The organism is Streptomyces sp. NPDC002817 (assembly GCF_053592055.1).
This window is the reverse complement of the sequence record NZ_JBSFUY010000005.1, coordinates 1-111699: the sequence shown is the minus strand read 5'-3', so window position 1 is coordinate 111699 and position 111699 is coordinate 1. Positions and strand designations below refer to the sequence as shown.

The window sequence follows — 111699 nt, the reverse complement described above, 5'->3', positions numbered from 1 at the left end:
GGGGTCGGGCCGGCGGTCCGGCCCTCCAGCGGGAAGCGGTAGACCGTGGACTCCCGGGCCCGGAAGCCGAGTCGTTCGTAGAGGCGGTTCGCCGGGCCGCGGTCCGGGCGGGAGGTCAGGTCGACCGTGCGGGCTCCGGCCTCGTGGGCGATGCGGAGGGCCTCCTCGATGAGCAGGCCGGCGACTCCCTGGCCGCGGGCGGCGGTGTCCACGACGACGTCCTCGACGCGGGCCCGCAGACCGGACGGCAGGGGGAGCATCACGAGGGTCAGGGTGCCGACGATCCCGGCCTGGGTGCGGGCGAGGAGGACGGTGTTCGCGTCGTGCGTCAGCATGCCGTCGACGGCCTCATGGCCGAGGGGCTTCGCTGTCGACGACAGTTGGGGAAGCAGGCGGGCGAAAGCGTCGACGAATTCCTGGCTCGCCTCGCGGGCGATCTCCACACGGACGTTCATGCCGGGAGCTTCGGTCATGGGCTGACGGCTCCGCAACTTCGACGACGGTCCGCGAGGCCGACTGCGCGGTCACGGATCTTGGTTCGGGCCCTCGGGGACGGGACTGGCGTTCTACGCTGCTGATCGATGCTCCAATGGGGAGCGGGCGCGGAACGGGTGGGGACGGCGATGGTTCGGCAGTCAAGGATGGGCGTTTCTCTGGCGGTGCTCACGTTGTGTGCGACGCTCGCCGGATGCGGTTCCGATGCGGACGCCTCGGCGGACGTGGCCGTCGTGGAGGCGGAGCCGTTGAGCGCGGCGGAGCTCGAACAGGCGGTGCTCACGCAGGCGGACCTCGGCGGTTACGACATCGAGAAGACGGTGACCGACACGTCCGCGTCGCGGCGTACGGCCGATCCCGACGAATGCGCCCCCGTCGCCCGGGCGTTGGGGGGAAGCAGCGGCTTCGGCGCCGTCGCGCGCGTCGGCCGGATGATCTTCTCGAAGAAGGACAGCGCAACCGGGGCGACCATGATCCTTTCGTCGCACAGCGGTCAGGACGCCGCACGGGTGATCGCCGAACTCCGCACCGCCGCCGAGGAGTGCGAGACCTTCGAGGACGTCACGGCGGACTTCCCCTACGAGGACACCGAACTGCGGCCCGACCCCGGGTACGGCGACGAGTCCGTGTCCCTGCGGCTCACTCAGGTCGTGGCCGGCGCCGGGGGCGAGGAGCCTGTCCGGGTGCCCTTCGCGGTGGTGGCCGTCCGGCAAGGAGCCACCGTCGCCATGTTCTACGAGTCCGATCGCCCCCGTGCGTCGGGAGATTCGGGCCCGGCCGTCGTACCGGAAGCGATCGTCGAGGCGCAGCTGAAGAAGCTGCCGGCTTCCCGGTGAGCGTGGCCCCGGCACGGCGTCAGGGCACGGCCGGTCCGGTGATGAGCCGTCCCTGGACGTCGTAGGGCCAGACATTGGGGACACAGCCCTTCAGGCCCTTGATCTGCTGCATCATCGCCGGGGCGGGTTTGCCGGGGCCGGGGCAGGTGACGTGGCCGTGGCGGAGGAAGTGGCCGACCTCGTGGTTGATGATCAGGGCCCGGTAGGACCGTACGTCGTCGGCGTAGTACTGGGTGGCCAGCTCCCAGCGCCTGAGGTTGACCATGACGTTGTCGTTCACGCTGCAGTTGTACTCACCCCCGGTGTCCAGGCCCTGCGTCGCGCAGATCGTGTCGACGGTGCCCGGGGTCGCGACCTTGACGACGAAGTCGGCGGTTCCCGACGAGATCCGCTGGAACGCGGAGGTGCCGTCCGCCGTCCAGCCCCGGGGGTCGGCCAGGACACGGTCCACCTGCTCGGCCACGTCCGCGGCGGACAGATCGAGCCCCGTCTCGACCTCGACGCGGTAGCGCAGGGCCCTTCCGTTGCCGACCTTGGGGCTTCCGCCGGATGCGGTGACGAAGGTGCCGGGGCCGGTCACGGGGATGGTCGGGGTGGTGGTGCGGGACGGGGCGGGGGCGGGTTTGGCCCGCTCGGTGGAGCGCGCATCGGTCGTCGGGGTCGGTGTCGGTGTCGGTGTCGGTGTCGCTCTACGGTCGGGGGCCGTCTTCCGTCCGGTGTCCGTCCTGGCCTCCCCGTCTCCGGGCGGCGCCCACTGGGCGGCCGCGAACCCGGCGGCACCGAGGACGGTCAGGGCTACCAGACCCGCCCACACGCGTCCCGTTCCGCGCCGCCGTCCGGAGGAGGCGTGCGCGGCGCCGCGCCGGCGGCGTCGGGAACGGGAGGGTGCGGTGGTGTGGGCGGTCATGGTTGGCCAGATTGTGGCCGCCATGTGATCGGATCTGGCCCGAATGATAACGAAACGATAACGAACGATCCGTTGCGGGCTGTGTGATCATCCGGTAACAGAGTCCGGGCGCGCGCCCGACGGTCCCGATACTGAGCCCATGCCACGAGTTCTGCTGATCGAAGACGACCGCGCCGTCCGCGAAGGGGTCGCCCTGGCACTGCGCCGCCAGGGACACGACGTCGCCGCCGCCGCGACCGGCGAGGACGGGATGGCGCACCTCACGTCCTTCCGCCCCGACGTCGTGGTCCTCGACCTGATGCTGCCCGGCATGACCGGCCTGGACGTGTGCCGGGGCATCCGCTCCGTCGACCAGACCCTGCCGATCGTCATGGCGACCGCGCGGGGCGACGACGTGGACATCGTCGTCGGCCTGGAGGCGGGCGCCGACGACTACGTCGTCAAGCCGGTGCAGGCCGGTGTGCTGAACGCCCGTATCCGCGCGGTACTTCGCCGAGCGGGCGGCACCGCGACCGACGGCGGCGGCCTGCCGAGGATCGACACCCACGGCGACCTGGCCATCGACAGGGCCGGACTCACCGTCACCGTCGCGGGCACCCCGGTCGCCCTCGCCCCCTCCGAACTCCGCCTCCTCCTGACCCTCTCCGCCTCGCCCGGACAGGTCTTCAGCAGACAGCAGTTGCTGGAGGCGGTCTGGGAGCACAGCTACCACGGCGACGCCCGCCTGGTGGACGCCTGCGTGAAACGGCTGCGCGCCAAGATGGGCGATCCGCCGCGGGATCCGCGCTACATACAGACGGTGCGTGGCTTCGGGTATCGGTTCGCGGCCAAGTGAGACGTCGTACAGGAGTGCGTGGGCGTACGGGGGCGAGTGGGCGTACGAGGGTGGGGTTCCCGGCGTGGATCGCGCGCGGCGGTCTGCGGATGCGGCTGGTCGTGGCGTTCGGGCTCGTCGCCGCCCTGGCCACCATGACGACCGGCGCTCTGGCCTTCCGGGAGGCCCGCAACGGGGTCCTCAAGCAGAGCCAGGACACGGTGATCGCACAACTGCGCGCCCAAGTAGGCCGCCTGGCGCCGGACTTGACGTATCCCCCTTCCCGGCAGTCACTGCGGCAGTTCGCCGTGGACGTGGCCCGCGCCGAACCGGCGGCCACATGGCGGGTGTTGGTCCGATACGAGGGGATCTCCGAGACCTCGGTCCCGGACGACCCCTTCGGCGCGCTGACGCCGGCCGTGCGCGAGGCCGTCGACTCGAGGCAGGCCACGGTGTTCCAGCGGGTGCGCGACGATGGACGTACCTCGCTGCTCGTCGGCATGTCGGTCCTCTTCGCCGGTCCGACCGGAGGCATTCCGGTGCTGTCCGGCGTCCAGGTCTTCCTCACCGTGCCGCAGACCGGCGAACAGGCGTCCGTCGACGCCCTGGTCACCGCCGTGGAGCGGGCGATGGTTCCGGCCCTCGGGGCCGCCGTACTCCTCGCCCTGTTCGCCGCACGCGGCGTACTGCGTCCGGTCCGTGCCCTCCGCCGCGCCACCCGCAGCATCGCCGAGGGCCACCTCGACACCCGCCTCGACGTCAACGGCACCGACGAACTCGCCGACCTGTCCCACACGTTCAACGAGACCGCGGCGGCCCTGGAGCAGTCCGTCGCCGAACTGCGCGCCATGGAGGCGCGGGCCCGCCGTTTCGTGGCGGACGTCTCCCACGAACTGCGCACCCCGCTGGCCGCGATGTCGGCGGTCACCGACGTCCTCGACGAGGAGGCCGGCCACCTCGATCCCGACACGGCCACCGCGGTACGGCTGATCAGCGAGGAGACGGTCAAACTCGCCCGTCTGGTCGAGGACCTGATGGAGGTCTCCCGCTTCGACGCGGGCGCGGCGGTCCTTCACCTGGACGAGATCGACCTCGCCGAGTCGATCCGCCGCACCCTCGCCTCACGCGGCTGGTCGGACGAGGTGGAGACGGCGCTGCCGGGCCCCGACGAACTGCGCGGAAGGGTCGACCCGCGGCGGCTGGACGTGGTCGTGGCCAACCTGGTCGGGAACGCGCTGCGGCACGGTGCGCGTCCGGTGCGCATCGGATTGTCGGCGAGTGCAAGGGCTGCCGAACCGGCGGTCATCTCGGTGATCGTCGAGGTGACGGACAGCGGCCCCGGCATCCCGGCCGACGTACTGCCGTACGTCTTCGAGCGCTTCTACAAGTCGGACACCGCGCGCACCCGTACGGAGGGCAGCGGGCTGGGCCTCTCGATCACGGAGGAGAACGTACGGATGCACGGCGGGACGATCCGCGCGGCGAACCGTCCCGAGGGCGGCGCGGTCTTCACCGTAGAACTCCCGCTACGGCGGGACGAGTCGGAGGGGGGAGGTTCCTCATGAAGCCGGGGTTCCTCATGAAGCGGGCCCACGCCACCGCGCTGCTCGTCGCGGCGTCGGCCCTTCTGCTCTCCGCCTGCGACATCCCCGCGACCGGCGTGGTGGAGGCGGGCGGACCCGCGAGCGGAATCCCCCCGACCGTGCCGATCTACCTGATCCGGGACGGTGCCCTGGTCGCGGTCCCCCGCACGATCTCCTACGCCGGCGAACCCGTGGCGGCCGTCGAGTCACTCCTCAAGGGCCCGACCCCCCAGGAACGACGCAAACGCCTGACCACCGACCTGGCCCTCCAGCTCTCCGCCACCCGCCCGACCCCCTCACCCACCGAGCTGCTCCCCGAGGAGACGGTACGGCTGATGACGGAGACCGACAGGGTCTACCTCGAACTTCCGCGCTACGCAGGCAAGATGACCTCCCTCGCGGCGAACCAGGTCATCTGCACCGCCGCCCGCGCGTATCTGCTCACCCGCCCGGATCTGGACTCGACGACGGTCACGGTGACGGATGCGGCGGGCGGGACATTCGAGGGGGACGTGGAGCGCTGCCCCGAGCTGTAGCGCGGGGGCGTCCTGGCTTCATCCCCGCAGGTGGGCGAGGAGTCCGTCTCCCTCGGGAAAGGGGAGTTCCTCGGGTAGCAGCCGGGCGGCGGAGTCCAGACCGCCGCTGCGGACTCGTGCGTGTATCGCGCGGGCGAGCGGGGTGCACGTCACGGATGCCGACCGTCCACTCATCGGCGTACCGCCGAACCGCCTCACCGGAGAGGCCGAGTTGCGGGGCGCGGTGGGGCAGGGGCTGGAGACGCAGGTCCCGTTCGGGATCCCACTGCGAGTACGGTCTCCTGCCCTTCCTTGGTGGCCCGGCCGCAGCGGTACACCATCCAGAGAAGGCCGGGCTTGATCCACGTCAAGCCGCGTTCACAGACCTTTTGTTGGTGGAGCTACTGATTCCGGCAATGGCGACCAAAAGGTTGGCTGCGGCCGATGGTTGATCTCAGTGGCCGATGGAACGGAGCATTTCCTGCCTTCTGCTGCGCATCACGTTTCGGCCACACCATTATGAGGAACCATGAGTCGCTCGTGGCCTCAGAAATGGAGGCTCGTCGTGAGTAAGAGACCAAATAGGATCACTGTCCTGTCGTGCGGCACCCTGCTCGCAGCGCTCCTTCTGCCTGCGGTGTTGCTGCGCGGCCAACTCCTAGGCGCGGGTGATTCGGCGCGGCTCGCAGCCGTCCTCACGTACATCGGAGTACTGGTCACTGCATCAGTGGCGCTGATCGGGTACGGAATCAGCCTCCAGACGGAACGGCGACTGGGGAACGAACAAGATGAGCAGCAACGGCAGTTACGGCTCGACGCAGCGATGCGTGCCGGGCAGCTCGTCTCCCCACGTGATTCTGGGCCCGCGCACCCAGCAGCACTGGCCTCGGGGCTCTTGGCTCTCACAAGGCTTGATGAGTCGGAACTCGCGGTGGTTCTCCTTGTCGATCTGTGGTCCTGCGACCCGAATGGGAGCCAACCTGAGCCTCCGAGTGGAGACGAAAGGTTGCCCAGGGTCTCGCACGAAACAGCCATCCTTGTGATCGACGCGGCTCTCAGATCCGCCTCCCCCAGCGCACGACTTGTCGCCGCAGAACTGCTTTGCCGAAATGCGACCAGACTCGATACCTCCCACTCCCTGCACTGGCCCCGTGTGGTGGACGGCTACTGGGATCCAACGTTCAGCCCGAAAACGAAACTACTGATCGTCGAAGCCTTGGTGAGAATGACCATGTCAGGTCCAGCCGAGGAAGGAGCTCTGCGGTCGGTGGCAGTGCGCCTCTACGCGATCTGGGACGGGGATCCCAGCCCAGAGGTCAAAGGGTGCATCGGCAAGTTCATAGGAAAGATCATCGGGCGGTTGGACGACTTCGGAGTCAAGCAATTCGTGCACGGTCCGAAGATGGAGATGGTGACCATCGAGAACCTGCGAGCAGCTGCGAGAACCGCAGCCGACAATCCAGACGATTACCTGGCTAAGCTCTCGAACGAGCTGGGGAACGCTCTGGGTGAGTGGGCAGCCTCGTGCCAGGCGCAGATGGCCAGACCTGGAGCGCTGGCCACAGCCGCGGTCTTGACTGGGTAATGCGCAAGTGACGCGAAACCTGCACAATGCGGGCTCGGTTGGTCGGGCCGAGCGGCTTGGACCTCGAGGGCCGCGCGGAGTGGACCACTGACGAAATGATGTGCACGTACGAACCGCTGACCGTTGGCGCGGTGCTGGGCCCCGAAACGCACGGGCCGCATGTCTTCGCCGTGGTGAAGGCTCTGGCAGGCCGGTTCGGTGACGACGGCGTTCGCTTGGTCGTGGCGTTTGACTGAGCCGCCCCCTGACGGGTTCCTGTGAGCATGGATGGGGTCTATGAACGTGCCTGATGACCCACGTCCTCCGATCGCGCTTCCACGCCGCCGGGAAGCGGCCCGCGCGGGCGGCCGGCAGGCCGGGGTCAGGGGAGTACGCCTGGTAGACGGTGATCGTGGATGCCGTGTGGGTCGCGCGGATCTGGTGTCGGGGCTGTTCCGTGGCGTACGGCGTGGGGTCGGTCCGGGGGGCGGGACCAGTGGTTTTCGACCGGTCCGGACTTGTCCTGGTGAGCCATGCCGGTTCCCCGACGGGGCGCTGCGGACCGCAGGCCGATGATCACGGCTACCGGTCCGGATGCCGTTCGCCGGGTGTGGAATCGCCGGAAGCCCTCGTGCGTTGAGGTGGGTGGGTCCGGGATGCCGACGTCGTGCGAGCCGAGCAGCCCGAGTGACCGAGATGGCAGATATGGGAGGAGCGGGAATGGCTGCGCAGACGCAGAGGGCCGTGCTGGCGGGCGGATGCTTCTGGGGGATGGAGGAGCTGATCCGCCGACTTCCGGGCGTGACGGCGACCCGGGTGGGATACACCGGGGGTGACGTGCCGAACGCGACGTACCGTAACCACGGCACGCACGCGGAGGCCATCGAGATCGCCTTCGACCCCGCGAACACCGACTTCCGCGCGATCCTGGAGTTCTTCTTCCAGATCCACGACCCGAGCACCAAGAACCGGCAGGGCAACGACATCGGTCTGAGCTACCGCTCGGCGATCTACTACGTGGACGACGAGCAGAAGCGGATCGCCGAGGACACGATCGCCGACGTGGACGCCTCTGGCCTGTGGCCGGGCAAGGTCGTCACCGAGGTGGAGCCGGTGGGCCCCTTCTGGGAGGCCGAGCCCGAGCATCAGGACTACCTGCAGCGTTACCCGGACGGATACACCTGCCACTTCCCGCGCCCGGGATGGCGGCTGCCCACCCGCGCCGAGGGCTGACCGAGGGGCGGCCCGGCGGAGGCTCCACGGCCGGGCCGCGCAACGCGGTACCCCAGAGAAGAACCGTCACTCCAGAAGAAGAGTCACCTCGCGTCGCGCAGCCGCAGAAGGTACGCGGCGGTCAGCGCGACGGCACGGTCCCCGTCACCGGACAGTTCCACGAGCGCGCCCGAAGCCGTGCGCCCCGGGATGTCCGCCAGCGCCTGCGTCAGCCGGACACGTGCGGGCGCCCCGGTGGTGTCGTGGGTGAGGCGGTCGACGAGCCCGGTGGCGATCCGGTCCGCCGTCGCGGTGTCGCCCGCCAGCATGCTCAGCGCGTCCGCCGCCTCGCTGTCGTTCCGGCCCTCCACGATCAGGTCGACGAGCGCCGGGACCGCGTCGGCCGCTCCCCGCGTCCCGAGCGCCAGAGCCGCATGGCCGCGGACCACGGCATCGGGGTCCGTGAGGGCGTCCCGCAGCCGGGCGGTGGCCTCGTCGCCGGGCAGCTCGGCGAGGGACCGAACGGCACGTTCCCGCACGGCGGCCACCGGTGAGCCGAGGCCCTGAGCCAGCAGTGCCGTGCCGCCGTCGCCCGATCGCGCCAGCGCCCAGCGCAGGGCTCCGGCGACGTTCGGCTCGGTCTCCCTGAGCACCGCCTCGACCAGGGCCTCCACCGGGATCTCGTCGGCTGAGGAGAGGGCCGCGCGCTGGCGGGCGGCAGCGCTCTTCGACCCCAGCGCCTGGAGGGACACGACGATCTGGAGGACGTCCTCCCAGGCGGCGGGCTCGGCGGCGTCGATCCGGCGGAGCCGCGTCAGCAGCTCGGTCTCGGCCGCTATGCGTTCGCGCGTCTGACGGATCAGGTCGTCGACGAGCGCCGAGGGCGTGGAACCGGGATCGTCCAACGCCCGCCCGATCTCCCGCAGCGACAGCCCCAGCGACCGCAGGCTCTCGATGTGGAAGATCCGCCGGACGTCGTCGCCGGAGTACTCCCGGTAGCCGGAGCCCGTACGACCCGAGGGCCGCAGCAGTCCGAGCGACTCGTAATGCCTGAGCATGCGGGCACTGACCCCGGACCGTCGCGCCACCTCACCGATCAACACGCCCTATTGTCCCGCCCGGCCCGACCCGCCGAGGGCCACCACGCGCTTCGCCTCCTCGATCGCGAACTCGAAACCGGCGTCCGGGTCGCGCAGCAGCCGTTCCGTGGCCAGCGCGTGCGTGCGCACACCCCGGTCAGCGGCCGTCGCCGCGGCACGCAGAGCCGGCAGCACGCCCTCACCCAGCCCGACCAGCGCCCGGCTGAGACTCAGCTGCGTCTCGCGCTCCCCGCGCCCGAGCTGCGTCGCCAGTACCGCGGCCAACCCTGACTCCTCGCCTTCCGGCACGAGCACGACCGCGGCCCGCCAGGCGCTCCGTGCCACCTCGTCGTCGGCGTCGCACAGCAGCTCCCGCGTGATCGCCGGCCACGCCTGCCGGTCCCCGATCTTGGACAGCGTGTGCAACGCCTGGCTCCGTGCCTGCGCCCGCTCCGAACGGACCTCGTGGAGCAGCCCGGGGAGCGTCACGGACACCGGGTGGCGGGCGAGCGCCCACGTCAGCATGTCGCGGACGAAGAACTCGGGCTCGATCGCGCACCGCTCGATGAGCTTGCCGACGAAGCGCGGCTCGGGCGTCGCGCCGACCGCCATGGCCGCCCGCAGTCGCACGGACGAACGGTCGTCCTCCAGGCCCTGGAGAGCCCGCATCCCATCCGTGTCCTGTTCCGTCTTGGTCACCGCGACCACCTCCTCGGCAGCAGTGAAGGCCTTGTCACCGTGTCAAGGTCAAACGCTCACCGGGGGACTCCACGGCGGTGCCGTCGGCCTCACCAGCCGGCGGAGAAGGCGAGGGGCCGCACCCACCCGCGCATCCCTAGGACGGGACAGGGGCGTCGGTGTCCAACCCGTCGGTCCCCGGCCCCTCGGACGGTTCGCGGAGCTGCTCACGCACATAGTCCCAGCACACCGCGATCAGCGCGGCGACCGGCACCGCGAGCAGACTTCCCACGATGCCGGCCAGACTGCCGCCCAACGTCACCGCCAGCAGGATCACGGCCGCGTGGAGGCCGAGCCCACGACTCTGGATCATGGGCTGGAGCACGTTGCCCTCGAGCTGCTGCACCGCCACGATGATCGCCAGCACGATCAGCGCGTCCGTCAGGCCGTTGGAGACCAGCGCGATGAGAACCGCGACGAAACCGGCGAACAGGGCACCGATGATCGGCACGAACGCGGAGACGAACGTCAGCACCGCCAGGGGAAGCACGAGGGGTACGTCCAGGATCCACAACCCCAGCCCGATCAGGACGGCGTCGATCAGGCCGACGGCCGCCTGCGAACGCACGAACGAGCCCAGGGTGTTCCAGCCGCGCGCGGCCACGGTCGGGATGTCGGTGGCGAGTCGACCGGGCAGCTGCCGGGCGAGCCACGGCAGGAACCGTGGGCCGTCCTTGAGGAAGAAGAACATCAGGAAGAGGGCCAGGACGGCGGTGACCAGACCGCTCAGTACGGTGCTCACTCCCGTCACGACAGCGCCCGCCACGTTGCCCAGACTGTCCTGTGCACGGGAGACCGCGGTGTCGAAGGCCTTGTTGATCTGTGCGTCATCGATGTTCAACGGGGGCCCGGCGGCCCACTCGCGCAACTCCTGAATGCCCTTGAACACCCCGTCGCTCAGTTCCCCGGACTGCGATGCCACCGGGACCGCGATCAGCGCCACGACACCCATGGCGACCAGGAGGAACACCACCGTCACGACCGACGCGGCGAGCGCGGGCTTCCACCCGCGACGCCGCAGGAAACGAGTCGGCGGCCAGGTCAGCGTGGTCAGCAGCAGGCCGATCATGAGCGGCCAGACGACCGACCACATCCGCCCCAGAATCCACAGAGCCACGGTGAGCATCAGGAATGTGAGCAGCAACTCCCCGGAGACCCGCGCGGATGTGCGCAGCGCGGACCGGACTCGCGTGGAACTCAACGTGGCAGTCACGGAGGCACCCTATGGGGACTCAACGCCCATGGGTATCACTGCTGTCGGCTTGTATGCCTGGTTGCGCGAGGAGCGCCGGGCTGAAGCAGGAGCCCCCTGCCGGTGCGGGCGCTCAGTCGCTCATCGCTCGATGAAGCGGGGGTCCGGCCACGTCGAGATCGGCTCTTCGGAGGCCGAGTAGATCTCCAGGAGCGACAGGTAACCGTCCTTGGCGAAGACCATGACACCGGCCGAGCGCGGGTCGGTGTACCCGGCGTCCGCAGCTGGATTGTCGTGCGGCGGCGCAGGAGCCACCGCCGTACGGTCCACCTCCAGATCGACCGTCGCACAGCCGCAGCGGCACCTGCCCACCACCCGCGTATGGGGAACCTGGGCCAGCAGGGCGCCGCTCACCGGATCCGAACCGGCCAGCAGCGCCCGGAGAGTCGCCGCGACCTCCGGCGACAGCGGCTCAGCCATCTGCCCGGGCCACACCGATCGGGCACGACACCCCGGTGCCGCCGATCCCGCAGTAGCCGGCCGGGTTCTTGTCCAGGTACTGCTGGTGGTACCCCTCGGCCGCGTAGAACGTGCGCCCTGCCGCCGGCAGGATCTCCGTGGTGATCGTGCCGTGGCCCGCGCCGGTGAGGAGCTTCTGGTAGGCCTCGCGGGAGGCTTCGGCGGTGGTGGCCTGGGCGGGGGTGTGGGTGTGGATCGCGGAGCGGTACTGGGTGCCGACGTCGTTGCCCTGGCGGAAGCCCTGGGTGGGGTCGTGGGACTCCCAGAAGGTCTTCAGGAGGCGCTCGTAGGAGATGAGCGAGGGGTCGTACGCGATGCGGACGACCTCGGTGTGGCCGGTCAGGCCGGAACAGACCTCTTCGTAGGTGGGGTTCTCGGTGTGGCCGCCCTGGTAGCCGACCAGGGTGGTCCAGACACCGGCCGGGAGCTGCCAGAACTTGCGTTCGGCACCCCAGAAGCAGCCCAGAGCGAAGTCGGCGATCTCGTGGCCCTCGGGGTAGGGGCCGAGCAGCGGGGTGTCGAGGACGGTGTGGCGGTCGGGGACCGTGAACACCGGGGCGGGGCGGCCCTTCAGCGCCTGCTCGGGGGTGGGCAGGACGGGCGTACGGCCGAACAGCATGGGCGCGGGCTCCTTCTCGTCTCCTCGCCGGACCGTCCGGTGGTGGCCGGAAGCGGCATCACCCACAACGGCCCGGCGCCGCCCCGCATTCCGTCCGGGCAGGGCGACGCCGGGCCACGTGCTCCTCAGTGCGGCAGCGTCGCCGGGCTGCCGCCGTTCGCCTCGTAGCCCGCCACCGCCAGCGCCCGGTAGACCGCGAACTCGGCCGCCGGATCGGGGGACAGGGTCCACGGCAGGGCACCCACGTGGCCGTCGATGTGTATGAGCTGGTTCATGGCCTCCTGCCAGCGCTCGCCGCGGACCAGGAAGAAGACCAGCATGTGCCGCACATGCGCGAGCATCGGGTCGTCCGCGCGGGCCGAGTGCACGGCGTGCAGCGCCCCGTGCATCGCCTTGGTGACGGTCTCGCTCTGGTAGAAGCCGCTGACCAGGTTCACCTCGGGCAGGTGCTCGAAGACCGCGAACAGGGGCATGGCGGCGAGGAGGGAGCCCTGCGGGGCGCGGGCCGCGGCCGCCTCCGCGAAGGACATCGCCAGCTCACGCGAGCCGTGCCACTTCTCGCACCAGTAGTGGAGCGCCGCCAGATGCGCGCCCATGTGCGACGGGGCGCGGTCCAGGATCTTCAGCCACAGCTGCTCGAACTCCGCCCGCGGATAGGCGAGGCCACGGGCCACCGACAGCTCGACGATGTACGGGATCGGGTCACCCGGCGCCAGCAGTGCCGCCTCGCCGCACGCCGCCCTCGCCTCCTCCATGATGATCCGGAACGAGTCCGTGCCGGGCGTCGCGGTCCGCCACGCCTGCTGCACCAGGAACTCCGCGTGGATGGCCGCACCGCCCGCGTCCTTGGGCTGCTCGGCCCGCCACACCCGCAGCCACTGGCCGCCCGGCGACTCGCCCACCCCGCCCGGCCGCTGAGCCAGCTCCAGGGAGGCCGCACCCGCGAAGGCCTGCACACGCTGCCAGCGCAGCTCGCCCGCCGCCTCGGTGCCCGCCAGCAGCTGGGAGGCCGCCCGGTAGTCCTGGGTGCGCTGCACCAGGTCCAGGACGTCCAGCAGGTCCTGGTCGGGGCCGGGCATGCGGACGTCCAGCTCCTCCTGCCGTACGAAGCCGTAGTCCGCGGGGTCCGCGGCGTCCGGGTGGCCCGGCGGGACCTGCTCGATCATGCCCCGGCGGCGCCGCAGGACCGGCAGCAGCACGAAGCCGAACATGACCACCGCCATCAGGACCCAGAGAATTTCCATGCCTCAAGCGTTCCAGACACCGCCGACAATTGGCCAACCCGGTCCCCGGCCTGTGGAAAACCTCGTGTCCCGGCTCCGGGTACCTGGGGAAAACCGCCCGTCCAGGCTCCGCGGCCTGGGGAAAACCCTTCTCCAGCCTTGCTGTGCGACGCCTGCCCCGCGAGCGGACTACGCTCGGTGCCCATGAGCGACAGGCACATCAGTCAGCACTTCGAGACGCTCGCCATCCACGCGGGCAACACGGCGGACCCCCTCACCGGTGCGGTCGTCCCGCCGATCTACCAGGTCTCGACCTACAAGCAGGACGGCGTCGGCGGCCTGCGCGGCGGCTACGAGTACAGCCGCAGCGCCAACCCGACACGTACCGCCCTGGAGGAGAACCTCGCCGCCCTCGAGGGCGGCCGACGGGGCCTCGCGTTCGCGTCCGGACTGGCGGCCGAGGACTGCCTGTTGCGTACGCTGCTCAGCCCCGGGGACCACGTGGTCATCCCCAACGACGCGTACGGCGGCACGTTCCGGCTCTTCGCGAAGGTCGTCGCCCGCTGGGGCGTCGAGTGGTCGGTCGCCGACACCAGCGACCCGGCCGCCGTCCGGGCCGCCATCACCCCGAAGACCAAGGCCGTGTGGGTGGAGACCCCCTCCAACCCGCTGCTCGGCATCACCGACATCGCCGCCGTCGCGCAGCTCGCCCGGGACGCCGGCGCGAAGCTCGTCGTCGACAACACCTTCGCCACGCCGTATCTGCAGCAGCCGCTGTCGCTCGGCGCCGACGTCGTCGTGCACTCCCTGACCAAGTACATGGGCGGCCACTCGGACGTCGTCGGCGGCGCGCTGGTCACCGCCGACGAGGCGCTCGGTGAGGAACTGGCGTACCACCAGAACGCGATGGGCGCGGTCGCCGGGCCCTTCGACTCCTGGCTGGTGCTGCGCGGAGCCAAGACGCTGTCGGTGCGGATGGACCGGCACAGCGAGAACGCGACCAAGGTCGCCGACATGCTGACCCGGCACGCGCGCGTGACGAAGGTGCTCTACCCGGGTCTGGAGGACCACCCCGGTCACGAGGTCGCCGCCAAGCAGATGCGGTCCTTCGGCGGCATGGTCTCCTTCCAGGTCACGGGCGGCGAGGAGGCGGCCGTCGAGGTCTGCAACCGCGCCAAGGTGTTCACGCTGGGCGAGTCCCTGGGCGGCGTGGAGTCCCTGATCGAGCACCCCGGCCGGATGACGCACGCGTCGGTCGCCGGCTCGGCCCTCGAGGTCCCCGCCGACCTCGTACGCCTCTCGGTGGGCATCGAGAACGTCGACGACCTGCTGGAAGACCTTCAGCAGGCCCTGGGCTAGCCCCTTCGGCGGTTCACGAGCGGGCCGGTCCGTCCGGTCACCAGCCGGTCAGCGGTGGAGTCGTCTCCGACGGCGGCTCCACCCAAGGCCGGGCCGTCACCGCCCACACCACGAACGCGACGCTCGCCGCGAACATCAGGAACCACATCAGCCGCAGGGCCGCCCGTCTGCGCCGCAGCATGCGGCCGCCCCGGCGCACCACCTCGGCGTGAAGTTCCGGCGGCACGGGCGGATGCGCCTGCTCCATGATGCGGCGTACGGCGGCTTCGCGTTCGGGCCGGTTCACGGCCGCTCCCTTCCCGGGTGGCCCCTCGTCCTCATGACGCCGCCACCTTCGCGCCTCCCACCGCCGGAGCGGGCCCGCGCGGGGGATGCAGCAGCGTCGCCGTGGCCCGGTCGCAGATCGTGCGGACGCGTTCCGTGGCGAGTCCGAGCAGGGCGGCCGTCTGTTCCTCGGCGACGCCCTCGTAGAGCCGCAGGACGAGGACGAGGCGTTCCTGCGGGGCCAGGGCGGCCAACGGGTTCGCGGGGTGCGGTCGGTGGCCGCCCAGGCCGCCGTACTGGTGCCAGGCGCCGTGGGCGAAGCGGGTGGCCAGGTACTGGCGGGTGCGGTCGTAGGGGTCCTCGCCGCGCAGTCCGTCCCAGCACGCGTACGTGTGGGCGAGCGCCAGCGTCAGCAGGCGCCGCGCGCGCGGGTTGTCGTCCGGCGCCTCCGCCGTCAGAAGCGTCGCGGCATGCAGCAGCCGCCCGGCGGCGCCCGCGACGAACGCCTTGAACTCCCGGGTCCGGCGGGCGTCCTGGGACGCATGCCGTTGTCGCACCGCGCCTCCCGCCTGAGGGCGACCTGTGAGGGAACGGGACCCGCGCCACGTACCGGATACGGAACCGCGTGCGAGTCAAGGACCCGGTCTCATATGAGGCCAGGGGTGGCCTTTCGGTCAAGAGCCGCGCACCCCTCGAGAGCCGCGCACCCGGAGAACGGGTGCGCCACGCGCGCGTGAAGGACGCTCAGGACGCCGACGGTCCGTCCGCGCCCGGCAGTCCCTGGGCCGCCATCCGGGAGGAGAGCGCGGTGTTGAAGCGCGTGAGGAGCGTGCAGAACGCCTCGCGCTCCTCCGGTGCCCAGTCGTGTGTCAGCTCGGCCATCAACTGACGCCGGGAGGAGCGCACTTCCTCCAGCCGCGACAGCCCGCGCGGGGACAGCTGGAGCACCACCGCCCGGCCGTCCTCCGGGTGGGAGGTGCGCTTGACGAGCCCGGTGTCCACGAGCGGAGCCACCTGCCGGGTGACCGTCGACGAGTCGATGCCCATGCTCGCGGCGAGCGCCTTGACGCCCATCGGGCCTTCCTTGTCGAGGCGGTTGAGCAGCAGATATGCGGCGCGGTCCATGGAGTTGCGCACCTGCCCGACCCCGCCGAGCCGGGTCTGTTCGGCACGACGGGCAAAAACCGCCACCTCGTGCTGCAGCGTGTCGAGGAGACCGGTGTCACCGACGGTCGTCATGTCCATCGACATTTCAGGTGTTGTGGGCATGGCCGGGGGCTCACTTCAGATAAGGGGTGCTGGGTTGGGGGACAGGGTACGCGGCCGGAAGGCGGGCCGTACCGGCGCTGCGGAAACCGGTCTCGGAGGTTGGTCACAGCGGCCGCTTGCGCCTGTGAACTGCGATGCTTGTGTCATGAGCTACGGCACGGCTGACTCCTTGCACTCCCTGCGGCCCGTCACCCTGGACGATGTGCGCGGCGCCCAGAAGATGCTCATGGGTGTGGCGCGGGTGACCGCGATGGAGGGCAGCCGGCACCTGTCCCAGCTGGTGGGCTCGCCGGTGCACTTCAAGTGCGAGAACCTCCAGCGAACGGGCTCGTTCAAGCTGCGCGGCGCATACGTCCGGATCGCCGGGCTGCTGCCCGAGGAGCGGGCCGCCGGGGTCGTCGCCGCGAGCGCCGGCAACCACGCGCAGGGCGTCGCGCTGGCGTCGTCCCTGCTCGGCGTGCGTTCCACGGTGTTCATGCCGAAGGGCGCCCCGCTGCCGAAGATCAGCGCGACCCGGGAGTACGGCGCCGAGGTCCGGCTGCACGGGCAGGTGGTCGACGAGACACTGGCTGCCGCGCAGGAGTACGCGGAGCGGACCGGGGCGGTGTTCATCCACCCCTTCGACCATCCCGACATCATCGCCGGTCAGGGCACGGTCGGTCTGGAGATCCTGGAGCAGTGCCCGGAGGTGCGCACGATCGTCCTCGGCATCGGCGGCGGGGGTCTCGCGGCCGGTGTCGCGATCGCGGTGAAGTCGGTCAGGCCCGATGTGCGGATCGTCGGCGTCCAGGCCGCGGGCGCGGCCGCGTACCCGCCCTCGTTGGCGGCCGGGCATCCGGTGTCGATCGAGAACCCGGCGACGATGGCCGACGGCATGAAGGTCGGCCGGCCCGGCGATGTGCCGTTCGAAATCATCGGCGAGCTGGTCGACGAAGTGCGTACGGTGTCGGAGGACGAGCTGTCCGCCGCGCTGCTGCTGAGTCTGGAGCGGGCCAAGCTGGTCGTCGAGCCCGCCGGGGCGAGCCCGGTCGCGGCACTGCTGAGTGACCCGGGTGCTTTCGAGGGGCCGGTCGTGGCGGTGCTGTCCGGCGGCAACGTCGACCCGGTGCTCCTGCAACGCGTACTGCGCCACGGTATGTCCGCGCAGGGTCGCTATCTGGCCGTACGGCTCAGGCTGACGGACCGGCCGGGCGCCCTGGCGACGCTTCTCGGGGCGTTGTCAGTGGTGGACGCTAACGTCCTCGACGTGAGTCACGTACGGACCGATCCACGGCTCGGGCTCACGGAGGCGGAGGTGGAGCTGCACCTGGAGACGAAGGGTCCGGAGCACTGCGCCGAGGTCGGCCAGGCCCTGCGGAACGCGGGCTACACGGTCATCGACTGAGCCGCCGGGGCACCGAACTCCCAGCTCAGGAGCTTCTCCATCACTCGTTCGAGTAAGTCCGTTGAGAGACGCGATACATCGCGTTATGGTGTGTCTCGTGGCCGGATCGCCGCCGCTGTCCCGCCACCCATCAGGCGGAACAAAAAGCACAAACCTAGGCTTTTCGAAGAATCCCCGACGACGTGGAGACTGATATGCCAGGCGCCATCTATGCCGAAGGCCTGGTGAAGACCTTCGGTGACGTAAGGGCTCTGGACGGCGTCGACCTGGACGTGCCGGAAGGCACCGTCCTGGGCCTGCTCGGGCCGAACGGCGCGGGCAAGACGACGACCGTCCGCTGTCTGACGACCCTGCTGCGACCCGACAGCGGCAAGGCGGTCGTCGCGGGCCTCGACGTGCTCAAGCATCCCAACGAGGTGCGGCGCTCGATCGGTCTGTCCGGCCAGTTCGCCGCGGTCGACGAGTATCTGACCGGCCGCGAGAACCTCCAGATGGTCGGCCAGCTCTACCAGATGAAGGCCAAGGACGCGAAGGTCCGGGCCGGCGAGCTGCTCGAGCAGTTCAACCTCGCGGACGCCGCCGACCGTACCGCGAAGACCTACTCCGGAGGCATGCGCCGCCGCCTCGACCTCGCGGCCGCCCTGGTCGTCTCCCCGCCCGTGATGTTCATGGACGAACCGACGACCGGTCTCGACCCGCGCAACCGCCAGCAGCTGTGGGAGGTCATCAAGCAGCTCGTCTCCGGTGGCACGACCCTGCTGCTGACCACGCAGTACCTGGAAGAGGCCGACCACCTCGCGCACGACATCGCGGTCGTCGACCACGGTCGCGTCATCGCCCGCGGCACCTCCGACCAGCTCAAGGCCCGCACCGGCGGCGAGCGCGTCGAGGTCGTGGTGCACGAGCGTGAGCACATCCCGACCGCCCGGGAAGTGCTCGCCGGCTTCGGCAAGGGCGACACCACCGTCGAGGATCACACGCGCAAGCTCACCGTGCCCGTCACCGGCGGCGCGAAGCTCCTCGCCGAGGTCATCCGTGAACTGGACGTGCGCGGCATCGAGATAGACGACATCGGCCTGCGCCGCCCCACCCTCGACGACGTCTTCCTCTCCCTGACCGGCCACCACGCCGAGGCGGAGGAGAACGGCGCGAGCGGTGCCGCCCAGGACGCCAAGGACCGCCGCCACAAGAAGGAGGCCGGCAAGTGAGCGCCGTCACCGACGCCGTACGCGTCACGCCCGCCACGAACCCGATCAGCCAGTCGATCCGGGACTCGCTGGTCGTCGCGAAGCGCAACCTGATCCGCATGTCCAGGATCCCCGAGATGGTCATCTTCGGGCTCATCCAGCCGATCATGTTCGTGGTGCTGTTCAGCTATGTGTTCGGCGGCTCCATGAACATCGGCGGCACCACGGACCCCGCGGTCTACCGAGAGTTCCTGATGGCCGGCATCTTCGCCCAGACCGTCACCTTCGCCACGGCGGGTGCGGGCGCCGGGATCGCCGACGACATGCACAAGGGGCTCATCGACCGCTTCCGCTCGCTGCCCATGGCGCGCGGGGCGGTGCTGACCGGGCGGACCCTCGCCGACCTGGTGCAGACGGCGCTCACGCTGTTCGTGCTGGCGATGGTCGCCCTGCTGGTCGGCTGGCGCACCCACACCAGCATCGGTGAGGTGCTCGGCGCCTTCGGTCTGCTGCTTCTGCTCGGGTACGCCTTCACCTGGGTCGGCGCCCTGATCGGACTCTCCGTACGGACCCCGGAGGCGGCCACCTCGGGCGGGCTGATCTGGCTCTTCCCGGTCACCTTCGTCTCGAACGCTTTCGTGGACTCCAGCCAGATGACGCCCTGGCTGCGCCATGTCGCCGACTGGAACCCGTTCAGCGCCACGGTCCAGGCCTCCCGCGAGCTCTTCGGCAACCCGGGGGTCTCGACCTCCGACGCCTGGCCCATGCAGCACCCGGTGTGGGCGTCGCTGATCTACTCGGTCCTGATCGTCGTCCTGTTCAGGACGCTGGCGGTGCGGAAGTACCGGTCCGCGACCGCATGAGGTGTCGCCGGGCGGCCTGACGCGGAATGACGAGACCCCCGGCGTCGGTGAGACGCCGGGGGTCTGTCGGGGCAATGCGGGGTAAGGGGATCAGGCGCTGTAGGGCTCGGCCTTGAGGATCTTCACGGAGGCCTTCCTGCCGTTCGGCAGTTCGTACTCCGCGTCCTCGCCGACCTTGTGGCCGAGCACGCCGGAGCCCAGCGGGGACTGCGGCGAGTAGGTCTCGATGTCGGAGCTGGCGTACTCGCGGGAGGCGAGCAGGAAGGTCGTCGTATCGTCCTCGTCGCCGTCGAAGGCGATCGTCACGACCATGCCGGGCGCCACCGCGCCGTCGGCGGACGCCGGGGCCTCGCCGACCTTGGCCTTCTCCAGGAGCTGGGTCAGCTGGCGGATGCGGAGCTCCTGCTTGCCCTGCTCTTCCTTGGCCGCGTGGTACCCGCCGTTCTCGCGCAGGTCGCCCTCCTCGCGCGCGGCCGCGATCTTCGCGGTGACTTCCTCGCGCGCGGGACCAGACAGGTACGCCAGCTCTTCCTTGAGCTTGGTGTACGCCTCCTGCGTAAGCCAGGTGACGTCTTCGCTGGTCTGGGTCACAGGTGCTCCTCGTAGGTACTGGGAATACAAAGCATCGCCCTACCCAGAAGAATGTTCCTTCACGGATGGGCGAAACCACGAGCCTAACAATTCAGCGGCCCAAGGGGGAGGACATAAGCCATCAGACTCACATCGCCGCAGGTCAGCAAGTACGTAATGCGGACGAGGTCAGTCGGCGTGACAGCCGAGCAGCTCCGCGGTCGTGCCCGGTGACGTCGTACGCAGTGTGACTACCTTGTCGATGCGGGTGGCGTCCCCGTCGAAGCGGAAGTCGGCCCGGCCGACCTCGGCACCGCTCTCGGCCTGGGAACGCAGAGTGCAGTAGCCGCTCGCACCGGAGTCCTTGCGGACCTCCAGATGCACCTTCACGGCGTCCCGCTCCTGCTCGAAGCTGATCACCTCGGCGCTGATCTTGTTCTGGCCGACGTAGTAGTAGGCGAAATAACCCATCAGCGCGAGCAGCAGCGCCCCGAGAACGGCACCGGCGATCTTGAGCTTGTGGTCGGCGCGCTCGTCCGAGGAGCGGCCGTAACGGCCCTCGGGCAGTCGCGTGCTCGCCGTACTCATGATCGTCCTCCGGACGCCGGAATTATTCGCCCCCCGATTCGGTCACTATAGAAGCGCCGATCGCCCCGGTTCACACCAGGGGCGCCGACTTACCAAGGATTGAGTCTTGACTGACCAGCTGCGACTGATGGCCGTCCACGCCCACCCCGACGACGAGTCGAGCAAGGGCGCGGCGACCATGGCGAAGTACGTGTCCGAGGGGGTGGACGTGCTGGTCGTGACCTGCACGGGCGGGGAGCGCGGCTCCATCCTCAATCCGAAGCTGCAGGGCGACAAGTACATCGAGGAGCACATCCACGAGGTACGCAAGAAGGAGATGGACGAGGCCCGCGAGATCCTCGGCGTCAAGCAGGAGTGGCTCGGCTTCGTCGACTCCGGCCTGCCCGAGGGCGACCCGCTGCCCCCGCTCCCCGAGGGCTGCTTCGCCCTGGAGGACGTCGACAAGGCGGCCGGCGAACTGGTGCGCAAGATCCGCTCGTTCCGTCCGCAGGCGATCACGACGTACGACGAGAACGGCGGCTACCCGCACCCCGACCACATCATGACCCACAAGATCTCGATGGTGGCGTTCGAGGGCGCGGCGGACACCGAGAAGTACCCGGAGGGCGAGTTCGGCCCGGCGTACCAGCCGCAGAAGCTCTACTACAACCAGGGCTTCAACCGGCAGCGCACCGAGGCGCTGCACAACGCGATGCTGGAGCGCGGCCTGGAGTCGCCGTACGAGGAGTGGCTCAAGCGCTGGAGCGAGATCGAGCGCACCGAGCGCACGCTGACCACGCACATCCCGTGCGCCGACTTCTATGAGATCCGTGACAAGGCGCTGATCGCGCACGCCACGCAGATCGACCCCGACGGCGGCTGGTTCCGGGTTCCGATGGAGGTCCAGAAGGAGGTCTGGCCGACCGAGGAGTACGAGCTCGCGAAGTCCCTCGTCGATACCTCCCTCCCCGAGGACGACCTCTTCGCGGGCATCCGGGACAATGCCTGACATGAGCGCAAGCGTGAGCCTGGCAATGACCCACTTCGCGACCTTCGCCAAGGAGGTCGACGAGGACAAGGTCACCCCCGGCGTCCTCGGTTTCGTCGTCTTCGCGGCGATGGCCCTGGCCGTGTGGGTGCTGATGAAGTCGATGAGCAAGCACATGGGCAAGGTCGACTTCAAGGAGTCCTCGGACACGGAGGCCGGTACGGCCGACGCCAAGGCCGCCGGCCGGGCGGAACCGCAGAAGGGCTGAGCCACGCTGCTCCCGGTGGGTCACCGGGAGTGGTCGGCCAGAGAAAGCAGCAGATGCGCCGACTCCGGCCGCACATGGTCGGAGTGGGCGCCCGCGGGACCGTGTCCGTGGACGAACACATCACTGGCGTCCACGCTGACGAACCGGTGGTCGAGCGAGGCGAGCGGATACGGCTCCCCGGTCGGCAGCATCCGGATCGCCGACACGGGGGCCGGCGCCGTACCGATGCCGGCGTAACCGATGCCCGCGTGCTTCTCGGCCCGTAGGTGCCAGAAGCCGGTGGCCCGGTCGTGCTGCGAGTACGTCGCGGCGACCGGGCCGCGTAGCGGCGCCTCGCCGAGCGCGGTGAACGTCGCCGCGAACGCGTCGCGCGGCGCCGCCATCTGCAACAGCAGCATCGAGTCCACGGTGAACGGGCGCCCCGGCGGCTCGGGTGTGCTCCAGCCCAGCGTGTCCGGCTCGTCGGCGGCCCACTGGACCGCCTCGCACAGGAAACGGCAGCCGAAGGAGTGGCCGACCAGGTGCAGATACTGGCCGTCTCGGTCGGCCAGCACCGGCGCCGAGGCCGGATCGGCGCGGTGGGCGTCGAGACAGCCGAGCAGCCGGCCGATCACCCGCGAGGCGTGTCCGGCCGTGCTCATGGCGTGGGCCCGGTCGCGGATGCGCCGGTAGCCGCCGAGCGAGGGCAGCGAGCGGGAGGGCCAGCGCCGGTACGCGGCCTTCAGCCCCGTACCGAAGCCACCGCCACCCCCATCACCTCGCGGGCGTGCCGGTTCGGGACCATGCCCAGGCGCCAGGCCTGCCAGCCGGCCTCCAGGTTCACGCCGCGTTCCAGGAGGAGCTGGTACGCCTCGACGTAGTCGTCGAGCTTCTCGTCCCGTAGCGAGTGGCTGGTCCGGCCCAGTTGGGACAGGTCCTCCTGGGCCACCGCGGTGCCGACCTCGACGCCGCCCGGTGCCGCGTAGGGCAGCAGTGTGCAGCGCAGGAAGCGGGCCCAGTCCTCGCCGCGGCGGTCTCCGTACGAGGTGAAGAGGCCGATCGCCTCGTCGCACAGCGTCAGTGCCTGCTGGGTGCGGGTGTTGCCGGCGTCGACCACGGCCAGTTCCAGGCATGTCCAGGCCTCGCCGTGGGCGACGCCTATGCGATGGAAGTCCGCACGCGCGTCGACCAGGAGCTGGCGCGCGAAGCCGGAGTTCCGCAGCGAGCCGGTCTGGGCCGCCCGCTGGTCGCGCGTCACCCGGGCCGAGTGGTGGCGGGCGCAGGCCAGGCCGTACACGTCCCGCATCCGGGAGAACATGGTTCTCGACCTCTCCAACTCCCGTACCGCCAGGTCCAGGTTGCCCGTCTCCTCCAGCGCCTGGCCCAGGTAGTACACCGTCCACGCCTCACCACGGGCGTCCTCGTTGTCGCGATGCCGGGACGCCGCCTGGCGCAGGCCGTCCACCGCGGGGGAGGGGTCGCCGGCGACCAGGCGGGCGCGGGCCAGCTGGGTCAGGGCCCAGGCCTCGCCACGGGTGTCGCGGGTGCGGCCGTACAGATCCAGGGCGGTGCGCAGCTCGGTCTCCGCGCGGGGGACGTCACCCATGCGCAGGCCCAGCTGACCGAGCTGGAAGTGGGCCCAGGCCTCACCGTGCACGGACTCGCCCGCGCGGTGCAGGACCAGGGACCGGGTGAGCAGCTCCATGGCCTCCGCCACCCGCGCCCGGTCGCGTTCCACCGCGGCCAATGCGTGCATGGTCCAGGCGCGGTCGGTGGCCAGTGCGGGGGCCGCCTGGAGGTCAAGGGCCTCGTGGAGCTTCGCCGCGGCCTCCGTCAGGTTGCCCTGGTGGTGCAGGGTGATGCCGAGGGAGCACAGGGCACGGGCCGCGCCCGCGTCGTGGTGGGCCTCCATGTAGAGGTCGACCACCGAGGTCAGGGTCGTGCGGGCCTTGTCCAGCTCGCCGAGCTGGCGGGCCGCGATGCCCGTGCGCCATTGGACCGACCTCAGCAGCAGCCCCTGGTCCACCGCCTGCGCCAGCTCGCTGATCTCGCCCAGGCGGTAGAGGTCGCCGCGCAGGAGGCAGTAGTCGCAGAGGGCGCCCAGGAGGTTGAGCACCGCGCCCTGGTTCACGCCCTCCGCGTGGCGCAGGGTCGAGGTGATGAAGCTCGACTCGTCGTCCAGCCAGCGCAGCGCCTCGTCCAGGGAGGTGAAGCCGTGCGGGCTGAAGCGGTCCGAGCGGGTCGACATGTTGCCGTCGACCAGGCGCAGGACCGAGTCGGCCAGCTCGGCGTAGTTCACGATGAGACGTTCCTGCGCCGAGTTGCGCTCGGCCGGTTCCTCCTCGTCCAGGAGGCGGGCCTGGGCGAAGGCGCGGACCAGGTCGTGCAGGCGGTAGCGGTCGCCGCGGACGTGGTCGATCAGACCTGCCCGGGACAGCGCGACCAACTGGCGGGTGGCCTCCGCCTGGTCGGTGGCCAGCAGCGCCGCGGCCGCGGCCGCGCCCAGGGATGCCCGGCCGGCGAGGGCCAGGCGCCGCAGGAGACGGCGGGCCGTGTCCGACTGGTCGGTGTAGCGCAGCCACAGCACCCGCTCGACCGGCTCCACCGGACCGTACGCCCCCAGGTCCGCGGCGAGCGCGCGCGGTGAGCGCGGGCCGAGGGACGAACCCGCGACACGCAGCGCCAGCGGCAGGCCGCCGCACAACTCCCGGACCAGGTCGGACGCATCGGCGTCGTACGGACCCGTCGCGTCCTGCGCCGCCGCCCCCAGCAGTTCCTCCGCGCCCGCCGCGTCCAGCGCCTCGACCGGCAACTGGTGCACCCAGGCCGGCAGATCGGCGGGCAGGTCCAGGGAGGTGCGGGCGGTGACCAGGACCAGGCTGTCGGAGCGCTCGGGGACGAGGGTGCGGACCTGTTCGGGGTCGGAGGCGTCGTCCAGGACGATCGTCACCGGCAGCCCCGTCAGATGCTGGTGGTAGAGCTCGCCCAGCCGCTTGACCTGCTGGTCCGGTGAGGAACGCTCACGGAAGAGGAGTTGCTCGCGGGGCGCGCCCAGCCGGTTCAGCAGATGCATCAGGGCGTCCCGCGTCGACAGCGGTGGTTCCTCCGGGCTGTCGCCGCGCAGGTCCACGACGCACGCGCCGCGGAAGTAGTCCTTCAGATCGTGGGCCGCCTGCAGTGCGAGGGCCGAACGGCCGCTGCCCGACGACCCGTGCAGCACCACCACCGTCGGCCGGGTCTCCGTGCTCGCCCGGGCCGCCTGCACCCACTGCCGGATCCGCCCCAGCTCCTGCCGCCGGCCCGCGAACGCGGCCACCGGCTCGGGGAGTTGACCGAACGACTGCTGAAGCACGTTCCGGCCGCGCGCCGCCGCGCTCTTGTCGGCGCCCTTCAGTCGTGGCCCCGTCTTCTTCGGCCCCGTCGAGGCGCTCAGCACCCGCTGCTGGTCGAGGAACGGCCGGATGCCCCGCACCTCCAGTGCCGTCAGCCACGCCAGCCGCAACTGCTCGGGTCCGCCCGGCTGTCCCACCGCGCCCGCCTGATGATGCGCGGCCGGCAGATGCGCACCGGCGACCTTCACCACGGTCGCCGCGGCACCCACCACACCGACGGCCGCCCCGGCACCGAGCGCCGTACCCGCGCCGGTACCGAGCGCCAGGTCCGTGACGACGGCCGCGAGAGCGGCGACGCCCGCCACCATCAGCGGAGTTCCGCCGCCCTCCTTCGCGTACCGCTGCCCGAACGTGAGGTGGCCGGCCGCCGCCTCGTCCAACGCGCGCGTGTAGGCCTCGTACTCCTCCGCGGCGCTCTGCGCCATGGCATCCAGCGCTCCACGCCCTCGCGCCATCAGCACCGGCCCGTCGGTACGCCCGCCGGAGCGCCGCACCTCCTCCTCCACGGCCCGTGCCAACAGCCGCTCGGCGTCCACCCGATGGCTGTCCCGCATGTCACGTCCCCCTCCGGTGACAACTCCTTTGCCTATGAGTGTCCTTCGGGAGGGGCTTCAGCGCGAGAGGGCGGCGATCAATGGATCCGGTGCGGTGACCTTGAGATCACTCGATCGTTTCTATGACTGTCGGGCGAACTGTCGAATGGGGGAGCTGTGAGCCAAGGGGCGGCGAACGAGCCGACGGAATGGATTCCGGTGGCGTCCTATGCGCGTACGTCGGAGGACTTCCGGCAGCGGGACGGACACGGGGTACGCCACCAGCTGCGGATCAATGAGCGGACCGCGCACCAGCAGGGCTGCCGAATCGTCGCCGTGTACAGCGACAACGGCTGCAGCGCTTCCAAGGAGGGAGTGGCGAGACCTGGATTCGACCGACTGGTCGAGGACTTGGAGCGCGGGAGCACCGCGGACGGCCAGGTTGTCGCGGGGTCGTCTGTGTGGCGGACGACCGGCTGTATCGCCGAGCGGAGGACCTGGCGCGGTACTTCAGCGCGCTGACCAGCCGGCCGGGACGTGTCCACATCGATCCGCAAGGTGTCCGAGACCCGTACTCGCAAGAGGGGCTGCTGCAGGCCGTGCGATCGCTGGAGGCGGCAGAGACCGAGACGCGGGTCAGGAGTCAGAGGCTGACGAACTGGCACTGGGCACGGGCCGCCGAAGGCGTTCCGCACAGTGGGCCACGTCCCTTCGGGTGGCAGGACGACAGGATCACCTTGCACCCCGTCGAAGCGCCACTCGTCGAATGGTGCACCCTTGGCGTGACGGGAACACGGGGCGGCAGGCCCAATCCGCAGACCGTCACACAGATCATGACCGCGCCCAGAGTGTGCGGCTATCGCGCCAACAGAGGTGAGCTTCTGCTGATGCCGGAAACAGGGCACCCGGTGCTGGGGCGGTGGGAACCGATCGTGACGCCGGACCAGTGGCAGGCCGTGTGTGCGACCTTCTCCACAGGCAACCTCTACATGCACAGGGGCAGCGGAACTCCCAGACTCACCGAGACAGGGGCTGCTCCCCGCTATCTCGCCAGCGGCATCCTCCGGTGTGGAGCGAACCGGCAGGACGGCACGGTCTGCCGCGGCCCGTTGTGTGCCCAGAAGGGGAGAAGCCGGAGGAGTCCCTACGTCTACTCCTGTCGCGAATGCAGGCGGTGCAGCATCAGTGGGCCGTTGGCCGACGAAGCGCTCGAGCAGCTCCTGTTCTCCGAAGCGGCGGGACAAGCGCAGCCGTCCGAGGCTGTTCGGCGTCGCTGGCACGCCGGGGAGATGGATCTCCAGGAGAAGCGAAAGATCATCACGGCGGTCATCGTTCGTTGCGTTGTTCGTCCAGGCGTGAAGGGGAACCCCACCTGGGACTACTCACGAGTGGAGCCTGAATGGCGCTGAGGGCCACTCCGTCCCCCAGTCCGTCCGAGCTCTCAGGCAGGATGGACCCATGCCGAACCGACTGGCCAATGAGACATCCCCGTACCTCCTCCAGCACGCCGACAACCCCGTCGACTGGTGGCCCTGGTCGGAAGCGGCCTTCGCGGAGGCGCGACGCCGAGATGTTCCGGTGCATCTGAGTGTCGGGTATTCCAGCTGCCACTGGTGCCATGTGCTAGCGCAGGAAAGTTTCGAGGACGAAGCAGTCGCCGCCTACATGAACACCCACTTCGTCAACATCAAGGTAGACCGCGAAGAACGCCCCGACGTCGACGCCGTCTACATGGAAGCCGTCCAGGCCGCCACCGGCCAAGGCGGCTGGCCCATGACCGTGTTCCTCACCCCGGACGCCGAACCCTTCTACTTCGGTACGTACTTCCCGCCCGAGCCCCGGCACGGCATGCCGTCGTTCCGGCAGGTGCTGGAGGGTGTGCGCAGCGCGTGGAGTGACAAGCGGGACGAGGTCGCCGAGGTGGCCGGGAAGATCGTGCGGGATCTCGCCGGGCGGGAGATCAGCTACGGCGACACACAGGCACCCGGTGAGGAGGAGCTCGCCAAGGCGCTGCTCGGGCTGACCCGGGAGTACGACCCGCAGCGCGGCGGATTCGGCGGGGCACCGAAGTTCCCGCCGTCCATGGTCCTCGAGTTCCTGCTGCGGCATCACGCGCGGACCGGCTCCGAGGGCGCGCTCCAGATGGCGCAGGACACCTGCGAGCGGATGGCCCGCGGAGGCATCTACGACCAGCTCGGGGGCGGGTTCGCACGCTACTCCGTCGACCGCGAGTGGGTCGTGCCGCACTTCGAGAAGATGCTCTACGACAACGCCCTGCTCTGCCGTGTCTACGCCCACCTCTGGCGCACCACAGGCTCCGAGCTCGCCCGCCGGGTGGCCCTGGAGACCGCCGACTTCATGGTGCGCGAACTGCGCACCCCGGAAGGCGGGTTCGCCTCCGCGCTCGACGCCGACAGTGACGACGGCGGCGGCAAGCATGTCGAGGGGGCCTATTACGTCTGGACGCCCGAGCAGCTCACCGAGGTCCTCGGGTCCCAGGACGCCGAACTGGCCGCCCACTACTTCGGCGTCACCGAGGAGGGGACCTTCGAAGAGGGCGCGTCCGTCCTCCAGCTTCCGCAGCACGAGGGCGTGTTCGACGCCGAGCACCTCGAGTCCGTGAAGAGCCGGCTGCTCGAGGCGCGGGACCGGCGCCCCGCGCCCGGCCGGGACGACAAGGTGGTGGCCGCCTGGAACGGGCTGGCGATCGCCGCGCTCGCCGAGACCGGCGCCTACTTCGACCGCCCCGACCTCGTCGACGCCGCGGTCGGGGCCGCCGACCTCCTCGTACGGCTGCACCTCGACGAGCAGGCGCGGCTCTCGCGTACCAGCAAGGACGGTCATGCCGGCGCCAACGCCGGGGTGTTGGAGGACTACGCCGATGTCGCCGAGGGCTTCCTCGCCCTGGCCTCCGTCACCGGTGAAGGTGTCTGGCTGGAGTTCGCCGGTTTCCTGCTCGACCATGTCCTGGCACGGTTCGTCGACGAGGAGTCCGGCGCGCTGTTCGACACCGCCTCCGACGCCGAGCAGTTGATCCGGCGTCCTCAGGACCCGACCGACAACGCGGCTCCCTCGGGCTGGACCGCTGCCGCCAGTGCCCTGCTCGGCTACGCCGCCCAGACCGGTGCCGAGCCCCATCGCACCGCCGCCGAGAAGGCCCTCGGGGTCGTCAAGGCGCTCGGTCCGCGGGTGCCGCGGTTCATCGGGTGGGGGCTCGCCGTCGCCGAGGCGTTGCTCGACGGGCCGCGGGAGATCGCGGTCGTCGGTCCCGCGCTCGACGACCCGGGCACAAAGGCCTTGCACCGTACGGCACTTCTCGGCACCGCCCCCGGTGCCGTCGTCGCCGTAGGGGCGACGGGGAGTGACGAACTGCCCCTGCTCGCCGACCGGCCTCTCGTCGGCGGTGAACCGACCGCGTACGTCTGCCGTAACTTCACCTGTGACGCCCCGACGACCGACCCGGACCGGCTGCGCGCGGCGCTGAGCGGCTGAAACGCGGTTACCCGGACGTCATCCGGTGTTCGGATTCGCCCCTAAGTCACCACACTCCTCCGAAACATACTATTTATTGGAGCAGATCCCACTGTTCACAGATCGCCCATAATCTCTCCACAGTGATCACGGCGGATGTGACCGACCGTCGTGACAGGGGGTCTGGGGATCTGGGGGGATCTGTTGCTGACGTCTGTCTTCATCGCCGCCGTCTCGCTCGCCTTGTTCTGGATGGCGGCGTTCACCCTGTGGTGGCAGATGCACGCGTGGCGCACGCCCGAGGTGCTCGCCTCCACCCGGTTCAGCAGACCGGACGGGGGCGAGCAGGTGTCGTTCTCGCTGCTGCTGCCCGCGCGGCACGAACAGGCCGTGCTGGACCACACCATCCAGCGGCTGCTGGAATCCAGCCACACCGACTTCGAGGTCATCGTCATCGTCGGGCACGACGACCCGGAGACCACGGGAGTGGCCGAGGACGCCGCGGCGCGTGACCCGCGCGTCCGCGTCGTCGTCGACACCCACGACAAGAAGAACAAGCCGAAGGCGATGAACACGGCGCTGCCGCACTGCCGCGGTGACGTCGTCGGGGTCTTCGACGCCGAGGACCAGGTCCACCCCGAGCTCCTCGCCCATGTCGACCACGCCTTCCGGACCACCGGGGCGGACGTCGTCCAGGGCGGTGTGCAGCTCATCAACTTCCACTCCAGCTGGTACAGCCTGCGCAACTGCCTGGAGTACTTCTTCTGGTTCCGCTCCCGGCTGCACCTGCACGCGCAGAAGGGGTTCATCCCGCTCGGCGGCAACACCGTCTTCGTACGGACCGACACCCTCAAGGAAGCCGGGGGCTGGGATCCCGACTGCCTCGCCGAGGACTGCGACCTGGGCGTACGGCTCTCCAGCGTCGGCAAGAAGGTCGTCGTCGCCTACGACTCCGACATGGTGACCCGGGAGGAGACCCCCGGCTCGCTCATGTCGCTGCTCAAGCAGCGCACCCGCTGGAACCAGGGCTTCCTCCAGGTCTACCGGAAGAAGGACTGGAAGCAACTCCCGGGTCTCGGCCAGCGGTTGCTCGCCCGCTACACCCTCATGACGCCGTTCCTGCAGGCATTCTCCGGCGTCGTCATCCCGCTCAACGTCGCGATCGCGCTCTTCCTCGACGTGCCCGTCGGCGTCGCCTTCATCACCTTCCTGCCGGCCGTCACCGCACTGGTCACCTTCGTCTTCGAGGTCGTCGGACTGCACGACTTCGGCAAGCAGTACGGCCTTCGCGTCCGCTTCGTCCACTACCTCAAGCTCGTCGTGGGCGGCCCCTTCTACCAGGTGCTCCTCGCCGGGGCCGCCGTCCGCGCCGTATGGCGTGAACAACGCGGCCAAAACGACTGGGAGTTGACCACTCATGTCGGTGCGCATCTGAACCGGACACCGGCGATCCGAGAGGACGTCCCTGCGTGACCTCCACCCTCCCCGCGGTGACTGTTCCCCAGGTCCCCGCGCAGCGGCAGCCTGCGCCTGAAGCGCGTTCGGCCAGTCGAACGAAACCGTCGAAACGCCCCGACCTCCTCCTCTGCGGTGCGCTCCTCGTCGCGATCCTCACCGTCCAGGGCTGGAACATCGCCGACTACCCGACCCTCAGCGACGACGAGGGCACCTACCTCGCCCAGGCCTGGGCCGTCCAGGAGGGCAAGGGTCTGGCCCACTACACCTACTGGTACGACCACCCGCCGCTCGGCTGGATCCAGATAGCCCTGCTCACCTGGATACCGAAGACGCTGAGCCCCGAGTCGATGACCGTCGGCTCGATGCGGGTGACGATGCTGCTGATCAGCGGGATCAGCGCGGCCCTGGTATACGTCCTCGGGCGCCGGCTCGCCCTGCCGCGCTGGGCCGCCGGGCTCGGCATGGTCCTGTTCGGGCTCTCCCCGCTCTCCGTCGTCCTCCAGCGGGAGATCTTCCTCGACAACCTCGCGGTGATGTGGACGCTCCTCGCGTTCACCCTCGCCGCCTCCCCGAGCCGCCACCTCTGGCACCACTTCGGCGCGGGCATCGCCGCCGCTACGGCCGTCCTCACCAAGGAGACGATGCTCGTCGTCCTGCCGGCGCTGCTGCTCACCATGTGGCGCCACAGCCACAGGGACACCCGCAAGTTCGCCCTCACCGGCGCGATCACGGCGTGCACGCTGATCGGCCTCGCCTACCCCTTGTTCGCCCTGCTCAAGGGGGAATTGCTGCCCGGCGGCGGACACGTGTCGCTGTGGGACGGGGTCAAGTACCAGATGACCAGGCCCGGTTCGGGATTCATCCTCGACCAGGGGTCCGGTTCCCACGGGGTGCTGCGGTCGTGGCTCTACTACGACCGTGTCCTGCCCCTCGGCGGTCTCGTCGGCGCGCTTCTGCTGCTGGCCACCTGGCGCTGGTCGGTCACCGCCCGCGCACTGGCCGGACCGGCCCTGACGGTCGCGATCCTCGCCGGGCTCGCACTGCGCCCCAACGGCTATCTGCCCGCGATGTACGTCATCCAGGCGCTGCCGTTCCTCGCGCTCGTGCTGGCCGGGGGCACCGCCTCCGTCGCCCACGCCGTCCTGCGCAGAAGCCACCGGCTGCCCCACGGCGGCCGGTACGCCCTCGCCGCCGTCCTCGCGATCGCCGCCGGCGCCTACGTCGTCCCGCGCTGGTACGACGGCGACCGCACCGCCGTCACCGCCGATGCCAACGCCCCCTACCAGGCCGCCTCCAAGTGGCTGGCGACCGAGGTGGAGCGGCCGGAGAAGACGCGGGTACTCGTGGACGACGCGCTCTGGCTGGACCTGGTGCACGCCGGGTACCGGCCCGGGCTCGGCGCCATCTGGTTCTACAAGGCCGATCTCGACCCGGCGGTGACCAAGACGATGCCGCACGGCTGGAAGGACCTCGACTACGTCGTCGCCTCCCCGACCGTGCGGCGCGACGCGGCCGACCTGCCCAACGTCAGGGCCGCCATCCAGCACTCGACGCCGGTCGCCGTCTTCGGCACCGGTGCGGACCGGATCGAGATCCGGCAGATCCAGACCGTCTCCGGAGGCGTTCGATGACCCACGAGTACACCGCTCCCGTCCCGGACGTACGGGTCGCCGAGATTCCCGAACCGGGTGCCGTCACCATCGTCGTACCGACGTACAACGAGTCCGCGAACATCCGCCAACTGCTCCAGCAGATCACCGAGTCGGTGCCGGCCAGAATCCCTTGCGAGGTCGTCTTCGTGGACGACTCCACCGACGACACCCCAGAGGTGATCCACGAGGCCGCCAAGGACTGCCCGTTCCCGGTGACCGTGCTGCACCGCGACGAGCCGGTCGGAGGGCTCGGCGGGGCGGTCGTGGAGGGGATGAAGGCGGCCGGGTCGGACTGGGTCGTCGTGATGGACGGCGACTGCCAGCATCCGCCGTCCCTGGTCCCGGAGCTGGTCGCGACGGGGGAGCGGGCGAACGCCGGGCTCGTCGTCGCCTCCCGGTACATCAAGGGCGGCAGCCGCGCCGGGCTCGCGGGCAGTTACCGCGTGGCCGTGTCCAGAGCGGCGACCTGGCTGACCAAGTCCCTCTTCCCGCGCCGGCTGCACGGCATCAGCGACCCGATGAGCGGCTTCTTCGCGATCCGCCGCAGCGACATCACGGCCGACGTCCTGAAGCCCCTCGGCTACAAGATCCTCCTCGAACTCGCCGTCCGCAGCCGCCCCCGCGCGGTCACCGAGGTGCCCTTCGTCTTCCAGGACCGGTACGCGGGCGAGTCCAAGTCCAGCGCCCAGGAGGGCCTGCGCTTCCTGCGTCACCTGGTCGGTCTGCGCACCGCCTCGCCGGTCGCCCGCATGGTCGGCTTCGGCCTGATCGGCGCGACCGGCTTCGTGCCCAACCTGCTCGGGCTGTATGTCCTCACCGTGCTCGGCATGCACTACGTACCGGCCGAGATCCTCGCCAATCAGCTCGGCGTCGCCTGGAACTTCCTGCTCATCGAGCATCTGCTGTTCCGCGACCGCCGCCGCCACCGGCGCTGGTGGGACCGTGCCGGCCGGTTCGCCCTGCTCGCCAACGCCGACCTGGTGCTGCGCATCCCGCTGATCGCCCTGTTCGTGCACCGGTTCGGGATGGGCGCACTGTCCGCCACCGCGCTCGCGCTGGTGACGACGTTCGTCCTGCGCTTCGCCGGGACCGAGGCGCTGGTCTACCTCCCGCGCGGAAACAGGAGCCGCACGGCATGAACCCCAGACGGAGAACCGCCCTGCTCGGAGTGGGCGCCCTCACCGCCGGCCTGCTCCTGACCGCACCGCAGTCCGCCTCCGCCGCCAACCTCGTCAAGAACCCCGGCTTCGAGACCGCCGGCACCGGCGACATGCCGTACTGCTGGGAGAGGTCCGGCTGGGGAGACAACGACTTCACCTTCACCACCACGTCCGACGCCCACTCCGGCTCCAAGGCCATGAAGGTCGAGCTGACCCGCCGTACCGAAGGCGACCGCAAGGCGCTGATCACCGAGTCGGCGGAGTGCGCCCCCGTCGTCAGCGTGGGCAGACAGTACGACCTGAACCTCTGGTACAAGTCGACGACCCCGGACGCGTCGGTCACGCTGTTCCGGCACGACACCACGGCCGGCTGGCAGTACTGGACGGACCTGAAGACCCTGGAGATCGCCGGAAGTTGGACCGAGGCGAGCGTCCGTACGCCCGAGGTCCCCACCGGTACCGACCGCATCACCTGGGGTGTCTCCGTCTACGGCACCGGCTCCGCCACCACCGACGACTACACCATGGAGCAGGTCGCCGACCCCGTCCCCGCACCGCAGTGCACGGGCACCGCCGAACAGTGCGCCAACGGCCGCTGGGACGTGCTGCCCACCCAGAACCCGGTGCGCTCCATGCACTCCGTCGTCCTCAACAACGGCAAGGTGCTGCTGATCGCGGGCTCCGGCAACAGCGAGGAGCAGTTCGACGCGGGCACCTTCACCTCGGCCGTGTACGACCCGGTCAACGGCACGTACAAGGTGATCCCCACGCCCAAGGACATGTTCTGCTCCGGGCACGTCCAGCTCCAGGACGGGCGCGTGCTGGTGATGAGCGGGAACAAGGCGTACCCGGTCGCGGGCGGGCACGGCTACGAGGGGTTCAAGGACTCGTACGTCTTCGACCCCGTCACCGAGACGTACAGCAGGACCAACGACATGAACGACGGCCACTGGTACCCGTCCGCGACGATCCTCGGCAACGGTGACGTCATCTCCTTCGGCGGGCTGCGCGAGGACTCCACCGGGTCGGTGACCGCCGAGCTGTGGTCGGACGCCGAGCAGAAGTGGCTGGAGCTCTGGAAGGTCAACCAGACCTGGTCGTACTGGGGTCTGTACCCGTCGATGATCCTGATGCAGGACGGCCGCCTCTTCTACTCGGGCAGCCATGTCTTCGGCAACAACATCCCGGGCACCGGCAGCGCGATCTACGACTACGACGCCAACACGGTCACCCAGGTCCCGGGGCTCCGGAACAAGGACGAGCGGGACCAGTCGGCGAGCGTGCTGCTGCCGCCCGCACAGGACCAGAAGGTCCTCACGATCGGCGGCGGCAACATCGACTCCAACCCGGACGCCAACCGGCTGACCGACGTCATCGACCTGAAGCAGGCAAACCCGGCGTACACCGTCGGTCCGCCGCTCCCGCAGGGCACGGTCGACCTCGGCAACGGCAAGCAGGCCCAGACCGGCAACCAGGGCAAGATGTACGTCTCCGCCGTACTGCTGCCCGACGGCAAGGTGCTGGAGACCGGCGGCGCGCTGCACAACCGCGCCGACCCGGTGTACGAGTCGTCGCTCTACGACCCGGACACCGGCACCTTCGACCCGGTCGCCGCCGACCCCGAGGCCCGCGGCTACCACTCCTCGGCGTTCCTGCTCCCCGACGGCCGGGTGATGACGACCGGCGACAACCCGGGCAACGGCACCTGGAACCACAACGTGTCGATCTACACGCCGCCCTATCTCCTCAAGGGCCCGCGTCCGTCCATCACTTCGGTCATCGACACCGAGTGGACCTACGGCGACACCCAGCGGATCACCGTCGACCGGCCCATCGCCAAGGCCGAGTTGATCCGCCCGGCCGCGGTGACGCACTCCTCCGACCCGAACCAGCGGTTCGTCGACCTACCGCTGTCGGTGGACGGCGGCAACGTCGACCTCAACGTGACGAGCAACCCCGACCTGGCCCCGCCCGGCTGGTACATGCTCTTCGCGGTCGACGCCAACGGGGTGCCGTCGGTGGCCAGGTGGGTCCATCTGCAAGGGCCTTCGGCGCTCGGCGCGACGGACGCCTCGGCGCACGTCCACTCCTTCGCGGACTCACCCGAAGGCAAGGTCACCGAGCCCGGCAAGAAGCGCACCTCGCAGAAGGTGCCGGTCACCGTCTCCGGCTGCGACCGGCACTACGGCTCGATCAACGTCTGTGTGCCGACCGACTTCCCGCCGAGCGTGAAGGCCGGCACCAAGGCCCGCTGCGACTGGCTGAAGACGAACGACTACGGCCGGCTGAAGGTCAACGGCAAGGACGACCCGCTGCGGCTCGACCGCAACGGGGACGGGGTGGCCTGCGGGAAGGCCGACCTCAGGAAGCGTTAGGGAAGTCCGCCAGGGCGCGCGCCACGATGGCCTCCAGCTGTTCGTGGTGCGCGCCCTTCCAGTACGCGCGCCCGCACTGGGTGCACTGCGCGAACACGTCGTACGACCGGTGTGTGCCGCCGGCCAGCTGGTCCGCCACCTCCTCCTTGGTGGCCTCCCTGAGCAGGCCGTTGCAGGCGGTGCAGCGCGTCCAGGGCCGTAGCTCGGGGCGGAACCGGTCGAGGATGTCGCGGAGCTGCTCCTCGGGGCGGGTGCTGTAGACATAGGCGCCCGCCCACAACTCACGGCGGCGCAGCAGGCCCCGGTCGCGGCTGAGCATGACCCGCTGCTGGACGGCGGAGCGGGTGGCGAGGGCCGGGTCGCCGATGTCCGTCGACTCGTACGCCGTGTCCACACCGAGCAGGCGCAACCGGCGGGCGAGGGTGCCGAGGTGGACGTCGAGGAGGAAGCGCAGCGGAGCGCCGGGCACCCGCTGGGGGCGCTCGACGTCCCGTACGGCCACGGAGTCGCCGACGGCGGGGACGTACGACCTGGGCACCTCGCGGCCGTCCACGAGGAGTGTGCCGACCTCGGTCAGCGGGACGCCGAGGGACTCGACGACATGGCCGAGGGTCGAGACGCCGTCGGTGGTGACCGCGGTGGAGCCGTGGCGGCGTTCGTGCGGGACGAACAGGGCCAGCCTGGGGGCGAATTCGACGTGGATCTCCGGTCCGTTCACCTGGTCAGGATGTCATGTCAGCCGTCGGCGGCCTCAGGTTTTCCGTACCGGCAGGCCGTTGGTCAGGACCTCCACGGTGCGGTCGACGAGGTCGACGAGGTCGTCCTGGAAGCCGCTCTCGGCCCAGTACTGGGCGATCTCCCCGAAGCCGCTGATGAGGGACATCGTGTAGACCCGTACCTCCAGGCCGTCCTTGTCCCAGCCGGTGCGCTCGGCGACGGCCTCGGCGAGCATGCGGCTGGTGACCGCGATGTGCTCCCGCATCCGGGACCGCACCGCGGGGACCTGGACCAGGAGATGCGATCGCATACGGGTGATCTCGGGCTCCTTCTCGAGCCCGAAGCTGATGGCCTTCTTCATCACGTACCGCATCGAGTCGACCCACGCCTCGTCCGCCGGCCGGTTGCGCAGCTCGTCCAGGATGATCGGGTCGTACTCGTCCGTGAGGACGATGTCCTCCTTGGTGGGGAAGTAGCGGAAGACCGTGGACGGCGACACCTCGGCGCGCTCGGCGATCTGCTCGACGGTGGTGGCGTCGTAGCCCTGCTCCTTGATCAGGGCGTACGTCGCGTCGCGGATCGCCGTCCGGGTCTTGATCTTCTTCCGCTCACGAAGCCCCAGCTGGGGGGCGTCGGTGAGCGGGAGGGAGCGTGCGGGCGTCATGGGTTCATTGTCGGGCATCGGTCTGCGGGGCCACCACGTCCGGGGTGCCGGCGCTCATGTCGGCCTGACGCGTCCCCGGCAGGAACGCCGCCGCGAGGAGCGCCGCTACGAGGGCGGCGGCGCCGCACACCACCATGACCACGCCCATGCCGTGGACGTAGGCGCTGTTCGCGGAGGCCACCAGGTCCGCTGCATTTCCGGGGCTCGCCTTCTCGGCGACGAGGTGCGCCGCGACCACGGACTCCCCGGCGGTGTCGGCCGCCTTCGCCGGCAGCCCGGTGACGTCGAGCCGGTCCCGGAAGGTGTCGGCCAGCAGACTGCCGAGCAGGGCGATACCGATCGCGCCGCCGACCTGGCGCAGCGTCATCAGGAGCCCGGAGCCGCTGCCGGCGCGGTCGCGGGGCAGGGCGCCGAGGGCTCCGGCCATGGCCGGCATGAGGGAGAAGCCGAAGCCGAGGCCGGTGATGGAGAGCCACAGCGCGGTGAAGCCGTAGCCGGAGTCGACCGTCGTACGGCTGGCGAGGAGCGCGGCGAAGGCCAGCACCACCAGACCGGCGCTGACCGTGGCGCGGGCGCCGAAGCGGGTGGCGGCCTGCGGGGCCGTGCGGGAGGCGACCAGGATTCCGCCCATCATCGGCAGCAGCCGTACGCCGGTACCGAGGGCGTCGTTGCCGAGGACGGCCTGGAGGTAGGGCGGCAGCACGAAGAGAAGGCCGGACAGGACGAACATGACCAGCGTCGCGGCGATCGTGTTGAAGAGGAAGCCGCGCTGGGCGAGCAGGGTCATGTCGAGCATGGGGCGCTCGACCCGGCGTTCGCGCAGGACCAGCGAGGTGATGAGGACGACGGCCGCCGCGAGCATGGCCAGGACCAGCGGGTCGCCCCAGCCGCGGGTGGGCGCCTCGATGATCGCGTAGACCAGGGCGCCCAGGCCGGCCGCGGTGAACGCGGTGGAGACGGTGTCGACCTTGGGGGAGGCGGGGTCGCGGGTCTCGGGGAGCAGGAAGACGCAGGCGGCGATGCCGATCGCGGCCATCGGGATGTTGACGAGGAAGACCGAGCCCCACCAGAAGTGGTTGAGCAGCCAGCCGCCGATGACGGGGCCGAGCGGCAGGCCGAGTGCCGAGGCGGCGGAGACGATGGCGGTGGCCTTGGGCTGCTCCTCACGGGCGAACAGCGTGGGCAGGACGGAGAGCGCGAGCGGGGTGACCAGGGCGGCGCCGACGCCCATCAGCGCGCGGGCGGCGATGACCGAGTGCACGTCCCCGGCGAGGGCCCCCACCAGTGAACCGGCGAGGAAGACGCCGAGCCCCACGATCAGCATCCGCCGCCGTCCGAAGCGGTCGCCGAGCAGTCCGGCGGGGAGCATCAGCGCCGCGAACACGATCACGTACGCGTCCGCCATCCACTGCTGCTGGCCGGTGGAGGCGCCGAGGTCGGCGGCCATGGTCGGGAGCGCCACGTTGAGGATCGTCGTGTCGAAGCCGAGGGTCAGCATGCTCGTGACGAGGGCGGCGAGGGCCCACCAACGCCGCGGATCTGAAGTGGAAGCGTCCATGAAATGAGAGTAGCTCTCAAAAAGGAGTTCCTGTCAACAAAAAAGGGGCCACGGCTTGAAGCCGTGGCCCTGAAGGGCGGAAGTGCCGCTATCCGTGCTGGTACGCCACCAGCGAGATCCCGACGTAGTGGACGACGAACGCCGCCAGCGTGAGCGAGTGGAAGACCTCGTGGAAGCCGAAGAAGCGCGGGGAGGGGTCGGGGCGCTTGAGGCCGTAGATCACGCCGCCCGCGCTGTAGAGCAGGCCGCCGACGATCACCAGGACCAGGACCGCGATGCCGCCGGTGCGCATGAAGTCGGGCAGGAAGAAGACCGCCGCCCAGCCCATCGCGATGTAGCAGGGGGTGTAGAGCCAGCGCGGAGCGCCCACCCAGAAGACACGGAAGATGATTCCGGCCAGGGCGGCACCCCAGATGCCCCACAGCAGCCACTGCCCCTTCGCGCCGGGCAGGAGCAGCATGGTCAGCGGGGTGTAGGTGCCCGCGATGATCAGGAAGATGTTGGCGTGGTCCAGTCTGCGCAGGATGCCGTCCATGCGCGGACTCCAGTTGCCCCGGTGGTACAGGGCGCTGACGCCGAACAGCAGACAGGCCGTCAGGGCGAAGATCCCGCAGGCGATGCGGCCCCGTGTCGAGTCCGCGAGGGCGGTGAGCACCAGGCCCGAGATGAGCACGGCCGGGAACATGCCCAGATGCAGCCAGCCCCGGAGCTTGGGCTTGATCTCTTGCGGCAGGGAGAGCGCCACGGGGTTACGGCCGGCGGCCGGCGAGTCCAGAGGCGCATCGGAGGCGGACGCAGTCATGCACGGCATCGTACCTACGGAACCGTAGGTTGCGGATGAGCGCGGGCCCGGAAAGGGCTGAGAGTGGCCATCATCTCACGGCAGTTGACGCCGTGGGGATGCGGTCAAGGAAGTGTCAAGTGAACCCAAAGTGCACGGTTGGCAACACTCCGACACGTGGCAATCCTCACTCCGCTCAAGTGTGAGGCCTTCTGGACAGATGGGCGCTCGCGACGCATGATCAGATGAGTGCGGTCGGCACCGGATGAGCGCCAAGGTCACCACCGAGAAGCATCCGGGTCGCAGCCCCCACGGGGCCTCCAAACAAAAAATCCCTCATTTAGGAGCAATCGTGGCGCGCGACATCGCGGCTCCCCCCGTCATCCCCACCCAGCACAAGGAACTGGTCTCGTGGGTGAACGAGATCGCAGAACTGACGCAGCCGGACAGCGTGGTCTGGTGTGACGGATCCGAGGCCGAGTACGAGCGCCTGTGCGAGGAGCTCGTCGAGAAGGGCACCTTCAAGAAGCTCGACCCGATCAAGCGCCCGAACTCCTACTACGCGGCCTCCGACCCGACCGACGTCGCGCGCGTCGAGGACCGCACCTTCATCTGCTCCGAGAAGGAAGAGGACGCCGGCCCGACCAACCACTGGAAAGCCCCCGCCGAGATGCGGGACATCTTCCAGGGGGAGAAGGGCGTCTTCCGCGGCTCCATGAAGGGCCGGACGATGTACGTCGTCCCGTTCTGCATGGGCCCCCTCGGCTCGGACCTCTCCGCCATCGGTGTCGAGATCACTGATTCGGCCTACGTCGCCGTCTCCATGCGCACCATGACCCGCATGGGTCAGCCGGTCCTGGACGAGCTCGGCTCCGACGGCTTCTTCGTGAAGGCCGTCCACACGCTGGGCGCCCCGCTGGCGGAGGGCGAGACCGACGTCCCGTGGCCGTGCAACTCCACCAAGTACATCTCGCACTTCCCCGAGAGCCGCGAGATCTGGTCCTACGGCTCCGGCTACGGCGGCAACGCCCTGCTCGGCAAGAAGTGCTACGCCCTGCGCATCGCGTCGGTCATGGCCCGCGACGAGGGCTGGCTCGCCGAGCACATGCTGATCCTCAAGCTCACGCCCCCGCAGGGTGAGTCGAAGTACGTCGCCGCCGCCTTCCCGAGCGCCTGCGGCAAGACCAACCTCGCCATGCTGGAGCCCACGATCTCCGGCTGGACCGTCGAGACGATCGGCGACGACATCGCCTGGATGCGGTTCGGCGAGGACGGCCGCCTCTATGCCATCAACCCCGAAGCCGGCTTCTTCGGTGTCGCGCCCGGCACCGGTGAGCACACCAACGCCAACGCGATGAAGACACTGTGGGGCAACTCCGTCTTCACCAACGTGGCGCTCACCGACGACAACGACATCTGGTGGGAGGGCATGACGGAGGAGACTCCGGCCCACCTCACCGACTGGAAGGGCAACGACTGGACACCGGAGTCCGGTGTCCCGGCCGCTCACCCCAACGCCCGCTTCACCACACCCGCCTCGCAGTGCCCGATCATCGCGCCCGAGTGGGAGAACCCCGAGGGCGTGCCGATCTCCGCGATCCTCTTCGGCGGCCGCCGCGCCTCCGCCGTACCGCTGGTGACCGAGTCCTTCGACTGGAACCACGGTGTGTTCCTGGGCGCCAACGTGGCCTCCGAGAAGACCGCGGCCGCCGAGGGCAAGGTCGGCGAGCTGCGCCGCGACCCCTTCGCCATGCTGCCGTTCTGCGGCTACAACATGGGCGACTACATGGGCCACTGGGTCGACGTCGCCAAGGACAAGGACCAGGCGAAGCTCCCGAAGATCTACTACGTCAACTGGTTCCGCAAGAACGACGAGGGCAAGTTCGTCTGGCCCGGCTTCGGTGAGAACAGCCGTGTCCTGAAGTGGATCGTCGAGCGTCTCGACGGCAAGGCCGAGGGCGTCGAGACCCCGATCGGCGTGCTGCCGGCCAAGGGCGCGCTGGACACCAAGGGCCTCGAACTCTCCGAGTCCGACCTGGACTTCCTCCTCACCGTCGACAAGGAGGTCTGGCGCGAGGAGGCCGCCCTGGTCCCCGAGCACCTCAACACCTTCGGCGAGCACACCCCGAAGGAACTGTGGGACGAGTACCGGGCGCTGGTGCAGCGCCTGGGCTGAGCCCACGCGACGAAGAAAGACTCCGCGGCCGGTTTGGATGTGCCCTGACCAGCGATCGTCACGACCGGCCGCGGTGACAGCCGACGAGGTTCCGTACAACGGCGTGCGGGGCTTGAGGCCTGTCGTCGGTCTCCCGTCCGCCCCGACGGGAGATCGACGACAGGCCTTCGTCTTCCTCCCCTGTCACCTCTGAGCGTTTTCCCTCATCACCCCTGTGCGGACCGGGATTTCGCGGGACACTCGGGACATCCTGCAACGAACCCCGAAATGAGGTGAGCGGGGTGCGCACACCGGTCAGCGATCCCTTGAAGGTAGGGCCGTACCGCATCGTCGGACGGCTCGGGTCCGGCGGCATGGGCTGGGTGTACCTCGGGCGGTCGCCCGCCGGGCGCGAGGTGGCCGTGAAGGTCGTACGCCCCGAGCTGGCGGCCGAACCCGAGTTCCGGGAACGCTTCGCCCGCGAGGTCGCCGCCGCCCGGATCGTCAGCGGCGCCTACACCGCGGCGGTGATCGACGCCGACACCGAGGCCGAACTGCCCTGGCTGGCCACGATGTACGTGCCCGGCCCCTCGCTCGCCGAGGCGGTCCGTACGGACGGGCCGCTGCCCGAGGACCAGGTACGACGCCTCGGCGCGTTCCTCGTCGAGGCGCTCCAGGCCGTGCACGCGGCCGGAGTCGTGCACCGCGACCTCAAGCCGTCCAACGTGCTCCTCGCCTCCGACGGGCCGCGCGTCATCGACTTCGGGATCTCCCGGGTCGACGGGGCGCCCGGGCTCACCAAGGTCGGACTCATCGTCGGCACACCGCCGTTCATGTCGCCGGAGCAGATGAAGGGGGCGCGGGCCGGGCCGGAGAGCGATGTGTTCTCCCTCGGCGGAGTGCTGGTGTACGCGCTGTCGGGCCGCCCGCCGCACGGGACGGGGGACGCGGTGCGCTACCAGGTCGTCTTCGGCGACCCCGACCTCGACGGCGTACCGCCCGGCATGCGGCCGCTGATCTCACGCTGCCTCGCCAAGCGGCCCGAGGAGCGGCCCCGGCTCGACGACCTGCTGGCCGAACTGGTGGAGGAGGCCCAGCCGGCACCCTCGTGGCCGCCGCCCAAGGTGCGGCAGACGATCGAGGTCCGGCTGGACGAGTTGGCCGCGCGCCGTTCCGCCGGTACGAGCGTGTCCGTGCCCTCCTGTCTGATGCTGCACGCCCAGGCACTGCTGGACGCCGGACTGACCGACGCGATGGTCGCCCGGGCGGTGGGCCGTGGCACCGTCTGAGCCCGCGAGCGGCCCGGCTCATGAAATCGGCACGCATTGGCGGCAGTTGGTGCGGAACTGGGGTACCGGTCGGAATTTCCACGCCGTGACCGACACCGATTCCGTGTCCCTGCAATTCGATCTCGAGGAAACGGGGCGAACGCTCACGGTCAGATTCATGACCACCAAGCGGCTGCTCGTCGCCTTTGTCACGGACGGGAATTTCCTTCGCCATGACCAGCTGGCGGTTGCCGCGGCGGCGTCGAACGCATGGAATACCGAACAGTTGAATCCCATGCTCTCCGTATGGGACGTTCGAGGGCCGCGGCCCTGTCTCGCAGGGGTGTGCGATCTGCCGCTGACCTGCCGGGTCACCCAAGCGGACTTCGATGCTTTGGCCAGTGATTGGGTGGAACGGGCGCGGCAGATGTTCACCCGTTGTCATGAGGTGTTCCAGTTGTAGAAGAGAAACGCGTGATTGCGTAAAACCCTTTCCGGGGCAGGCCTGTTGGCTCCACTATGGGCGAGGGTCTTTTTCGGGCCACGGGGGTGCCCATGGGGCGAGTGCTGCGGTTCACCATGCTTGTAGGGATTCTTGTCGCCCTGCTGCCGTCAATTCCCGCGGCGGCGATCGACGACGCGTGCAAGGGCGGCTTCTCGGCCGCGCTGGAGTGCTGGACGAAGCGGCTCGGCGACCGGCCCGTCACCCTCGTCCTCGACCGCGCGCTGCGGCTCGACGGCACCCACGACACCCACGCGAAGATCATCGCCGAGATCACCGAGCACCGCGACCGGCTGGCGGTCCAGGTGCCGGCCGGCGTCTCCACCGGCGAGGGCGGCACCGTGCTGCTCGTCCTGGCGGACCCGGAACGCCGGCTCGTCGACCCGGACGCCAGGATCGACCGGCTCTCGGCGAGCACGCGCAAGGAGCTGAACGACGTCGACGTCTGCACGGCGGCCCGGAGGAAACTCTGCGACGACCTGGCAGCCTCGGGGAAGGCGACGGACCCCGTGGCCGGCGAGGAGCTGATCTTCAACAACCAGGTCACCGAGCACCGCGCCAACGTCGCAGGCTCCTCCGAGAACGGGCGCGACGGCCTCGACCGGTGGCTCCTCCCCGGTACCGCCACCGTCCTCGCCCTCCTCCTCGCCGCCTTCGTCCTCCTCGTACGCCGCACCCGCGCCCCCGTGGCCGTCTCCGCGGTCGGCGTGTCCGCACCCGCCGCCCGCATGCCCGACGAACCCACCCGCGCCCTGCGCCCCACCCGCCACCGGTCCGTCACCCCGCGCGCCCGCACCCGCCCCGCCGTCGTCCGCACCGACCTGCACCCCCAGGGATACGTCGAACTCGACCGCGTCCTGTACCGGGCCGTGTGGGCGGACCCCGGGCAGGCGCCGCCCCCGCCCGGCTCCCGTGTCGACGTCACCGACGCTCCGGAGCCGGACTCCGACGTTCTGCACGCCTTTCCGCCCGCCGCCGGGCGCCACGCCCACGCCCGTTAGACGTACCGCTCCACCAGGAGAAGCCCATGTCCAGCGAATACCCGCCCACGCTGCCGGCGGAGTACGCCGACATCGAGTTCGAGAACAACGCGCAGCGGCTGCCGCTGGTGCTGTGTCTCGACACGTCCAGCTCCATGGCGGGCCCGCCGATCCAGACGCTCAACAACGCGCTGGTGGAGTGGACGCGTGAGCTGCACGACGACGTGGCCCTCAGCTACAGCGTCGAGGTCGCCGTCGTCACCTTCGGCGGCCAGGGGGTCGCCGCCTGGCGAGGGCCGCAACCCCTCGCCCCCGGCGCCCCCGTGAGCCCCTTCGTGCCCGCGCACATGTTCCGCCCGCCGCAGCTCGGCGCCGCGGGCGTGACGCTGATGACGGAGGCCCTGGAGCTGTCGATGCACATCGTCGCCGCCCGCAAGGCCGAACTGCGCGCCTCCGGACTCCAGTACTACCGCCCGCAGATCTGCCTGGTCACCGACGGCATCCCGACCGACGCCACCGGCCGCCGCACCGACTCCTGGCACCGGCTGGTCCCGGTGCTCGCCGAGGAACAGCAGGCCCGCCGCTTCCGGCTGTACGCGATCGGCGTCGGCGGCATCACCGACACCGGCGAACAGGTCCTGCGGGCGTTCGCCCCGAAGTTCAACGCCACCATCCACGGTTTCCCGTTCCGCGAACTGCTCCAGATGATGTCCGCCAGCGCCAACGCCGAACAGAAGGGCGCCGGAGACGAGGTCTTCGAGAAGATCTTCAGCCAGTTCAAGACCCAGCGCCCCGCCTGGGAGAGCTGAGCGATGGGCAGGGCCGGCTGGCGGATCCACGGCATGAGCGTCGAGGGCTACCGGCACCGCCGGGACGGTCTGCCCTGCCAGGACGCCTGCGCCCACGTCGAGTCCGGGCCGGTCGCCGTGCTCGCCGTCGCGGACGGCGCCGGCAGCCGGCCGCGCTCCGACGAGGGCTCACGGCTCGCGGTCGAGCTGGCCGCCGAGCACTTCGTACGACGGGCCGCCGCGGCCGTCGACAGCCCGGCCGGCGAGGCCGTGCACGATCTGCTCGCGGACGCCTTCCACGACGTCACCAAGGTGTTCCTGGACACCACGGGCGCGGCGGCCGCGGACTTCGCGACCACCCTCACCGTCGTCGTGCTGGCCCCGGACTGGCTCGGCCATCTCACCGTCGGCGACGGTTTCGTCGTACTGCGCGCCGGAGCCGAGGACGGCGAACCGCAGTTCCATGTGCTGCCGCAGGCCGCGGACGCCAGCGAGTACAGCAACGAGACGGTCTTCCTCACCTCGCCCGACGCGGCCCGCTGGATGCGCACCGACTGTGTGTGCGACCCGGGGATCGACGGCGTCCTGCTGTCCACCGACGGACTCGCCCAGGCCGCGCTCTCCCGCACCGGCGGCGGCACCCCGACCCCCAACGCCTCCTTCGCCGACGCCGTCTTCCGCTCCCTCGACGGCCCCGGACCGGTGTCCGACTCCGCGCACGACAACCTGGCCGCACTGCTCAGGTCGGACCGGCTGACCGCGCTCAACGCCGACGACAAGACACTGCTGCGGGCCGTGCGCAAGGCGCGGCCATGAGCGGCCGCGTGGTCCACCTGGACGGGAAACCGGTCGTCCTCGCCGAGCAGCCCCTGAAGGGCGGCGGACAGGCGGCCGTCTTCCCCGTCGAGGGCGACCACGCAACCGTCGTCAAGCTCTACCGCGACCCGCCGGGCCCCGACCAGGAGCGCCGGCTGGCCCGCATGCTGACGATGTCCCCCCTCGCGGCCCGCCCCACCGACCGTTCCCAGCCGCCCGAGCTGGCCTGGCCCACCGCGATGGCCCGCAGCCCCGAGGGCGCGTTCCTCGGCTACGCCATGCACCGGTTCGGCGAGCCCGAACACGTCCAGCTGGTCGGGCTGTTCACCCGCGCCCAGCGCCTCAGGCTCTTCCCCCACGCGGACTGGCGCTTCCTGGTCGGCGTCTCCTGGAACCTCGCCTTCATGACCGCGCGCATGCACCACGACCACCTCGTCATCGGCGACTTCTCCAGCAGCAACGTGGTCGTCGACGCCAACGGCTTCGTGACCTTCCTCGACTGCGACTCCATCGCCTTCACCGACCCGGTGACGGGCGAGCCGTTCCCGTGCCTCATGCACACCACGGACTACTCGGCCCCCGAGCGGCAGGCGGGCGGCCCCGCCACCCGCTCCAGCGACGACTTCGCCCTCGCCGTCCTCGTCTATCAGCTCCTCACGGCGGGCAACCACCCCTTCGGGGGCGTCCCGCACGAGAGCACCTCCGAGTCGACCGTCAAGGACAACATCGCCGCCAGCTGCTCCTACGTCGTCCGCCCCGAGCAGGTCGTCATCCCGCGCGGCACCATCGACCCGTCCGTCCTCCCGCCCGACCTGCTCACCCTCTCCCGCGCCGCCTTCGGCCCCGGCGTCCACGCCCCCGCCGCCCGCCCGCCGGCGGAGGCATGGCTGCGCGCCCTCGACAAGCAGCGCGCACAGATACGGGTGTGCCAGGCGCGGCCGCTGCACGCGTACGGCGCCCATCTGCCGGACTGCCCCTGGTGCGTACGGGCGGTCCACACCGGCCACGACGTGTTCAACGGTCCCCGGCCGGTGCCGCTGCCGCCCCCGCCGCCGGTGCCGCAGGCGGTGCCGGCGGGTGCCGGGTCCGGCGCGCTGAAGGTGGCGTGCCTGCTGATCGCGCTGGTGGTGTTCATCGTGATCGCGGCCATCGCCCGGAGCAACGGGGGCTAGTTCGCCCGGTCCTCCAGATACCGCGTGTGCGACTCCTGCCGCCGCGCCTCCGTCTCGCGCAGCGCCGCCGCCAGCACCTCGGCCTCCTCCTGGAGGAGGGTGAGCTGCCGCTCCAGGTGCCGTTCCGGTGCCTCCTGGCCCGGTGCGAGACGCGTCCACCACCGAGTGCGTACGAAGGTGTCGACGGCCTCGGGAACGTCCTGCCGTACCGCGCGGGAGAGCGTGTGCACGCCCTCCGGATCGTGCGCGAGGAGCTCGGTCGACCAGCCGGGGTCGAGCAAGGCGCCCAGCAGCTCGGTGAGTTCGGTGAGCCGGCCGGCCGCGGCGGGCGGCAGTTCGATCTCCGCCAGATACGCCTGGAGGGTCCCGAAGTCACCGCGCACGGTGTCCAGTCGGGCGGAGGCGTCCGGGAAGTCCGGCGGCGGCGGCCGCTCCGGCGGGGCGATGAGCGCTCCCGCGCCGTACAGCCCTATGACGACGACGGGCCAGTAGGGGCCCGCCGCTCCCGCGAAGGTCAGCCCCAGCCCGGCGATCCCGCACACGCTGCCCGTGATGTTCTTCCGGGACTCGAGGTACTCACTGATAGCCACGGATCTCCTCGAAGGCGCCGTCCAGTGAGCCCTGCCGGGCGTCGAAGAGGCGGCCGCCGGTCAGTTCGGCGATGTCCTCCAGCTCCCCCCGGTCGGAGTCGCCGAAGAGGATCGGGAAGACGGGGATCTCCCGCTGCGCGGGGTCGAGCAGGGCGTGGAACCCCTCGAACCGGGCCGCGGAGCTGCCCGGCGTGTTCTCGCCGTCCGTCATCAGCACGATCGACGTGAACATGTCCCGGTCGGTGCGGAGTTCCTCGTACGCCTTCTCCAGCGAGGTGTAGATCGCGGTGTCCCCCTCGGCGGCGAGCGCGCCGATGTCCGCACGGACGGCTTCGATGCCGGACCGGGGATCCGGATCCATCGCGTAGCGCCGCACCTCCTTCACCTCCGACCCGAACGGCATCAGGGTGACCTCCTCGCGGCCCCGGAAACGGCCGCTGACGTTGGTGAGCGCCTTCTTCAGCTGCGCCAGCCGGTCGCCCTCCATCGAGCCCGAGGTGTCGAGGACGTACACGGTCCTGGAAGGACGGCGCAGCTCGTTGTCGTACGAGTCGAGCAGCCCGTCGGCGACGGAACGGCTGCCAGGGAAGGGCAGTTCGCGCCGTCGGTCGGTGTCGAGGCCGGACGCGGGGGACACCGAGGGGACCACCGGGCGGCGGTGGGTGCGCTCGGTGATCTCGCGCTGGATCTCCGGCGTGCGCAGGGCCTCGGCGAGCCGGCGGACGTCCTCGCGGACCGTGGTGTCGGTGGCGGCGAGGGAGGAGAGCGGGTAGTCGGCGGTGACCACGCCGTCCCGGGGGCGGATCACGGTGAGGCCCGGGATGCTCTTGAGGACGGACTCGTAGTTGAGGAGCGCGTCGACGTTCCCGCGCCGCTCGTACGCCGCCGCCAGCCAGCCCGACGAGCCCGAGGTCAGCTTCTGCCCCTGGAAGAACTCCTTCAGCCGCGGGGCCGCCTTCGTGACGTCCGCGTCGGTGAGCGCCGACTGGGCGCCGGAGAGGGCCGAGGCGACGGCGACCAGGGTGGAGAAGCCGGAGTTGGAGCGGGACGGATCGGTCATGCCGTATGTCAGCCGGCCGTCCTGGACGGCCTGTTCGACCTGGGCCCAGGTCACCTGCTCAGGCTGCCGGCCGAGGGACTTCAGCGAGGCGCTCTTGATCCCGATCGCCACCGGGCTGGACATCACCGGTGTCTCGGAGACCACCTTCTTCGCGACGTCGGGGCGCAGCCGCAGATAGTCGTTGGAGGACAGCCACAGGGCGTCGTACGTCCCGTCCGCCTTGCCCTCGGCGAGCAGGTCGATCGCGTCCAGGGTGCCCAGGTAGACGGGGCGGACCTTGATGCCGGTGTCCTTCTCGACGCGGTCGAGGATCGGGGTCATGTCGCTGAGCTCGCTGGAGGCGAGGACGCGCAGGGTGCCGGGCTCGTAGGAGCCGGCGACACCCGGCGTGCTCACGCCGTCCCCGGAGCCTGATGACCCCGTCGACGTGCACGCGGTCAGGAGGGCGAGCGCCGCGACGGCCAGTGTCAGGGGTCGTCTCATCCGAGGCCCCCTTCCAGCGCGCCCTGCGACCGGCTGCGCTCCAGGTACGCGGAGGCGTGCTGGAGTTCGGAGGTCAGGGACTCCACGGTGGACGCCATCACCTCGGTCGCCTGGACCTTGTAGGTGTCGATGGCGTCCAGCGTCCGATAGATCTGCTGGAACGCGGACCGCAGGGTCTCCGCGCCCACGGCCGGGTCGGCGGCGATGCGCTGGATCTCCCCGCTCTGCGTGGCGAGCATCTCCGCGTTGCCCCGGATGAGGTTCTCGGTCGTGCCGCGCAACGCGTTGACCTGCTCGATGACCTTCTTCTGGTTGTCGAGCGCGGAGGCCAGCATCACGGAGATCCGCAGCGCCGACACCGTGGTCGTGGCCGCGCGGTCGACGCCCTTGATCAGTTCCTCGTTGTTGCGGCGTACGACGTCCATGGCGAGGTATCCCTGGGCGCACACCGCGAGCTGGGTGAGCAGGTCCTGGTGCTTCTGCCGGACCGGGAAGAGCACGTCGGCGCGGAGCGAGTCGGCCGCCTCGGGGTCGCCGACCCGGGCGATGTGCTGCTCGACCGCCGTGTCCAGGGCGTCGGTGAGGACGACGTACTCCTGGAGCTTGCCCATGCTCTCCCAGAGCCGGACCCGCTCGGTCTGCAACGCGGCGTTGTCGCGGCGCAGTTCGTCCTGCCCGCCGCGCAGCGAGCCCACGATCTTGTTGAGCGTCCCCTGCGCGGAGGAGTACTTGGCGACGTAGTCGCGGACCTTGTTGCCGCCGGGCAGCCGGGACAGGAACCTCCGTCCCTTGGCGGCCGCCAGATCACGCGGGTCCAGGTCCTCGACGACCCGCCGCAGTTCCACGAGCGAGCCCGCGACCTGCGACTGGGCGTCCCCGCCCGTGTCGGGCAGGCTGCGGATGGTCCGCTCCAGCATCCGGTTGGACTGCGCGGCCGCGGCACGCATCTCGCCGGCGCCGAGCCCGGTGATCTCACCGACCTTGCCCGCGAACTCGGGCGAGCGGGCGTCGAGGGCGGCGAGCCCCGCGACATAGTCGGCGGCCTTCTGCGTCATCCCCGTACGGACGCTGTCGTCGACGGGGACGAGCCCGCCGGCCTTCTCCCGTGGCACGGGTGCCACGGCCTCGGGCGGGGTGAGTGTGAAGACGTCGTCCCCGCTGAGGGTGTGCTGCCGACTGCTGTTCTGGCTGGTGTTGTTGAAGCCGCTCATACGATTCCCCCGTTCATCCCCGGGCCCGTCGCGCCAGCTCGTGCAGCACCGTGGAGGTGGGCACGGGCGCCTGGCGGACGCCGGTCAGCTGCTGCTTGAGATAGGTGCCGGCCGAGGCGAACCCGGCGGCCGCGCCCTGCGGACGGAACCCGTGCCGGACCTCCAGCTCGCGCAACTCGGGGTCCGCGGAGAGGAGTTCGGCGAGGGCCTGGCCGTTCTCGGTCAGCGGTACGACGGTGTGGTCGCTGTTGACCGTGGTGTCCGGGTAGAGGACGACCAGGTCGTCCGGCTGCTCTCCGTCCGCCAGGAGCGAGGCGACCTGCGACTCGTAGACGAGGACGAGCGGGTTGCCGGCCCCGCTGACGAAGTCCCGGAACGCCGCGTCCGTGCTGGTCTGCTGGGCGCCCTGCACGCTGATCAGCTTGCGCAGCAGGGGAGTTGCCTTCCCGACCTCGGCGTCGCTCGCGACGACCTTGCCGCCGTTGCCGACAAAGGAGGCGGCGGCCAGATAGAGGGCGCCGGAGTTGGAGGACTCCGGGTCGGTGCTGGCGAGGTAGAGCGTGCCGCTCAACTCCCCGTACTTCGCGGCCCCCTTGAGCTGCTGCCAGGTGCGGTCCTCGCGGGCCGCGTCGAGATAGGCGGCCATCCTGAGCGTGCCGCGGTGTTCGGCGTCCAGCGCGGCGAGCCCGTTGCCCGCGAGCACCTCGGCGGCGCTCTTGTGCGCCACGACGACGAGGGGCGAGTAGAAGGGGCGGGGGAGTGTCCCCGACACCTTGTACTTCGCGGCGAGTTCGACGGCCGGCGCCTGACTGGAGGGAAGGGCGAAGTCGTACCCCTCGAGGTCCAGCCCTTCCATGGCCCAGGACCCGGAGGTCTCGGCCTTCACGGTGAACCCCTTGGCGGCCAGGGCCTTCACCACATCCGGATCGGCGAAGAACTCCGCCTTCTCCGATCCGATCACTCCTCGCACGGTCTTCGTTGCCGTGCTCTTGTCCCCGGTGTCCCGGCCCGCCGCGACGGCTACCACCACTCCGCCGATCAGCAAGACCGCGAGGACGATTCCGATGATTCGTCTCACACAGGCAGAGTGCTCGCGGAACCCAACATTCCCCGGCGGGGGGCGTGAACGGGAGGTGTCATACCGACCCCAGTACTGCAACGCGCCCCAAAGGGGCGCGGGGAACTGCGCGATCAACCACAACGAACCCGCAGCCGCAAGACCACACGAACCCCTACGGCGAGAGGCGCCACGGCTCAAGCCAACGCAGTGTGTGGCGCCCGGTCCGCGCGTCGCTGCGGGTGCACGCGGACCGGGGCCGTTCCGGTGATCAGCCGGCCGCGGTCAACTCACGCGGCTCGGCCAGCGCGGCGGAATGCGCATCCATTCGCTCGGCGGCCAGAATCGCCGCCGCGGTGTCCGCTCGCGATGCCGCCACCACCAGCGCCCGCCCCGCCAGGGCATGCGCCCGTCGGTGCAGGGACGCGAGCCGACCGTCGCCCCCGCCGGAGGCGCGGGCCGGCGTGCTGCCGCTCCGCAACCGCGTCACCTGCTCGGCCAGCCGCTCCGCGGCCGCGTCGAGGTCGGCCGACGGCGAAGCCGAACGCAGTTCGTCCGTCACCGCCAGCAGGGCCGCCAGATGCCCCGCGAGCTGGAACTCCAGCTCCTCCTCGCGGGTCCGGTGCGGAAAGTCGGACGTGCTGCCGGCCATCGTGCTGTGGACCGACTTGGTGCGGATCGGTTCGTACATGGGATGGCCTCCTGTGCTGTCAGGAAATCATCCTAGCTTAGATTCAGTCTAAAGTTGAGCGGCGGGGCGGATTCGCCTACGGCTGGCTGTAGCCGTCCAGGAAGTTCCCGATCCGTGTCACCGCGTCCCGCAGATCACGGGCCGTCGGCAGCGTCACGACCCGGAAGTGATCGGGCTCGCTCCAGTTGAAGCCGGTGCCCTGGACGACCATGATCTTCTCGCGCCGCAGCAGGTCGAGGACCATCTGCCGGTCGTCCTTGATCTTGAAGACCTTGGGGTCGAGCCGCGGGAACAGATAGAGCGCACCCTTCGGCTTCACACAGCTCACGCCCGGGATCTGGGTCAGCAGGTCGTACGCCACGTCCCGCTGCTCGCGCAGTCGCCCGCCCGGCAGCACCAGGTCGTTGATCGTCTGGCGCCCGCTGAGCGCGGCCACGACTCCGTGCTGACCCGGCATGTTCGCGCACAGGCGCATGTTCGCGAGGATGGTGAGGCCCTCGATGTAGGAGTCCGCGTGGGCGCGCGGCCCGGAGATCGCCATCCAGCCGACCCGGTAGCCCGCGACCCGGTACGCCTTCGACATGCCGTTGAAGGTGAGGGTCAGCAGGTCCGGGGCGACGGCCGAGGTCGGGGTGTGCGTGGCGCCGTCGTAGAGGATCTTGTCGTAGATCTCGTCCGAGCAGACCAGCAGGTTGTGGCGGCGGGCGATGTCGGTCAGGCCCCGGAGCATCGCCTCGTCGTACACCGCACCCGTCGGATTGTTCGGGTTGATGATCACGATCGCCTTGGTGCGGTCGGTGACCTTCCGCTCGATGTCCGCGAGGTCCGGCATCCAGTCGGACTGCTCGTCGCAGCGGTAGTGGACGGCGGTGCCGCCGGAGAGGGAGACCGCGGCGGTCCACAGCGGGTAGTCCGGGGACGGGACGAGGACCTCGTCGCCGTCGTCCAGCAGGGCCTGCATCGCCATCACGATCAGCTCGGAGACGCCGTTGCCGACGAAGACGTGCTCGACGTCGGTCTCGATGCCGAGGGTCTGGTTGTGCATGACGACGGCGCGGCGCGCGGCGAGCAGGCCCTTCGCGTCGCCGTACCCATGGGCCGAGGACACGTTCCGGAGGATGTCCTCCAGGATCTCCGGCGGGCACTCGAAGCCGAAGGCGGCCGGGTTTCCGGTGTTCAGCTTGAGGATGCGGTGACCCGCCGCCTCGAGCCGCATGGCCTCCTCGAGAACCGGGCCCCGGATCTCGTAACAGACGTTGGCGAGCTTGGTCGACTGGATCACCTGCATGTCAGGGAGCTTACGGCGGGGTAACGCCCCGTGGGTCGTGTTTTCCACCACGCGAGACGGTGCGGTTTGGGTGGTTATCGCCGGTAGCTGTCCCAGGGGCCCCGCCCGTCCCTAGAATCCGCGGCCATGTCCAGCCCAGACGAGTACGGAAACGGGGCACACGACGCGCGCGACCCCCAGGGTCCGCCGAACGTGTACCACCCGCGGACCGAGCCGCCCCCGCCGTACGAGGAGTACGCCGACCCGGCCGTCGCGCACGGCTGGCAGAACGCCTACGACGAGACGGCCGAGCTGCCACGCGTCCCGTCCCGGCGCCCCCGCTCCCGCCGCAGGCCGACCCCCTGGCGCTCGCGACGGGTCGCGCTCGCGGCCGGCGCGGTGGGCGCCGTGTCGGCGGCCGCACTGATCGCCGGGTTCGCCTTCTCGGGAGACGGGTCGGCGGCGGGTGACGCCGAGGGCAAGCACGGCCGTACGGGACCGTCGGCGGCCGACGGCTCCACGGAGCCCGGCGAGGACGGCACCGCGACCGGCTCGGACGGGACCGGGTCGCCGGACGCCGGCGCGTCCCCCTCCGGGACCGCCGCCTCCAGCGCCTCCCCGTCACCCTCCGCGGAGAAACCGAAGGAGCCGAAGGAGTCGGGGCAACCCCCGGGCGCCTCCACCACCCCGTCGCCGACCGCCACCGCGAGCCAGTCCGCCCCGGGCAACGCCAACGGCAAGGGGCGCGGACAGGGGAGCACGAAAGGGCCCAAGTAACCGCCGTAATGGGTAGGTTGCCCTTGCCGAACGCGGAGTGTGCGTTTCGGCCAGGTCGCATGATCAGGCTTGACACAACTTCTTGCCTGATTGCCCACCCCTCTTCACAATGCGCATGACAAACTCACGGACGGCCGGAGGATTTCCGGTCGTCCAAGTCGCAAGAGGGGACCCCCACATGAGAAAGCCTCTCGTCGCCGCACTCAGTGTCCTGGCGCTCGCCGGGATGGGTACGGCACCCGCGGTCGCCGCCGAACCCTCGGCCGCGGGCGTCGGCAAGAGCGTGGACACGGACACGGTCACGTCGGTCGTGCACGACCTGGTCACGTCCACCACGTCGGCCGTCAAGCAGGCCACGTCGCCGTCGCCCACGCTCCAGGCCGTGACGCTCGCCGGGACCGTCTCGCTCAGCAACTGTTCCGGTTCGGTCATCCGCTTCCCGAACTCCCTGGACACCGACCCGGCCCTGGTGCTCAGCAACGGCCACTGCCTGACCTCCGGCTTCCCGGAGCCCGGCGAGGTCATCACCAACCAGGCCTCCACCCGGACCTTCGGCCTGCTCAACTCCTCCGGCTCCCGGGTCGCCACGCTGCGCGCGAGCAAGCTCGCCTACGCGACGATGACCGACACGGACGTCTCGATCTACCAGCTCACCAGCACGTACGCGACGATCAAGAGCTCGTACAACATCTCCCCGCTGACCGTCCAGGACACCCACCCGACCGCCGGCACCGCCATCACCGTGGCCTCCGGCTACTGGAAGACGCTCTACAACTGCAACATCGACGGGTTCGCGTACCGTCTGAAGGAGGGTGACTGGACCTGGAAGGACTCGGTCCGCTACACCTCCGCCTGCAACACCATCGGCGGCACCTCCGGCTCGCCGGTGATCGACCAGGCCACCGGCAAGGTCGTCGCCGTCAACAACACCGGCAACGAGGACGGCGAGTCCTGCACGGTCAACAACCCGTGCGAGGTCAGCGAGAGCGGCGCCGTCACCGTCCGCCAGGGCATCAACTACGCCCAGGAGATCTACAACATCCCGGCCTGCTTCACGACCCGCAACCAGCTCAACCTGAGCGCGAGCGCGTGCACGCTGCCTAAGCCGTAGCGCTCCGTGCGGGGTGCGATCGGCTGTAGGGCGGCTGCGGCACCGTCGTGGCCGGTCGCGCAGTTCCCCGCGCCCCTGGGGCGTCGGGCGTTCCGTTACATGGGACTGTGACGGACCGCCTTGCCCGCCAGTACGTCCGTCCGTCGGCCGTCTTCGATCACGAACCGACCGTCGATCAGGACGTGCGGGATGCCCACCGGGAGTGTGCGGGGATTCTCGAACGTCGACCCCGCCGCCACCGTCCCCGGATCGAAGAGAACCACGTCGGCCCGGTATCCCTCACGCACCAGCCCACGGTCCGGCAGGCGCAGTCGTGCCGCCGGGCGGCCGGTCAGATGGGCCACGCACTCTTCCAGGGACAGCACCCCCAACTCCCTGACGTACCGGCCGAGATAGTGCGGGAAGGTGCCGTACGCGCGTGGGTGCGGCTTCGTTCCCTGCAGGATGCCGTCCGAGCCGCCGGTGTGGACCGGGTGGCGCATGATCCGCTGGACGTTCTCCTCGTGGCCCACGTGCTGGAGGATCGTCGTCCCGAGCCGGTCCCGCACGAGCAGTCGGCGCGCGGTCGTCCAGGGGGCCTCGCCGCGCGACTCGGCGGACTGCTGGACCGTACGGCCGACGAAGTCACCCAGTGACGGATCGCTGACCCCCGAGATCTCGATCGTGTCCCACTCGATGGGCACCCCGTGGCAGCCGTCCGCGCCGACGACCTCCAGGTGGTGCCGGATCCGCTCGGCCGTCCCCTCGTCCGCGAGCCGCTCCAGGATCCGTTCCGGCCCGCCCTCGCTCGCCCAACTCGGCAGCATGGCCACGAGGGTGGTGCAGCCGGGCGTGTAGGGGTACGTGTCGAGGCTGATGTCGGCGCCCTGCGCGAGCGCGTCGTCGAGAAGGGCCAGCAACTCGGGCGCCCGGCCCTTGTTCACGCCGAAGTTCATGGTGGCGTGGGCGAGATGCAGGGAGCAGCCCGCCTCCCGGGTCAGGGCGACCATCTCCTCGTACGCATCGAGGGCCCCCGCGCCGTACGAGCGGTGGTGCGGGCAGTAGTAGCCGCCGTACGACGCCACCACCCGGCACAGCTCGGTGAGTTCGGCGTCCTTGGCGTACATGCCGGGCGTGTAGGTGAGCCCCGACGACATGCCGACCGCGCCCTGCTCCATGCCCTCGGCGACCGACTGCCGCATGCGGTCGAGCTCCTGAGGGGTCGCCTCCCGGTCCTCCCAGCCGACGGCCAGCATCCGGACGGTGCCCTGGGGGATCAGATAGGCCGCGTTGACGGCGATGCCCCGGCCTTCGAAACCGAGGTCCAGGCGGTCGAGGTACTCGCCCACCGACCGCCAGTCGAAGTCGATGTCGTCGCCGTACCCGTTCCAGCCGGTGATGGCGCGGCGGACCTCGGCCAGGGTGCGGTCGTCGACGGGGGCGTACGACAGTCCGTCCTGGCCCAGGACTTCGAGCGTGACCCCCTGCGCGGCCTTGGCGCTGTGGTCGGGGTCGCGCAGGAGGGCGAGGTCGCTGTGGGCGTGCATGTCGATGAAGCCAGGGGAGAGGACGAGACCCTCCGCGTCCAGCTCGCGCCGGGCCGTGGGACGTTGGCACCCGGCGTCGGCCGCCTCCTTGACGATCGAGACGATCCGGCCGCCGTCGATCACGACGTCCGCGCGGTACGACGGCGCACCGCTGCCGTCCACGACGTCCGCGTCCCGGATGACGAGTTCTTCCATCGGCGACGGCCCCTCAGAAGTAGGTGCGGATGTAGTCGACGACCGTGCCGTCCGCCTCGGCCACCGGGATCAGCTGCCACTTGTCGAAGGAGGTGCACGGATGGGACAGCCCCAGGCCGAGCCAGTCACCGACCTCCAGATCGGCCTCGGGTCCGGTGCGCAGCCAGGCGTGCTGGTCGGACAGGCCGGTCACCTCGATGCCGTCCGCCGGGCGCTCCACTCCTTCCCGGCGTACGACCTGGGCGAACGGCAGATGGAGGTCGTAGGCCGCGTCCCGCTTGCCCGCGTTGACGAAGGCCTGCTCGGGGGAGGGCCGGGAGACGACCTGCGTCCACAGCCGGAACGCCGGCTCCAGGGCGCCCTCCTCCGGGACCCGGTTGAAGGGGGTGATCTTCCGGTAGTGGCCGTCGTCGTGCGAGACGTACGCGCCGGAGCGGAGCAACTTCAGTACGGGAAGCGAGAGTTCGGGGATCTCCGCGAACACGTCGGCGACGGCGTCGAACCAGGCGCTGCCGCCCGCACTGACGACGACCTCGTCCGTCCCGCCGAACCGCCCGTCCTTGTCGAACGCGGCCGCGAGGGAGACGAGCCGCCGCAGCCAGGCGTGTACGCGCTCGGGGTCGGCGTTCGGGACCTCCCCCTCGTACCCGGCGACACCGACGAGCCGCAGGGTCGGTGCGGCGGCCACGGCGTCGGCGACGGCGGCGCACTCGGCCTCCGTGCGGACCCCGGTACGGGCGTCGTCGCCGGCGGCGAGCTCGACGACCACGTCGAGGGGGCGGGTGGCTCCGCGCAGGGCCGCGTCCATGAGCTCGACGCCGCGTACGGAGTCGACGTAGCAGATGAGACGGAAGCCGGGGTCGGAGTCGAGCTCGGCGGAGATCCACCGGAGCGCGGCCGGGTCGACGAGTTCGTTGGCGAGGAAGACGCGCCGCGTCCCGAAGGCCCGGGCGACGCGGACCTGGTGCGGTACGGCGAGGGTGATGCCCCATGCCCCGTGCTCGATCTGCCGCTGGAACAGCTGGGGCGCCATGGAGGTCTTGCCGTGCGGGGCGAACGTGAGTCCGTGCCGTGCGGAGTAGGCCTCCATGAGCTCCAGGTTGTGCTGGAGCCGCTCGGCGGAGAGGGCGAGGACGGGGGTCGTGAAGCCGTCGGTGAAGAGGTTGCGGCGCTGGGCGGCGAGCTCGGCGACGGTGAGGCCGTCGGCGTCCGGGGGGAGGCCCTTGAAGCGGTGGTCGACACGGTCCTCTGCGAGGCGGGCGAGCGCTTCGGAGGGGCTGTCAGCTGTCATGGAGCCTCCCTGATCTGGTGCGTTGCACTTGCTGCAACGTCCATTGCGTATATCGCTTACTGCTGTCTAACATCTCGGCCAACGCAGGGTCAATGGATCCCCACGACCGAGACCGAGGAGCTACGACCATCGTGACCAACGCCCCCGACATCGTGGATGTCGTCGCGCTCGGCGAGTCCATGGTCACGTTCCTGCCCACCCGACCCGGCCGCCTTGCCGATGTGCCGTCGTTCGAGCGGGGGATCGGGGGTGCGGAGTCGAACGTGGCCTGCGGGCTGGCCGCCGCGGGGCACTCCGTGCGGTGGGTGAGCCGGGTGGGTGCGGACGGCTTCGGTGACCATCTGGTGGCGACGATCGGTTCGTACGGCGTGGACGTGTCGGCCGTACGTCGTGATCCGGCGCGGCCGACCGGGGTGTACTTCCGTACGGCGGGGGAGCGGGGGACGGATGCGCACGAGGTCGCCTACTACCGTGCGGGGTCGGCGGCATCGGCCATGTCGCCGGGGGACGTGGACCTGGAGGCGGTGCGGGCGGGGCGGGTGCTGCATCTGACGGGGATCACGGCGGCGTTGTCCGAGGGCTGTGTGGATCTGCTGCGCGAGCTTCTGGCAGCCGGGCCGGATCGCCCCCTCATCTCCTTCGACGTGAACCACCGGCCCGACCTGTGGAGGGGCGCCGAGGGGGCGGGGGTGGTGCTGGAGCTGGCACGCCGGGCGGATGTGGTGTTCGTGGGGGAGGACGAGGCGGAGGAGGCGTGGGGGGTGACGGGTGGCCCGTCGGCGGTCCGGGAGCTCTTGCCCGAGCCGGGCGTGCTGGTGGTGAAGCAGGGGGGAAGGGGAGCTACGGCATTCGTCTCGGCTGCGGGCCGGAGGGGGCTGGTCGCGCAGTTCCCCGCGCGCCTGGGGTCATCCACCGGCTCGGAGTCACAAGGTTCGGTGTCCTCGCCCGAGCAGCCTGCGGGCGGTCGTGTCGCCGCGGGTGAGTGGGGGCCGGTCGCGCAGTTCCCCGCGCCCCTGGGGTCATCCACCGGCTCGGAGTCACAAGGTTCGGTGTCCTCGCCCGAGCAGCCTGCGGGCGGTCGTGCAGCCGCGGGTGAGTGGGGGCTGGTCGCGCAGTTCCCCGCGCCCCTTGGGTCGGGCACCGGCCCGGAGTCACCAGGCGGGGCGTCCTCGCCCGAGCAGCCTGCGGGCGGTCGTGCAGCCGCGGGTGAGTGGGGGCTGGTCGCGCAGTTCCCCGCGCGCCTGGGGTCATCCACCGGCTCGGAGTCACAAGGTTCGGTGTCCTCGCCCGAGCAGCCTGCGGGTGAGCCTGAGCCGCGCAACGTGCGGGCATGCGTGCCGCCTAGGGCGGCTCCCGACCCAAAGGGAGGCGGCACCCCGTCAGCGCCGGCGAGCGAAATGGCCCCTGCAGCAACCCCCACGGCGGGCACCGCTCGGTCGACCACCCCAGACACAGCCACCTTTGTCCGTGCCCTCGACGTCGACGTCGTAGCCACCACCGGCGCCGGAGACGCCTTTGCCGCCGGGTTTCTGTCCGCCACCCTCCGAGGGCTCCCCGCGAAGTCCGCCCTCCGTCACGCCCACCTCCACGCCGCCGCCACCCTCACCACCCCCGGCGACCTCGCGCCACCCCCCGCCCGCGACACCGCCGACCGCCTGGCGGCCGTGGACGACGGCACCTGGGAGACACTTCGACTCGGCCCCGGCTGGACGCAAGCCGTGCAGGCCCCGGAGGAGGTACGCATTCCATGAGCCAGACCGTCGACCGCGCGCTCAGCATCCTGCCGTTGCTCGCAGAAGGTCCCGCAGACCTGGGACAGGTCGCCGACCGCCTCGGCGTCCACAAGTCCACGGCCCTACGGCTCCTGCGCACGCTCCACGAGCACGGCATGGTCTACCGCCAGTCCGACCAGCGCTACCGCCTCGGCGCCCGTCTCATCGCGCTGGCCCAGGAGGCGATGGAGAACCTGGACATCCGGGAGATCGCCCACCCCCACCTCGTACGCCTCAACGAGCAGTGCGGCCACACCGTCCACCTCGCGGTGTACGAGGAGGCCGAGGTCCTCTACATCGACAAGGTCGAGAGCCGCTACCCGGTGCGGATGTACTCCCGGATCGGCAAGCCCGTCGCGATCACCGTCGCGGCCGTGGCCAAGCTGCTCCTCGCCGACCTGCGCGAGTCCGAGCGCCGCACCCTCGCGGACAAGCTCGAGTACCCCATGTACACGTCCCGTTCGACCCCCAACGCACCCGCTTTCCTCAAGGAGTTGGAGCGGGTGCGCGAACAGGGCTGGGCCACCGACCTCGGTGGCCACGAGGAGTCCATCAACTGCGTCGCCGCGCCGATCCGCGGCGCCGACGGCAGGGTCGTGGCCGCGATGTCGGTCTCCGCCCCGAACGTCGTCGTCACCGCCGACGAACTCCTCACCCTCCTCCCGCTGGTCCGCCGTACCGCGGACACCGTCAGCGGCGAGTACTCCGGCAGAACCCCCGTCAAGGAAGCCACCTCATGACCGAGAAGACCGAGAAGACCGCGCTCGCCCCCAGGACCCACACCACCCCGCCCGCGAGGTTCTCGCACGGCGTGCGCAAGGGCAACATCCTCCAGGTCGCCGGCCAGGTCGGATTCCTCCCCGCGCAGGACGGCAAGCCGCCGACGCCCGCCGGCCCCACCCTGCGCGAGCAGACCCTGCAGACCCTCGCCAACGTCAAGGCGATCCTGGAGGAGGGCGGCGCGAGCTGGGACGACGTGATGATGATCCGCGTCTACCTCACGGACGTCGACCACTTCGCCGAGATGAACGGCATCTACAACACCTACTTCGAGGAGCAGGGCCTCACCGCGCCCCCGGCCGCCCGCACGACGGTCTACGTCGGCCTCCCCGCCGGACTCCTCATCGAGATCGACGCGCTCGCCGTACTCGGCTGAGCCCACACCCCCTCAACTCCCGCACGCCGTAAGCAGCCGGCATGGCCCCCACGGGTGGCCATGCCGCGATGCCCCCTGCCCGAAAGCTGTATGTACTTACGCAGAGGACCCCCATGTCCCAACCGCTCGCCGCAGCCACCGAAGCTCCCCCGCACACAGGTGGCCTGCTCCTCCTCATCGACGGCACGGCCGGTCTCCTGACCGTCGCGGCCATCGGCATCGCCCTCCTCCTCTTCCTGATCATCAAGGTCAGACTCCAGCCGTTCGTCGCCCTCCTGGCCGTCTCCATAGCCGTCGGCCTCCTCGCCGGCCTCTCGGTCACCGAACTCTTCGGCACGGTCCAGCGCTCCGACGCCGTCTCCACCATCGAGTCCGGCATGGGCGGCATCCTCGGCCATGTCGCGATCATCATCGGCCTGGGCACGATGCTCGGCGCGATCCTCGAAGTCAGCGGCGGCGCCGAGGTGTTGGCGTCCCGCCTCCTCAACCTCTTCGGCGAGAAGAGGGCACCCCTCGCCATGGGCCTCACCGGCCTCATCTTCGGCATCCCGGTCTTCTTCGACGTGGGCATCTTCGTCCTCGCCCCGATCGTGTACGCGGCGGCGAAGCGCAGCGGCAAGTCGATCCTGCTCTACTGCCTCCCCCTCCTCGCCGGTCTGTCGATGACCCACGCCTTCCTGCCCCCGCACCCCGGCCCGGTGGCCGCGGCGGGACTGCTCCACGTGGATCTCGGCTGGGTCATCCTGATGGGCGTGGTCTGCGGCATCCCGGCGGTACTGGCCGCCTGGGCGTTCTCCGCGTGGATCGGCCGGCGCATCTTCGTGGCCGTACCGCAGGACATGGTGGAAGCGGCCGCGGAGGCCAGGCTCGCGGTCATCAACGAGCAGCGCGAGCAGGGCGTGGAGCCCCGCGAGGACCCGGTCCCGCTGGGCACGGTCCTCGGCATCATCGGCACCCCGCTGGTCCTGATCCTCGCCGCCACCTTCTCCTCGATCGCCCTGGACCCCTCCACGGGCCGCTCGGTGATCGAGTTCTTCGGCAGCCCCTTCGTGGCCCTGACGATCGCCCTGCTCCTCGCGTACTACCTCCTGGGCCTGAGGCGCGGCTGGTCCCGCAAGTCCCTGGAGACCGTCTCGACGGCCTCGCTCAAGCCGGTCGGCAACATCCTGCTCGTCGTGGGCGCGGGCGGGGTCTTCGGCGCGATCCTCAAGGCGAGCGGCGTGGCCCAGGCGCTCTCGGACACCTTCAACGACGTGGGCCTGCCGGTGATCGTCCTGTCGTACCTGATCTCGGTGGTCCTACGGGTGGCCCAGGGCTCGGCGACGGTGGCGATCGTGACGACGGCGGGCATCGTGGCGCCCCTGCTCTCGGAGGGCGACCACTCCCAGGCCTTCGTGGCCCTGGTCATCATGGCCATCTCGGCGGGCTCGATCTTCGCCTCGCACGTGAACGACGGCGGCTTCTGGATGGTGGCCAAGTACTTCGGCATCAGCGAGCGGGACACGCTGAAGACCTGGACGGTCCTGGAGACGGTCCTCTCGGTGGTCGGCTTCGTGATGGCGGCGGTGCTGAGCCTGTTCGTGTAGGCATGAGGTCCGGGGTGGCGGCCCCGGACCTCGCCTCACCTTTCTCCCATACGCCTCAGACGTCCCCCGGGTTTGACCCCGGCGCCCCACGGCACAGCTTCGTCCGCCATACTTCCCGCTGTGGAGCAGCGCATAGGTTCGAGCAGCAAGCCCCTGGAAGGCGCCGGGTTCGACCCGGCCTTCATCCCCGGGCTGACCTCACCCGTGTCCGGCGAGCCCGAGGACGCCGAGGAGCCCCTTGCCGAGGAGGATGCCCTCGCGAAGAAGGAGGCCGCCCCCGACCCCGAGGAGGAACCCACTCCCGACGAGCCGGAGGCGGACGCGGCCGACGGCCCCGTCTTCGAGGCGTCCGACCGTCGCGCGAAGATCGTCGCCGACGCCAAGGGCGTACGCCTGAGCCTCGACGAGGAGCGGTGCGAGTTCCGCTGGGACGAGATCGGCGCGATCGAGACCGAGACGCCCCGCTTCGGCAAGCGGTACACGATCACCGTGCACACCCCGGACAGGCGCTGGTACCCGATCGAGGTCGAGGCCACGTCGCGGGCGCGCTTCCAGGAGTGGGACGAGCAGCTGGACGCCGTCCTCGACGCCTACTTCGAGGACGACGGCGCCGACGAAACCGAGGACGACTAGTCCCACCCAGGGGCGCGGGGAACTGCGCGACCGGCCACCACCGGCCCGCAGCTCCCCGACGCCTGTCCACTTCTAACTGCAGTACTGCGCCTCCTTGCCGATGGACCGGTACATACAGTCGGCGTTCTCCAGCAGCTGGAGCACCGCGTCCCGGTTGCGCGCGGTCTCCGCAGCGATCACCTCGTCGGGCGGGTAGAAGCCGCCCCCGGAGCTCGACGACGGGTACATCTCGAAGGTGTACCCGAAGATCTTCTGGCTGCCCCACAGCCAGTCGTCGATCGATCCGTCGGTGATGTACAGGTCGCTGGACTGCTCGGGCGTGTAGCCGTTGCTCGCGGCCATCTTCCCGCCGACCGTGGCGAAGGCGTTGCGGTCGTCGGTCGTCATGCCGGTGGCCGTGTTCGCGGTCGTGTACCCGTAGGGCCACAGCACCAGTTCGCTGTACGTGTGGAAGTCGACGCCGGCCTTGATCTGCTGCACGCCGCCGACGACCCGGCTGCGGACGAAGTTGGCGACGACCTTGACCTCGGGCGCCGACTCGGCCGCCGTGCCGCGGTACGTCTCCGAGGACGTGGACCCGGACGAGCCGCCACAGCAGCCGAACCGGTAGGCCCAGTTGCGGTTGAGGTCGGTACCGACGTACGAGGAACCGGAGTTGGGCTGCCGGTTCTTGCGCCACGAGCGGTAGGAGCCGGTGGCGACGTCGTACTCGCCGCCGTCGGGGTTGAGGTCCGGGACGATCCAGATCTCGCGGCTGTTGACCATGTTGGTCACGCGGGAGTCGGTGCCGTAGTCCGAGGTCAGCTCGTTGAGCAGGTACAGCGCCATCTCGACGGTGAGGTGCTCACGGGCGTGCTGGTGGTGGGTGAACAGCACCTCGGGCTCGGACTCGTCGGTCGCCACGTTGTCGCTGATCTTGATGGCGACGATGTTCCGGCCCTGGTACGAGGTGCCGATCACGCGGGTGCTCGCGATGGACGAGTTGGCGGAGACGACCGAGTTGATCTCGCTCGTCATCTCCGCGTAGTTGTGGTACCTCGAGTCTGCTGAGGGGAAGTCGAGGATTCCGACCTCGCCGTCCGCGGCGGAGGACCGGTCGGGGACCGCGCCGAGCGCCGTGATCTCGTAGCCCTGCGCGCGCAGTTTCTTGATCTGGTCGGCGCGGCCGGAGATCACGACACCGTGGTCGTCCACCTCGTCGATGGCCACGCCGGCCTGCTGGAGGGCCGAGCGTTCCTTGACCGTCGCGTGCGTGTGGACCTCGTACTGGCGGATGTCGTCCGCCGAGGGAGCCGCCTTGGCGGTGCTGTCGGCGCTGGCGCCCGGGGAGAGGGGTGCCGCGAGTGCGAGGGCGACCAGGACGGCGAAGGCGGCGGTACGTCTTTTGCCGCGGGCGCCTGAGCCTCGTATGCGAAGTCGCATGAAGTCTCCTAGTTTCTCCAGGGATTCCGGGGTCTCCGGGCCTGAAGCAAGTGGGGATACAGGTGACTCACAGGTGCGGGTGCGGCGCTCATCGTGCGCCTATGGCATGAGCAGGTCAAGAGTCAATAAAGGCGCAGTGGCCGGAACTCTGCGGCCGTGGCTCGATCCCGAACTGCTGTACGTAGGTAGTGAATCGGGTATTCCTCCCCGTGCGCGGCACGGCCGCGGCGGACATCCTGCTCCCATGCTGCAACTCTCCGGGGGCCGCCCCCCGGACCCCGATCCTCGGTACGCCTCGTATCCCCAACCCCCCTTGGGGGCAGGCCATCTGAGCGTCGAGTACGCCCCCCGTCCCGTCGCCGTCCGCGAAGCCCGTGCCACGGTCCGCCGACAGCTGGAGGGGTGGGGGCTCGCGGACCAGGACGACCTGGTGGACACGGCCGAGCTGCTCGTCAGCGAGCTCGCCACCAACGCCCTGCTGCACTCCGCGAGCAGCTTCCGACTCACCCTCTTCGCCTCGCACGGCGTGCTGCGCTGCGAGGTCGCCGATGTAGGCCGCCGAACTCCCCAGGTGCTCCGGGCGGGCACCGCGGAGAGCGGCCGAGGGATGTTCCTGGTGGATGCGCTCGCCCGGCGCTGGGGCTGCCATCAGGACGGGCCGGGCAAGACCGTGTGGTTCGAGCTCGGCACGTGCGGGTCCGACGACTGTGGTCGGCGACAGTCGTTCTGACCCGAGAGTTCCGGATACGTCAACTCAGGCTCCCCCCGGAACCACAGCCCGGGCCCCGGTGCGCTTGCCCAGCCGCCGGGGCCCGACCCTTTCCCCCCGAGTACGCGCATCAGGTGAAGATCCACGCAGGCCCTCTTGCCGGGCGGGCGGCTTTGGGCTTTCTTGACCTGCATGGCGGACACCACGGGCAACCCCACGGACACCCAGGCATCATCCGGCAACCCCCAACCTCGTAAGTCCAGTTGGAAGTACATCGGCCCCGGCATCGTCGTCGCGGCCACCGGCGTCGGCGCCGGCGACCTGGTCGCGACCCTCATCGCGGGCAGCAACTTCGGCTACACGCTCCTTTGGGCCGCCGTCATCGGCTGCCTCGTCAAGATCTCCCTCGCCGAGGCCGCCGGCCGCTGGCATCTGTCCACCGGCCGCACCCTCTTCGACGGCTGGGCGAGCCTGGGCCGCTGGACCTCGTGGTTCTTCGTCGTCTACGTGGTGATCTGGGGCTTCGTCTACGGCGCCGCCGCGATGTCGTCCAGCGCGCTCCCGCTCCAGGCGCTGTTCCCGGACGTGATGGGCCTCAAATGGTGGGCCGTCGCCTGCGGTCTGACCGGCCTCGTCTTCGTCTGGTTCAACAAGTACGAGGTCTTCGAGAAGGTCATGACGGTCCTGGTGGGCGTCATGTTCGTGGTGACGGTCTACCTGGCCATCCGCGTCACCCCGAACCTGGGGGACGCCTTCGCGGGCCTGCTGCCCGTCCTCCCCGACGAGAAGGACTCCATCCTCAACACCCTCGGCCTCATCGGCGGCGTCGGCGGCACCATCACCCTCGCCGCGTACGGCTACTGGGTCAACGCCAAGGGCTGGACCAACACCGGCTGGATGAAGGTCATGCGGCTCGACAACCGCGTCGCCTACGCCACCACCGGCATCTTCGTCATCTCCATGCTGTTCGTCGGCGCCGAGATGCTGCACTCGGCGAACATCGCCATCGCCAGCGGCGACAAGGGGCTCATCCAGCTCAGCGACATCCTGGAGGACAAGTACGGCTCGGCGACCGCCAAGTTCTTCCTGATCGGCTTCTTCGCCACCTCGTACACCTCCCTGATCGGTGTCTGGCACGGAGTGAGCCTGATGTTCGCCGACTTCGTCGCCCGCTTCCGCGACAAGGGCGAAGCCAAGGACAAGGGGACGGGCGAGGAGGTCGCCTCCGGTGCGCGCGAACGCTCCTGGCCCTTCCGCGCGTACCTGCTGTGGCTGACCTTCCCGCCCATCGTCCTGCTCTTCCAGGGCCAGCCCTTCCGCCTGATCATCCTCTACGGCGTCCTGGGCGCGGCCTTCCTTCCCTTCCTGGCCGGCACTCTGATCTGGCTCCTCAACTCCACGCGCACACCGGCCGAATGGCGCAACGGCCTGATCAGCAACGGGATGCTGGTGATCGCCGGGCTGCTGTTCCTGGTGCTGTGCGTGAAGCAGATCTGGGATCAGCCCTGGTCGGAGTTCTTCTGACCGGTCTGGGACTCCTCCCGGCTCGGCCCCCACTTCGAGCTGAGCGCGATCTTCTTGAGCTGCTCCATCGTCAGGGCGGGCTTGTCACGGCTCGGCGCGTCGTGCGGCCCGCCCGCGTTGAGGGCGCTGACCACGACCCGCAGTCCGTTGATCCGCACCGTGTCGACGGTCCACCTGACCGTGCCCGAGACGCCCTTGTCACCGGCGTCCTCGCGGGTGACGAGCATCGTGCCGTCGCCGACCTCCTCGGCACCCTCGAAGATGCTCTCGCCGAGGAGGTCCCCCATGTTCGGCTGGACGTTGATCTCGACGAGGCTCTTGCCCTTGCCGTCGTCGACGACGACATAGCCCCACCCGGACTCGTCACCGCCCCTCGAGACCGGGACGAGACCGTCGGGGAGGAGGTCGACGAGCGTCTTGCGGATGTCGGTGGTGGGGGCGGGGGCGGTCTCCTCCGGGCTTGCCGGCGACGACTTGTCCTCCTTGGGAATGGCGTCGACCGCCGTCAGCCACGCCGGCGCGGTCACCAGCTTCTTCAACTCGGCGGCGTCCAGCGGCGGGCTCTCGCGGGTGACGGGCGAGCCCTTCTCGGCCTCGGCGTTCCACTCGTACACCGCGATGTGCTGGCCCCTCGGAGTGACCAGGTCGGCGGACCAGCGCCTGGTGGGCTCCCGCTTGTCGGGATACTCGTACCCCTGGAAGATCCTCAGCACCGAGCCGTTGTCCAGCCGGCTCGTCCGGCAACTGTCGTACGGCGTGAACGTCTTGTCCGGGCACTCGGTCCACTGCCGGGTCTGCTCTGTGCCCGGCTCGACCCGCTCCATGTTCACGGAGACGACGGAACCCCCGTCCCCGTCGTCCCACACGAGCCACGCGTACGGCGCGTCCGCGGTACCGCGACCGGTCTCCTGGCTGAACTTGCCGTACCCGAGCTGCTCCTTGAGCGTGCTGATCAGCTCCTGGCCGGAGACCGGCGGCACGGTCGCCGTGGCGCTCGGCTTCGAGGCCACCGAGGACCGGTCCGGGTCCGAACCGCCACCGGGCAGGAGCAGCGCCCCGCCCACCCCGACGAGTGCGAGGGAGGCTGCGCCGCCCACGACGGCGGCGCGGCGCCGCAACCGCAGCCGTCGGCCACGGGCGAGGCCCGCGGTGGTGAGCGCGTGCGGGTCGGCGTCGAACTGCCCCACGACATCGCGCAGTTCGGCGGCGACACGGTCCTCGAAGGGATCGCTGTGCTGTTGAGCGGGCATGGCTAACCACCGTTTCCCCGAGGTATGAAGGATGAGATGTCAGAGGTGTGGGTGAGGTGAGGTCATAGGGACGGGTGGGGCCGTCAGTAGCGTGCGTACTCGCCGAGGTCCTCGCCCAGCAGCTCCCGCAGCCGGCCGAGGGCGCGGGTACAGCGGGTGCGGACCGCGGAGGAACTGGCGTTCATCGCGTCGGCGGTCTCCTCGATCGAGCGGTCCTCCCAGTAGCGCAGCACGACCACCGCCCGGTCCTTGGCGGGCAGCCGGGCGAGCGCCTGGAGCAGCGTGAGGCGCAGCGGGACGTCGCCGTGGTCGGCGTAGACCTGCTCCGGGAACTCGGCGGTGGCGCGCTCCTTGCTGCTGCGGCGCCGCTGGTGGGCGAGGAACGCCCGAGTGAGGACGGTCTGCGCGTACCCGGCCGGGTTGCCGACCCGGGCCACCCGGTGCCAGCTGATGTACAGCCGGCCCAGGGTCTCCTGCACGAGGTCCTCGGCGAGATACGTGTCCCCGGCGGTGAGCAGGCACGCGGAGCGGTAGAGATGCCCCGCGCGTGCCGCCGCGAACTCCGCGTACTGGTCCGCAAGGACCTGTCTCATGTGTTCCCCCTGCCAGTGGCGCGCGCTCACTTCGCGCTCTCACCTACTTGATGCGCTGACCCCCCGGAAATGTTTCACACGAAGTTCCGAGGATCCTGCGGGGCCACCAGGCGCCCCAGGGTTCCGGCCCGCCCCGCCGCCGGCCTCCGGCGGGCCCGGAGTTCCCGGCCGCCGACCGGCGCAACTCGGCGTCGTGGAGGCGAAGCGGATGGGCCAGACCTTTCCGATGGGCCTGCCTTTTACGGATCGTTATCGCGATGGTGGAACCCACGGTGCCCGAACTTCATCGGGCAGCCTAATCGGTTTGACTGCTCATGGTCACGGATGCTCTTATGGGCGGCGGTAACGCACTGACCATGCGTCACCACGGGGGATACGCAGGAAAAGCCTTTGTGGAATTTCTCCACAGAGTGAGCGGGGTTCTCCGTCCGAAGACCAAGAATTGAGGAGAACCATGAAGAGACTGAAGATTCTGACGTCCCTTGCCGCCATCCTTTTCGCGAGCGTCGCATTCGCCCCTCAGGCGTCAGCCACGCCCAATGGATGCGGTGACACCGACAACGGCCAGCTCTGCATCCGGAAGGTCGACGGCAAGTGGGTGACCTCGTACTGGCGGCATGGTGCCGGCGGTGCTGACGGAACCATCACCGTCCGGCTCGGGTGGCAGGAGAAGTTCAGCAACGGCTATGTGGACAGCGCCCAGTTCGACTCCCCGAAACTCACCGTCGAAACCGGCAAGACCATCAAGTACGGCCGGAATCCGGTCAAGCAGAATGACAGTTGCATCAGGGGTACGATGAAGCACAGCGGTGACACGTACGTCACCAAGTGGGTCTGCCCGTAGCGAATCCGAGGTCCTCATGTCCCTGTGGCAGATCGTCTATTGGGTTACGCCGACCAACACGGTATTGGCGCTTCTCGTTTCCCTCGGTGCAGTGGCCGCCCTCATCATTGCGGCGCGACGACACAGGGAGAATGTCAGTACGGTCTGCCGCGCGGCTCTCGGGGGCTATCTTCTCCTGGTGGTGGTCGCCACCTTTTCCATGGGCTACGACGCGGGGGGAAGCGGGCATCTGGAATCGGGCGGGCTCGCCTACTTCTTCGCCGGGGGCGAGAACCTCGGCACCATGGAGAAGGAGATGATCGTCAGGGAAGCCCTGGCGAACGTCCTGATGTTCACCCTGTTCGCCCCGCTGATCAAGCTGTCCTGGCCCGGAGTCAGGCTGTGGGCCGCGCTGTGCGCCTGCGCGGCCTTCAGCTTCTTCATCGAGCTGTCTCAGATGCTCGCAGGGGGCGGGCGAGTCGCCGATGTCGACGACTTCACCCTGAACTCCCTCGGCGGTGCGATCGGGGTCCTCGTCTTCATGGCCGCGGAACGGCTGGCCGACCTGTCCGGGAACGCCCGCCGAGCGCGCCACCGCCGCGGCCACGAAGAAGAAGCCTCCGCCCGGTAGGCCCCCTTCCGCGGGACGGACTACGGCAGCGCGTGTACGTGCGGCCCCACCGAGTTGGACCACGCGTTGCTGGCCGCCGCGTCCCAGTTGGTCGACCAGGTCATGGCGCCCCGCAGGTCGGGATAGGTCTTCGACGGCTTGAAGGAGCCGCAGCCCGTCCCCTTCGCCAGGCAGTCCAGGGCGTTGTTCACCACGGACGGTGAGACGTACCCGCTGCCCGCGCCGCTCGTCGAGGCCGGCAGGCCCAGGCCCACCTGGGACGGGGAGAGGCCGCCCTCCAGTTGGATGCAGGCCAGGGCCGTCAGGAAGTCCACCGAGCCCTGCGAATACACTTTGCCGTCGCAGCCGAGCATCGAACCGCTGTTGTAGTACTGCATGTTGACGACGGTGAGGATGTCCTTGATGTTCAGGGCCGTCTGGAAGTAGGAGTTGGACGTCGACTGCATGTCGATCGTCTGCGGCGCCATCGTGATGATCAGGGACGAGCCCGCCTTGGCGGAGAGCGACCGCAGCGCCTGTGTCATGTACGTCGCGTTGAGGCCGTTCTCGAGGTCGATGTCCACGCCGTCGAAGCCGTACGTCTGCATCAGCGAGTACACCGAGTTCGCGAAGTTCGCCGCCGAGGAGGAGTCGTTGACCGCGACCGTCCCCCGCTCACCGCCCACCGAGACGATGACCTTCTTCCCGGCCGCCTTCTTCGCCGCGATGTCCGCCTTGAACTGGTCGACGGTGTAACCGCCCAGCCCCGCCGAGTCGAGGTTGAACGTCACCGCACCCGGAGTCGTCGTGGCGTCCGCGAAGGCCACCGCGATGATGTCGTACTGGGACTGGACGTCGGAGATCTTCTGGACCTTGGCCCCGTTGTCGAAGTTCTGCCAGTAGCCGGTGACGGCGTGCTTGGGCAGCGCCGGCCCGGTCGGGGTGGCCGTCGTCGTCCCCGTCACCGCCGTCGACTTCGCGGACTCACCCGCGGAGTTGGTCGCGGTGACCTGGAAGGAGTACGACGTCGACGCCGCGAGCCCGGTCACCGTCGCCGACGTGCCGGTCACCGCCGTCACCTTCGTGCCGCCGCGGTAGACGTTGTACCCCGTGGCCCCGGAGGCCGTGCTCCAGGCCAGGGAAACCGACGAGGAGGACGTACCGGAGACCGCGAGGCCGCTCGGCGCGCCCGGAACCGTCGGGGCCGGGTCGGTGCCACCGCCGCCGTCGGGGCCGTACACCGAGACGTCGTCCGCGAAGTACGCCGACTGCCCGTACCAGCCGTGCGTGTAGACCGTCACGGAGGTCGTCGAGGCGCCGGTGGTGAAGGTCGTCGACAGCTGCTTCCAGGACGTGGAGTCGGGGGTCCATGTCGACACGTCCGTCGTGCCGGTGCCGGTCACACCGAGGTAGGAGTACCCGCCCTGCACCCACGCGCTCAGCGTGTACGTCGACCCGGGCTTCACCGCCACCGTCTGTGTGCACTTCGCGTTGTCCTGCCCGGCCGGCGTCGCCTTCAGCGCGGTCGCGCCGCCGTGCACCGGCGAGGAGACGGCCGCCCCGCTGCCCGCCGTACAGGTCCAGTTCGTCAGGCCGGACTCGAAGCCGGCGTTCTTGGCGTTGTTGACATCCGCGGCGGAGGCCTGGCCTGTGCCGGACACACCGAGGGCGAGGGCTGCGAGGACCGCTGCCGACCAGAAGCGAGCAGAGCGTCGTCTGAGTATGGCCATGACAAGCAGACTGGTCCAGACCAATCGTGTCCGTCAATAGGTCCAGACCATCTTTACGGGGCTCGCGGGTTCTCCACGGGCTGTCGGCATATGCAATCCGCCCTGATTTGGGGAGCCTTGCGCAAAAACAGTTGCCATCAGCTGAAGAAACGCTGTTCTCCGGTCACATGGGCGTGGCTAGAGTGCTGACGTAGTCACGCAGTGAAGTCGACTGGGTGTGCCGGAGTAACGCCGGTCGGGCCGGCGGGGCATGGGAACGGGGAGCTGCGCGTGCCAACTGCCATTGCCGTGACCGGTGCCGACATGGCGCTGCCGCCGCAGGACGAGCGAACCGTGCCCGCCGTCGTGCTCAAGGGCCTGGACAAGGAACCGCTGGAGCGCACGCTGCTGGGCCTCCAGTCGCTCATCGACCAGCACGGTCATGTGATCGTCGTCTGCTCCCAGGCGGTGCCGAAGGCGGTCGAGCGACGCCTGCACACCGTACGGTCGCTCCTGGAGAGTGACCGTATCGCCCTGTTCCGCCCCGATCTGCCACCCCTCGGACTGGCCGTCCTGGCCCGCCAGTTGAGGCAGCTCGCCTCCTGTGACCTCGGCCCCGGCGTGCTCGCCTCCGCGGGCCGGCTGCTCACCCACTACATCCACGCCGGGGCGGTCCTCGGCTCCGTCACCAAGCTCGACCGCGTTCCCGTGGATCTCAAGGCGCATGCCAAGTCATGGGTGCCGGGAAGTCAGTTCGGTGTGATCGCCCACCCCGAACCGCAACTGGTCCGCATCGGCCCGGAAGCCGCCCTGAAGGGCCCCGAGTTCGCCACCGCCCTGCTGGTCGCCAAGGGGCAGTTCCAGTCCGACTGGGTCACCAGCACCCTCGCCCCGTCCTGGAACGTCCAGGGGCTGCGCGAGGTCCCGCTCCCCGCCGAGTCGGCGTCGTGGTGGGGCACCCCGAAAGTGATCGAGTTCTGTTCGTTCCTGCCCGACCTCTCGGTCCTCTACCAACTGGTCACCTCGGTCCGCCAGAGCGCCTGCCACTGGTGCGGTATCGATGTGATCGGCGACCGCTGTGTGTTCTGTTCCGCCACATCACCGCTCACCGAGAACCAGCAGAACCAACTCACCGCCGGGTGAGCCCTGTCGACCGATATCCCCCAATGAGGTTGTACGGTTCATGAACTCCCGTCAGCGCCGCGGCGTCATACTCCTGATCCTGTCGGCCGTCTGCGCCCTCGCGGCCTTCGCCGGCGTCCTGTCCGTCATCAACGACGCCGAGTCCAAGGTCGGCCCCGAGGTCACCGCCTACCGGCTCAAGACGAACGTGGAGCCCTACAAACCGCTGAGCACGGCCCAGTTCGAGAAGATCGAGATGCCCGAGCGGTGGCTGTCCGACAACGCGGTCCGCAATCTCCGCGAGATCGACGGCAAGATCGCGGTCACCGCCCTGAAGAGGGGCTCCCTGCTGCAGAGCGACATGATCGTGGCACAGCCGGCCCTGCAGCCCGGGCAGCAAGAGGTCGCCATCATGATCGACGCGGCGACCGGTGTGGCCGGCAAGATCACGCCGAACTCCACGGTCAACGTGTACGCCACCTTCGAGGGCGAGCGGGAGGGTGCTCCCGACCAGTCCAAGATCATCGTGACGAACGCCAAGGTCCTCGACGTGGGCGACCTCACCCCGCTCCAGCCCGACGCCGACGACCGCACCCGCGAGGCCACCGAGGCCGTCCCCATCACCTTCGCGCTCTCCGCCATCGACGCCCAGCGCATCACGTACGCCGAGTCCTTCGCCAAGCGCGTCCGGCTCGCACTGGTCGCGCCGGGTGAGACCGGCACCGTCCCCGACCAGGACCGCACGTACGAACTCGCGAAGGACAAGTGAGAGCCGTATGCCCACGAGGATCCTGCCGGCGGTAGGCGACGCGGACGCGGTCCGCTCCATCACCACCCTGCTCAGCCAGCTCCCGGACGCCGAACCGGTGGCCCCGGTCGTCGACTCCACCCAGCTCGTCGACACCCTCGCGCGCCTGGCCGCCGAGTCCTTCGACGAACTGCCCGAGGTCGTGATCGTCCACGAACGCATCGGCCCGGTCCCGGCGTTGGAACTGATCCGCGAGGTCGCCCTGCGCTTCCCCGCGGTCGGCGTCATCCTCGTCTCCTCCGACGCGAGCCCCGGCCTCTTCCAGGCCGCCATGGACTACGGGGCACGGGGACTGGTGGCACTGCCGCTCAGCTACGAGGAACTGGCCATCCGGGTCCAGGCGGTCGCCCAGTGGTCAGTGGGCGTACGGCGCCATCTGGGCGGCACCGTCGACGTGTTCACCGGAGTCGGCGGCACCGTCGTCACGGTCAGCGGCGCGAAAGGCGGAGTGGGGACGACCCTCACCGCCATCCAACTCGCCCTCGCCGCCCAGGCGTCCGGCCGCAGCACGGCCCTGGTCGACCTCGACCTCCAGACCGGGGACATCGCCTCCTTCCTGGACGTCCAGTTCCGCCGCTCGGTGGCCGACCTCGCCACCATCACCGATATCTCCCCCCGCGTGCTGGCCGACGCCGTCTTCCGCCACGACACCGGGCTCGCCCTGCTGCTCGCCCCCGGCGAGGGCGAACGCGGCGAGGAGGTCACCGACCGGGCCGTCCGCCAGATCGTCAGCGCCCTGCGCTCCCGCTACGAGGTCGTCGTCATCGACTGCGGCGCCCAGATCGGCGGCGCGGGCGCGGCGGGCGTCGAGATGGCGGACACGGCCCTGCTCGTCACCACACCCGACGTGATCGCCGTACGCGGGGCCAAACGGACCGTCCGCATGTGGGACCGGCTCCAGATCCGCAAGGCGGAGGAGACGACGGTGGTCGTCAACCGGCACACGCGCGGAACCGAGATCCAGCCCTCGCTGGTCCGGAAGATCACCGGCACACCGGTCGCGGGGGTGGCGATCCCCGCCAACTTCAAGGAACTGCAGTCGGTCGTGGACGCCGGACGCGTCCACGAGCTCGACAGCAAGAGCGTCGTGAAGCAGGCGCTGTGGGCTCTGGCGGGAGAACTGGGGCTGGTCAAGCCGGCCGACGGAGCGCACAAGGGCGGACGGGCCGCGGTGGGCTTTCGCCGGCGTAGGGAGCTGGGGCCATGAGGCGGCTCGGGGCCAAGGGGCGCCGGGACTCCGGCCAGGTCACCATCGAGTTCCTCGGCATGACCCCGCTGATCATCGTCACCCTGGTGCTGCTGTGGCAGTTCGTGCTGGTGGGATACACGTTCACGCTGGCGGGGAATGCAGCGGACGAGGCGGTACGGGCGGGGACGGCGGCGAGCCCGGGGGAGCGGCAGGGCGCGTGCGAGGCGGCAGGCCTGGAGAAGCTGCCGGACGCGTGGAACGGCACCGTGGAGTGCGGCACCGGCGGTGGCTATGTCACGGCCGACGTCGAACTCCAGGTCCCCGTCCTCTTCCCGGGCGCGATCGGCTTCCCGTTCAGGGTCGAGGGCCATGCGGGAGCCGTGGAGGAGGAGAAGGATTGAGATGCCGTACGACAGGAGAGTCCGCGACCGCGGCCAGGTCGCCATCGAGTACCTCGGGTTCATCCCGATCCTGATCCTCGTCGCCATGGCAGGGGTACAGATCGGGCTCATCGCCTACACGGCACAGCAGGCCGGTACGGCGGCGCGGGCCGGCGCGCGGGCCGCCTCGCTGGAGAACAGCGCCCAGGTGGGCTGCACGACCGCGGTCAGCGACTGGCTGTCGGTCTCCTGTTCCGAGGCCAGGGGCGACGACTCGGTGACCGTCACCGCCACCGTCCTCATCCCCTCCATCGTCCCCGGCTGGGACTTCGGCGACGCGAACAAGACGGCCACCATGCCGCTCGACCACTGAACGAGGTACCCCATGAGTCTGCGGGCCCGCATCAGCACCCCCGAGGAGAACGGCAGCCGGGGCGAGGACGGCCACCTGGTCGCCTCGTACCGCGCCAAGCTCCTGGAGGAGATCGACCTCGCGGAGATGAGCTCGCTGGCGGCCGCCGAGCGCAGGGCCCGCCTGGAGCGCGTGCTCGGGCACATCATCAGCCGCGAGGGCCCGGTGCTGTCGACGGTCGAGCGCTCGCAGCTCATCCGCAGGGTCGTGGACGAGGCGCTGGGCCTCGGCATCCTGGAGCCGCTTCTCGAAGACGCGTCCATCACCGAGATCATGGTGAACGGCCCGGACGCGATCTTCGTCGAACGCGGCGGCCGGGTGGAGCAGTTGCCGCTCCGCTTCCCCTCCCACGACCAGCTGATGCAGACGATCGAGCGGATCGTCTCGACGGTCAACCGGCGCGTGGACGAGTCGAATCCCATGGTGGACGCCCGCCTCCCGTCCGGCGAACGCGTGAACGTCATCATCCCGCCCCTGTCGCTGACCGGCGCGACCCTGACGATCCGCCGATTCCCGCGCTCCTTCACCCTCCAGGAGATGATCGGCCTGGGCTCGCTGGACGAGCACATGCTGTACCTCCTCGCGGGCCTGGTGCAGGCGAAGTTCAACATCATCGTGTCGGGTGCCACGGGCACCGGGAAGACGACCCTGCTCAACGCCCTGTCGGGGCTGATCCCGGAGCGCGAACGCATCATCACCATCGAGGACTCCGCGGAACTCCAGCTCCAGCAGACGCATGTGATCCGCCTGGAGTCCCGCCCACCGAACGTCGAGGGCAAGGGCCAGGTGACCATCCGCGACCTGGTCCGCAACTCCCTCCGAATGCGCCCGGACCGCATCGTCGTCGGTGAGGTCCGCGGCGGCGAGTCCCTGGACATGCTCCAGGCGATGTCGACCGGCCACGACGGCTCACTGGCCACGGTCCACGCCAACAGCACGGAGGACGCCCTGATGCGTCTGAAGACCCTGGCGTCGATGTCCGAGGTCGGCGTCCCCTTCGAAGCGCTCCACGACCAGATCAACAGCGCGCTCGACGTGATCATCCAGCTGACCCGGTTCCCCGACGGAGCCCGCCGCATCACGGAGATAGCCATCCTCGACAGCCATGGCGCCGAGCCCTACCGCCTGGCCACGGCGGCCCGCTTCCACGCCCAGCCCATGTCGGCGGACGGCCGTGTCCACGGCGTCTTCGAGTACTTCCCGCTCCCACGCCGTACGGCGGACCGCCTCTACATGGCGAGCCAGCCGATCCCCCAGGCCTTCGGCGTGGCCCAGTCCGCGCTCGAACTGACGACCAGAGAAGCCAGGTAGGTACCGCCCGATGCAACTCGACTCGCTGATCACGCTCACCACGGGCATCGCCCTGCTGACCTGCGTCCTCGCCGTGGCGGGCCTGCACGCCTACGCCATGGGCAAGGCCCAGCGCCAGGCCCTGGTCGACCGCCTCTCGGCGACGGGCCAGATACAGGTGGGCGGCCGTCGGCGCCGCTTCCCGGCCCTGGACCGCCGGCTGCGCCGCACCAAGCTCGGCAGGAAACTGGAGCTGAGGCTGGCGGCGACGGGCCTGGACATCACCCCGGGCGAGTTCTTCGTCTACATGATGGCCACGGCGGCCGGCCTGTTCCTGGTCGGCCAGGCGGCCCTGGCCCCCTTCTTCGGTCCCCTCGCCGGTCTGCTGGGCATCTGGGTGGCCGTGCAGTTCCTGAACTGGCAGCGCCAGAAACGCATCGAGAAGTTCATCAACCAACTCCCGGAAATGTCCCGGATCCTGGCCAACGCCACCCAGGCGGGCCTCGCCCTGCGCACGGCGATCGGCATGGCGGCGGAGGAACTGGAGGCACCGGCCGGGGAGGAACTGGGCAAGGTGGCCAACCAGCTGGCGCTGGGCGCCTCCCTGGACGACGCGCTGGGGGAGATGGCGGAGCGTCTGCCGTCGCGCGAACTGGTGGTCCTGGTGACGACGTTGGTGCTCTCCAACCGGGCGGGCGGCCAAGTGGTGGGTGCGCTGCGGAACCTGACGGAGACGCTGGAGGAGCGCAAGGAGACCCGTCGGGAGGTCCGCACCCAACTGGCGCAGGTCAACATGACGTCGTACGCCGTCCCGGTCCTCGGAGTGGGTTCCCTCTTCCTGATGAACGGCGTGAAGGACGGCGCCCTCGACCGTATGACCGGCTCCCCGGCCGGCCAGGCGGCGGTGATCATCGCCTTCGCGCTCTACGCGGTGGGGTTCGTCCTGATCCGCCGCCTGTCCCGTATCGACGTCTGAGGGGGCGTACACAGATGGCACTTCTTCTCGCCCTGCTGATGGGCCTCGGGGTCTGGGGCGTCTTCGCCGGGATCCGCATGTACCGGGCGGACGCGAAACTCCCCGGCGACCTGGTCCTCGCCCTGGAGGTCGGCGCCACGCGGACCGGCGCGGTGGACTCGCTGATCGACCGTCTCGGCATGCGCTACGCGCCCGCCGTCCTGCGCCTGATGGGCCCCAAGCAGGTCGCGAAGTACCGCCGCAGGATCGACCTGGCCGGCAACCCCGGCGGCCTGACCATCGACCGCTACGCGGCCCGCCGCGCGGTCTACGGCTTCCTGGGCGGTTTCGGCGGAGTGGTCTTCGTGATGCGGGGACAGTTCCTCGTGGCCCTGCTGCTGTTCGCCTTCGGGGCGTTCTGGACGGAGGTCGGCATCTGGTCGGCGATCCGGATCCGCAAGGACGTGATCGAGCGGACCCTGCCGGACTTCCTCGACGTCCTGGCGGTCGTGGTGAGCGCGGGCCTGGGCTTCAGGCAGGCGCTGGACCGGGTGGCCACGAAGTACGAGGGGCCCTGGGCGGACGAACTCCGCATCACCCTCCGCCAGATGGACCTCGGCATGGGCCGCCGCCAGGCCTTCCAGGAACTGCGCCGCCGCAACGACTCCGAACAGGTGGCCATGTTCGTCACGGCGCTCCAGCAGGGCGAGGAACTGGGCGCCCCGATCGTCGACACCCTGGTCGCCCTCGCCAAGGACATGCGCCGCACGGATGCCCAGAACGCCCGCCGCAAGGCCGCCCGCGCGGTCCCCAAGGCCACGATGATGATCACCACGTTCATGGTCCCGGCCACGATGATCCTCCTGGGCGCGGGCCTGCTGCTGGGCTCGGGGACCGACTTCGGCTCGATCACGGGCGACTAGGGGAGCGGGTGACGAGGATGTCGATGACCGGGGAACGCCGGGGGGTGTGGCGGCGGCGGGGAGCGGAGCCGCGGGAGGAGCCGCTGCCGGGTGTGCCGAGGCAGCCACGGACAGCCGCCGACGGTGGAGGCGCCCCACAGGGGCCACCCGCACGGGCTGACGCACCGGCACAGGCTGACGCGCCGGTACGGGCTGACGCGCCGGTACGGGCTGACGCGCCGGTACGGGCTGACGCACCCACGCAGACCGACACACCCGCGATCCCCATCCAGGTCAACGCCCTACAGGCCCTGGCCCGCCAAGTCTTCGGCTTCCGGCTGGCCATGATCGCCCTGGCCGCCCCCGCCGCCCTCCTCAACGCCAACCCAGGCCTGGGCGCCCGCCTGGTGGGCGCCGCGGTGGTCGCCACCTTCATGGGCTCGTACGTCCTCTTCAGGGACTGGGAACGCTTCGGCCCCCTCCTCCTCCGCCATCCCACCCTCCTGGCCGCGGACACCCTCTTCGGCTCCCTGCTCCTCATCTCCGCGGGCCCCGACACCACGCTTGCCTACGTCAGCGTCTGCACCCCCCTCCTCGCCGGCATCGTCTACGGCTGGCGAGGCGCCGCGGTCTTCGCGAGCCTTCAGTCCCTGATCTTCCTCCTGGTCTACGCGACGACACAGAACCCGGCCACCACCGTCGCCGAACGCCTCCTCCTCCCCGGCCTCTGCGTCATCGCGGGAGCGGTCGGCTCGGCCTTGCGCAACCTCATGTTCCGCTTCGGCGCGGCCACCCAGGCCCTGACCGAGGTCCAGGCCCGTCTGGCCGTCACGGAGGCGATCGCCGAGGAACGGGCCCGCCTGGCAAGGGAGATGCACGACTCGGTCGCCAAGACCCTGTACGGCGTGGCCCTGGCGGCGGACGGCCTGGCAGGCTCGGCCGACCGTATGAACCCCACGATGGTCAAGGAACAGGCGGAACTGGTCGCCCGCTCGGCCCGCCGGGCAGCCGCCGAATCCCGCGAACTCCTGGCAGACCTGCGCCGGGAGGCGGACAGCACCGACGTACTCAGGGAACTGGCGGCCCGCACACGGGACTTCGGCACCCGTACGAACCTCGCGGCCACCTACCACCCCACCGGCGAGGAGGAGACACCCCTCATCCCGCCGGCCGTCGCCCGCCAACTCCTCACCATCGCCACGGAAGCGATGGAGAACGCCCACCGCCACGCGGCCCCGACCCGCGTGGACGTGAGCGCGGGAGTCCACGGCGACCTACTGTGCATGACCGTCTACGACGACGGCCGAGGCCTGCCCCAGGGCACCACCCTCGAACAACTCCGCAGCACGGGCCACTTCGGCCTGGTGGGCATGGTCGAACGAGCCGCCTCGCTCGGCGCCCGCATCCGCATCGGCCGCGGCACCCACCCCAAGGGCACGGAGGTCCGACTGGAACTCCCGCTGACGACACCGGCCCCAGGCAGCGCTTGACCACCCGCACGACGCCGCCGCACAAATCCCCCACGCAACGCGAAACGACGAGAGGAGGCCGCAGAATGCCGGACCAGACGACTCCCCACCCCGGCGCGAAGCAGCCACCGCCCCACGACCCGTTCGAGGACTTCCCGCCCCCCGCCCCATCGACCGCCCTACGTGTCGTGGTGGCGGACGACAACCCGGTGGTCCGCGCGGGCCTCACCGCCCTTCTCTCCGGCCGCGAGGACATCACGGTCGTCGCGGAAGCCGCGGACGGCCGCCAGGCCTACGAGGCGGCGCTGGCCCACCACCCCGACGTGATCCTCCTGGACGTCCGCATGCCGGGTGTCGACGGCCTCTCGGCCCTCCCGCACCTGGTCCAGATCTCCCCGGTGGTGATGCTCACCTACAGCAGAGAGTCGGAGATCGTCCACGAGGCCCTGCGCCTGGGCGCCGGCGGCTACCTGGTCCACGGCGAGTTCACGGCGGACCAACTGGTCGACGCCGTGAGGAACATCAAGAACGGCCGTGCCCACTTCACGCCGACGGCGGCGGACGCCCTGGTGGCCCGGCTGCGGCAGACAAAGGAAGGCAGTGCGACTGCACACAATTACGCCCCGCATCAACCCAAGTCCCCATTGATTTCTGCGAAACACCTTTCGCAACTGCAACCAGTTGTGGCACAGTCTGACAAGTCACGGTTCCACCTGAGCGCAAGGGAGGCGGAGATCATGGACCTCATCGCATCCGGCATGAACAACCAACAGATCGCCGCCACCTGCTTCATCAGCGAGAAGACGGTCAAGAACCACATCAACCGCATCTTCGCCAAACTCCACAGCACCAGCCGCGGCGAAGCCGCCGCGAAGTGGCTAGGGGTGACCTGAGATGAGGGCTGGGGGGAAGGGGAAGGCGAATTGGGCCCGGAGTTGGGCCCTGGGACCCTCCGCGAAGGCGGGCACCACCTCGTACGTTGCCCACACCACGGACAACGGAGGGCAACGCCATGCGGAACTGGAACGACGAGGGACAGACCGCGGTCGAGTATCTGGGGATCATCGCGGTGGTTGTGGCGATTGTGCTGGCGATCACGGGGACGGATATCGGTGCGCAGATCTACGAGGCGATCGTGAACAAGATCGACGAGGTTATCGGTTGATCAGCCGCCGCAAGTGCGGCGATGCAGGGCAGGCCTTCCCCATCTACATCACGGTGGTGGCGGGCCTGCTCTTTCTTGCGTTCGCTTATCTCGCGGTCGGCCAGGCCGCAGCCACCCGGAACGGCGCCCAGACGGCAGCGGACGCGGCGGCGCTCGCGGCTGCCCAGGATGCCAGGGACCAACTCGCGGGCAAGTGGGTGGAGGTCGTACTCGACCCGACGAAATGGCAGGACATCTTCGACGGCAACGTGCCGGGCCTGACCCCCTCGTGCGGTCGGGCCTATGAGCTGGCGGCGCAGAATGACGCGCACGTAGAGGCTTGTCAGCCGACGGGGCTCCTGGCCTACGACGTCGACGTGGAGACGGACGAACCGGTGGGGGACTCCATCGTTCCCGGCACGGAGAACAAGTATGCGAGGGCGTCCGCCCGGGCAGTGATCGAAGCTCTCTGCACGTTCGAGCTCCCTGGCGCGGGTACCGGGGGCGACGTACTGCCACAACTCACCTGCAAGGACAGGGACTGGGACTTGGACCCGGACGATCTCACCATCCTTCCGGAACCCGAGGACCTCTTCGACGTCCATCTGGCCGACTGACTAGCGAACGACGAGGGACGAAGGAAGAAGAGGCATGAGTATTCGGATCACAGCCAAGGCCCGCAGGGGGATGGTCGCACTGACCGTCGCGGCCGGACTGGCCGTCGGCGTGTCAGGCTGCGGCGGGGGAGGCGACGACGACAAGAAGCCGACGGCATCGGCTTCCGCCTCCAAGGGCGGGTCCGACCCGAGTGCTCAGGAGGGGACGGACGAGGAGCCTCTGGCTGAACTCAAGGGCGAGAGCGGTCTGATCCTCTCGATCGACAGCGCGGCGCGGGACGCGGGTGGCTTCGTCACGGTAAGCGGCGAGATCAAGAATGACGGCGATGAGGCGACGCGTGTCCCAGTCGAGACGCGAGGCAACGAGACTGAGATCATCCGGCACGGCACATCGCTAGGTGGGGCCACTCTCGTGGACTCCGGCAGCAAGAAGCGCTACTACGTTCTGCGCGACACGGACGGCCGCCCCCTGACAACCACAGACCTGCCGAGGATCAAGGCAGGTGACTCCGTCCCCGTCTTCATGCAGTTCCCCGCACCGCCCACCGACACGGGCGAGGTCACCTTCCAACTGCCCACCTTCGCAGCCGCCACGATCACCATCTCCGGGTGAGGCCCCGATGACCCTCACCCAACCCCGCCTCGCCCTGACCCTCACCGCCGCGTCGGTCATGCTCGCCACGAACCTCTTCGTCGCGACGACGGCCGAGGCCGACGAAACCCCCAGCGTCCCCCCAGGAACCGAGGCCACCGCCGCGGCCCCCGTGAAGGTGGACGCCAACGACCCCGACCTCAAGCTCCCCGAGGGCGCCACCCTCGCCGAACCCAAGGTCCTGGACATCAAGCAGGTCGTGGAGGACCAGTCCGGCGAGGAACGCCGTGAAGACACCAACGCCGACGTCAAGTTCGCCCTCCAGGCGGAGGTCCTGTTCGGCAAGGACAGTGCGAAACTCAGCGGCCGGTCGAAGGCCCGTATCGCGGCGATCGCGGACGAGATCAAGAAGCAGAACGCGACGAAGATCCGCGTCTTCGGCTTCACGGACAACCTGGGCACCTCCGCCCACGGCGACGTCCTGTCGAAGCAGCGGGCCAACGCCGTACAGGACGTCCTGGAATCCGAACTGAACGACGCGAACGTCACGTACGAGGTACGCGGATACGGCGAGCAGTACCCGATCTCCGACAACTCGACGGAGGCCGGCCGCAAGAAGAACCGACGGGTCGAGGTCTCTTTCCCGCGCACGGAGAGCTGAACGACGAGGCGCCGGGGAGGAGAACTCCCCGGCGCTGGTGGAACAGCCGATCGTCGTTCCGTCAGCCGAACATGCCGGGCTGGTAGTCACCAGCGGGCTGCTGGATGATGACGTTGAAGCGGTTGTAGAGGTTGATGAGGGCGATGGTGGCGACCAGCGCGGCCAACTGCTCCTCGTCGTAGTACTTCTGGGCGTTGGCCCAGACCGCGTCGCTGACCCCGCCGGCCCCGTCGGCGATACGGGTGCCTTCCTCGGCCAGTTCCAGCGCGGCCCGCTCGGCCTCGGTGAACACCTTGGCCTCACGCCAGGCGGCGACGAGGTGGAGGCGGTCGTGGGTCTCGCCGGCGGCGACCGCGTCCTTGGTGTGCATGTCGGTGCAGAACCCACAGCCGTTGATCTGGCTGGCGCGGAGCTTGACGAGCTCTGCCGTCGAGTGCGGCAGGGTCGAGTCCGCGACTGCCTTGCCCGCCGAGTTGATGTGCCGGATGATCTTGCCGGCGAGCGGGTTTCCGAAGAGGTCGAGGCGGGCTTCCATGATGAACTCCTGTGGCGTTGGTGTCGATGCCTACACCCCCTAGACGGAACGACCCCACCGAGATGTGACACCCCTGAATGTGACGCGCGTCTCCTGGGCGCCGACGGGGGACAGGGTCCTCGACGGCGGCAGCGGCACCGGCCGGCAGGTGGCCGGGGAGCGGGTGCGGTCGGGCTGCGAGGTGACGGGGATCGAGGAGGCACCGGCGATCGGCAGAAGGGCGCGCCCCGGTCCGGGGCCAGCTCCCGTCACGCGTCGGTGGTCACGGCCACCCGTACCCCGGCCCGCAGTCCCCACCGGGCCATGGCTCCGGCCTCCGCCTCCAGCACATGCCGCGAACGGAGCCGGGGCATCCCCAGTCGGCCGGGCTTCATGGTGCGTACGGCGGTGACGACGAGGTGGCGATCGAGGTAGGCGACATCGATGGGCATGCGCATACGAAAGGTGTGCACACCGCTGGCAGGCGACAGCAGGATCGCCCCGTCCACGGAAACCCGCCCCAACAACCCTTTGGTACGGGCGCGATAGGACGCGGCGATCTCCAACGGAACGGAAACACCGGCAGGCTCCCCATGGACGACCAACGTCGCCCGCCCGTCCCGCAACCGCCCCATACCCGAACCGCCCCCTTCGCCCACCACAACCTGCCCGTCCGCCACTCCCGCGAACCGAACGTATCGCCGCCGGGCAACAGGGCGACGCCGCGCCGGCCACCCGTCAGCTTTGCGACTTCATAACTGGAACCACCCGCTCACCACGCGTTATCCAACCGTTACGGCCCAAGTGGGGTCACGCAAGGCCGATTTGACCGCATTTACCCCGCCCCTCGGTAACCGTAACCCTGGTGTCACCACTGCCCCCTGGATAGCGTTGCTTCGCTCAAGAGAAGCCTCGCCTCACCAGGAGCCGACCGTGAACCGCCGCCCCACGCTGCTCGCAGCGCTAGCCCTGACCGCCACCGCGGCCCTGACGCTGTCCGCGTGCGGAAGCGACGACAGCTCCAAGGACAAGGACAACGACAAGATCGCGGGAGCCGACACGGGGAGTAAGACGTCCTCGTCTCCGAGCCCGAGCGCATCGGATGCCACCGGACGCCCGAAGATCACCTTCCCGTCCGACGCCAAGAACGTCTTCGAGTACGAGAAGACGGGCGACTCGGCGAAGGATGCGGTTCTTGCTGACAGCACGTTGAGTGTGAACTCCGTGGATGAAGCGATCCTCGAGGGCAGCACCAACACCAAGGCGCTCGGTTTCTACAACACGGGCAAGGCCTTGGAGTCGTCGATCACGTTTGCCCAGCAGTACATCGACGGGGGTGACACGTGGGTCGGCGTGACTCGGTACTTCGACTACAAGGTGACTCTCTCTGGAGACAGCAAGGCGTATGTGACCTATTGCTCCGACGAGAGCAAGTCCAACGTCAAGAACAGGAAGACCGGAAAGGTCAAGAAGACGACGGCGTCGGCGGACTCCTACATCCTGTACAACACCAGCCTCGCCAAAAACGGCAAGGGCGTCTGGCAGACCACCAACATCGCTTCAAACGGGGGAGACAAGGCGTGCCAGCCGTAAGAAGATCGGCGAAGACTCTCACAGTTCTGGCGCTCGTGTGCGGTTCCGTTTTCGCTTCACCGGTGGCCTTCGCGCGCGATGGCTATGAGAACAACGGTGATACGACTCAGGAGGCCAACACCGACGAGAACGGCAACCTTGGTGTGACCGTCGGCGGCGTCGTCTTCGACCACTCGAAGAACGGCAGCGGCAACTCCACCGGCGCGCTGACATCGAGTACCTCCTGGACCCCGCCTGCCTGCTGGTATGCCCCGAAGTACACCCCGGAACAGCTGCAGAATTACCTGGAGCCGATCTGGGAAGCCGGGTCGACAGGCTATGAGTGGGACGCGAAGCAGCGGAAGAAGTACAACGCCGACGACGAAGAGAAAGCATTCAACAAAGACAAGACGGGCAAGGGGTACTGGTGGGACTTCTACGTCGACGAGAGCTACCCTCCAGGTTGGGACGCCTGTCAAGACGGCCCCTTCTGGGTGGACACGGGCGACGCCCCGCCAGCTGAGTACGAGAACGCTGTCACCCCTGAGATCCTCGCTGAGCTCGCCTACAACGAGATCCGCGTCCCCGGCACCAAGGTGACCCTGGCCCCCGCGAACGCGACCAAGGTCAACCTCCCGACCTGGTCCTGGCTCGACGCCGCCGACTTCAAGCCGGTCTCCGTCACCGCCTCCGTCCCGGTGCTTGAGCTCCAGGCAACCGCCACCGCGGAACCGGTCTCCCTCAAGATCGAGCCTGGCACGGCCGACGCCGTGACCTACCCGGCGTCCGGCGTCTGCGAGATCAACAACGGCCGCATCGGCGAGCCCTACGCCAAGGGCAAGGCCGACCAGACGCCACCCTGCGGAGTGAAGTACCTGCGCTCCTCGGGCGACGGTTCGTACCCGCTCCGGGCCACGGTCACCTGGAAGATCACCTGGACCGGTACCGGAGTCCCCGGCGGCGAGCTGCCCGACGGAAACTTCGGCGCCACGCAAGACGTCGTCGTACAGGAGATCCAGGCCGTCAACCGCTGACAACCGCGAGATCTCACGGTCGGGCGATCACTCCCTTCGGGAGAGTGATCGCCCGACTTGCTGTGGCGACCTGACCGGGATCACGAGGAAGTCCAGGCTGCCGCTTCCTCATCCGGGCTGATCCGGACGGTGCGGGCGAACTCGTCGACATCGTCGAGAGCCTTGAGGATCCGGCCGGCGTCGGGGTCGGCCAGGATGATCAGGACGTCCGCGGCTTCCGTGCCCTTCTCGTAGCGCCAGGCGTAACGGAGGCCGACGTGTACCTCGTTGCTGTCCTCGTCCTGGAAGTACCGCAGCACCCGCAAGCCGTTTCCCAGGTGCGGGGAGTCGAAGTCCTCGACGATGGGGGGTTCGGTGGCGTAGCTCGCATCGGCGTGGGTCAGTTCACGCAGTGCCGTCTCCCGGTCTTCGCCCTCCTCGATCTCCACCAGGTCGACATACGCGGGAAGCGGGATCTCCCGTGGGTGGGGGAGATGGAGGAAGACCTCGAAGTCCGGGTAGGCCGCGGGGGCCCTGAGGGCGTACATCAACAGGATGTCGGTCAGCAGATCGACTTCGCCTGGTTCCGGCTTGTCCGACGCGAAATCCTCCCAGAGGCCCTCGGCGAAGTAGCGTGCCCATGCCTCAGGACTCTTTGCCTCCTCGACGTCCTCGAGACCCGGTTCCGGCCACATGAGCGGGATGCGGATCCAGGGGGAGAGATCCATGGCGTGCTTGACGTTGAGCCAGCTCACTCGTAACTCCACTTGAACGTGCCGACCACCGCGTCGAACAACTCGACCAGCACGTCGGTGAATTCACTGTCGATGTCTCCGTCGCCCGGTGTGGAGAAGTTGATGCTGATCCAGCGACCGGGGTCGTCCGCCACGGGGATCACATAGTCGACCCGCCGTGTTGTCAGCTCTTCCTCATCAGGGGTGGAGCGGCGGTAGGCGCGGCGGAGTGCGGGCGCCCCTGCCACGTCGACCGTTGTCGCCGTTCCACCGGGTACCTCCTCGGCGGCCAGCTGTGCGAGTACCGCTTTGGGAGGAACCATTTGGTCTCGGCCGATCGGCAGCTCGGCAACGATGAACGAAGCCATGAGGAAGATGCCCCCGCGCGGGAGGACCGGAAGGTAGAGGTCGAGGCCGCCGTTCCTTCTGGCCGCACGGGCTTGCTTTTCCAACTGGCGACGCATCTCCAACCGGAAGCGCATCGCCTCGTCCCGGGGGATGCCCTCCGGGACTTGCTCCATGTGCGAGAAGAGGATCTTCTCGAGTGCTTCCTTCATGCCCTCGCGCAGGGGGATGCGGACCCAGCCGGGGGGCAGGACGAGTTCGTAGCGGTGGGGAGCGGTCGCCTTCACGGCGGGTGGCTGTTGCTCCAGATCGGAGGCGCTCACACGCGGGCCTGCTTCTTGAGCTGGCGGTCGGCCACGAGGATCGTCAGGCAGCAGAGCACTGAAATGATGCCGAGCCAGTTGTAGCCGATGGTCCCGATAATGTTCCAGACCAGGTACATGATGGCTACGATCTTGATCGTCTGGGAGAAGTTGGCGCCGATATGCGGGTTACGGATGAGCTCTCGGTTCCTGAAAAGCAGGGCCAGCATCAGGACCGGCGAGATCATCAACGGCCATGCCACGTAGCCGTAGGTGAGCCAGTCCATTCCGCCGTACTTGCTGCCGAGGTCTTGGAAGGCGAAACAGAAAAACGGTACCAGTGTGCACGCGGCGAGGAATTTCATGGCCCGGGATTCCTGCGGGCTTTTCGCCGGGATTGTCGCCACTATCTCCACTCCCTCGAACTTTGCTCTGAATTTGGTCGTGCCCAGTTGTTGCGGGTAAGTGCGCGCTCCGGTGTGTTCACCAACGGCTCCCGACTTCGCGCGTCAGGACATCCTTGGCGTCGCCGTACTGGTCCTTGTATGGGCCTTTTTCTCCGAGTTTGTCGCCCACGTCCACCAGGGTGGCAGCCCCGTAATTCAGCCGGAACTTCAGTACGGCCGTGTTCACCGTGTCGGCCGCCGCCCGCACGCTGGCATTCCCACCAAACTCGGCCCGCATCGCCTTGGCGAACTTACTCGCGCTGATGACCTCCCCATCGCCCCCCAGCAGGCGCTCCACCCGGGTTGCCATGGGCCGTGTCTCTCGCGCCCCGATCTCTCGCAGAGATCGCAACGCGCGTGCCGCCTTCGCGCCGCGGTCCGAGCCGGCGTACCGCATGAGATTCTTGTCGAGCAGCTTGCGCAGATTCGCGTACCGCTGGAACCGCTCCGCCCTGCTGACGGTCTTGAGCGCTGTGGTCGCGGCTTTCACGCCCTTCATCGCGACGCTGCCGAATCCCAGGGTCGCCAGTGCGAAGACGTCCATGGCGACATCCGCCCAGTTGCCGTCACCGGAAAGCGCCAGCAGCGTGTGTCCGATGCCGACGAGCGCTGTGAGGCTGATGGCGGTCACTGTGATGAGGGTTGCCAGCAATCCGACCGGAGTGAAGAGGAGGGCGATGATCCCGATGGCGGTCGCGGCCCAACTCAGGACTTCGATGACGGATTTGATGGTATCCGCGTGCTCGTGCACCCCGTCCTTGAAGTTCTCCCAGGCGCTGTCCTTGATGATGTCCGAGATGTCATCGCCGATGTTGTCGGCGTAGTGCTGGGCGCGGGAATCGCGCTCGGAGACGATCTGGTTGAGTTGCTTGTGGTAGGGCGCCAGGTGGCTGTCGGGGTCGGATGACTCCGACGCGTTCTTTGCGCCGCCCTTCTCGGCCTCGGCTTCCTTTTTCTTCACCTCGGCAGCGTGTTCTTCGTCGGCCTGCTTCGCGGCTCGGAGGACGCCGTCGGCCCGTTCCTGGAAGTCCTCCAGCTCATTGGCCCAATTGCCGAGGTCGCCGACCACACGTTCGTAGCGGGCCGCCGTCTCGCGGAAGTGCTTCTCGAGGTCGCCGGACTTGTCGCGGATCTTGTCGGCGTACTTGCCCGTCAGGGCGTCACCGTCGGCGGCCTTGCGCAGGATGCGGGCTTGGTCGCGGAGGGTTGAGGCGAGGGTCTTCATTCTGCCAACCTCGTCGCGGATGTCCTCAGGATCGCCGGGGACCGGGTCCTTCTCCGCCAGCGGATGCCAGGCGACCGGTCGGCGCCTGCCCTTGCCCGCACCCATCGGTCAGCTCCCCCCGTTTTCGCCGTGCTTCTTCTCGTTCGCCTTCGCGAGATCGAGGTCCAGCTTCGTGAAGCTTTTGAGCGAGGTCTCTACTTGCTTGCCCAAGTCCTCGACGTTCTCGAGGAGTTCACGCCGATAGTTGTCCCAGTTGCTGACGAAATCATCCATCTTGCCGGCGATACTGCTATGGCCCCAGATGTCATGGATGTCGGCGCGGTGTTTGTCGATGCCTTCAAGGGCCTTCTTGATGTCCTGCAGATTCGTCTTCGAAGACCCCAGGAGTCCGTAGTCGACTACCAGACGGTCGTGCTCCCCCATGGGCCTCTCCGTTTGCGCTTGCGTGGTCAGCACGTTTCCGTTGGGCTCAACCCACCGGCACGGTCACCGCGGACACCTTCCCGCCCCCCGCCCGCTGATCGTGAGGTGACCGTGCCCGCCGCTGCATCCTCTCGCATCCATGCTGTGCTGATGCAACCAGGACTGCTGGATACCGGCCTCATCGTTGACGTCCCGAGAACGTCTCCGTTCGGCCGCCGGTCCCGTGACGGCAGGAGGCCCACGGTGTCCGCCGCCCCTCCCCGGCCCACAAAAAACAGCGGCGCCCCCGACCCCACCCTGCGACGATCACCCCATGCCGACCGACCACCCCCACCCCACCTACGAAGCCCTCGTCGCCGAAGGCGCCTCCGTACCCACCGAAGGCTGGGACTTCTCCTGGTTCGAGGGCCGGGCCAGCGAGGCGCGGCCCTCGTGGGGATACGCCGTGGCCAAGGCAGGGCGGCTCTCCCGGGCCACCGCCGCGCTGGACGTCCAGACCGGGGGAGGGGAGGTCCTGGACTTCGCTCTCGGCAAGGTGGCGGAGGTCTCGAAGGCGCCCCGCCTCGTCGTCGCCACCGAGGGCTGGCCGCCCAACGTGGCCAAGGCCACCGCGCTGCTCCGCCCCCACGGCGTCGCCGTCGTCGCCTCGCCCGAGGACGCCCCGCTGCCCTTCGCGGACGCGGCCTTCGACCTCGTCACCAGCCGCCATCCCGTCGCCCCCGACTGGCCCGAGATCGCACGCGTGCTCCAGCCGGGCGGCACCTACTTCGCCCAGCACGTGGGCCCGCGCAGCGTCTTCGAGCTCGTCGAGCACTTCCTCGGCCCGCTCCCCGCCGAACAGAGCGCGGCCCGCCACCCCGAGCGCGAGCGTGCCGACGTCGAGGCAGCCGGGCTCGAGGTCGTCGATCTGCGTGCGGAGCGGCTGCGGATCGAGTTCCATGACATCGGGGCCGTCGTCCACTTCCTGCGCAAGGTGGTGTGGATGGTGCCGGACTTCACCGTCGAGACGTACCAGCCCCAACTCCGCGCCCTGCACGAGCGGATCGAGTCCGAGGGGCCCTTCGTCGCCCACAGCACCCGCCATCTCTTCGACGTCCGGAAACCCGCGCCTCACGCGTGAGGCCCGACCGTCACCTCCCCGACCACCAACTCCGCCTCCGCCTCCAGCACCTCACCCACCCGCTCCACCCGCTCCCCCAACTCCCGCTCCTGCCGCGCCGTGAGCCGCCGCAGCGGCTCCACCGTGACGGTCGTACGACGGCCCCGACGCCGTTGATGCCAGACCCCGGCCACCACACCGTCGACCAGCAGCAGCGGGAAGTTGCCGGCCTGGCCGCCCGCCAGCGCCCGCTGGTACGCGGCACCGGGGAACAGCAGCTCACGCGGCTGGGCGGCGATGCCGTAGGCGTCGAAGTACGGCAGCAGCCGCACACCCTGCATCCGATCCCGATCCCGATCCCGATCCCGGACCCCGTCGTCCCCGGGGAACTCCGTGTCGCCCGCCACCACCCAGGCCGCCGTCCCCTCGAAGTCGACCTCCTCGATCTCCCCGGCCTCCGCCATCCGCCGGAACAGCGCGCTCGACCAACCGCCGGGTGCCGCCAGCCACTTGGCGAACCATGCCGGGGTCCCGGGCCCGTAGGCGTGCAGATAGCGCCGTACGAGGGTCCGCACGGCCTCGTCCGCCGGCAGTGGATCGAAGTGCGGCGGGTGGGTGTACGTCACCTTGCGGCCCCGGTTGGGGCCGAAGCACAGCGCGCCGGACCAGCCCGCCCGGTGCAGCACCTGCCGCCAGCGCGGCCACAGGGTCTGGAAGGCGGGCATCACCAGGTCACCGGCCCAGGCGCCGGTGCGCGCCACGACCTCCTCGCCCAGCTCGTCCACGGTCAGGCACACCCCGTCCAGGGCGTCCCCGATCGCCGCCACGATCTGCCCGGCCTGCTCCTCGGTGACCCGTACGTCCGACGCGAAGACCGACCCGGCCGGGACGGCCGGCAACGCGGCGCACCACAGCGGGAGTTCGGCCGTGGGAAGCAGATGGACGGTCCCGCGCGGGCCGTGCGTCTTCACCAGTGACCGGTCCTCCCAGAGCGCCTCGCGCACATCCGCCCGTGTCGCCCCCTCGGTCCGCACCCCGACCGACAACTCGGCCGCGGACAGCACCTGTGCATGCGCCCCGAGCATCGTGGCGACCACCTCGGCGACCGGGACGCCCGGCTCCGCGGAAGTGGCCAAGAACTGCCGTTCGAGTCGGCGTGCACTCGCCTCGGTCCATGTGATCCTCACCGTCATGATTCGACGCTAGGCCGGAACTAGGTCAGCGGCTGTCCTCTATGGAGATGCGCGAAGAGCGGGAGTCGTCACTGTTGGGCAAATCGGGCAATCATCGCATCGGCCCCCCATTCCCCCTTCGCATCCATGGGATTCACGAGGTTTCCACATCGTTATCACCGTCAACTCGCTTCTTACCTTGATCTCACGTAAGTTCAGACCAAGGTAATTCGCGTGAGCAAAGCTGCGCGGGCGGCATCGCGCAGCGGAGGGGGCTGCGCGGCGCCCTGCCTTCGCAGCTCACCGGCCTCGTCGCGCGACCGGCGCCCGGCGTCAAGCCGAGGTTCGCGGCCGGGGTCACCCACCTGGGGGACGCGAGAACAAGTCGCCGAGCATCCGGCAAGTCGCCCCAAAGCCTCCGGATCTCCGCGGAACCCACTCGATTGCCTTGGGAATCCGCTGCGATTCGGCCATGAATCCTCCATGAACGGGGCCTTTCCAGGCCATCGGCCCGTCGCCGCCCGACTCCGGAGAGTAGTTGTGGCACGCCGATGCACGCAGCATCACTTACGAAGGGTTATGGTGGAAACCCCCCCTCGGGCCGGTCCGTCTCCCCCCCCACGGACCGGCCCGTTTTTTTGTGGGTCGACGTGCAGCTACGCCGTGTTGGCGTGACCACCAACTCGACCCGCGCTCAAGTCTTCCTCCACCGCACCGGTAGGCTTCCGCCCGCGGGGACCGCCGTACGGAGGGGCTGACAAGAACGTGAACCTGCGCGACAAGCTGCGCGGCCTGCTGGTCAGGCTGTACGCGCGCCGGGTGGAAGGCCACCTGGACCACGCTCAGGTGCCCAAGCACATCGGCGTCATCATGGATGGCAACCGCCGCTGGGCGAAGGCCGCCGGCTCCACCACCATGCACGGTCACCGCGCTGGAGCCGAGAAAATCGAGGAGTTCCTCGGCTGGTGCTCCGAGACAGAAGTCGAGGTCGTCACCCTCTGGCTGCTGTCGACGGACAACTTCGACCGGCCCCAGGACGAGCTCGGCCCGCTGCTCGGCATCATCGAGGACGTCGTGCGCACCCTCGCCGCGGACGGCCGCTGGCGGGTGCACCACGTCGGCACCCCCGACCTGCTGCCCTCCCAGATGCAGCTGGCGCTGAAGGAGGCGGCGGAGGCGACGGCGCACGTCGACGGGATACTCGTCAACCTCGCCATCGGCTACGGCGGTCGCCAGGAGATCGTGGACGCCATGCGGTCGATGATGCTCGACGCCGCCGACAAGGGAACCTCGCTCGAGGACCTCGCCGAGTCCGTCACCATCGACGCGATCGGCCGTCATCTCTACACCGGCGACCAGCCCCACCCCGACCTGGTGATCCGTACCAGCGGCGAGCAGCGGCTGTCCGGATTCATGCTGTGGCAGACGGCCCACTCCGAGTACTACTTCTGTGACGTCTTCTGGCCGGCCTTCCGCAAGGTCGACTTCCTGCGCGCCCTGCGCGACTACGCGGCGCGGCATCGGCGCTTCGGCGGTTAGGGCGCCCGGCAAGCGCCCGGCCTACCCCGTTTGGGACGGAAGTAACAAGGAGTTCACCAGCGCGCCGTCATCCGCACCGGCATGGCAGCGCATGTTCGAGGGCATAAGCCAAGCAGGTCGACACCCGAACCACGGGTGTCGGATCTCAGCGGACGGCACCGGAGCCGTTCGCCCGGGAGGCCCTTTGCACCAGCTCGACCGTGCGGTCTCAGCACGGAAGAAGCAGTGGAGGGCCGGTCTCCGGCCCGTGCATCGCGGCCGCCGACCGGTCCAGCTCCACTCCGTCGCTCCCCGACCTCATCCGAGGGGGTACGTCCTTCCGTGGTGACCAGCACAAAGCGCCGTATGCCAGACCGGCGCACCTATGTTCTCGACACCAGCGTTCTGCTGGCCGACCCGAACGCCCTGAACCGCTTCGACGAGCACGAGGTAGTGCTCCCCATCGTCGTGGTGACGGAACTGGAGGCCAAGCGGCACCATCCCGAACTCGGATACTTCGCCCGGCAGGCACTGAGGCTGCTCGACGAGTTCCGGGTGCGGCACGGCCGCCTCGACGCCCCCATCCCGATCGGGGAACTCGGCGGAACCGTCCGTGTCGAGCTCAATCACTCGGACCCCAGCGTGCTGCCCAGCGGCTACCGCCTGGGGGACAACGACTCCCGCATCCTCGCGGTCGCCCGCAATCTGCAGGCCGAGGGATTCGACGTCACCGTCGTCTCGAAGGACCTCCCGCTCAGGATCAAGGCCTCCTCGGTCGGTCTCCTCGCCGAGGAGTACCGGGCCGAGCTGGCCATCACGGGCTCCTCCGGCTGGACCGGAATGTCCGAACTGACCCTGCCGGGCGAACAGGTGGACATCCTCTTCGAGGAAGGCCATGTGTACGTCCCCGAGGCCGCCGACCTGCCCGTGCACACGGGTCTGACGATCCAGTCCGAGCGCGGTAAGGCGCTGGGGCGGGTCAGTCCCGAGGGCAACATCCGCCTGGTGCGCGGTGATCGGGAGGCGTTCGGCATCAAGGGGCGCAGCGCGGAGCAGCGCATCGCGCTGGACATCCTGCTCGATCCGGACATCGGGATCGTGTCGATGGGCGGCCGGGCCGGCACCGGCAAGTCGGCGCTCGCGCTGTGCGCGGGCCTGGAGGCGGTCCTGGAGCGCCAACAGCACAAGAAGGTGATGGTCTTCCGTCCGCTGTACGCGGTCGGCGGGCAGGAACTCGGCTATCTGCCGGGCTCCGAGTCCGAGAAGATGAGCCCTTGGGCGCAGGCGGTCTTCGACACGCTGTCCGCGGTCGCCAGCCGTGAGGTCATCGAGGAGGTCACCGCGCGGGGGATGCTCGAGGTCCTGCCCCTCACCCACATCCGCGGACGCTCGCTGCACGACGCGTTCGTGATCGTGGACGAGGCGCAGTCGCTGGAACGGAATGTGCTTCTCACCGTTCTGTCCCGAATCGGAGCCAATTCGCGGGTGGTGCTCACCCATGACGTGGCCCAGCGGGACAACCTGAGGGTGGGTCGCTACGACGGTGTCGTCGCCGTCGTGGAGAAGCTGAAGGGACATCCGCTCTTCGCCCACGTCACGCTGACGCGGTCCGAGAGGTCCCAGATCGCCGCCCTTGTGACCGAAATGCTGGAGGACGGGCAGATCTGACCCTGTCGTCCAATTTCACAAGGGTTACGCAGTAGTTGGCGCCGTTCGGAAAGGCAGTGAGCCTAGCCGGGCGGCGCCTCGGCGTGTGCGGTTTTCCTGAAATCCCCTGGGGCAAACGAGGTGTGAGCTTTCACACGCAACTCAGAATTGCCACCCGGCGTCCGGTTGCGGCAGAGTCTCACTCCTGTCAGGCCCCGCATACGACACACCTGTACCCCCAGCGGTACGGCACCACAGCAACACCAGCTTCAACTCCATAGCCGCCGTCGTATGCCGCCCGAGCACCACGCGGCGCCTCCCTCACGGGAGTTGCCCACCGGGCCCGAACCTCCCGTGACCCAGCAGTTGGGAGGTCAGCGCCAGGGGCAAGATTGCGTCCGCCAGGGTCACCGAAGCGGGCGATGCTGGAAGGAAACCGTGTGAGTCCGATTTCGGTCCGGGGATTCGCAGTGGCCTCTGCCACCGCGGTCACCGCTGTCGGAAGCGTCGTCGGCGTTGCCTCGGGCAGCACCGCGCAGACGAACGACGCCGAGGCGGCAGTAGCCGATTCGACGCTCCTCGCGGACATACCCGCGGGCCAGCAGGCCCAGGTGCAGACCGCGTCCCTGACGCAGCAGGCCAATGTCCAGGCCATCGCTGCCGACGCGAGCGCCAAGAAGGACGCCGAGGAATCGGCTCGCAAGGCTGCTGCCAAGTCCGCTGTCGAGAAGAAGGAAGCCGCCGAGAAGGCGGCGCAGGACGCCAAGGAGCGCGCCGAGGCCAAGGCCGCCGCCTCCCGTGACGCCTCCAGCTTCCCCGTCCAGAGCTCGTACACCATCGCGCAGATCCAGGCGATGGCGCGCCAGATGGTGCCGAGCGGTCAGTGGACGTGCTTCAGCAACATCGTGGACCACGAGTCCAGCTGGAAGTACACGGCGGTCAACGCCTCCTCCGGCGCCTACGGTCTCTTCCAGGCTCTGCCCGGCTCCAAGATGTCCTCCGTGGGCTCGGACTGGCAGACCAACCCGGCCACCCAGATCAAGTGGGGCCTCAACTACATGGACAGCCGCTACGGCAGCCCGTGCGAGGCATGGTCCTTCTGGCAGGCCAACCACTGGTACTAGAGCCGCCCGGCCCCGGCCGACGCTCAACCCCGCGCAGCCCCTCACCGTCCTACGGTGGGGGGCTTTCGCCCTGTTGTACGGTCTGACGGACGACTCACAGGCTCCAGGGGGGAGTGCTGGGGAAAGACGGGGGAAAGGGACGGACACGGATCATGTCGCGAGTGCCTGAGTGGCTCGGTCGGCTCGGCCACGGACTGACCGAGATGGGCGACCGGTTGGACGAGCGCCGAGCGGAGGCGGAGCGCGAGGAGGAGGTCTCGCCTCCCGACGAGCCCCCGCCGCCCACCGACGAAGCACCCCCCGCCGCGACTCCCCGCCCCGATCCCGCGCAGGCGGTCCCGTGGGGCATGCGCGTCGCCGCCGAGGCCGGCTGGCGACTGCTCGTCCTGGCGGGCACGGTCTGGGTCCTCATGCGGGTCATCAGCGCCGTACAACTCGTCGTCCTCGCCTTCGTGGCCGCGCTGCTGATCACCGCGCTGCTCCAGCCGACGGTCGCGTGGCTGCGGCGCTACGGCGTCCCGCGCGGCCTCGCGACCGCGCTCACCGCGATTCTCGGCTTCGTCGTGATGGGCCTGATCGGGTGGTTCGTGACCTGGCAGGTCATGGAGAACATCGACAACGTCTCCGATCAGGTCCAGGACGGCATCGACGAGTTGCGCAACTGGCTGCTCAACAGCCCGTTCCATGTCACGGACAAGCAGATCAACGAAATCGCCGAGAACCTGCGGGAGGCGGTCGGCGCGAACACGGACCAGATCACGTCGGCCGGTCTGGAAGGTGTGACGGTCGTCGTCGAGGCGCTGACGGGCATCCTGCTCGCCGCCTTCTCGACGCTCTTCCTGCTCTACGACGGCAAGCGTATCTGGGAGTGGACGCTGAAGCTGGTGCCGGCGGCGGCGCGGCCAGGCGTCGCGGGTGCGGGTCCGCGCGCGTGGCGCACGCTGACGGCCTATGTGCGCGGCACGGTGATAGTGGCTCTGATCGACGCCATCTTCATCGGCCTCGGCATCTACTTCCTGGGTGTCCCGATGGCCGTTCCGCTGGCGGTCTTCATCTTCCTGTTCGCGTTCATCCCGCTGGTGGGCGCGGTCGTCTCGGGCGCGCTGGCGGTGGTGGTCGCGCTGGTGACACAGGGCGTGTTCACGGCGGTCATGTCCCTGGCGGTCGTGCTGGCGGTGCAGCAGATCGAGGGGCACATCCTGCAGCCGTTCATCCTGGGCCGCGCGGTGCGGGTCCACCCGCTGGCCGTGGTCCTGTCCGTCGCCGCGGGCGGCATGGTCGCGGGGATCGGCGGTGCGGTGGTCGCGGTGCCGTTGGTCGCGGTGACGAACACGGTGGTCGGCTATCTGCGGTCGTACTCCCTGGAGCAGGCCCTGAAGCAGTCACCCCGCCCACGGGGCGCCACGGCGTTGGACGTCGCCCCCGCGTCCCCTCCGACGGACGTCCCCGGCACCAAGGAGGCCCCGCCCACCAGGGGTGAGCGAGGCCCGGAGCATGGGTCGGACTAGTCGGCGAGGATCGCTTCCGCGTCCAGTGTCACGCCGATCGCCTGGACGATCGAGGAGATCTTGAAGGACTCCTGGATGACCTCGCGGTCGACGCCCGCCTTGCGGGGTACCTGCTCGTGGGAGTCGAGGCACATCCCGCAGCCGTTGATGGCGGAGACCGCGAAGGTCCAGAGCTCGAAGTCGACCTTGTCGACGCCGGGGTTGCCGATGACGTTCCTTCGCAGGTCCGCGCCCAGGGTGCCGTACTCGTGGTCCGAGAGCGGATGGCGGGTGCGGTAGAAGACGTTGTTCATCGCCCTGCCCGCGGCCGCGGCCTTCGCCGCCGTGCAGGCCTCCGGCGACAGGTTCGCCTTCGCCTCGGGGGCGAGCTCACGCGGCACGATTCGGGGAGCGGGAGGCGATGGCCGTCGCCAGTACCGTGCCCCACAGCCGCTGGCCCGGCAGGTCGGAGTTGCCGATCACCGAACCGAGGTTCAGGCGAAGGTCCTTGGCGTACTCCGACCGTCGCGCCGTACCTCCTGCCCACCGTCCTCGACCTGGTCCACGACCGCTACCCGCACCTCGACCTCCACGTCCACGAGGAGCAGACCGCCGGCCTCATCGAGGGCCTCACCACCGGCCGCCTCGACCTGCTGCTGCTCGCCGTGCCGCTCGGGGTGCCCGGCGTCGTCGAACTCCCGCTCTTCGACGAGGACTTCGTGCTCGTCACGCCCCTCGGCCACCCGCTCGGCGGCCGCGAGGGCATCACCCGCGAGGTGCTCAAGGAGCTCGGCCTGCTGCTGCTGGACGAGGGGCACTGTCTGCGCGACCAGGCCCTCGACATCTGCCGGGAGGCCGGGCGGGCCGACGCCCCCGTCACCACCACGGCCGCCGGACTGTCCACGCTCGTCCAACTCGTCGTCGGCGGGCTCGGGGTGACGCTGCTGCCGCGGACCGCCGTCAAGGCCGAGACGTCCCGCGGCACCCTGCTCCTCACCGGTTACTTCGCCGAGCCCGCCCCGGCCCGCCGCATCGCCCTCGCCATGCGGACGGGAGCGGCGCGCGGTGCGGAGTACGGCGAACTGGCCACCGCACTGCGGGAGGCGCTGCGGCCGCTGCCCGTCAGGCTCGTCGGCAGTTCGGAGACAGTCGCCTGAGAATCGTTCAAATGAGCGCCGAACAAAGCGAATTGAACGGCTCTACGTTTCAATTTCCGTCAGCTGGGAGCAGCTCGGAATAACCCGGCCGAAATATGCCTCACGGCTGATACACATACCCCCCTCAGTGCTACGCGCCAGGCGTATGTGCGAAATGCCAGGGGGAGTGATGTCGGGCCTTCGCGACCCCCTCGACCTCGATCAGGTCGGTCACGACCTGCTGGCGCACGCCCTGACGCTGTGCGGGCGCGAGGAGTTCACCGGGGAGCTGAGAGTGGCCGGAGCACCCGGCGGCACCCTCCATCTGCGCAACGGGCTCGTCGTGGGCGCGCAGAGTCCGGGCGCCCCCGGACCCGAGGCGCTGCTGCTGCGCTCGGGCCGGGTCAGCGGGGAGGAATGGGCCGCGCTGGTACGGGAGTCGGGCGGCGCGCGCTGGCCGGCGGCCGGACTGATCGCGCGCGGCCATGCCGGGGCCGCCCAGCTCAGGGTCGTGTGTGTGATGGCGCTGCACGACGCGGTCTTCGCCGTCCTCGCCGGCCGGGTGCACGGCTGTGAACGTGTCGCCGAGACCGAGCCGTTCGCCACGGTCGCCGTCGGCGAGGCGTCGAAGCGGCTGCTCCAGGAGGGCGCCCGCAGGCTCACCGCCCTGGCCGCGCTGCCGCACCCCGTGCACCCCGAACGGGAGCGCCCGCATCCGGTCCCGGGCATGGACGCCGGCCCTCTCACCGCGCTCCAACGCGAGCTGCTCACCCACGCCGACGGCCGCAGCACCGCCCGTGACCTGGCCTTCCGTACCGGGCGCGGCGTCTACACCGTCACCGTCGAGATGGCCCGGATGCTCGGCGAGGGGCTCCTGGAGTGCGCCGCGGCTCCCACCCCGATCCCGGTCCGCCCCATCCCCGACGGCCAGGGGGTGCGGCAGCGCGATCCGTCGCTTCCCACCGCCCCGCCTCTTGTCCCCGGCACCCTGCCCCGCCGTAAACCCGGCGGATTCTTCCGGCTGCGAAACGGAGCCCCCAAATGATCCCCCGAGTGAGCCCCGAAAGGAGCCCTCGAATGAAGAAGCCGAACAGATCCGAACAGAAATAGGGGAGTTGAATACATGGATCACGAAGCACTGGCACTGGAAATGCGTGGACTGCGCGAACAGGTGACCGGCATCACCGACACAGCGGTCGCCGCCGCCGACGGACTGCTCATCGCGGCGGACACCGCCGACTCCATCGATCCGGAGGGCCTCGCCGCCCTCGCCGCGGCCGGCCTCGGTCTCGCCCGCCGCACCGCCCAGGCGACCGCCCGGGGCACCCTGCGCCAGACCGTGACGTACGGCAGTCACGGCTGTGCGGCGTTCTACGCGGTCGGCGACACCGCCTTGATGGTCGTCCTCGGCGACGAGGGCATGGATGTGGACCGACTGCACCGGGCGACCCAGCCCGCTCTCGACCGTATCGGCTCGATCCTCACGCACAAGGCAGCGGAAGGAGTCTGAAGGGATGGCGACGAAGCGTATGACCCCCGGTTTCTCCGATCAGGTGATGGGCCTGGTCAAGTCACTGCGTACCGATGCCCCCGACTGTGTCGCCTCGGGCGTGGTCGACATGTCCACCGGCATGCTCCTTTCGTACGAGACCGTCGAGAACCATCCGCCGGAGGTCCTGGACCTGCTGGCCGGTGCGACTCTCGACCTGTTCCAGGGCCGCACGGTCGTGATGATCGAGGACGTCTTCAAGGAACGCCGCGGGATGGGCGGTGACAACCACTTCTTCCAGGAGATCCTGGTCAACAGCGAGAACCTCACCCACCTGTTCATCCGGTTGAACGAGCAGCAGGACGTGGTGGCCGTGGTGGTCTGCCGGAAGTCGGTGAACGTGGGCATGCTCTTCGCCCAAGTGCGGCGGGTGGTACGGGAGTACAGCCTCTGAGCACACGGAAAGGGCCCCTCCCGAACCGGAGGGGCCCCACCGTCGTACCGACTACTCCGTGCGCAGCCCGTCCGGCCGCATCAGCCGCAGCAGCGGCGGCAGGCTGAGCAGCGTCACCACCAGGACGACCGCGGCGCCCGCGCCCGTCATCGACAGCACGCTCGCCCAGTCCACGGACACCGGGGTGTTCGTCATCTTCAGCAGGACCATGCCGAGCGTCAGCCCCACCGTCGAGGCCAGCACGAGCCCGAGGCCGACCGGGATCGCCGTCTGCCACAGCACCGACAGGCTCAGCGTGGAGCGCTTGGTGCCGAAGGCGATCAGGGCGGACAGCAGCTTCTTGCGTTCACGGAGCTGCTCCAGCTGGGAGACCAGCAGACTCGCGCCGATCAGTGCCAGGACCGCGGCGGCGCCGACGAACAGGCCGGTACGGATGGACTCGTACGTGTCGTCGCGTGCCTCGGAGACCCAGACCATGGGCTCGTCGTACGGGTCGATACGCGCCGCCGTGTTGCGGACGTACTCCCGTACGCCGGGCAGGGACTCGTCGAGCCGCAGATACAGGTCCCCGGAGATGGTCTTCTCGGCTCCCTTGGGCAGGGCGCTCGGCGTCATCAGGAGGCCGCCGTTCTTCATGCCCGTCGGGTCCTCGATCGACTGGGCCTCCTTCAGGTTCTTCGGCACGGGCCAGGCGGTCGACGCCACCGGCTCGGCGCGGCTGGACCCGTCGAACCAGAGCGTGCGCCCCTGCTTCACCAGTTCGGAAGTGTCGTAGTCGTACTCACCGCCCTTGACGAGGAAGACGTCGCCGTCCCGGCACGAGGGCAGCTTCGCCATCGCGCGCAGGGACGCGCAGTCGCCGACGTTCACCTGGGCCCACTTCTCGGGGTCCTTGGGCTTCTCGCCGAGGTATCCCGAGGACAGCGCGAGGGTGCTCTTGACGCCCCGGGTCGCCTCGAACTTCGCCTGCGTCGCCGCGAGGGAGACCCCGGTCGGCACCTGCACCTGCATCTGGGCGCGGGACACGTCCTTGCCGGTGGGCTCCGTGTAGTCGCCCTCGACGCCCGCGAACAGCATCTGGAGCGCGATCGCACCCGCCACCGCCACCGCGATGCCGTTGACCATGCGGGCCGCCGTACCGCTGCTCAACTGGAGCCTGCGCACGGCCAGTTGCCAGGCCACCGGACCCGCGCCGAGCCGGGCGACGACCGCCTCGACGACCCAGGGCAGCAGTGCGGTGATTCCGACGAGCAGCAGCACGACACCGCCGGTGACGAGGTACTGGTTGAAGTCGCCGCCGTCGTTGCCCTGGCCGATCATCGGGTAGAGCATCGCGATGCCGCCCACCGGCAGCAGCAGCCGCCACCACAGCCGGCGCCGCGCGGGCTTCGCCGTCCGCACCACACCGAGCGGCTCGATCACCACACCGCGCAGGGCGAGTTGGGTGACGACCACGGCCGCCGCCGGAACCGCGATGGCCACCAGCAGGGCCAGCAGCGGCGACGGGTTGAGATAGCTCGGGAAGACGCTGATGTCGAAGACCTCGACCGAGCCCACGAACTCCCGGGCGCCCAGGAAGAACGCCGCGCCGAAGACCACGCCCACCGCGGCCCCCGCGAGCGCCTCGCCCGCCGCGATCCGCCGGGTCATCCGCGCGTCGGAGCCCACCAGGCGCAGCGCCGCGAGCCGCCGGTCCCGTCGTTCACCGCCGAACCGTACGGCCGCGGCGATGAAGACCGCCACGGGCATCAGCAGCACGATGAAGACGACGAGGATCAACAGCAGCAGGACCGGGTCCATCCGGTCCGACGGGTTCGGGTCCGGGTTCCCGAACTTGTCGATGCGCTCCGCGTGGAAGGTGTTGATGTTCGCCGCGAGCCCCTCGGCGCCCCGGTAGAAGGCGAGTTCGGCCGAGCCGACCAGTCCGCTCTCCCCGATGGTGCCCACGATCCGGTCGGGCAGCCGCTCGCGCAGCAACTTGCCGTCGTCCGACTCCAGGAGCTTCTTGAGGGCGGGGGAGACCACCATCTCGCCCACCGCCGGGAACCTCCGCACCCCCGGCGGCAGCGGCGCCTTCGCCCCTTCGGGCTCCAGCTCCCGCCCTCGCACGCTCTTGTCGTGGTACGTCGTGCCGACGGAGGCGACGACCAGGGTGTCGTCGGCCTTCTTCAGCGGGGTCGCGCTGAACGCCGAGTCGGCCCGTGCGTCCTCCCGGTCGCCGCGTGCCGCCATCGCGTTCGGGATCGCGGTCGTCAGCAGCAGCAGCGCCACGCCGAGCCCCACACCGACGGCCGTCAGTACGACCCGGACCCAGCCCTCACGTCCCCCGGCGAACGCGAACCTGACCCCCATACCGAGGTCCCGCGTCCACTGCCTCATACGACTCGCTCCATGTCCCGGGACTTCCCGTCCCGTACGACGATCTCGCGGTCGGAGTAGGCCGCCACCCGCGCCTCGTGCGTGACCAGTACGACGGCCGCGTTGGTGGACCGCGCGGCCTCGGTGAGGAGTTCCATCACGCGCTCGCCGTTGAGCGAGTCGAGCGCGCCGGTGGGCTCGTCGGCGAACAGCACGCGGGGGCTGGTCACCAACGACCGTGCCACGGCGACACGTTGCCCCTGACCACCGGAGACCTCACCCGGCCGCTTCTTCTTCAGGTCGTCGACCTCCAGCCGCTCCATCCATGTCAGGGCGGTCCGCTCGGCCTCCTTGCGGGAGGTGCCGTTGAGTCGCAGCGGCAGGGCGACGTTCTCCACACAGGTCAGCTCGGGGACGAGCTGGCCGAACTGGAAGACGAACCCGAACTGGGAGCGCCGCAGCTCGCTGCGCTGGGCGTCGTTCATCGTCGCCATCTCGCGCCCGCCGTACATGATCGAGCCCGAGTCGGGCGTCACGATCCCGGCGAGACAGTGCAGCAGCGTGGACTTGCCGGACCCGGAGGGGCCCATCACGGCGACGACCTCCCCCGGGTGGATGGAGAACTGGGCGCCGTCGAGCGCCAGGGTCGGGCCGTACGCCTTGCGCAGGTCGTCGGCCACGAGCAGGGAACCAGCGGGAGTCATTCGGCCACCACCTGTGCGAGCTTGTCGAGACGCGCGGCGGTCAGTTCCAGCCAGCGCAGATCTGCTTCGAGATGGAACAGGGCGTGGTCGCAGATGAGTTGATCGGCGAGGTCCCCCTTCCGCTTCCGGTCGGTGAGGATCCGCATCATCCGCAGATGCTCCGAGCGCTGCGTGTCGAGGATGTCGGCGGCGTCGCGGTGCGTGAGCAGCGCCAGGACGACCTTCGTGTACAGCGTCGACTGCAGATACGGCTCGGGCTTCTCCGGCGTGGCCAGCCATCGCTGTACGTCGGTGATGCCGGCCTCGGTGATCGCGTACCGCTTGCGCTCGGGCCCGCCGCCGGCCTCGATGCCGTCGACCTCGACGAGCCCGTTCTTCAGCAGGCGGGACATCGTCGAATAGACCTGGCCGTAGTGCAGGGGCCGGTCGTGACCGAACTTCTCGTCGAAGGCCCGCTTCAGGTCGTAGCCGTGGCGGGGTCCGGACTCCAGGAGTCCCAAAAGGGTGTGACCGATGGACATGCGGAGGACTGTACACGCGGCGTATACACGGCATGTATACGTCGAGTGTGTAGATCGCGCGAGTGGGTGCTGAACCGCAGGTGAGGGGTGATTGTCACGGTTCTGCTACACGGATCTCAGGCCTCCGGATCCACCGGTGGCCGCCCCCGGCGCGGAATGGGCCCGGCCTCGCCCGGCAGCCGCCCCGCGTCCGCCAGTGCCTTCCGCAACAGGAACTCGATCTGCGCGTTCGCCGACCGCAGCTCGTCCCCGGCCCACCGGGCCAGCGCCTCGTACACCGACGGGTCCAGCCGCAGCAGCACCTGCTTGCGCTGCTGCGGCCGCCGCTTCGGCGCGGACTCCTCCGTCACTGGTAGAGGGTCCCCGTGTTCAGGACGGGCTGTGCCGCGCGGTCCCCGCACAACACCACCATCAGGTTCGACACCATCGCCGCCTTGCGTTCGTCGTCCAGCTCCACGATGCCCTGCTCGCTGATCCGGGCGAGCGCCGCCTCGACCATCCCGACCGCCCCGTCCACGATCTGCCGCCGCGCCGCGACGATCGCCCCGGCCTGCTGCCGCTGGAGCATCGCCGAGGCGATCTCGGGAGCGTAGGCGAGGTGGGTGAAGCGGGACTCGATGATCTCGACGCCGGCCGCCTCCACGCGCGCGTGCAGTTCGAGGGCGAGCTTCTCGGTGATCTCCTCGGCGTTGCCGCGCAGGGAGAGTCCGCTCTCCTCGTGGGCGTCGTAGGGGTACTCGATGGCGATGTGCCGGACGGCCGCCTCGGTCTGGGTGGAGACGAACTCGATGTAGTCGTCCACCTCGAAGGTGGCCTGCGCGGTGTCCTCGATCCGCCACACCACGACCGCGGCGAGCTCGATCGGGTTGCCGTAGGCGTCGTTGACCTTCAGGACGGCCGTCTCGTGGTTGCGCACCCGCGTCGAGATCTTGGTGCGCGAGGTGAAGGGGTTCACCCAGCGCAGTCCGTCCTGCCGGATCGTCCCCCGGTAGCGCCCGAAGAGCTGCACGACCCGTGCCTCGCCCGGCGCCACCGTGTTCAGCCCGCACATGGCGAGAAACGCGGCGAGACCGACCAGGATCCCGCCGACGATCAGCGCCGCCTTCCCGCCGGTCGCCGAGACCGCCGTAGCGCCCGCAATCATTCCGGCGCCCGCGAACAGTCCCAGCAGCCCGAGGAGCAGGGCGAGTCCGCCGCCGATGCTGTGGGCGGTGAACTCCCGCACACGTGGGGCGGGCATGTCGGGTACGTCGACGGTGGTGTCGTCGTGGGTGGTCATGGGTGGTCCCCCGGTTCCTGAATGCTCTCGTACAGACATCTCTGTTCTATCTAAGTGATAACACTTTTACCCTCGAAGGCAACCCTTCACACCCCTCGCTCGTCAGTTCCCTAAGGAACGGGTGCTGATTGTCACGTCCGCAAAAGACCGGATCGGCCGCCCTTTGTCACATCTCCCGGTGTTAGCTTTCTGAGCTGACCTGAGCGGCGAACCTGTGTGACGCGTGCGCACACACGAGCGAAGCGGAGCGGAACGGACCCATGGGACGAGCGGAAGAAAGACGAGCGCGGCAGCGCGGCGGTCGCCGCGCCGCGCCCAAGGGCCGTTCGTCGAGGGCGGCCAGCGCTTCGACCGGGGCTTCGACCGGGGCCTCGTCCCGGGCTTCGGGTGGCGGCGACAAAAGCCTCATACGCCGGATCTTCACCTGGAAGAAGATCCTCGGCACGTTCCTCGGTTTCTGCCTGCTCGGCATCGGCGCCTTCATCGTCCTGTACATGATGGTGCAGGTCCCCGAGGGGAACGCGCAGGCCGAGCTCCAGAGCAACACCATCAAGTACGGCAACGGCGACGTCCTGGTCCGGGACGGCAAGGTGAACCGCGAGACCGTGGACCTCGCCAAGATCCCCAAGAAGGTCCAGCTCACCTTCGTCGCCGCCGAGAACAAGTCCTTCTACCAGGACTCCGGCGTCGACCTGAAGGGCACCGCCCGCGGTCTGCTCAACACGCTGTCCGGCAAGGGCAAGCAGGGTGGTTCGACGATCACCCAGCAGTACGTCAAGAACTACTACCTCACCCAGGACCAGACGGTCACCCGCAAGCTCAGGGAGCTGGTGATCTCGCTCAAGGTGGACCGCCAGAAGTCCAAGGACGAGATCCTCGCGGGCTACATCAACACCAGCTACTACGGCCGTACCGCCTACGGCATCCAGGCCGCCGCGCAGGCCTACTACCGCGTCGACGCCGAGGATCTGAGCGTCCAGCAGGGCGCCTATCTCGCCGCGCTGCTGCAGGCGCCGAGCCAGTACGACTGGGCCACCGCCTCGGACTACAGCAAGAAGCTGGTCAAGCAGCGCTGGAACTACGTCCTGGACAACATGGTCGAGGAAAACTGGCTGGACGCCTCGAAGCGCGCGGAGATGGAGTTCCCGACCCCCAAGGAGCCCAAGGCCGAGTCCGGTCTCAAGGGGCAGAAGGGCTACTTCGTCAAGCTCGCCAAGCAGCAGCTCGTCAAACAGCTGATGAGCACGGACGGCCTCACCGAGGACGAGGCGCTGGCCCAGTACGACAGGGGTGGCTGGACCATCACCCTGAACATCGACAAGAAGAAGCAGGCCCAGCTGGAGAAGGCGGTCAAGACCCAACTGACCGACAAGCTGGATCCGGACAAGCGGACGGTCGACAAGAACATCCAGGCGGGTGCCGTCTCCGTCGACCCCAAGACGGGGAAGATCGTCGCTCTTTACGGCGGCGTGGACTACATCAAGCACTCCTACAACAACGCCAACCGCGTGGACTACCAGCCCGCGTCGACGTTCAAGCCGGTCATCCTGGCCGCCGCCCTGGAGGACGGCGCGGTGACCCAGGACGACAAGAAGATCACCACGAGCACGGTCTACGACGGCACCAGCAAGCGTCCCGTCGAGGGCAGCGACATCGCCTTCGCCCCGGAGAACGAGGACGACCGGGACTACGGCGACGTCACCGTCCAGACGGCGATGAACAAGTCCATCAACTCCGTCTTCGCGCAGTTGGGCGTCGACGTCGGCATGGACAAGGTCCTCAAGACCGCCGCCGACCTCGGCATGGACACCGGTGACCTGAAGGCGCTGCCCGCCTACACCCTGGGCACGATGGGCGCGAGCCCGATCCAGATGGCCGGGGTCTACGCCACCCTCGACAACCACGGCAAGAAGGTCACCCCGACCATCATCAAGTCGGCCGAGCGCAACGGCAGCGAGGTCGAGATGCCCGACCCGATCGGCGAGCAGGTCATCAGCCGCGAGACCGCCGACACGGTGACCTCGGTGCTGACCGGCGTGGTCGACGACGGTACGGCCCAGAGGTCCGTCCGTGAGAATCCCAAGCGCGACGGCCAGGAGGTCGCGGGCAAGACGGGTACGTCCGACGACAACAAGTCGGCCTGGTTCACCGGCTACACCCCGGACCTGGTCACCTCGGTCGGCCTGTTCGGCGAGAACCATAAGAAACCGGGACAGGTCGAGATGTACGGCGCCGGCGGCGAGGACCGCGTCAACGGCGGTGGCTTCCCGGCACAGATCTGGTCGGCGTACATGTTCGGTGTGACGTCCACGTCCGCCGAGTTCGACCTGGACACCGACCAGGGCGCGGCGGTCGAGCCGACGTGGACGCCGACGCAGACCCCGACCCGGACTCCGACGCAGACGCCCACGCAGACGCCGACGACGAAGCCACCGACGCAGACGCCCACCCAGACTCCGACGCAGACGCCCACGCAGACCCCGACCCAGACTCCGACGCAGACGCCCACGCAGACCCCGACGACGAAGCCGCCGACGGACGGCATTCCGGAGGACCCGGTGGACCCGGGGGACGACCAGTAGCGCAGCAGTGAAGGGGCGCCCGGCGAGATGCCGGGCGCCCCTTCACACATGCGGGGTGCTCAGGAAGTCGAGAGATCGATCGTGCTGAGCGTGTTCCAGAAGAGCCCGCCGGTGGCAGTGCCCTCCCACTCGCCGATCATGGCGCCGACCGGGAGCGGCCTGTTCTCCGGGAGGTCGAGGTTCACATGGCGTGTGGTCCCCTGGCCCTCCCGATTCCAGTAGAAATACGTGTCGTCGAACTGGTACATCCCGACGGCCGAGTGTCCGTCGGCTATCTGGTCGGTGATGTACATGTGGTCGCCGTCCGCCACCCAACGTACTTTGGCCTGCGCCCCGCCGGCGCTGTAGACGGTTCCGTCCTGGGCGACAGCGGCAGTGGTCGTCGCCGTGGCAACGGCGGCCGCGATGGCGCCGACAACGGTCATGCGCGCGAGCGATCTCATGAGGTGCCCCTCCTCAAGACGTCCAGATGTCTTCCGTGCTGATCGTGTTCCACATGAGGCCGCCGGTGGGGGTGCCTTCCCACTCGCCCAGCATCGCGCCCACCGAGAAGTATCTGTTCTCCGGTAGGTCGAGGTTCACGTGGCGGGTGGTGCCCTCGCCCTCGCGGTTCCAGTAGAAGTACTGGCTGCCGAGCTGGTACGTGCCGACGGCCGAGTGTCCGTCGGCTATCTCGTCGGTGATGTACAAGTGGTCGCCGTAGGCTACGAAGCGCACCTTGGCGCCCAGTCCGGCGCTGTAGACCGTCGTGTCCTCGGCGACGGCGACGGTGGTCGTGGCGGTAGCGACGGCTGCCGCGATGGCGCCGATAACGGTAATACGCGCGAGTGGCCTCACGATGTATTCCTCTTCTCTGGTCGATTGACCGGTCGAACGGTTGCGGATCGATGATCCACGGAAACCATATAAGGCGTTGTTTCTGGCACGCTGCCTATTTACGATGGTGGCGTAAAGTGGACCCATTGCGTGAAGGCGGGCATGAAGAGACTGCGGAGTGCGAGTCCGGCCACCCTGATTTTTGTGGTTTCGGCACTGGTTGTCGGTTGCGGACACAGCGAAAGCGACGAGCCGAGTGGTTCCGGTAGCAGTGCGAGTGCTGCTCAGGAGGTACGAAGGGAACCGTCCGGGGAAAAGCTGATGGCCGCGATGGAGGATGTGGCTGATGCCGGTAAGGGGTTTGCCCTCAAGGACGCCACGAATCTCGGCCGGTATGTCTATCACGGCAAGGTCGATGGATATGTCGCATGCTTCAGGAAGGAAGTTCCAAAGCTTCAGGCCGTGCATCTGTATGCCGTACCGAAGTCAGAGAAGTGCCCGGATAAGCTGGGCGCGAAGGCAGCGGCTCCACGGTTCTCGAACCTGGTTGGGAACCGCGTCGACGATTCCCTCTTGGCGGCACTCATGACCGGGTACCACCCGGACCGTCTGAAGGTGTTCAATGCCGCCGATCCCCAGACGCCGGTCGCTGAGCCCAAGTCCCTGGCGGGCTGGCAGGTGTGCACCCAGCAGCCACCGGCGGGAGCGGAGTTCAAGGCGTCGGCCGAAGTGCGACTGTACGCGGCCAAAAAGTGTCCGTGACGCGCTGAACGCGAGAAGCCCTGGAGAAACACTTGGGAGAGAGTGGAGAACACTCTCTCCCGAGTGCGTCAGGCCGCTTCATTCAGAAGGCCGAGTTCGCTCACCCGCAAACCCAGAGCAAAACGTCCCCGGGCTTCGAGTTGCACCATCAGCCGGGTCACCCTGCGTTGCACTGTCCGGTGCCCCAGCGCGAGATGTTGAGCGATCGCCTGGTCCGGTAAACCGTTCCGCATGAGGCGGAGAATTTCCAGGTCAACGTGGTCTGTACAGACCTGTTCGATCACTCCTGATCCCCCCGTCGGTCGACAATGTCATCGGCTCATGACGTTGATGCCCCACACCCATAGACATTACATAGAGATAGTTAACGCAGGCAAGATCTTTAATGTTCGTTAATGGGGTGTACTCGGGCAAACGGTTGGCGTAATTGCGTCATGCGGTTGCTGCTTCGCCCCGGTTTGGGCGCGCTTTGGATGTTTTCGTTCGTTTGCTCGTGCATTGAGTGCTGTGCGGTGGGGAAAGCGGGCGTAAATACGCCGCTCGTCGAAAGGTATTTCGCGATCTGATTCGTGATGTCATATCGGCGGATCTGCCTATTGGGCGAAGTCTCTCGATGAGAGGGCGTTCTTTGAGATTGCACAGACGTTTAAGAGCTCCGCTGGCCGTGATAGCGGCCGGCAGCGTGCTGACGGGGCTGCTCCAGGCCACGGCCTGGGCGGAGAGCGAGTCCTCACCAAGTGCCGGCACCAAGGCGTCGGCCGAGCCCGGCCCGGATTCGGTGCCCGCGGGTGAGCGTGTCGACATGCTCGGCGAGGACTACAAGTCGTCGTCCGACATCGCGTGGACGACCACCGGTGATGCCCAGGGCTTCCATCTGCTGACCGCGACGGAGAAGAGCGGTTACGCCTGGAAGACGCTGGCGTCGCTGGTCGAGCCGGGGTTCGAGGCGGACCA

General features: G+C 69.3%; 108 protein-coding genes and 8 pseudogenes (1 of these 116 only partly in view). 66 read left to right on the top strand and 50 right to left on the bottom strand.

All coding sequences use genetic code 11. The features are described from left to right. A protein-coding gene (locus ACWD3I_RS11960; RefSeq protein ID WP_365392053.1) for a GNAT family N-acetyltransferase crosses the window boundary here: on the bottom strand, positions 1-473 show its 5' portion. It extends 7 nt beyond the left edge of the window; only the first 473 of its 480 coding nucleotides appear in the window; it begins with the start codon at positions 471-473; the stop codon falls past the left edge of the window. A gap of 168 nt (positions 474-641) precedes the next feature. Between ACWD3I_RS11960 and ACWD3I_RS11955 the strand changes: the two genes are divergently transcribed. Then, on the top strand, positions 642-1331 hold the full coding sequence (locus tag ACWD3I_RS11955) for a hypothetical protein (RefSeq protein WP_365392051.1): 690 nt from the start codon (positions 642-644) through the stop codon (positions 1329-1331). A gap of 19 nt (positions 1332-1350) precedes the next feature. Here ACWD3I_RS11955 and ACWD3I_RS11950 read toward each other — a convergent pair whose 3' ends face one another. Continuing rightward, complete coding sequence (locus ACWD3I_RS11950) at positions 1351-2238, bottom strand: DUF3152 domain-containing protein (protein ID WP_365392048.1); 888 nt, start codon at positions 2236-2238, stop codon at positions 1351-1353. 139 nt (positions 2239-2377) lie between these two features. Here ACWD3I_RS11950 and ACWD3I_RS11945 point away from each other — a divergent pair, with 139 nt between their 5' ends. The 3 genes from ACWD3I_RS11945 to ACWD3I_RS11935 all read left to right on the top strand — a co-directional run bounded on the left by ACWD3I_RS11945 (position 2378) and on the right by ACWD3I_RS11935 (position 5171). Then, a complete protein-coding gene (locus ACWD3I_RS11945; protein ID WP_365392046.1) occupies positions 2378-3073 on the top strand; it encodes a response regulator transcription factor in 696 nt (231 codons plus the stop codon). Positions 3074-3162: 89 nt separating this feature from the next. Further along, on the top strand, positions 3163-4617 hold the full coding sequence (locus tag ACWD3I_RS11940; RefSeq protein WP_365392552.1) for a sensor histidine kinase: 1455 nt from the start codon (positions 3163-3165) through the stop codon (positions 4615-4617). Continuing rightward, positions 4614-5171 carry a hypothetical protein gene (locus ACWD3I_RS11935; protein ID WP_365392044.1) on the top strand — a complete coding sequence of 186 codons (558 nt, stop codon included), beginning with the start codon at positions 4614-4616 and terminating at the stop codon, positions 5169-5171. Before ACWD3I_RS11940 ends, ACWD3I_RS11935 begins: the two co-directional genes overlap by 4 nt. A gap of 18 nt (positions 5172-5189) precedes the next feature. Here the strand turns inward: ACWD3I_RS11935 and ACWD3I_RS11930 are convergent. Continuing rightward, positions 5190-5521: pseudogene (locus tag ACWD3I_RS11930) on the bottom strand (DUF4291 family protein); the annotation flags it as partial. Positions 5522-5715: 194 nt separating this feature from the next. On the opposite strand from ACWD3I_RS11930, the gene ACWD3I_RS11925 reads away from it, so the two are divergent. Beyond that, the gene (locus ACWD3I_RS11925; protein ID WP_365392042.1) at positions 5716-6735 is read left to right on the top strand and encodes a hypothetical protein; all 1020 of its coding nucleotides are present in this window, start codon (positions 5716-5718) and stop codon (positions 6733-6735) included. Between the two features lie 291 nt (positions 6736-7026). On the opposite strand, the pseudogene ACWD3I_RS11920 reads toward ACWD3I_RS11925, so the two are convergent. Continuing rightward, positions 7027-7164: pseudogene (locus ACWD3I_RS11920) on the bottom strand (DUF4291 family protein); the annotation flags it as partial. 270 nt (positions 7165-7434) lie between these two features. On the opposite strand from ACWD3I_RS11920, the gene msrA (ACWD3I_RS11915) reads away from it, so the two are divergent. Further along, positions 7435-7947 carry a peptide-methionine (S)-S-oxide reductase MsrA gene (msrA, locus tag ACWD3I_RS11915; RefSeq protein ID WP_365392040.1) on the top strand — a complete coding sequence of 171 codons (513 nt, stop codon included), beginning with the start codon at positions 7435-7437 and terminating at the stop codon, positions 7945-7947. Between the two features lie 83 nt (positions 7948-8030). Here the strand turns inward: msrA (ACWD3I_RS11915) and ACWD3I_RS11910 are convergent, their stop codons facing one another. From ACWD3I_RS11910 to ACWD3I_RS11885, 6 genes and pseudogenes are all read right to left on the bottom strand, one after another. Continuing rightward, complete coding sequence (locus ACWD3I_RS11910; protein ID WP_365392038.1) at positions 8031-9029, bottom strand: MerR family transcriptional regulator; 999 nt, start codon at positions 9027-9029, stop codon at positions 8031-8033. Positions 9030-9032: 3 nt separating this feature from the next. After that, positions 9033-9742: pseudogene (locus ACWD3I_RS11905) on the bottom strand (HEAT repeat domain-containing protein). Between the two features lie 98 nt (positions 9743-9840). Then, a complete protein-coding gene (locus ACWD3I_RS11900) occupies positions 9841-10956 on the bottom strand; it encodes an AI-2E family transporter (RefSeq protein WP_365392034.1) in 1116 nt (371 codons plus the stop codon). A gap of 120 nt (positions 10957-11076) precedes the next feature. Next, positions 11077-11415: a hypothetical protein gene (locus tag ACWD3I_RS11895; protein ID WP_365392032.1), complete on the bottom strand. Its 339-nt coding sequence runs from the start codon at positions 11413-11415 to the stop codon at positions 11077-11079. Next, complete coding sequence (msrA, locus tag ACWD3I_RS11890) at positions 11408-12073, bottom strand: peptide-methionine (S)-S-oxide reductase MsrA (RefSeq protein WP_365392030.1); 666 nt, start codon at positions 12071-12073, stop codon at positions 11408-11410. The genes ACWD3I_RS11895 and msrA (ACWD3I_RS11890) overlap by 8 nt, the downstream gene beginning before the upstream one ends. A 125-nt stretch (positions 12074-12198) precedes the next feature. Further along, positions 12199-13317, bottom strand: coding sequence for a hypothetical protein (locus ACWD3I_RS11885; protein WP_365392028.1), 1119 nt, complete (start codon positions 13315-13317; stop codon positions 12199-12201). A 183-nt stretch (positions 13318-13500) separates the two neighbouring features. Between ACWD3I_RS11885 and ACWD3I_RS11880 the strand changes: the two genes are divergently transcribed. Continuing rightward, positions 13501-14655, top strand: a complete 1155-nt coding sequence (locus ACWD3I_RS11880) for a cystathionine gamma-synthase (RefSeq protein WP_365392026.1) — start codon at positions 13501-13503, stop codon at positions 14653-14655. A gap of 37 nt (positions 14656-14692) precedes the next feature. On the opposite strand, the gene ACWD3I_RS11875 is transcribed toward ACWD3I_RS11880, so the two are convergent. The 3 genes from ACWD3I_RS11875 to ACWD3I_RS11865 form a co-directional block, all read right to left on the bottom strand. After that, a complete protein-coding gene (locus ACWD3I_RS11875) occupies positions 14693-14941 on the bottom strand; it encodes a hypothetical protein (RefSeq protein WP_307026556.1) in 249 nt (82 codons plus the stop codon). Positions 14942-14972: 31 nt separating this feature from the next. Beyond that, the gene (locus tag ACWD3I_RS11870; protein WP_365392023.1) at positions 14973-15476 is read right to left on the bottom strand and encodes a sigma factor-like helix-turn-helix DNA-binding protein; all 504 of its coding nucleotides are present in this window, start codon (positions 15474-15476) and stop codon (positions 14973-14975) included. A gap of 187 nt (positions 15477-15663) precedes the next feature. Beyond that, positions 15664-16170, bottom strand: a complete 507-nt coding sequence (locus tag ACWD3I_RS11865) for a MarR family winged helix-turn-helix transcriptional regulator (RefSeq protein WP_365392021.1) — start codon at positions 16168-16170, stop codon at positions 15664-15666. A gap of 163 nt (positions 16171-16333) precedes the next feature. Between ACWD3I_RS11865 and ilvA the strand changes: the two genes are divergently transcribed. The 3 genes from ilvA (at position 16334) to ACWD3I_RS11850 (ending at position 19622) form a co-directional block, all read left to right on the top strand. Further along, entirely contained in the window at positions 16334-17572 is a 1239-nt protein-coding gene (ilvA, locus tag ACWD3I_RS11860) for a threonine ammonia-lyase (protein WP_365392019.1), read from the top strand. Positions 17573-17766: 194 nt separating this feature from the next. Next, a complete protein-coding gene (locus tag ACWD3I_RS11855) occupies positions 17767-18780 on the top strand; it encodes an ATP-binding cassette domain-containing protein (RefSeq protein ID WP_365392018.1) in 1014 nt (337 codons plus the stop codon). Then, entirely contained in the window at positions 18777-19622 is an 846-nt protein-coding gene (locus ACWD3I_RS11850) for an ABC transporter permease (protein WP_365392016.1), read from the top strand. Before ACWD3I_RS11855 ends, ACWD3I_RS11850 begins: the two co-directional genes overlap by 4 nt. A gap of 90 nt (positions 19623-19712) precedes the next feature. Here ACWD3I_RS11850 and greA read toward each other — a convergent pair whose 3' ends face one another. Together greA and ACWD3I_RS11840 are read right to left on the bottom strand one after the other, a co-directional pair. Continuing rightward, on the bottom strand, positions 19713-20213 hold the full coding sequence (gene greA, locus ACWD3I_RS11845) for a transcription elongation factor GreA (RefSeq protein WP_046260823.1): 501 nt from the start codon (positions 20211-20213) through the stop codon (positions 19713-19715). Between the two features lie 168 nt (positions 20214-20381). Further along, the gene (locus ACWD3I_RS11840; RefSeq protein WP_365392013.1) at positions 20382-20780 is read right to left on the bottom strand and encodes a DUF4307 domain-containing protein; all 399 of its coding nucleotides are present in this window, start codon (positions 20778-20780) and stop codon (positions 20382-20384) included. Positions 20781-20907: 127 nt separating this feature from the next. Here ACWD3I_RS11840 and mca point away from each other — a divergent pair, with 127 nt between their 5' ends. Further along, on the top strand, positions 20908-21768 hold the full coding sequence (gene mca, locus ACWD3I_RS11835; protein WP_365392550.1) for a mycothiol conjugate amidase Mca: 861 nt from the start codon (positions 20908-20910) through the stop codon (positions 21766-21768). Further along, entirely contained in the window at positions 21761-22015 is a 255-nt protein-coding gene (locus ACWD3I_RS11830) for a hypothetical protein (protein WP_365392011.1), read from the top strand. Before mca ends, ACWD3I_RS11830 begins: the two co-directional genes overlap by 8 nt. A gap of 20 nt (positions 22016-22035) precedes the next feature. Here the strand turns inward: ACWD3I_RS11830 and ACWD3I_RS11825 are convergent, their stop codons facing one another. Further along, positions 22036-22656, bottom strand: coding sequence for a hypothetical protein (locus tag ACWD3I_RS11825; protein WP_365392009.1), 621 nt, complete (start codon positions 22654-22656; stop codon positions 22036-22038). Between the two features lie 80 nt (positions 22657-22736). Beyond that, a complete protein-coding gene (locus ACWD3I_RS11820) occupies positions 22737-25940 on the bottom strand; it encodes a tetratricopeptide repeat protein (protein ID WP_365392007.1) in 3204 nt (1067 codons plus the stop codon). A 156-nt stretch (positions 25941-26096) separates the two neighbouring features. Here ACWD3I_RS11820 and ACWD3I_RS11815 point away from each other — a divergent pair, with 156 nt between their 5' ends. From ACWD3I_RS11815 to ACWD3I_RS11785, 7 genes are all read left to right on the top strand, one after another. After that, positions 26097-26441: a recombinase family protein gene (locus ACWD3I_RS11815; RefSeq protein WP_365392005.1), complete on the top strand. Its 345-nt coding sequence runs from the start codon at positions 26097-26099 to the stop codon at positions 26439-26441. Further along, complete coding sequence (locus tag ACWD3I_RS11810; protein ID WP_365392003.1) at positions 26381-27328, top strand: recombinase family protein; 948 nt, start codon at positions 26381-26383, stop codon at positions 27326-27328. Before ACWD3I_RS11815 ends, ACWD3I_RS11810 begins: the two co-directional genes overlap by 61 nt. A 49-nt stretch (positions 27329-27377) precedes the next feature. After that, a complete protein-coding gene (locus tag ACWD3I_RS11805) occupies positions 27378-29411 on the top strand; it encodes a thioredoxin domain-containing protein (protein WP_365392001.1) in 2034 nt (677 codons plus the stop codon). Positions 29412-29594: 183 nt separating this feature from the next. Beyond that, entirely contained in the window at positions 29595-30863 is a 1269-nt protein-coding gene (locus ACWD3I_RS11800; protein WP_365391999.1) for a glycosyltransferase, read from the top strand. After that, entirely contained in the window at positions 30860-32479 is a 1620-nt protein-coding gene (locus ACWD3I_RS11795; protein ID WP_365391997.1) for an ArnT family glycosyltransferase, read from the top strand. Before ACWD3I_RS11800 ends, ACWD3I_RS11795 begins: the two co-directional genes overlap by 4 nt. Next, positions 32476-33639 carry a glycosyltransferase family 2 protein gene (locus ACWD3I_RS11790; protein ID WP_365391995.1) on the top strand — a complete coding sequence of 388 codons (1164 nt, stop codon included), beginning with the start codon at positions 32476-32478 and terminating at the stop codon, positions 33637-33639. The genes ACWD3I_RS11795 and ACWD3I_RS11790 overlap by 4 nt, the downstream gene beginning before the upstream one ends. Then, positions 33636-36035, top strand: coding sequence for a galactose oxidase-like domain-containing protein (locus ACWD3I_RS11785; protein ID WP_365391993.1), 2400 nt, complete (start codon positions 33636-33638; stop codon positions 36033-36035). The genes ACWD3I_RS11790 and ACWD3I_RS11785 overlap by 4 nt, the downstream gene beginning before the upstream one ends. Here the strand turns inward: ACWD3I_RS11785 and ACWD3I_RS11780 are convergent. From ACWD3I_RS11780 to trhA, 4 genes are all read right to left on the bottom strand, one after another. Next, positions 36022-36753 carry a Mut7-C RNAse domain-containing protein gene (locus tag ACWD3I_RS11780; protein ID WP_365391991.1) on the bottom strand — a complete coding sequence of 244 codons (732 nt, stop codon included), beginning with the start codon at positions 36751-36753 and terminating at the stop codon, positions 36022-36024. The genes ACWD3I_RS11785 and ACWD3I_RS11780 overlap by 14 nt on opposite strands. A 33-nt stretch (positions 36754-36786) precedes the next feature. After that, positions 36787-37416 carry a TetR/AcrR family transcriptional regulator gene (locus ACWD3I_RS11775; RefSeq protein ID WP_365391989.1) on the bottom strand — a complete coding sequence of 210 codons (630 nt, stop codon included), beginning with the start codon at positions 37414-37416 and terminating at the stop codon, positions 36787-36789. A gap of 4 nt (positions 37417-37420) precedes the next feature. Continuing rightward, positions 37421-38974 carry a DHA2 family efflux MFS transporter permease subunit gene (locus ACWD3I_RS11770; protein WP_365391987.1) on the bottom strand — a complete coding sequence of 518 codons (1554 nt, stop codon included), beginning with the start codon at positions 38972-38974 and terminating at the stop codon, positions 37421-37423. Between the two features lie 88 nt (positions 38975-39062). Then, the gene (trhA, locus tag ACWD3I_RS11765) at positions 39063-39776 is read right to left on the bottom strand and encodes a PAQR family membrane homeostasis protein TrhA (protein ID WP_365391985.1); all 714 of its coding nucleotides are present in this window, start codon (positions 39774-39776) and stop codon (positions 39063-39065) included. Between the two features lie 331 nt (positions 39777-40107). Here trhA and ACWD3I_RS11760 point away from each other — a divergent pair, with 331 nt between their 5' ends. The 7 genes from ACWD3I_RS11760 to ACWD3I_RS11730 all read left to right on the top strand — a co-directional run bounded on the left by ACWD3I_RS11760 (position 40108) and on the right by ACWD3I_RS11730 (position 47436). Continuing rightward, positions 40108-41931, top strand: a complete 1824-nt coding sequence (locus ACWD3I_RS11760; RefSeq protein ID WP_365391983.1) for a phosphoenolpyruvate carboxykinase (GTP) — start codon at positions 40108-40110, stop codon at positions 41929-41931. A gap of 281 nt (positions 41932-42212) precedes the next feature. Beyond that, positions 42213-43199, top strand: a complete 987-nt coding sequence (locus tag ACWD3I_RS11755) for a serine/threonine-protein kinase (protein WP_365391981.1) — start codon at positions 42213-42215, stop codon at positions 43197-43199. 85 nt (positions 43200-43284) lie between these two features. Continuing rightward, complete coding sequence (locus tag ACWD3I_RS11750; RefSeq protein ID WP_234441697.1) at positions 43285-43641, top strand: hypothetical protein; 357 nt, start codon at positions 43285-43287, stop codon at positions 43639-43641. A gap of 92 nt (positions 43642-43733) precedes the next feature. Continuing rightward, the gene (locus ACWD3I_RS11745; protein ID WP_365391979.1) at positions 43734-44681 is read left to right on the top strand and encodes a hypothetical protein; all 948 of its coding nucleotides are present in this window, start codon (positions 43734-43736) and stop codon (positions 44679-44681) included. A 26-nt stretch (positions 44682-44707) separates the two neighbouring features. Then, positions 44708-45469: a vWA domain-containing protein gene (locus ACWD3I_RS11740; protein WP_046260838.1), complete on the top strand. Its 762-nt coding sequence runs from the start codon at positions 44708-44710 to the stop codon at positions 45467-45469. 3 nt (positions 45470-45472) lie between these two features. After that, on the top strand, positions 45473-46264 hold the full coding sequence (locus ACWD3I_RS11735; RefSeq protein WP_365391976.1) for a PP2C family serine/threonine-protein phosphatase: 792 nt from the start codon (positions 45473-45475) through the stop codon (positions 46262-46264). Beyond that, positions 46261-47436 (top strand): hypothetical protein, encoded by a 1176-nt coding sequence (locus ACWD3I_RS11730; protein ID WP_365391974.1) that lies wholly within the window; start codon positions 46261-46263, stop codon positions 47434-47436. The genes ACWD3I_RS11735 and ACWD3I_RS11730 overlap by 4 nt, the downstream gene beginning before the upstream one ends. Here the strand turns inward: ACWD3I_RS11730 and ACWD3I_RS11725 are convergent. The 6 genes from ACWD3I_RS11725 to ACWD3I_RS11700 all read right to left on the bottom strand — a co-directional run bounded on the left by ACWD3I_RS11725 (position 47433) and on the right by ACWD3I_RS11700 (position 53816). Then, complete coding sequence (locus ACWD3I_RS11725; RefSeq protein WP_365391972.1) at positions 47433-48026, bottom strand: hypothetical protein; 594 nt, start codon at positions 48024-48026, stop codon at positions 47433-47435. The genes ACWD3I_RS11730 and ACWD3I_RS11725 overlap by 4 nt on opposite strands. Further along, the gene (locus ACWD3I_RS11720) at positions 48013-49569 is read right to left on the bottom strand and encodes a vWA domain-containing protein (protein WP_365391970.1); all 1557 of its coding nucleotides are present in this window, start codon (positions 49567-49569) and stop codon (positions 48013-48015) included. Before ACWD3I_RS11720 ends, ACWD3I_RS11725 begins: the two co-directional genes overlap by 14 nt. Continuing rightward, entirely contained in the window at positions 49566-50780 is a 1215-nt protein-coding gene (locus ACWD3I_RS11715; protein ID WP_365391968.1) for a toxic anion resistance protein, read from the bottom strand. Before ACWD3I_RS11715 ends, ACWD3I_RS11720 begins: the two co-directional genes overlap by 4 nt. 13 nt (positions 50781-50793) lie before the next feature. Further along, positions 50794-51858, bottom strand: coding sequence for a hypothetical protein (locus ACWD3I_RS11710; protein WP_365391966.1), 1065 nt, complete (start codon positions 51856-51858; stop codon positions 50794-50796). A gap of 250 nt (positions 51859-52108) precedes the next feature. Beyond that, positions 52109-52528: an SCO4983 family protein gene (locus ACWD3I_RS11705; protein WP_365391964.1), complete on the bottom strand. Its 420-nt coding sequence runs from the start codon at positions 52526-52528 to the stop codon at positions 52109-52111. A 76-nt stretch (positions 52529-52604) separates the two neighbouring features. Further along, entirely contained in the window at positions 52605-53816 is a 1212-nt protein-coding gene (locus tag ACWD3I_RS11700; RefSeq protein WP_365391962.1) for a pyridoxal phosphate-dependent aminotransferase, read from the bottom strand. A gap of 126 nt (positions 53817-53942) precedes the next feature. On the opposite strand from ACWD3I_RS11700, the gene ACWD3I_RS11695 reads away from it, so the two are divergent. Together ACWD3I_RS11695 and ACWD3I_RS11690 are read left to right on the top strand one after the other, a co-directional pair. Continuing rightward, entirely contained in the window at positions 53943-54572 is a 630-nt protein-coding gene (locus ACWD3I_RS11695) for a hypothetical protein (RefSeq protein WP_365391960.1), read from the top strand. Positions 54573-54750: 178 nt separating this feature from the next. Next, positions 54751-55683: a S1 family peptidase gene (locus ACWD3I_RS11690; protein WP_365391958.1), complete on the top strand. Its 933-nt coding sequence runs from the start codon at positions 54751-54753 to the stop codon at positions 55681-55683. A gap of 95 nt (positions 55684-55778) precedes the next feature. Here ACWD3I_RS11690 and ACWD3I_RS11685 read toward each other — a convergent pair whose 3' ends face one another. After that, on the bottom strand, positions 55779-57404 hold the full coding sequence (locus ACWD3I_RS11685; protein ID WP_365391956.1) for an N-acyl-D-amino-acid deacylase family protein: 1626 nt from the start codon (positions 57402-57404) through the stop codon (positions 55779-55781). A 13-nt stretch (positions 57405-57417) separates the two neighbouring features. After that, a complete protein-coding gene (locus tag ACWD3I_RS11680; protein WP_365391954.1) occupies positions 57418-58695 on the bottom strand; it encodes an amino acid deaminase in 1278 nt (425 codons plus the stop codon). Positions 58696-58787: 92 nt separating this feature from the next. On the opposite strand from ACWD3I_RS11680, the pseudogene ACWD3I_RS11675 reads away from it, so the two are divergent. The 6 genes and pseudogenes from ACWD3I_RS11675 to ACWD3I_RS11650 all read left to right on the top strand — a co-directional run. Beyond that, positions 58788-59561 (top strand): annotated as a pseudogene (locus tag ACWD3I_RS11675) (sugar kinase); the annotation flags it as partial. A gap of 582 nt (positions 59562-60143) precedes the next feature. Beyond that, a pseudogene (locus ACWD3I_RS11670) lies at positions 60144-60446 on the top strand (PfkB family carbohydrate kinase); the annotation flags it as partial. Further along, positions 60443-61207: an IclR family transcriptional regulator gene (locus tag ACWD3I_RS11665; RefSeq protein WP_365391952.1), complete on the top strand. Its 765-nt coding sequence runs from the start codon at positions 60443-60445 to the stop codon at positions 61205-61207. The pseudogene ACWD3I_RS11670 and the gene ACWD3I_RS11665, both read left to right, overlap by 4 nt. Continuing rightward, positions 61204-61623 carry a RidA family protein gene (locus ACWD3I_RS11660; RefSeq protein WP_365391950.1) on the top strand — a complete coding sequence of 140 codons (420 nt, stop codon included), beginning with the start codon at positions 61204-61206 and terminating at the stop codon, positions 61621-61623. Before ACWD3I_RS11665 ends, ACWD3I_RS11660 begins: the two co-directional genes overlap by 4 nt. A gap of 113 nt (positions 61624-61736) precedes the next feature. Next, complete coding sequence (locus ACWD3I_RS11655; protein ID WP_365391948.1) at positions 61737-63209, top strand: GntP family permease; 1473 nt, start codon at positions 61737-61739, stop codon at positions 63207-63209. Between the two features lie 120 nt (positions 63210-63329). Then, entirely contained in the window at positions 63330-63842 is a 513-nt protein-coding gene (locus tag ACWD3I_RS11650) for a hypothetical protein (protein WP_365391946.1), read from the top strand. A gap of 72 nt (positions 63843-63914) precedes the next feature. Here ACWD3I_RS11650 and ACWD3I_RS11645 read toward each other — a convergent pair whose 3' ends face one another. Next, positions 63915-65264 (bottom strand): M14 family metallopeptidase, encoded by a 1350-nt coding sequence (locus ACWD3I_RS11645; RefSeq protein WP_365391944.1) that lies wholly within the window; start codon positions 65262-65264, stop codon positions 63915-63917. Between the two features lie 244 nt (positions 65265-65508). Between ACWD3I_RS11645 and ACWD3I_RS11640 the strand changes: the two genes are divergently transcribed. Together ACWD3I_RS11640 and ACWD3I_RS11635 are read left to right on the top strand one after the other, a co-directional pair. Continuing rightward, on the top strand, positions 65509-65994 hold the full coding sequence (locus tag ACWD3I_RS11640) for an ATP-binding protein (protein ID WP_365391942.1): 486 nt from the start codon (positions 65509-65511) through the stop codon (positions 65992-65994). Positions 65995-66165: 171 nt separating this feature from the next. Then, positions 66166-67497 (top strand): Nramp family divalent metal transporter, encoded by a 1332-nt coding sequence (locus tag ACWD3I_RS11635; RefSeq protein ID WP_365391940.1) that lies wholly within the window; start codon positions 66166-66168, stop codon positions 67495-67497. Here ACWD3I_RS11635 and ACWD3I_RS11630 read toward each other — a convergent pair. Both ACWD3I_RS11630 and ACWD3I_RS11625 read right to left on the bottom strand, forming a co-directional pair. Next, a complete protein-coding gene (locus ACWD3I_RS11630) occupies positions 67473-68747 on the bottom strand; it encodes a hypothetical protein (RefSeq protein WP_365391938.1) in 1275 nt (424 codons plus the stop codon). The two genes, ACWD3I_RS11635 and ACWD3I_RS11630, sit on opposite strands and share 25 nt — an antisense overlap. An 83-nt stretch (positions 68748-68830) precedes the next feature. Beyond that, the gene (locus ACWD3I_RS11625; protein WP_365391936.1) at positions 68831-69340 is read right to left on the bottom strand and encodes a SigE family RNA polymerase sigma factor; all 510 of its coding nucleotides are present in this window, start codon (positions 69338-69340) and stop codon (positions 68831-68833) included. A 454-nt stretch (positions 69341-69794) separates the two neighbouring features. On the opposite strand from ACWD3I_RS11625, the gene ACWD3I_RS11620 reads away from it, so the two are divergent. Continuing rightward, positions 69795-70184, top strand: a complete 390-nt coding sequence (locus tag ACWD3I_RS11620) for a hypothetical protein (RefSeq protein WP_365391934.1) — start codon at positions 69795-69797, stop codon at positions 70182-70184. A 178-nt stretch (positions 70185-70362) separates the two neighbouring features. Further along, positions 70363-70794 carry a VanZ family protein gene (locus ACWD3I_RS11615; protein ID WP_451084071.1) on the top strand — a complete coding sequence of 144 codons (432 nt, stop codon included), beginning with the start codon at positions 70363-70365 and terminating at the stop codon, positions 70792-70794. 20 nt (positions 70795-70814) lie between these two features. On the opposite strand, the gene ACWD3I_RS11610 is transcribed toward ACWD3I_RS11615, so the two are convergent. Then, on the bottom strand, positions 70815-72503 hold the full coding sequence (locus ACWD3I_RS11610) for a chitinase (protein ID WP_365391930.1): 1689 nt from the start codon (positions 72501-72503) through the stop codon (positions 70815-70817). A gap of 270 nt (positions 72504-72773) precedes the next feature. On the opposite strand from ACWD3I_RS11610, the gene ACWD3I_RS11605 reads away from it, so the two are divergent. From ACWD3I_RS11605 to ACWD3I_RS11540, 14 genes are all read left to right on the top strand, one after another. After that, positions 72774-73625, top strand: a complete 852-nt coding sequence (locus ACWD3I_RS11605) for a hypothetical protein (protein WP_365391928.1) — start codon at positions 72774-72776, stop codon at positions 73623-73625. A 40-nt stretch (positions 73626-73665) separates the two neighbouring features. Beyond that, a complete protein-coding gene (gene cpaB, locus ACWD3I_RS11600) occupies positions 73666-74373 on the top strand; it encodes a Flp pilus assembly protein CpaB (protein ID WP_365391926.1) in 708 nt (235 codons plus the stop codon). Between the two features lie 7 nt (positions 74374-74380). Continuing rightward, complete coding sequence (locus tag ACWD3I_RS11595; RefSeq protein ID WP_365391924.1) at positions 74381-75619, top strand: AAA family ATPase; 1239 nt, start codon at positions 74381-74383, stop codon at positions 75617-75619. Then, positions 75616-76002: a TadE/TadG family type IV pilus assembly protein gene (locus ACWD3I_RS11590; protein WP_365391922.1), complete on the top strand. Its 387-nt coding sequence runs from the start codon at positions 75616-75618 to the stop codon at positions 76000-76002. Before ACWD3I_RS11595 ends, ACWD3I_RS11590 begins: the two co-directional genes overlap by 4 nt. A gap of 1 nt (position 76003) precedes the next feature. Continuing rightward, positions 76004-76354, top strand: a complete 351-nt coding sequence (locus ACWD3I_RS11585; protein ID WP_365391920.1) for a TadE/TadG family type IV pilus assembly protein — start codon at positions 76004-76006, stop codon at positions 76352-76354. A 12-nt stretch (positions 76355-76366) separates the two neighbouring features. Beyond that, positions 76367-77704, top strand: a complete 1338-nt coding sequence (locus tag ACWD3I_RS11580; RefSeq protein ID WP_266888619.1) for a CpaF family protein — start codon at positions 76367-76369, stop codon at positions 77702-77704. A gap of 10 nt (positions 77705-77714) precedes the next feature. Continuing rightward, the gene (locus ACWD3I_RS11575; protein WP_365391917.1) at positions 77715-78659 is read left to right on the top strand and encodes a type II secretion system F family protein; all 945 of its coding nucleotides are present in this window, start codon (positions 77715-77717) and stop codon (positions 78657-78659) included. Between the two features lie 14 nt (positions 78660-78673). Beyond that, the gene (locus ACWD3I_RS11570; protein ID WP_365391915.1) at positions 78674-79561 is read left to right on the top strand and encodes a DUF5936 domain-containing protein; all 888 of its coding nucleotides are present in this window, start codon (positions 78674-78676) and stop codon (positions 79559-79561) included. Between the two features lie 17 nt (positions 79562-79578). Next, complete coding sequence (locus ACWD3I_RS11565) at positions 79579-81030, top strand: sensor histidine kinase (protein WP_365391913.1); 1452 nt, start codon at positions 79579-79581, stop codon at positions 81028-81030. A 65-nt stretch (positions 81031-81095) separates the two neighbouring features. Continuing rightward, positions 81096-81902, top strand: coding sequence for a response regulator transcription factor (locus ACWD3I_RS11560; protein WP_365391911.1), 807 nt, complete (start codon positions 81096-81098; stop codon positions 81900-81902). Between the two features lie 119 nt (positions 81903-82021). Beyond that, complete coding sequence (locus ACWD3I_RS11555; protein WP_365391909.1) at positions 82022-82174, top strand: hypothetical protein; 153 nt, start codon at positions 82022-82024, stop codon at positions 82172-82174. Continuing rightward, positions 82174-82770 (top strand): pilus assembly protein TadG-related protein, encoded by a 597-nt coding sequence (locus ACWD3I_RS11550; RefSeq protein WP_365392548.1) that lies wholly within the window; start codon positions 82174-82176, stop codon positions 82768-82770. Before ACWD3I_RS11555 ends, ACWD3I_RS11550 begins: the two co-directional genes overlap by 1 nt. Positions 82771-82804: 34 nt before the next feature. Next, a complete protein-coding gene (locus tag ACWD3I_RS11545) occupies positions 82805-83383 on the top strand; it encodes a hypothetical protein (RefSeq protein WP_365391907.1) in 579 nt (192 codons plus the stop codon). A 7-nt stretch (positions 83384-83390) separates the two neighbouring features. Beyond that, positions 83391-84023, top strand: coding sequence for an OmpA family protein (locus ACWD3I_RS11540; protein WP_365391905.1), 633 nt, complete (start codon positions 83391-83393; stop codon positions 84021-84023). A gap of 61 nt (positions 84024-84084) precedes the next feature. On the opposite strand, the gene ACWD3I_RS11535 is transcribed toward ACWD3I_RS11540, so the two are convergent. Together ACWD3I_RS11535 and ACWD3I_RS11530 are read right to left on the bottom strand one after the other, a co-directional pair. Next, positions 84085-84558, bottom strand: a complete 474-nt coding sequence (locus ACWD3I_RS11535) for a carboxymuconolactone decarboxylase family protein (RefSeq protein WP_365391903.1) — start codon at positions 84556-84558, stop codon at positions 84085-84087. Positions 84559-84806: 248 nt separating this feature from the next. Beyond that, on the bottom strand, positions 84807-85172 hold the full coding sequence (locus ACWD3I_RS11530; protein WP_365391901.1) for a DUF192 domain-containing protein: 366 nt from the start codon (positions 85170-85172) through the stop codon (positions 84807-84809). Positions 85173-85470: 298 nt separating this feature from the next. Here ACWD3I_RS11530 and ACWD3I_RS11525 point away from each other — a divergent pair, with 298 nt between their 5' ends. Both ACWD3I_RS11525 and ACWD3I_RS11520 read left to right on the top strand, forming a co-directional pair. Then, entirely contained in the window at positions 85471-86130 is a 660-nt protein-coding gene (locus ACWD3I_RS11525) for a hypothetical protein (protein ID WP_365391899.1), read from the top strand. Then, positions 86118-87143, top strand: coding sequence for a hypothetical protein (locus ACWD3I_RS11520; protein ID WP_451084070.1), 1026 nt, complete (start codon positions 86118-86120; stop codon positions 87141-87143). Before ACWD3I_RS11525 ends, ACWD3I_RS11520 begins: the two co-directional genes overlap by 13 nt. A gap of 80 nt (positions 87144-87223) precedes the next feature. On the opposite strand, the gene ACWD3I_RS11515 is transcribed toward ACWD3I_RS11520, so the two are convergent. The 5 genes from ACWD3I_RS11515 to ACWD3I_RS11495 form a co-directional block, all read right to left on the bottom strand. After that, positions 87224-87877, bottom strand: coding sequence for a hypothetical protein (locus ACWD3I_RS11515; RefSeq protein ID WP_365391895.1), 654 nt, complete (start codon positions 87875-87877; stop codon positions 87224-87226). Next, a complete protein-coding gene (locus tag ACWD3I_RS11510; RefSeq protein WP_365391893.1) occupies positions 87874-88524 on the bottom strand; it encodes a hypothetical protein in 651 nt (216 codons plus the stop codon). The genes ACWD3I_RS11515 and ACWD3I_RS11510 overlap by 4 nt, the downstream gene beginning before the upstream one ends. Continuing rightward, positions 88521-88910, bottom strand: coding sequence for a hypothetical protein (locus ACWD3I_RS11505; protein WP_365391891.1), 390 nt, complete (start codon positions 88908-88910; stop codon positions 88521-88523). The genes ACWD3I_RS11510 and ACWD3I_RS11505 overlap by 4 nt, the downstream gene beginning before the upstream one ends. 76 nt (positions 88911-88986) lie before the next feature. Further along, positions 88987-90279 (bottom strand): putative T7SS-secreted protein, encoded by a 1293-nt coding sequence (locus tag ACWD3I_RS11500; protein WP_365391889.1) that lies wholly within the window; start codon positions 90277-90279, stop codon positions 88987-88989. 3 nt (positions 90280-90282) lie between these two features. Beyond that, positions 90283-90597, bottom strand: a complete 315-nt coding sequence (locus tag ACWD3I_RS11495; RefSeq protein WP_365391887.1) for a hypothetical protein — start codon at positions 90595-90597, stop codon at positions 90283-90285. A 313-nt stretch (positions 90598-90910) separates the two neighbouring features. On the opposite strand from ACWD3I_RS11495, the gene ACWD3I_RS11490 reads away from it, so the two are divergent. Further along, complete coding sequence (locus ACWD3I_RS11490) at positions 90911-91717, top strand: class I SAM-dependent methyltransferase (RefSeq protein ID WP_365391885.1); 807 nt, start codon at positions 90911-90913, stop codon at positions 91715-91717. Here the strand turns inward: ACWD3I_RS11490 and ACWD3I_RS11485 are convergent. Next, entirely contained in the window at positions 91708-92889 is a 1182-nt protein-coding gene (locus ACWD3I_RS11485; RefSeq protein WP_365391883.1) for a winged helix DNA-binding domain-containing protein, read from the bottom strand. The genes ACWD3I_RS11490 and ACWD3I_RS11485 overlap by 10 nt on opposite strands. 744 nt (positions 92890-93633) lie before the next feature. On the opposite strand from ACWD3I_RS11485, the gene ACWD3I_RS11480 reads away from it, so the two are divergent. The 4 genes from ACWD3I_RS11480 to ACWD3I_RS11465 all read left to right on the top strand — a co-directional run bounded on the left by ACWD3I_RS11480 (position 93634) and on the right by ACWD3I_RS11465 (position 98665). After that, a complete protein-coding gene (locus tag ACWD3I_RS11480; RefSeq protein ID WP_365391881.1) occupies positions 93634-94407 on the top strand; it encodes an isoprenyl transferase in 774 nt (257 codons plus the stop codon). A 321-nt stretch (positions 94408-94728) separates the two neighbouring features. Then, entirely contained in the window at positions 94729-96054 is a 1326-nt protein-coding gene (locus ACWD3I_RS11475) for a PhoH family protein (RefSeq protein WP_266888576.1), read from the top strand. Between the two features lie 401 nt (positions 96055-96455). Next, positions 96456-97157 (top strand): aggregation-promoting factor C-terminal-like domain-containing protein, encoded by a 702-nt coding sequence (locus tag ACWD3I_RS11470; RefSeq protein WP_365391879.1) that lies wholly within the window; start codon positions 96456-96458, stop codon positions 97155-97157. A 152-nt stretch (positions 97158-97309) separates the two neighbouring features. Then, positions 97310-98665, top strand: coding sequence for an AI-2E family transporter (locus ACWD3I_RS11465; protein ID WP_365391877.1), 1356 nt, complete (start codon positions 97310-97312; stop codon positions 98663-98665). On the opposite strand, the pseudogene ACWD3I_RS11460 reads toward ACWD3I_RS11465, so the two are convergent. Further along, a pseudogene (locus tag ACWD3I_RS11460) lies at positions 98662-99142 on the bottom strand (carboxymuconolactone decarboxylase family protein). The gene ACWD3I_RS11465 and the pseudogene ACWD3I_RS11460 sit on opposite strands and share 4 nt — an antisense overlap. Before the next feature lie 20 nt (positions 99143-99162). Between ACWD3I_RS11460 and ACWD3I_RS11455 the strand changes: the two are divergent. The 4 genes and pseudogenes from ACWD3I_RS11455 to ACWD3I_RS11440 form a co-directional block, all read left to right on the top strand. Then, positions 99163-99801: pseudogene (locus tag ACWD3I_RS11455) on the top strand (LysR substrate-binding domain-containing protein); the annotation flags it as partial. Between the two features lie 169 nt (positions 99802-99970). Continuing rightward, positions 99971-100825: a MarR family transcriptional regulator gene (locus ACWD3I_RS11450; protein WP_365391875.1), complete on the top strand. Its 855-nt coding sequence runs from the start codon at positions 99971-99973 to the stop codon at positions 100823-100825. Positions 100826-100903: 78 nt separating this feature from the next. After that, positions 100904-101290, top strand: a complete 387-nt coding sequence (locus ACWD3I_RS11445; protein ID WP_046262351.1) for a roadblock/LC7 domain-containing protein — start codon at positions 100904-100906, stop codon at positions 101288-101290. Between the two features lie 4 nt (positions 101291-101294). Then, positions 101295-101723 carry a hypothetical protein gene (locus ACWD3I_RS11440; RefSeq protein ID WP_046262352.1) on the top strand — a complete coding sequence of 143 codons (429 nt, stop codon included), beginning with the start codon at positions 101295-101297 and terminating at the stop codon, positions 101721-101723. A 51-nt stretch (positions 101724-101774) separates the two neighbouring features. Here ACWD3I_RS11440 and ACWD3I_RS11435 read toward each other — a convergent pair whose 3' ends face one another. From ACWD3I_RS11435 to ACWD3I_RS11415, 5 genes are all read right to left on the bottom strand, one after another. Further along, entirely contained in the window at positions 101775-104102 is a 2328-nt protein-coding gene (locus tag ACWD3I_RS11435; RefSeq protein WP_365391872.1) for an ABC transporter permease, read from the bottom strand. Continuing rightward, positions 104099-104785 (bottom strand): ABC transporter ATP-binding protein, encoded by a 687-nt coding sequence (locus tag ACWD3I_RS11430; protein WP_365391870.1) that lies wholly within the window; start codon positions 104783-104785, stop codon positions 104099-104101. Before ACWD3I_RS11430 ends, ACWD3I_RS11435 begins: the two co-directional genes overlap by 4 nt. Then, the gene (locus ACWD3I_RS11425; protein WP_266822519.1) at positions 104782-105306 is read right to left on the bottom strand and encodes a PadR family transcriptional regulator; all 525 of its coding nucleotides are present in this window, start codon (positions 105304-105306) and stop codon (positions 104782-104784) included. Before ACWD3I_RS11425 ends, ACWD3I_RS11430 begins: the two co-directional genes overlap by 4 nt. A 116-nt stretch (positions 105307-105422) precedes the next feature. Then, on the bottom strand, positions 105423-105656 hold the full coding sequence (locus ACWD3I_RS11420; protein WP_095046857.1) for a hypothetical protein: 234 nt from the start codon (positions 105654-105656) through the stop codon (positions 105423-105425). Further along, a complete protein-coding gene (locus ACWD3I_RS11415; protein ID WP_046262357.1) occupies positions 105653-106585 on the bottom strand; it encodes an SPFH domain-containing protein in 933 nt (310 codons plus the stop codon). Before ACWD3I_RS11415 ends, ACWD3I_RS11420 begins: the two co-directional genes overlap by 4 nt. Positions 106586-106845: 260 nt before the next feature. On the opposite strand from ACWD3I_RS11415, the gene ACWD3I_RS11410 reads away from it, so the two are divergent. Continuing rightward, positions 106846-109167, top strand: coding sequence for a transglycosylase domain-containing protein (locus ACWD3I_RS11410; RefSeq protein WP_365391866.1), 2322 nt, complete (start codon positions 106846-106848; stop codon positions 109165-109167). Positions 109168-109226: 59 nt separating this feature from the next. On the opposite strand, the gene ACWD3I_RS11405 is transcribed toward ACWD3I_RS11410, so the two are convergent. Beyond that, positions 109227-109610, bottom strand: coding sequence for a hypothetical protein (locus ACWD3I_RS11405; protein ID WP_365414163.1), 384 nt, complete (start codon positions 109608-109610; stop codon positions 109227-109229). Positions 109611-109623: 13 nt separating this feature from the next. After that, positions 109624-110004: a hypothetical protein gene (locus ACWD3I_RS11400; protein ID WP_365414165.1), complete on the bottom strand. Its 381-nt coding sequence runs from the start codon at positions 110002-110004 to the stop codon at positions 109624-109626. A gap of 300 nt (positions 110005-110304) precedes the next feature. Between ACWD3I_RS11400 and ACWD3I_RS11395 the strand changes: the two genes are divergently transcribed. After that, complete coding sequence (locus tag ACWD3I_RS11395) at positions 110305-110745, top strand: hypothetical protein (RefSeq protein WP_365414167.1); 441 nt, start codon at positions 110305-110307, stop codon at positions 110743-110745. A gap of 68 nt (positions 110746-110813) precedes the next feature. Here the strand turns inward: ACWD3I_RS11395 and ACWD3I_RS11390 are convergent, their stop codons facing one another. After that, positions 110814-111029, bottom strand: a complete 216-nt coding sequence (locus ACWD3I_RS11390) for a LuxR C-terminal-related transcriptional regulator (RefSeq protein WP_365414169.1) — start codon at positions 111027-111029, stop codon at positions 110814-110816. A 380-nt stretch (positions 111030-111409) separates the two neighbouring features. Here ACWD3I_RS11390 and ACWD3I_RS11385 point away from each other — a divergent pair. Further along, a pseudogene (locus ACWD3I_RS11385) lies at positions 111410-111699 on the top strand (hypothetical protein); the annotation flags it as partial.

Bases quoted from the DNA above. Each gene is read 5' to 3' on its own strand.
- ACWD3I_RS11630 (WP_365391938.1), bottom strand. From the start codon at position 68,747: ATGCCCGCTCAACAGCACAGCGATCCCTTCGAGGACCGTGTCGCCGCC.
- ACWD3I_RS11580 (WP_266888619.1), top strand. From the start codon at position 76,367: ATGAGTCTGCGGGCCCGCATCAGCACCCCCGAGGAGAACGGCAGCCGG.
- ACWD3I_RS11740 (WP_046260838.1), top strand. From the start codon at position 44,708: ATGTCCAGCGAATACCCGCCCACGCTGCCGGCGGAGTACGCCGACATC.
- ACWD3I_RS11695 (WP_365391960.1), top strand. From the start codon at position 53,943: ATGTCCAGCCCAGACGAGTACGGAAACGGGGCACACGACGCGCGCGAC.
- ACWD3I_RS11530 (WP_365391901.1), bottom strand. From the start codon at position 85,172: ATGGGGCGGTTGCGGGACGGGCGGGCGACGTTGGTCGTCCATGGGGAG.
- ACWD3I_RS11535 (WP_365391903.1), bottom strand. From the start codon at position 84,558: ATGGAAGCCCGCCTCGACCTCTTCGGAAACCCGCTCGCCGGCAAGATC.
- ACWD3I_RS11770 (WP_365391987.1), bottom strand. From the start codon at position 38,974: ATGGACGCTTCCACTTCAGATCCGCGGCGTTGGTGGGCCCTCGCCGCC.
- ACWD3I_RS11825 (WP_365392009.1), bottom strand. From the start codon at position 22,656: ATGAGCACGGCCGGACACGCCTCGCGGGTGATCGGCCGGCTGCTCGGC.
- msrA (WP_365392040.1), top strand. From the start codon at position 7,435: ATGGCTGCGCAGACGCAGAGGGCCGTGCTGGCGGGCGGATGCTTCTGG.
- ACWD3I_RS11640 (WP_365391942.1), top strand. From the start codon at position 65,509: ATGCTGCAACTCTCCGGGGGCCGCCCCCCGGACCCCGATCCTCGGTAC.
- ACWD3I_RS11745 (WP_365391979.1), top strand. From the start codon at position 43,734: ATGGGGCGAGTGCTGCGGTTCACCATGCTTGTAGGGATTCTTGTCGCC.
- ACWD3I_RS11690 (WP_365391958.1), top strand. From the start codon at position 54,751: ATGAGAAAGCCTCTCGTCGCCGCACTCAGTGTCCTGGCGCTCGCCGGG.
- ACWD3I_RS11625 (WP_365391936.1), bottom strand. From the start codon at position 69,340: ATGAGACAGGTCCTTGCGGACCAGTACGCGGAGTTCGCGGCGGCACGC.
- ACWD3I_RS11555 (WP_365391909.1), top strand. From the start codon at position 82,022: ATGCGGAACTGGAACGACGAGGGACAGACCGCGGTCGAGTATCTGGGG.
- ACWD3I_RS11895 (WP_365392032.1), bottom strand. From the start codon at position 11,415: ATGGCTGAGCCGCTGTCGCCGGAGGTCGCGGCGACTCTCCGGGCGCTG.
- ACWD3I_RS11685 (WP_365391956.1), bottom strand. From the start codon at position 57,404: ATGGAAGAACTCGTCATCCGGGACGCGGACGTCGTGGACGGCAGCGGT.
- ACWD3I_RS11415 (WP_046262357.1), bottom strand. From the start codon at position 106,585: ATGACCACCCACGACGACACCACCGTCGACGTACCCGACATGCCCGCC.
- ACWD3I_RS11705 (WP_365391964.1), bottom strand. From the start codon at position 52,528: ATGTACGAACCGATCCGCACCAAGTCGGTCCACAGCACGATGGCCGGC.
- cpaB (WP_365391926.1), top strand. From the start codon at position 73,666: ATGAACTCCCGTCAGCGCCGCGGCGTCATACTCCTGATCCTGTCGGCC.
- ACWD3I_RS11820 (WP_365392007.1), bottom strand. From the start codon at position 25,940: ATGCGGGACAGCCATCGGGTGGACGCCGAGCGGCTGTTGGCACGGGCC.
- ACWD3I_RS11450 (WP_365391875.1), top strand. From the start codon at position 99,971: ATGTCGGGCCTTCGCGACCCCCTCGACCTCGATCAGGTCGGTCACGAC.
- ACWD3I_RS11840 (WP_365392013.1), bottom strand. From the start codon at position 20,780: ATGAGTACGGCGAGCACGCGACTGCCCGAGGGCCGTTACGGCCGCTCC.
- mca (WP_365392550.1), top strand. From the start codon at position 20,908: ATGGCCGTCCACGCCCACCCCGACGACGAGTCGAGCAAGGGCGCGGCG.
- ACWD3I_RS11635 (WP_365391940.1), top strand. From the start codon at position 66,166: ATGGCGGACACCACGGGCAACCCCACGGACACCCAGGCATCATCCGGC.
- ACWD3I_RS11540 (WP_365391905.1), top strand. From the start codon at position 83,391: ATGACCCTCACCCAACCCCGCCTCGCCCTGACCCTCACCGCCGCGTCG.
- ACWD3I_RS11585 (WP_365391920.1), top strand. From the start codon at position 76,004: ATGCCGTACGACAGGAGAGTCCGCGACCGCGGCCAGGTCGCCATCGAG.
- ACWD3I_RS11885 (WP_365392028.1), bottom strand. From the start codon at position 13,317: ATGGAAATTCTCTGGGTCCTGATGGCGGTGGTCATGTTCGGCTTCGTG.
- ACWD3I_RS11680 (WP_365391954.1), bottom strand. From the start codon at position 58,695: ATGACAGCTGACAGCCCCTCCGAAGCGCTCGCCCGCCTCGCAGAGGAC.
- ACWD3I_RS11955 (WP_365392051.1), top strand. From the start codon at position 642: ATGGGCGTTTCTCTGGCGGTGCTCACGTTGTGTGCGACGCTCGCCGGA.
- ACWD3I_RS11830 (WP_365392011.1), top strand. From the start codon at position 21,761: ATGCCTGACATGAGCGCAAGCGTGAGCCTGGCAATGACCCACTTCGCG.
- ACWD3I_RS11700 (WP_365391962.1), bottom strand. From the start codon at position 53,816: ATGCAGGTGATCCAGTCGACCAAGCTCGCCAACGTCTGTTACGAGATC.
- ACWD3I_RS11790 (WP_365391995.1), top strand. From the start codon at position 32,476: ATGACCCACGAGTACACCGCTCCCGTCCCGGACGTACGGGTCGCCGAG.
- ACWD3I_RS11665 (WP_365391952.1), top strand. From the start codon at position 60,443: ATGAGCCAGACCGTCGACCGCGCGCTCAGCATCCTGCCGTTGCTCGCA.
- ACWD3I_RS11660 (WP_365391950.1), top strand. From the start codon at position 61,204: ATGACCGAGAAGACCGAGAAGACCGCGCTCGCCCCCAGGACCCACACC.
- ACWD3I_RS11485 (WP_365391883.1), bottom strand. From the start codon at position 92,889: ATGACGGTGAGGATCACATGGACCGAGGCGAGTGCACGCCGACTCGAA.
- ACWD3I_RS11655 (WP_365391948.1), top strand. From the start codon at position 61,737: ATGTCCCAACCGCTCGCCGCAGCCACCGAAGCTCCCCCGCACACAGGT.
- ACWD3I_RS11775 (WP_365391989.1), bottom strand. From the start codon at position 37,416: ATGACGCCCGCACGCTCCCTCCCGCTCACCGACGCCCCCCAGCTGGGG.
- ACWD3I_RS11730 (WP_365391974.1), top strand. From the start codon at position 46,261: ATGAGCGGCCGCGTGGTCCACCTGGACGGGAAACCGGTCGTCCTCGCC.
- ACWD3I_RS11500 (WP_365391889.1), bottom strand. From the start codon at position 90,279: ATGGGTGCGGGCAAGGGCAGGCGCCGACCGGTCGCCTGGCATCCGCTG.
- ACWD3I_RS11465 (WP_365391877.1), top strand. From the start codon at position 97,310: ATGTCGCGAGTGCCTGAGTGGCTCGGTCGGCTCGGCCACGGACTGACC.
- ACWD3I_RS11490 (WP_365391885.1), top strand. From the start codon at position 90,911: ATGCCGACCGACCACCCCCACCCCACCTACGAAGCCCTCGTCGCCGAA.
- ACWD3I_RS11575 (WP_365391917.1), top strand. From the start codon at position 77,715: ATGCAACTCGACTCGCTGATCACGCTCACCACGGGCATCGCCCTGCTG.
- ACWD3I_RS11440 (WP_046262352.1), top strand. From the start codon at position 101,295: ATGGCGACGAAGCGTATGACCCCCGGTTTCTCCGATCAGGTGATGGGC.
- ACWD3I_RS11720 (WP_365391970.1), bottom strand. From the start codon at position 49,569: ATGAGACGACCCCTGACACTGGCCGTCGCGGCGCTCGCCCTCCTGACC.
- ACWD3I_RS11715 (WP_365391968.1), bottom strand. From the start codon at position 50,780: ATGAGCGGCTTCAACAACACCAGCCAGAACAGCAGTCGGCAGCACACC.
- ACWD3I_RS11735 (WP_365391976.1), top strand. From the start codon at position 45,473: ATGGGCAGGGCCGGCTGGCGGATCCACGGCATGAGCGTCGAGGGCTAC.
- ACWD3I_RS11560 (WP_365391911.1), top strand. From the start codon at position 81,096: ATGCCGGACCAGACGACTCCCCACCCCGGCGCGAAGCAGCCACCGCCC.
- ACWD3I_RS11945 (WP_365392046.1), top strand. From the start codon at position 2,378: ATGCCACGAGTTCTGCTGATCGAAGACGACCGCGCCGTCCGCGAAGGG.
- msrA (WP_365392030.1), bottom strand. From the start codon at position 12,073: ATGCTGTTCGGCCGTACGCCCGTCCTGCCCACCCCCGAGCAGGCGCTG.
- ACWD3I_RS11865 (WP_365392021.1), bottom strand. From the start codon at position 16,170: ATGTCGATGGACATGACGACCGTCGGTGACACCGGTCTCCTCGACACG.
- ilvA (WP_365392019.1), top strand. From the start codon at position 16,334: ATGAGCTACGGCACGGCTGACTCCTTGCACTCCCTGCGGCCCGTCACC.
- ACWD3I_RS11395 (WP_365414167.1), top strand. From the start codon at position 110,305: ATGGCCGCGATGGAGGATGTGGCTGATGCCGGTAAGGGGTTTGCCCTC.
- ACWD3I_RS11495 (WP_365391887.1), bottom strand. From the start codon at position 90,597: ATGGGGGAGCACGACCGTCTGGTAGTCGACTACGGACTCCTGGGGTCT.
- ACWD3I_RS11620 (WP_365391934.1), top strand. From the start codon at position 69,795: ATGAAGAGACTGAAGATTCTGACGTCCCTTGCCGCCATCCTTTTCGCG.
- ACWD3I_RS11445 (WP_046262351.1), top strand. From the start codon at position 100,904: ATGGATCACGAAGCACTGGCACTGGAAATGCGTGGACTGCGCGAACAG.
- ACWD3I_RS11425 (WP_266822519.1), bottom strand. From the start codon at position 105,306: ATGTCCATCGGTCACACCCTTTTGGGACTCCTGGAGTCCGGACCCCGC.
- ACWD3I_RS11940 (WP_365392552.1), top strand. From the start codon at position 3,163: ATGCGGCTGGTCGTGGCGTTCGGGCTCGTCGCCGCCCTGGCCACCATG.
- ACWD3I_RS11950 (WP_365392048.1), bottom strand. From the start codon at position 2,238: ATGACCGCCCACACCACCGCACCCTCCCGTTCCCGACGCCGCCGGCGC.
- ACWD3I_RS11590 (WP_365391922.1), top strand. From the start codon at position 75,616: ATGAGGCGGCTCGGGGCCAAGGGGCGCCGGGACTCCGGCCAGGTCACC.
- ACWD3I_RS11470 (WP_365391879.1), top strand. From the start codon at position 96,456: ATGCTGGAAGGAAACCGTGTGAGTCCGATTTCGGTCCGGGGATTCGCA.
- ACWD3I_RS11410 (WP_365391866.1), top strand. From the start codon at position 106,846: ATGGGACGAGCGGAAGAAAGACGAGCGCGGCAGCGCGGCGGTCGCCGC.
- trhA (WP_365391985.1), bottom strand. From the start codon at position 39,776: ATGACTGCGTCCGCCTCCGATGCGCCTCTGGACTCGCCGGCCGCCGGC.
- ACWD3I_RS11805 (WP_365392001.1), top strand. From the start codon at position 27,378: ATGCCGAACCGACTGGCCAATGAGACATCCCCGTACCTCCTCCAGCAC.
- ACWD3I_RS11610 (WP_365391930.1), bottom strand. From the start codon at position 72,503: ATGGCCATACTCAGACGACGCTCTGCTCGCTTCTGGTCGGCAGCGGTC.
- ACWD3I_RS11435 (WP_365391872.1), bottom strand. From the start codon at position 104,102: ATGAGGCAGTGGACGCGGGACCTCGGTATGGGGGTCAGGTTCGCGTTC.
- ACWD3I_RS11645 (WP_365391944.1), bottom strand. From the start codon at position 65,264: ATGCGACTTCGCATACGAGGCTCAGGCGCCCGCGGCAAAAGACGTACC.
- ACWD3I_RS11545 (WP_365391907.1), top strand. From the start codon at position 82,805: ATGAGTATTCGGATCACAGCCAAGGCCCGCAGGGGGATGGTCGCACTG.
- ACWD3I_RS11855 (WP_365392018.1), top strand. From the start codon at position 17,767: ATGCCAGGCGCCATCTATGCCGAAGGCCTGGTGAAGACCTTCGGTGAC.
- ACWD3I_RS11430 (WP_365391870.1), bottom strand. From the start codon at position 104,785: ATGACTCCCGCTGGTTCCCTGCTCGTGGCCGACGACCTGCGCAAGGCG.
- ACWD3I_RS11570 (WP_365391915.1), top strand. From the start codon at position 78,674: ATGGCACTTCTTCTCGCCCTGCTGATGGGCCTCGGGGTCTGGGGCGTC.
- ACWD3I_RS11935 (WP_365392044.1), top strand. From the start codon at position 4,614: ATGAAGCCGGGGTTCCTCATGAAGCGGGCCCACGCCACCGCGCTGCTC.
- ACWD3I_RS11565 (WP_365391913.1), top strand. From the start codon at position 79,579: ATGTCGATGACCGGGGAACGCCGGGGGGTGTGGCGGCGGCGGGGAGCG.
- ACWD3I_RS11405 (WP_365414163.1), bottom strand. From the start codon at position 109,610: ATGAGATCGCTCGCGCGCATGACCGTTGTCGGCGCCATCGCGGCCGCC.
- ACWD3I_RS11880 (WP_365392026.1), top strand. From the start codon at position 13,501: ATGAGCGACAGGCACATCAGTCAGCACTTCGAGACGCTCGCCATCCAC.
- ACWD3I_RS11595 (WP_365391924.1), top strand. From the start codon at position 74,381: ATGCCCACGAGGATCCTGCCGGCGGTAGGCGACGCGGACGCGGTCCGC.
- ACWD3I_RS11785 (WP_365391993.1), top strand. From the start codon at position 33,636: ATGAACCCCAGACGGAGAACCGCCCTGCTCGGAGTGGGCGCCCTCACC.